The sequence below is a fragment of the Acinetobacter amyesii genome, from assembly GCF_002018365.1.
In the GTDB taxonomy this organism is placed as follows: Bacteria; Pseudomonadota; Gammaproteobacteria; order Pseudomonadales; family Moraxellaceae; genus Acinetobacter; species Acinetobacter amyesii.
In genome coordinates this window covers 1-115343 of sequence record NZ_MVKX01000001.1, presented here as the reverse complement: position 1 = coordinate 115343, position 115343 = coordinate 1, and the positions used below count along the sequence as shown (strand labels likewise).

Sequence of the window (115343 nt, the reverse complement as noted above, 5' to 3'; positions counted from 1 at the left end):
GGAAGTCTATATCGAAAATAAATGGTATTGTTTTGATGTCAGTAATCAGCTATTTACACCACAATCACATATTTATGTCGCGATTGGGCGGGACTACTGGGATGTAGCTCCTGTTCGAGGTGTTCGTGATAAAGGTGGAATTGAGTCTATGAGCTCAATTGTACAAGTGCTGAGTTGTTAATCATTTGAGGGATAAAAATGACCTATTGTTGTGCATTACGGTTAAAAGATGGCATGGTGTTTATCAGTGATACACGGACAAATGCAGGTGTTGACCATATTTCAGTTTTTCGTAAACTTTATACCTTTGGTATTGCGGGTGAGCGATTTATTACCATCCAAACCTCTGGAAATTTAGCCACAACACAAGCGGTCATCGGGCATTTACAAAATCAGCTAGAAGTGAAACAAGAGCCGAATTTATATAGCGTAAATACGATGTTCGAAGTGGCGGAATTGGTCGGGCATACCTTAAAAAAAGTTATTTCAGATGTCACATCCGATACTTTAGAACAAAGTAATTATTACTGTAGTTTATTGGTAGGCGGTCAAATTGGCAGTGCTGATATGCAGTTATATAATATCTATCCGCAAGGCAATTTTATTTGTGCGACACCGGATACCCCATATTTTCAAATTGGCGAAAGCAAATATGGCAAGCCGATACTCGACCGAACTTTGCGTTACGATATGCCACTCGATGAAGCAATGCGTTGTAGCTTAATTTCTTTTGATTCAACGATACGCTCAAATGTGTCTGTAGGTATGCCTTTAGATGCTTTGGTTTATAAAAAGGACAGTTTAGAAATACCAAATGGTAAGCGCATTTATGAAGAAGACCAATACTTCACCATGATCAGTAAAGGCTGGTCAGAAGCATTGCGTCAGGGCTTAATCGAATTGGCAAAACCAACAGCTGACTATTTTCAATAACGATTTGATCAATAAATAGATCAATTTAAAAAGCGAATAAAAAAAGCGAGTTAAAAAAAGCCCAGAATTGATCTGGGCTTTTTGATTTGGCTAATTAAGCTAATTTACGTACAGGGCGCGCGCTCATACGGCATAATAATTCATAGCCAATGGTTCCGTTCGCTTCTGCAACGTCATCAACTAAACGGTCTTTACCCCAAAGCTCAACTTCAGTACCTATTGGTGCATGTATACCGGTGATATCAATCGCAATCATATCCATGGCAACACGGCCAATCACACGCGTTTTCTGACCGTGGATAGATACATAGTTTTGTTTAGGGAAGGCACGTGGATAACCGTCACCATAACCAATCGACACAATCGCAAGATTCATTTCTTGTTCTGCAACGAAAGTCGATCCATAACCCACAGATTCACCAGCTTGAATGGTATTTAAAGCAATCACTTCAGCGGTAAAGGTCATCACAGGTTTAAGATCTAAGGCTTCTACAGAACGGTCTGCAAAAGGGGTCGCGCCATATAGCATGATGCCTGGGCGAACAAAATCAAAATTCAGTTCTGGCCATTTGAAAATCGCAGCCGAGTTACAGCACGAACCCATGATTGGCGCACAGGCTTCTTTTACGTGTAAGAATTGTTCACGTTGTTGGTCATTTAAAGGATGATTTTCTGCGTCGGCATTGGCAAAGTGCATAGCCAGTACGCAAGTAAAGCCTTCCGCCTTTAATGCATTGATGACATCAATAATTTCAGGCACTTTAAAACCTAAACGGTTCATACCGCTGTTGAGTTTGACCCAAACTTTTAGACCTTGAGCGATATAGGCATCTTTATGCGCACGTAACCAATCTAGTTGTTGCTGATGATGCACCACACATTCAATTTTTTTATCGATGATAATTTGCATTTCATCATCTGAGAAAATACCTTCAATCAACGTAATGGGTTGTTCATAACCCAACTCACGAATTTCTAAGGCTTCTTCTAGGCAAGCAACACCGAAGGCATCACTGTCTTTTAAGGCTGCTAAGCAGTCTTTAACTCCATGTCCATAAGCATTGGCTTTCACCATGCTTACAATTTTAGCGGTTGGGGCAAGTTGTTTGACACGGTTTAAATTATATTGAAGTGCTTGTTGATCAATATAAACTGTAGCTTGGCGCACCCTAAATACTCCTACAGGGTCGATGAATTAATGGATGATAAAGAGTCTTTACTCTTCATCATCATACTGAGCATAAAACTCAGGGGAGAGGTTACTAAATTTGGTGTATTGACCTTCGAAGGCAAGACGCACAGTACCAATTGGACCGTTACGCTGTTTACCAATAATAATTTCTGCAGTACCTGCTTCTTTAGACTCTTTGTTATAAACCTCGTCGCGGTAAATAAACATGATCAAATCGGCATCCTGCTCGATCGCACCCGATTCACGTAAGTCGGACATCACTGGGCGTTTATTGGGACGGTTTTCCAGTGATCGGTTCAACTGTGACAGTGCAATTACTGGGCAGTGCATTTCTTTAGCCAGTGCCTTTAAGCTTCGGGAAATTTCCGAGATCTCGCCAACACGGTTATCACCCATACCGGGTACTTTCATAAGCTGCAAGTAATCGACCATGATACAGCCGAGTTTACCGCCGTGCATTTTAGCAATTCGTCGCGCACGGGCACGTACTTCCGTTGGAGGTAGTGCAGATGAGTCATCGATATACAAATTCTTTTCTTGGAGATGCACAATGGTACTGGTCACTTTTGACCATTCATCAGCATCCATTTTACCTGCACGTAAATGCCCTTGGTGTACACGTCCGAACGATGATATCAAACGCATGGCAATCGAGTCAGCGGGCATCTCCATAGAGTAAACTAGAGCGGGCAGGTTATTATTAAACAGCACACTTTCAACCAAGTTCATGGCAAAAGTGGTTTTACCCATCGATGGACGGGCCGCCACAATAATCAAATCGCCTGCTTGCATACCTGATGTTTTATTATCAAGTTCAACAAATCCAGTAGTTAAACCCGTGATACTGCCTTCAGTTTGTGAAAGTTCATTCAACTTATCAAAAACACTAGCAACGACAGAGTTAATAGCTTTAGGACCTTGAGCTTTGGCGTTGTTGTTGTGTTGCTCGGCAATCGAGAAAATATTGGTTTCTGCCAGATCTAAAATTTCGCTGACTGTACGACCTTTGGTGTCATAAGCATTTTGTAAAATCTCCGAGCTGACTTTAATCATGCTGCGTAAAGTTGAAAACTCTTTAATTTTTGCAGCATACGTTTCAAGGTTATAGAAACTTGAAGGTGAATCTGACATGAGTTGCATCAGATATTCTTCGCCACCTGCTGCATCGAGCAAGTTTTGTTTAATTAGCCAGTCATTGACCAAGACTGCGTCATAAGGTGAGCTATCTTTTGACAGTTGATCGATGGCACGGAAAATATATTTATGACGGGTCGCATAAAAATCAGCTTCAGTCAGTACATCACCCACTTGCTCAAAAGATTCTGCAACGGTCATCAGTGCAGCAAGCACGGCTTGTTCAATCGCAAGGTTATGGGGTGGGGTACGAAACTCTTTCAACGAACTTTGTTCTGTGGTTTTTGCTGTTGGCGTAGAGTTTGGCTTGCTGGCATTCGCCTGTGACATAAAAATCCCTGATGCTGAAACCATTTAATGTTATGGAAATGGGTGCTGATTACAGTTTTTTCAACTCTTCATTGAACTGAAATGATAGGCGTTTTCTACAGAAATGCGAACAAGTATTTCCGATTAATTCGTCATACATTGAATTGAATGAAGAGTTAAAAATATAAAAAAAGTTGGAGCACTATTTTTTACAGATAAAAAAAGAGCATGCGTAAGCATGCTCTTTTCTTTGCAAGAAATTACTCAGCTACGATAGTAACTAGAACTTCTGCAACAACATCATGATGCAATTGGATTGCGATGTTGAATTCACCAGTGTTGCGAAGCGCACCATTTGGTAAACGAACTTCTGCGCGGTCTACAACAAGACCAGCATTAGTTAACGCGTCAGCGATGTCACGAGTACCGATAGAACCGAATAGTTTACCTTCGTCACCAGCTTTAGCAGTGATTACGATGTTAACTTCGTTCAATTGGTCAGCACGTGCTTGAGCAGCAGCTAATACTTCAGCTTCTTGTTTCTCAAGTTCAGCACGACGAGCTTCAAATGCAGCAGTGTTAGCTTCAGTAGCAGCAACTGCTTTACCTTGAGGGATAAGGAAGTTACGGCCGTAACCAGCTTTAACTGAAACTTTATCGCCTAATTTACCAAGGTTTTTAATGCGTTGTAATAAGATAATATCCACAGCTCAACCTCACTTATGATTGTCAGTGTAAGGGATCAAAGACAAGTAGCGAGCTTGTTTGATAGCAAGCGCTAATTGACGTTGGTAACGAGCTTTAGTACCTGTAATACGGCTAGGAACAATCTTGCCGTTTTCAGTGATGTACTGTTTTAAAGTGTCGATATCTTTGTAGTCGATGTACGTAACGTTCTCAGCTGTAAAGCGGCAGAACTTGCGACGACGGTAAAAACGTGCCATGTTATGTTCTCCTTATGCTTCAGCAGAGTCTTGAGCTTGTTGTGCTTCTTCACGTTGAGCTTTACGCGCACGTTTTTCTTCAGCACTCTTAGCCAATAGTGACTCTTCAGTGATAGCGTTTTCACGACGGATGATAAGGCTACGAATGATTGCATCGTTGTAACGGAACAATTCTTCTAGCTCATCAAGAGTAGTTTGACCACACTCAACATTCATAAGAATGTAGTGAGCTTTGTGGATCTTGTTGATTGGGTAAGCCAATTGACGACGACCCCAGTCTTCAAGACGGTGGATTTGACCTTCAGCTTCTTTGATGTGAGTTAGGTAACGTTCTACCATACCCACAACTTGATCGCTTTGGTCTGGATGTACCAATAGTACGATTTCGTAGTGACGCATTGTCAGCTCCTTACGGTTTAGGCAGCCCCAATCATTAATTGATTGAAGCAAGGAGTCACAACCAAAGTTGTGTCGCAATAATTGCGAAGCGTGAATTTTAGAGCGTTTAGGTTTGAAATACAAGGCATGGATTTAAAATGCTTGAATTATTTATGGTTTAAAGCCGATTAGTGGTACGCAATAAAAACACCACATAACCTTTAAAATAAGGATCTTGAATTAAATGTTGAGGTGCGTGCCAACGGCCATTTTGTACAAGGCCTATTTTATAAGGTAGTTTCAATTTTGAGACTTTATTCAAATAGCTCGTGTAGTTCTCGATCGTGACACTACCACGATAAGTTTGAATAGAGATCTCATCAATATTATGTCGCAATACACTGAGCGTTTGCTGATCTTGTATATTGGTCCAATCCATTAAACCAGTAATGCTTAAACGATATTTTTGAGGTAGTTGCTTTCGTATATTTTCAAGGAATAAGGCATATTGATGAATATTTTTAGTTTTGGCGTCAAAATCGATTTGTAAGCCTTGGATCTGATTGCCGTTATTTTCCCAATGTTTAAGCCGCTGCAAAATTTGCTGAATATTGTTATTTGACCATTGTAAATGATGGCTACGGATTACAATCCAAATTTTCTGCTGTGGTTTATGGAGGACTTGAATACCTTGTGGGATAAACTCGGATCGCTTTAGCGGTTTATTCCAATTCATTTCACCTTGTAAAATATAGAGCTCCGTGGCTTGCTGTAAGTAGGGGCTACTAGAAATATTGCCCCAAATCCAAAAACTTGAATAATGTGCTGCATCAACACGTTGCTGTAATTCGGTTTGAGCTTGTTGTGTATTTCCAGATTGGGCCGGTGTGCAAGCGGTACACAGACCTATACTCAAGATAAGCAAAAGTCGAAATGTTCTTGACCACTTGATCACCTGCAAAATCATCATCAATTACCAATAATATTTTAGAGATTTAGCCCAGTTGGTTTCAGGATAGTCGCGTTTGATTTGATCAAACCATTGTTTTCGAACCGACTTATTTACATCTTTGTCTTGGCATTCATTATTGCCACTTGGCGCATAACATTGAATGGCACGGTACAGCGCATAAGCTGTTAATTCAGATTTTGTCCCTGTTTTAATAATGTTTTTATATACATCACCACGGGCAAAATAAGTCCCCTTGAAACTTTGCAGTGAATCATCAGGCAGGTAGTTGAGATTTAGTATGGTATAGGCTTGTGAACTACGCGCATATTCACCTAAGCATAAATTAAGGCTCAGGTCTTTTGGATTGACTTGCAATTGTTGGGTTAAAGTTGCCAAGTCAGGACATTTAATCGAATTGCTCACGCTTGCACCTTTCCATAAGAAATTTGCAAATGGCGGCTGATTGCGATATTTCTCCGCAGTGTATTGTTCAGTATTAAATTGTGCTGCGTTGCTTGGTAATTCACGATACGCTTGGTTAAATAAATCAAAGTTTTGATAAGCCAATGACTTATTTAGTAGGGTATAAAGCGCTACATTTTTTTGATCTTGCGTGGCCACGTTATTTTTGACCACAGACATTAAACTTTGCTCATTCGCTGCATCGACTAAATATTGTTGCTGTAGATAAGCTTGCTTGATTTTGGCTGATGAACCAATAAATTGTGCAGTATTTTGCTGTTGAGCATAGTAGCGATAGAGCATAAGTTCAGCCAATCCACGTTGTTCGGCGGTTTTGCTGATGGAAAGTAGGTTTTCCCAATATTGTTGAGTGGTTTGATTTCGCCCACTAGCTTCCAGAATACGGCCTTTAAGTAGTAGCTGGCTCAACTGTAGGTAACTGTTGATGCTGCTCGGTGCTCGTTGTGGCAGATATTTGAGTGCTTCTTGTGCTTTGTTTTGCACATAAAATAAGTGATTTGCCTGCAAATACTGGAACAGTTCTGGCGAATCTTTAAAATAAATTTTCTGTGCGTTTAAATCAGCCCATGAAATGACCATATCATCGGTTGTTTCTTTTTTGCGCATATGCATAAGGTCATAAATGCTAAGAAAAAATGGATCTTTTAAATTTTTGATATTGAGTCTTTTACTTTGAAAAACATGACGATCTAATTCATAAGGCAGATTTGGCAATTCTAAATTATAGACGCTGGATGTTGGATGATTGATTTGCCAGACATATTCATTGATCAGTAAATCGTGTTTACCGCTGAGCCAAAAACCACGTCTTAATAAACCGCGTGCGCTTGCTGCATATTGACCTTGCGGATAGAGCTTAAAATATTGGGTAATGTTATTAAAAAAAGTGGTTAATAAGTTTTGATTGAGTTTGTCATGTACTAAATCACCATATTCACCAACACCACTTTGATAGGCTTCATTTAAGGTGCTACGAATCAGCATATATTGAGAAGTTTCTTTTAACCATGCTTGATCAACATTGGTTAGTACTGAATAAATCTTAGTCGCTGTGGAAAAGTTAGTATTGTAAAAAGAGATCGTTGCATTTAGATAGGATACATATTGACGTGCAGCGGCAGACCAATTGGGATTCACGCTCAGTAAAGCTAATGTGTTTTCACATTCATTAATTTTTTGACGCTCATGGATCAGCATGTCTTTTTCACTGCTTGAAAGCTTCGTGTCCGTTTTGACTTGTTGAATAAACGCGTGCGCACCATTTTGCAGGCTATTGCAATGCTCGTTATAGCTTAAATCTGGTGCTTTTAGCGGTTTGCGCGCATTTGGTAATTTATTGCGACTATTCACTAATAGATTGGAAACTTCAAAAGGGACTTTGCTATAGCTAGTTGTCCATAAAGTGGATTTTTCTTCTTGAATATTAAATTTGGCAATACCTAAATCGCTAAGCAACAGCAGCATATTGGTTTGATTGTCATTTGCCGGCGTGAGCGCAGGCAATTCATTGCATGCAGTATAGGCATTGGTCTGAATTTCTGTCGAAGGTTCACAATAGACATCCATACCTGCATGACTGTGTGTGCTAAAAAAAATGCCAAAAGGAATAGATGATGTGAAAAGAGCAGAGCGAAGAATTTTTTGTTGAGAAGACATAAGGCACGGTTATTTATAATTGTAGGTGCAATGATATCAAGTAGGGAAAGTTGATTGAAGATGCCTAGAAATAAAAAAAAGATAGAGTAAAACTCTATCTTCTTTAAAAAAATACAATTGGCTTCAGAGGGGCAGTGGAAGTAAAACTAAAAATTAAACTAATCACTGTGATCAATTTGACCGAAAACATGAAATATTGTTTTGCCCAAACTTGATCATCTTCAGCTTTGAATCCTTGAATGGTTAAATAAATCCAATACAGACTTAAGGCATTCAGGACAATCATATAAATCCAATTGGCATAACCATAAAAGTATAAACCGTTCATGGTGATGCAGAACAAAATCACGTAAACCAAAGATTCAACCTTGGTTCGATGAATTGAACGTGCTACAGGTAAAATTGGAATTCCTGCATTTTTGTAGTCATCAAATCGGTAAACTGCAATTCCCCAAGAATGAGGCATTTGCCAAAATGCATAACCAATAAAAATTAGTAATGCACCTAAATCAAACTGGTTTGCAACAGCCGTATACCCGATTACAGGTGGCGCTGCGCCAGAAAGACTGCCGATAATGGTTTGATGGATTGTTGTTCGTTTTGTCCATAAGCTGTAAAAACCAACGTATACGACAAAACCAATAACAGCAAAAAGAAAAGCGTAAGCATTTACCCAGAACCATAAAATGCTAAAACCAATTACACCTAAAACTAAAGCAAAAACTAAAGCAACAGGAATCGAGATTGATTTTTTAACCATCGCACGATTTTGTGTGCGTTGCATTTTTGAGTCGATGTCTTGATCAATAACGTTATTGACAACACATCCAGAAGCGACCACAAAGAGGGTGCCTAAGAGGGTAAGAAGCAACAGAAGGAAATCTACAGAACCTTGGGCAGCTACAAAGTAGCCACCCAAAGCGGTAACAAAGTTACCAAAGAGAATTCCTGGTTTAGTCAGGAATAAATACTTTTTCAGCATGACGACCAGTTTAGATCATCATGTTGAAGTGAAGGTAGTTCATAATCCACACAGAACCTACTAAAAGGATAGCAATTGTGAGGATTGTATAAACAAATGCAATCACGTTCCAGCGTTGCTCTGAAGAAGAGTTCATATGCAGGAAGTAAACTAACTGAATAAGAACCTGAGCAACCGCAGTAATCGCGATTACGGCAACCAATAGACCGCGGCTAAAACCACCTGCCATTACCATACCGAATGGAATTACGGTAAGTAGAACAGAAAGGATAAAACCGATTGTATATTGTTTAACGTTACCGTGAGCTGCACCAGCAGAGTTATGATCGTGACTCATTAGATAACTCCCATCAAGTAAACAACGCTGAATACGCAGATCCAAACGATGTCAAGGAAGTGCCAGAACAAGCTTAGGCAAGCAAGACGACGAGTGTTTGGAAGTGTCAAACCATATTTCTTGATTTGGAACATCAACACAAGCATCCATACCAAACCAGAAGTTACGTGAATACCGTGCGTACCAACTAGAGTAAAGAACGCAGATAAGAACGCACTTGTGCTTGGGCCATGACCAGCATGAACTAAATGATTGAACTCATAAAGTTCCATGCCAATGAAGGCTGCACCAAATACCCAAGTAACTGCTAACCAAGTTAAAACTTGACCAACATTTTTCTTGTATGCTGCAAGAACAGCAAAACCAAAAGTTACAGAAGAGATAAGAAGGGCGAAAGTTTCAGTTAAAACGAAACCTAAAGATTCACCAAACAGCTCTTGTGCACTTGGCGTACCCACTGGAACGTGGCTACTTAATACAGCGAACGCGATGAAGAGTGTCCCGAAAAGAACCAAGTCACTCATCAAGTAAGTCCAGAAACCAAAGACAGTGATGTCAGTATCATCGTGATGATGATGCTCGTCATGTCCGTGGTTGTCGTGATGAAGTACTTCAGCCATTGTCTTAGTCCTTCTTCAAGTGTTTTTCAAGAAGCGCATAGCGTTCATTTTCGATACGTTCAACTTCTGCAGCAGGAACATAGTAATCCACTTTCTTAGTGAAAGAAGAAACGATGAAGCTAATGATTGCAGCAATGAAAGTAACAACTACTAACCACCAAATATGCCAGATTAATGCGAAGCCCATAACTGTAATAAACATTGCAATTACGAAACCAGCCGCACGGTTTGTTGGCATGTGGATGTCTTCATAGGTAGTTGGTTTAGCGTATGCAACACCATTTTCTTTGTCAGTCCAGAAAGTATCAATACCATTGATCTTTGGAAGATAAGCAAAGTTATAGAATGGTGAAGGAGATGAAGTAGCCCACTCAAGAGTACGACCATCCCAGATATCGCCAGTAACGTCCATGTTGTCTTTGCGTTGAAGGAAACCAACAACAATTTGCATAACAAAACAGAAGATACCGATAGCAACCAATACAGAACCAAATAAAGCAATCGCTAAGTACGGATCCCATTCAGGGTTGTCATATGTATTCAAACGACGAGTCATACCCATGAAACCAAGGATATAAAGTGGCATGAATGCAAAATAGAAACCGAAGAACCAGAACCAGAACGCTGCTTTACCCCAAGTTTCATTCAGTTTCCAACCAAACATTTTTGGCCAGTAGAAAATGATACCCGCGAACATCGCGAACACTACACCACCAATAATTACGTTATGGAAGTGAGCGATAAGGAATAAAGAGTTGTGTACTAAGAAGTCCGCTGGTGGAACTGCCATTAATACGCCTGTTAAACCACCAATACCGAAAGTCACAAGGAAGCCAAGTGTCCAAAGCATTGGAGTTGTATAGGTGATGCGGCCCTTGTACATGGTGAATAACCAAGAGAAGATTTTCACACCAGTTGGGATCGCAATGATCATGGTCATGATACCGAAGAACGCGTTAACGTTGGCACCAGCACCCATTGTAAAGAAGTGGTGAACCCAAACAACCAGTGAAAGAACACCAATTGCTACAGTTGCGTACACCATAGATTTGTAGCCGAACAACGCTTTGCGTGAGAACACAGCAGTAACTTCTGAGTAAATACCAAAAGCAGGTAATACCAAGATGTAAACTTCTGGGTGACCCCAAGTCCAAATCAAGTTTACATACAACATTGGGCTACCACCCATGTCATTTGTAAAGAAGTGGAAGCCGAAGTAACGGTCAAGTGAAAGCATTGCAATAGTCGCAGTCAAAACTGGGAAAGTTGCAACGATAAGCACTACAGTAACTAATGCAGTCCAAGTGAAAATAGGCATGTCCATAAGTTTCATGCCAGGCGCACGCATTTTGATGATGGTAACGAAGAAGTTAACACCAGTAAGAAGCGTACCAAGACCAGAAACCTGAAGTGCCCAGATATAGTAGTCTACACCTACACCTGGAGAGTATTCGATGCCAGAAAGTGGAGGGTAAGCCATCCAACCTGTTGCAGCGAATTCACCAATTGCAAGAGAAGCCATCATTAAGCCCGCAGCGCCGGCAAATAACCAGAAGCTTAGAGAGTTTAATAATGGGAATGCTACGTCACGCGCACCAATTTGAAGTGGTACAGCAACGTTCATTAAACCAACAACTAGACCCATCGCTACGAAGAAGATCATGATTACGCCGTGGGCAGTAAAGATCTGGTCATAGTGTTCTGGGTGTAAGTAACCTTCACCGCCACCTTTTGCAAGGAACAGTTGAAGACGCATCATAATCGCATCGGCAAAACCACGCACAAGCATGACAATTGACACGAGGATATACATGATACCAATTTTTTTATGGTCTACAGATGTGAACCATTCGTTCCACAAGTAGCCCCATTTTTTAAAGTAGGTGATACCAGCAACAACTGCGATACCGCCAAGGATCATCATTGCAACAGTAACCAACACGATTGGATCGTGTGGAATTGCATCTGGTCCTAACTTACCTAATAAGCTCATGTCTTATTCCCCTGCAACAGTCGCATGTTCAACGCCTGCATGAGCTTCAGAAGCAGCAGCTTCGTGTCCAACAGTAGCTGTATGATCAGCACCGTGGTAGTTACTCATGTATTTATTGATCACTGATTCGAACAATTTAGGTTCTACTGAAGAGTAATAAGTCACTGGATGTGGCTTAGTAGGGTAAGGCTTCATTGCTTCAGCTTTTGCCTTTTCTTCAGGAGTAGTTGCTCTAGCAACTAAAGCTTCGATCTGATGTTTAGAGCGGTCGCCGTCTTTAAGAGTTTGGAATTCAGCTTGGTCTAAAACAGTTTTTTGAACTGCTTGTGGATTCACTGAAGTACCATTACCAGCTTTAACAGCAGAAACCCATTCAGCAAACTGAGTATCTGTCACAGAGTGAGCGCGGAAGCGCATTTGTGAGAAACCGTAACCTGAGTAGTTAGATGAGAAACCACGGAAGCCTTCAGCAGGACTAAGTTCGTCAGCTAAAAGGTTCAGGTGAGTTTGCATACCCGCCATTGCATAAATCTGACCACCTAACGCAGGGATGAAGAATGAGTTCATCGTAAAGTTAGATGTAATACGAAGCGATACCGGAGTTTTCTCTGGGAAACGCATTTCGTTTACAGTCGCGATGCCTTGTTCCGGGTAGATAAAGATCCATTTAAATTGTTCAGCAATAACTTGAACTGTTAATGGTGCTTTTTCTGATTTTAATGGTTTGTATGGATCGTACTCGTGTGAGCCCCACCATGTTAATGCCGCTAAAATACCAATAATAATGACAGGAATACCCCAAACTACAACTTCAATTGCAGTCGAGTGTGCCCAAGTAGGTTTATAGTCTGCATCTTTATTTGACGCGCGATATTTCCAACCAAACCATAACGCCATAAGTGCTGATGGAATAACGACCAACAACATTAGGTAGATCGCAGTAAGCATGAGGTTTGATTGACCTTCAGCAACTGGACCTTTTGAGTTTAGAAGTACCATATCACCACCACACCCAGTTAAGAGTGCAGCGATCGCAGATAAAGACAATACAGCTAAAATTGTTTGTCTCATTTTACAACCTCGGTGAAGAGTCCCATTCCCTAAATTTAAAATTTGGGATAGCGAATAAAGTGTCGCATGATTGTGATTTTTTCAGACATGAAAAAACAGTCACAATGATGCGACACCGCTACGTTGTAGGGCATTATGCCTGATATCGGCAAACTAAGCTATACATAAAGATGCTTTAAATGACTGTATTAAAACCCTATTTTGCTAGTCGGGATTGTATTTTTTTTATCTGAATTTTATTTTAATTTCAATATAATGCACAAAAAAGGGATGAAAAAATCATCCCTGAATAAAAGTGAAAATTATTGGTTTATTACCTTGGTTTTTGCCAATTTGTCATGCAAGGTTTGACGCTTCTTGCCGAAAATGAAAACGGAATCGATGATTACGCTTAATGGCATTGATAAAAAGTTCAGGAAAATAAATAAAACACTGCGTAAAGTGAAGCCACGCATGAGGTTTACAGGTTGACTGGTTTCGGCATCTACAATTTTAATCTTGGTGATTTTTTTACCAATGCTTTGACCTGATTTAGCAATCAAATACGCTTGAATGAAAAGCATGATAAATAGGTAGGCAAACATTGCAATCCAAGCTTGGTTGGGAAACATTTCAACCATTTGTGTTTGTAATGCCTGTAAAACATTGGGGTCAGCATTTGGGGTCATCACAGCTTGCATAAACTGTTCATTCAGATTTGCAAATTGTGTCTTTTCACTTGGACTAAAAAATGCCGTTAAGATAAAAGTTGCTGGTATCCAAAGCAGTAAATCGACGATTTTCGCCAAAACACGTTTAGGAATACTAGCTAGGCTAGTTAGCTCTTGTACCGCTTGAGGCTGTGCATAGGTATTTGATGGCGTAGTTACAGTTTGATTTGATTCGAATGCTGTTGGTGCAGTATATCCTGCAGGCATATAAACCAACTGACCTTGAGTGAGTTCACCCAAAGCTTTCCATTCGGTCATACCTTGGTGCCAAACCAAGTCCGTGAGTAACACTTGTTGGCTCGCGAGCATTTGGTTAAGTTGTTCTAAGGTGTAGGGACCAGCTTGTTGGTTATTTCGTGCCAAGTAAATCTGCATAAAACTAAAATCTCAAAAAACGTCTGTAAAAGTATAAATAAAAAAAAAGACCCACATGTGGGTCTTTTTTTAACACAGTTTATTAAGCTTGTTGAGCTTTTTCTTCAGAAAGGAAGAACCATGTGTCTAATACTGAGTCTGGGTTAAGCGAAACAGACTCAATGCCTTGTTCCATTAACCATTTAGCTAGGTCAGGGTGATCTGAAGGACCTTGACCACAAATACCTACGTATTTGCCAGCTTTACGACAAGCATGGATTGCCATTGAAAGAAGTGCTTTAACGGCTGGATCACGTTCATCAAATAGGTGAGAAACGATACCAGAGTCACGGTCTAGACCGAGTGTTAACTGAGTTAAGTCGTTAGAACCGATAGAGAAACCGTCGAAATGTTCAAGGAACTGTTCAGCCAACAATGCGTTAGTTGGAAGTTCACACATCATGATCACTTTAAGACCATTTTCACCACGTTTAAGACCGTTAAGCGCTAACAATTCAATAACACGTTTCGCTTCAGCAACAGTACGTACGAAAGGAATCATGATTTGAATGTTCGTTAAGCCCATTTCGTCACGTGCTTTTTTCAGTGCGCGGCATTCAAGTTCGAAGCAGTCACGGAAATTGTCAGACACATAACGGCTTGCACCACGGAAGCCAAGCATTGGGTTTTCTTCTTCAGGTTCGTATAACTTACCACCGATTAAGTTTGCATATTCGTTTGACTTAAAGTCAGACATACGAACAATCACTGGTTTGTCAGCAAACGCTGCAGCAAGTGTAGAAATACCTTCAACTAGTTTTTCAACATAGAATTCGATAGGAGATGCATAACCCGCAGTACGTGACATTACAGCAGCACGAGTTTCACGTGGAAGACTGTCAATGTTAAGCAATGCTTTAGGGTGTACGCCGATCATACGGTTGATGATGAACTCAAGTCGAGCAAGACCAACACCTTCGTTAGGAATTTGAGCAAAGTCAAATGCGCGGTCAGGGTTACCTACGTTCATCATGATTTTGAACGGAAGTTTAGGCATAGATTCGATAGAGTTGCGTTGGATTTCAAAGTCCAAAGAACCTTCGTAAATAAAGCCTGTGTCACCTTCAGCACAAGAAACAGTCACTTCTTGACCGTCAGTCAATACTTCAGTTGCATTACCACAACCCACGATTGCAGGAACACCAAGTTCACGTGCAATAATCGCAGCGTGACAAGTACGACCACCACGGTTAGTGACAATCGCAGCAGCACGTTTCATTACTGGTTCCCAGTCTGGGTCAGTCATGTCAGATACAAGTACGTCGCCGTCTTGAACTTTGTCCATTTCTTTGATTGAAGTCACGATACGCACGCGACCAGAACCAATACGTTGACCGATTGAACGACCTTCACAAATCACATTACCTTTTTGTTTAAGAAGGTAGCGTTCCATTGTGCCTACATTTTGACGGCTCTTCACAGTTTCAGGACGTGCCTGAACGATATAGATTTGGCCATCATCGCCATCTTTCGCCCATTCAATGTCCATTGCTGAACCGTAATGGTTTTCAATGATCAATGCTTGTTTAGCAAGTTCTTGAAGTTCGTGGTCATTTAAAGCGAATTGTTGACGATCTGCTTTTTCAACGTCTACAACAACAACTGATTTACCAGCAGCGCCTTCTTCACCATAAATCATTTTTTGGTGTTTAGAACCAAGGTTACGACGTAATACAGCGTGTTTGCCTGCATTTAGAAGTGGTTTAGATACATAGAATTCATCAGGGTTAACTGCACCTTGTACAACCATTTCACCCAAGCCATAAGATGCTGTGATGAAAACTGCGTCGCGGAAACCAGATTCTGTATCAAGTGTAAACATTACACCAGCAGCACCTGTTTCAGAGCGAACCATGCGTTGAACACCTGCAGATAACGCAACGACGTCATGTGCGAAGTTTTGGTGTACACGGTAAGAAATTGCGCGGTCGTTATAAAGTGAAGCAAATACTTCTTTAATCGCAACAAGGATGTTGTCGATACCACGGATGTTCAAGAATGTTTCTTGTTGGCCGGCAAATGAAGCGTCTGGTAAGTCTTCTGCAGTTGCAGATGAACGAACGGCAACCGCGATTTCAGGGTTGCCGTTTGAAAGAGCTGTGAAAGCTTCACGAATTTCTTTTTCAAGTTCAGCAGTCAGCGGAGTGTCTACAATCCATTGACGGATTTTCGCACCAGTTTCAGCAAGTGCATTTACATCGTCAACATTGAGTGCAGCAAGTTCAGCGTTAATTTTAGCGTTCAGGCCACTTTGCTCGAGGAATTCACGATATGCTTGAGCTGTAGTAGCAAAACCACCAGGAACAGATACACCAGCATTTGCGAGATGGCTGATCATTTCACCTAATGATGAGTTTTTACCACCCACGAGTTCTACGTCGTGTTTCCCTAATTTTTCTAGACCAATTACGCGCGCTTCCAAAGTTGTTACTCCACTTTTGCAGTATTAATCACTATCTTGGCATGAAATTATAACAAATTACTTAGCATTCTAAATTTACTAAGTGACAGTCATGTAAGATGGTTTACTATAAAGATTATATAGCACTAAGACAAATTTTGGAGGAGAATTTTAATGTCAGAAGGTAAACAGATTCAGCGTAGTGTTTTCTTTGTTTCGGATGGTACCGCGATTACCGCAGAAACGCTTGGTCACTCACTGTTAGCCCAGTTCCCTCATGTAGATTTTGACATTCATATTATTCCTTATATTACCTCTGAAGAAGCGGCTACAAATGTGGTTGCAGAGATCAATCTTAGAGCGCAGCAAGATGGTCAAAAGCCTTTGGTGTTTGACACCCTCGTTGACCCGTATGTGCGTGACATTATTAATACGGCAAATGCAGTAAATCTTGATGTTTTTGAAGGGCTTATCAGTAAGCTGTCTGACGAGTTAGGTACTGCGCCTACGACTTTAGTCGGTCAAACCCATGCAGTAACAGATTCTGAGTCTTATAAAGCACGTATTGATGCGGTGCATTTTGCTTTAGATAACGATGATGGGGCACGTACTCGTCATTATGATAAAGCAGACTTAATTTTAATCGGGGTATCACGTTCAGGTAAAACACCAACTTCCATCTACCTTTCTTTGCAATTTGGAATTCGTGTAGCGAACTATCCTTTGACAGAAGAAGACTTGGATGACAACCGTTTACCTGCAGTTTTACGTGAACATAAGCATAAGTTATTTGGCTTGATGATTGATGCAGAGCGCCTTGTAGCAATTCGTTCAGAACGTAAGGCCAATAGTCGTTATGCAAGTTTTAGTCAGTGCCAAATGGAACTACGTGCGATTGAAGGTATTTATATTTCTGAAGGAATCAAATACTTAAACGTGTCGGAAATGTCGATTGAAGAAATTTCAACACGTGTTTTACAAATGACAGGACTGAAACGTCGCATTGGTTAAGTGTAAATTGAGCCACTTCGGTGGCTCTTTTGATGATAATAAATTACTGTATAAATTATATAAAAATAGTATTAATTTCTGGCTTGTCATACTTTTAATGAATGATAAATATTTAAAATATTGATGAAAATTTTCCTCAATATTTAGACTTAAAATTTAAGCAATTTCTGCATTCAAATGTGTACTAATTTGATGAACTTTTTTGGATGAAAATTTATAAAATTTGGCCAAATTGACAGCTTCAATCTTTAAAAGTAATCCGTGATTTGCTGTATTTTTATCTATGAATTAAGCCTGAATAATCCACTTGATCTGAGTGGTGTAAATACTAAATTTAGCTGATATGGTTTAATATTTGATCAAGTTTTCAAAAAATACTGATTTAAATGCTAAAAAAATAGGCAGAAAATAGAATAAAAAATAATCAAACAGTAGCTTTTAGGTGTTAAATCTCAAGAAATGGCATCATTTATTTCATTGATGTGGGTGAAAAATGCTCAAATTGAGCCTATTCAGGCTTTAAAAGTTGATATGAAGTGATATTAAAATTGGATTTTTAGCTGTTATTTTCCTATTGAATATAGATTAGAACATAGGTAAATGTCGGCTGAACATGAGCATCGGTATAAATTTTCCAACTTATAGTTAGGCATTAAAAGAGTGGTGTAAGACAAAACTAAGCGACTGAAAACTTATTGTTTTGAAATACACTTTTTATAACTGTATTGATCATAACTATTCAAAATTGCATATATATAAATGCACTGTAGCTGATGGTGCAGGTCGGAGCATGCTTTAAGTATGAGCGCTAAAAAAGCATGTAGCACGATTAAAGCTCTTTTTATTTATGGATTTTTAAGAATCCTTAGCCTTATCGAATGAAAGTATTCAATAAAGTAGGGGATCTACCAAAAGCCACCAGAGATGGCTATTGGTGTTGTTAGTTTTGATCAATCCGATAAATTCTAGTAAATGTTATGTGAAAATCATTTCATTGTAATTACTTTTCTTTAGGCTGGTTAGTTTCGCTGCGCACAATGACATCACACTCAAACGTATGCTCATCTAAAGCCGTGATTGAATTACTCTGAATTTTTGCAATAGGCCAAGTGTTTAAGATGCAGTTGGGCTGCTGTAATGCAGCATAATAATGATCAGATTTCAGAAAGGTTTTGTTCTGAATTGCGGTATTTGGGCTGAGTAAATGTCTTAACCAATGGTTCGGCACTTGATCTTCTAAAAAGCGAATCGCCAAAATACTCTTAATACGGTTGCTAAATAAACGTCGATTTTTTGCAATCAGTGGGTGTTGGATTAATTTATTTAGTAGACGTTCAGTACGCGGTAAAACAAATTGTGGTTTGATTTGATAGACCATGATGTTATCTGCAACCTGACATAGATGATGCAGTTCAGACACCACATGCTGATCTATCCCAATAATGGCGATTTTTTTATTCTTAAAATCATAATCTTTGATTTGTTCTGAACCGATGATCTTTCCACGAAAGTGTTCAAAATCGTCTGCATGATTATTAAAAATATGGTGGGTTGCATCCTGCTTGTTGGCCATATTTATTCCTTGTCTTTTCTTTTTTTAGTTGAGTCTTAGATAGGAATATATTCTGTGATGGGCCAGTTGGGGTAAAGCGTTTTTTCAGTCTGATGAGTCATGCAATTTGTCTAGAATTGATTTGCTTGGCCCTTGTCATTTATAGATTTCTAGGAGTGAACTGATTTTTTTATGCGTTGAAGTTCATGTGTAGCTCAAGCAGGTCGAAAAAAATGAGCGACCTGCATGAACGGCTTTTGAGATCTATAAATTTTGTGAATTTTAAAGTGGTTCATCATCTTGTGAGCTATAGTCAAGCTGACTCGGGGTTGAATGTTTAAGTTCGGGTTGGTCGGTATGGGTACGTAAATAGTCCATATCACGAATATTTTTTTGTACAGCAACTGCACCAAACAGACTCATTAGGAAAGCCATCATGTAAAAACCTTTTTCACTTAATGCCAGTTCTGCATTCCATAGACCAATGGCAAGAAGTACGAGGCAAATAATGACGGATGCCCAGCACAGTCCAAAGTAGATTGCAGTGACATGCATTCCTTCTAAACGGTCACGAATGATTTTTTGTAGTGAAACCGATGAAAATAATCCATAAAGCAATAAAATGAGATAAAAGCCTTTTTCATTCAGCATCATATTTGCATTGAATAAACCTATGCAAAACACCACAGCGCCTAAAATGAGGGCACACCAACTTGCTGCGATAAATGCGGGTGTGGGTTTATTCATATATTGGCTCATCTGCTTATTTTTCTCTTTGTTTTGCTTATGTTTAATATTTATACAGTAATAAAAATGAGTAAAGCAATTATTTCGTTGAGGCAATGATGGTTTTTAAGTACAGGTTTGGGTGTTGTTAGCCGAAACCATATTATCTGTTGACTGCTATCCGTCTAAAGAGCCACAAAACATGTAGTCACAATTCTACCTTTAGACGGATTAAACGCTTGGATTAGATCATTAAGTTTAGAGTCTTAAGCGAGATCATTTTTGATTTGCATTAAACGCTCGAAGTTTTCAATGCGCTTATCGGTATCGTAAATGTCGCAGGTGAAAATAAATTCATCAACGTCATATTTGGTGAGTAGGTTTTCTAAACCTGCTTGAACGGTTGCATTTGAACCGACTTGTCCCATAGCGTAGAAATTATCAACAGACATCTTTTCTGCAGCAGACCATAGGCCTTGCATACTGTCGACTGGAGCTTTGAGTTTTAAACTTTGACCACGCATTAAACCTAAAACTCGCTGATAAGCACTTGTTGCTAGATATTCTGCTTCTTCATCTGTTTCAGCAACAACCGTTGGTACGCCCATAGAGACATAAGGTTGATCTAAATATTCGGATGCTTGGAAATTTTCACGATAGAGCTGAATTGCTTGTCCAAGCATGCGTGGCGCGAAATGTGAAGCAAAAGAATAGGGTAGACCTAAACGTGCAGCGAGTTGTGCACTGAACAGACTTGAACCTAAAAGCCATACAGGAACATGTGTATTTTGTCCCGGTGTAGCAATGATGCCCTGCTGTGGTTCTGGTGCTTTAAAGTATTGCAATATCTCAAGGACATCTTGTGGAAATTGATCTTCGGTTTCCTGACGGCCACGGCGAAGTGCGCGCATGGTGGTTTGGTCAGTACCTGGTGCTCGACCTAAGCCGAGTTCAATGCGGCCGGGATATAACGTTTCAAGTGTGCCAAATTGTTCAGCGACAACCAAAGGTGCATGGTTGGGCAACATAATCCCGCCTGAACCGAGCTTGATGGATTGTGTATTTGCTAAGAGATAACCGAGTAAAACCGCAGTTGCAGAACTTGCGATGCCATCCATATTGTGGTGTTCGGCTAACCATAGACGCTCATAGCCAAGTTGTTCTGCTTTCTGTGCTAACTGGAGTGCATGTTTGAGTGAAAATTCGATGGTTTTATCATCTCGAACAGGTGCGAGTTCAAGTATTGAAAATTTTGTATCGGCTAGAGTACGCATGTTTTCTCTCAGAGATCTTTATATCGAAATAATACGATATAAAAAGCCGAATGTATATCGAATAAATTCGATATGGTCGTGGGGCGGTGTAAAAAGTCAACTTTAGATATACCTAAAGTTTTTTATAAACAAAAAAAGCACCCGAAGGTGCTGATTTTTTTCATTGAAATATATCGATTAACGTTTACCGTTTTTGTACCAACCTAAGTGACGACCATTGTCTCCACGGTAGCCTCGGTCATTGTAGCTATAATTATTGGTACGATAGCCACGGTTGTTATAACGACGGTCATAGCGATCATCATAACGGTCATCATAGCGACGGTCTTCAGACACTTTTTTACCTAGTGCAGAACCACCGGCTGAACCAAGTGCAGCACCGATATAACCACCGTTTGTACCGCCCATGTTTTTACCTACGGTATAACCACCCGCGCCACCAAGTGCGCCACCAATGATGGCACCATTACGGTCACGTTTGTTTGCCGATGCTGCAGCACCTGCACCACCACCAATTGCCGAACCAATCATTGCGCCAGTTTGACCGCCAACTTGGTTACCGATTGCTGCACCAACAACACCACCTAAAGCAGATGTTAATGCAGTATTGGTGCTATTACCTGCATGTGTTGCAGTCATAGTAAGTGCAGAAGCGGCAATTGCTGCACTGAATAGAATTTTATTAATTTTCATTTTTAAACTCCTTACGAAGCATGATGTTTATCTGTTGATATCAATATATGAAAACACATAGCGAATATTTGGAGCGTGATGTGAAATAAAATACGTGTTCCGTTGCTGCAATGTAAATTTTGCACTTTATTTCTACATGATTGATGACTTGGTTGGAGAGAAGGCAAATCTACATATGTATGAGCTGCAATAAATAAAGTTGTATTTATCATTTGAAAAAAGGCGATACATAAAAAAAGCACCCGAAGGTGCTCTTTTCACTATCCAATACGGACTCACTAATTTTGAATTAGTGACGACGACGGTAACGTTTTTTGTATTTACGTTCTTGCTGTTTGTCGTATGCTTTGTCTTTAGAAATTTTATTACCTAAAGCCGCACCACCAGCAGCACCTAGTGCAGAACCAATGTAACCACCGTTTGTACCGCCCATGCTTTTACCAACGGTATAACCTGTACCGCCACCTAAAGCACCACCGATTGCAGACTCTGTACGGTTGCGTTTATTACTTGCTACTGCAGCACCACCAGCACCACCAAGAGCAGCACCAATTGTAGCGCCGGTATTACCGCCCATGTTTTTACCAATTGCAGTACCTGCAACACTACCTAATGCACTAGCTGCAGCAACGCGTGTTGTGCTATCTGCATTTGCAGACACAGTGAACATAGAAGCAGTTGCTAGAGTGGCTGTCATTAAAAGAGTATTCAGTTTCATAGTTCACTCCATGTCCTTCATAAACGCGAGGACTTTTTCATAATCATTTCGATGGCAGTAAATGTAACAAAACTATTCGCTATAAATATGGAGAGCTTTCACTTTATTTAGTGATTTGAGTGTCTAGTTTGTATAAGTTTTATTAATATTGTGAAAAAAACGGTCGAATGCAGAAAATCTGTACGACTTTGTGGAGAAAGGTAGGAGTGATGAAGTTCACACTTTAATATTTCGGGTCATCGATAGGCCAAAAAACAATATATATGTCATTTCAGACCCATTATCGGTACACTAGCGCCATTATTTTGAATTTTGGCATATCCGTGAAAGTTTAGCGGTAGAGCCTGTGTATTGAGATTTTTTGAAAAATGAAAGAATCGTTACGTTTACGATTAGATCAGCTCTCTGACCGTCACGAAGAATTAAATGCATTACTCGCAGATGTAGAAGTCATTTCAGACAATAAACGTTTCCGTCAGTTGTCTCGTGAGCATAGTGATTTATCTGAAATCACTGAAGTTTGGAAAAAATACCGTCAAGCAGAAGAAGATATTGAAACTGCTGAAGTGATGATGACGGATCCAGATTTCAAAGAAATGGCCGTTGAAGAAATTAAAGAAAATAAAGCTTTGATTGGTCAGCTTGAAGCAGACTTAAACATTCTGATGATTCCAAAAGATCCGAATGATGCGAACTCTGCCTATTTAGAAATCCGTGCCGGAACGGGTGGTGACGAAGCTGCGATTTTCTCTGGTGACTTGTATCGCATGTACAGTAAATACGCTGAATCACAAGGTTGGCGTATTGAAGTGCTGTCTGAAAATGACGGCGAACACGGCGGTTATAAAGAAGTAATTTGCCTCATCAATGGTGAAGGCGTATATGGCCGCTTAAAGTTTGAAAGTGGTGCGCATCGTGTACAGCGTGTTCCTGCAACTGAGTCACAAGGTCGTGTTCATACTTCGGCATGTACTGTTGCGATTTTGCCTGAAATTGACGTTGACACTAGTGTAGAAATTAATCCTTCAGAATTACGTATTGATACCTATCGTGCATCTGGTGCGGGTGGTCAGCACATTAATAAAACTGACTCTGCTGTACGTATTACCCATATTCCAACGGGTACAGTTGTAGAATGTCAGGATGAACGTTCACAACATAAAAACAAAGCCAAAGCGATGGCGCTGTTGGTTTCTCGTTTAGAAAATGCCAAACGTGCAGCAGCAGATGCAGCGACATCTGAAATGCGTCGTGACTTGGTGGGTTCTGGTGACCGTTCTGAGCGTATTCGTACCTATAACTATCCACAAGGTCGTATGACTGATCATCGTATTAACCTAACACTGTATAAGTTAGATGCTGTGATGGAAGGTGATTTGACTGAATTGCTAGATAGTTTGCATCGTGAATATCAAGCCGATCAGTTGGCGTTATTAGCACAGCAGAATGGTGGCTAATGAATATTGCACAGGCTTTGGCCTATCGTGGTGAACCTGAAAGTTATGAACGTCAGGAAAATGCGTGGTTGTTAGAGCACATCACCAAGATTGATTCTTTTGATTTAATCATGAAAAAGGATCAAGAATTGACGGCAGAACAAGAACAACTGTATGTCGACAGTCTTACTCGTATTGCTGCGGGTGAGCCTTTGGCTTATGTCACAGGTTCTCAGCCATTTTGGACGCTAGATTTAAAAGTGACTAAAGATACTTTGGTGCCACGTCCTGATACTGAAGTGCTCGTTGAAACTGTACTGCGTTTAGAACTTCCTGAAGATGCTCGTGTGGTCGATTTAGGAACAGGAACTGGTGCGGTAGCCTTGTCATTAGCCAGCGAACGTCCAGATTGGTCAATTGTAGCTTCGGATATTTACGAACCCACCTTGGAAGTTGCTGAATTTAATGCCAAAAAGCATGATCTTGAACATGTGCAGTTTGTCTTAGGTTCTTGGTTGAAACCTTTTGGACGTGCTTTCTTTGATGTAATTGTGTCAAATCCGCCGTATATCGATGCTGATGATGTACACATGAAGGATTTGGCGACAGAGCCTGAACGTGCTTTGGTTGCAGACAATCATGGGCTTGCAGATCTTGAACAAATCATTCTTCAAGCCAAAAAACATTTAACCGTGAATGGTTGGGTGGTGCTTGAACATGGTTATGATCAAGGTGAAGCAGTTAGACATTTGTTCTTACAAGCAGGATATCGAAATGTTCGGACTGTAAAAGATTATGGTGGCAATGACCGTGTCAGTTTAGGTCAGTGGCAACATTGATTTGGTGTTCGAGATAGTCAGAAATAAAGCGCATTGAATGCGCTTTATTTTTTGTTTTTCAATGCACATGTGAGCATTTGTATGCGTGCAATTGCAAGTGTAGAAAATAGGTTTACTTCACCACATCACGCCAACGCAGTAGATATTGTTCTAGATATTTCATCAGGCTATCGGTGATTTTCCCTAAGAGCGCCAATAGAATAATGGCGATAATCACGATATCCGGACGTGAAGTTTCACGACCATCACTGAGCAAATAGCCTATACCTTGCGTGGCTGCAATCAGTTCTGCTGCAATCATAAACATCCATGCCAAACTTAAACTATTGCGTAAGCCTGTAAGTATACCCGGTGATGCAGCAGGTAAAATAATTTCACGAATTTGCCTCAAATATTTCAAACGATAAACTTGCGCAACTTCAATGAGTTTTCGGTCTACGCCTTGAATCGCTGCAACAGTATTGGTATAGGTCGGGAAAAAAGCACCTATGGCAATGAGGGTGATTTTTGAGGATTCATCAATACCTAACCATAAGAGCAGTAAGGGAATCCATGCCAAACTGGGGATGGATTTAATCGCTGAAAATGTGGGTTCCAAAAAAGCTTCGGCTTGTTTGTTTAAACCGACCAAGAGTGCAAATATCAGAGCAAGTCCGCTACCAATAAAAAAGCCTAAAAATACCCGCCAAGTACTGGTCCAGATATGCTGCCAAAGTTCACCTTCAGATAACTCTATAAAGGACTGCCAAAGACTACTTGGAGCAGGGAGTAGATAGGGCTCGATAACACCATTTTTGACCAATATTTCGCATAGCAGCAATAAAACTACTGGAAGAGTTATACCTTTTACAATCAAGATTATCTTGGGTTTTATATGGTTTGATGAATCGGAAGCGGTCGAAACCGCTGTATCGATTTTGGGTTGAGTCACTGATGATGACATGTTATTTCACAACCTTTTTCGCATAACGTGCATCAAAAAGTTGGTCAATCACTTGATTGACATTGGTTCCTTTACGAACTAAATCTTCCTCAGTTAAAATTGTGCCAGATTTCTTTAAGGCTGCAATGTGTTTAGCTGTCGGGATATTTTGATCAAAGTTGGTACGACTCAACTGAAGCTTGGCAACAGCTAATGGAAGCTTGGACTCACGTGCCAATAATTCGGCTAATTTATCTGGATTGGCTTTGGCCCATTGACGTGCTTGTTCATAGGCTTTAATCACAGCTTCAACGGCTTCAGGACTTTGCTGGCTAAATTGTTGTTTGGTACTTAAAACACTATAGCTGTTAAAACCCACATTTCGATACAGCAAACGCGCGCCTGATTGTACCTGTGCCGATGCCATGAGTGGATCTAATCCCGCCCATGCATCGACTTGACCACGTTCTAAAGCTGTTTTTCCATCAGGATGTTGTAAATGTACCAATTGCACATCACGTTTATTGAGGCTGACTGTTTCCAACGACTGCAAAGTAAATAGGAATGGATCGGTTCCTTTGGTCGCCGCAATTTTTTTGCCTTTGAGGTCTTTCAGACTTTTAATCGGAGAGTTTATTGCCACAACCAATGCCGTCCATTCAGGCTGTGACTGGATATATACGGTTTTAATCGGACTGCCATTGGCACGACTCAAAACGGCTGCCAGTCCTGCCGTTGAGGCAAAATCCACACTGCCACTATTCAGATATTCGAGTGAGCGATTACTGCCTTGGCTAAAGACCCATTTAATTTGTGTTTTGGGTAATGCTTTTTCTAAGAGTTTTTGTTCCTTCACCACTAAACTGGTCGGTGCATAGTAGGCATAATCCAGTTTGAGTGTCGAAGGAATAGCAGCAAAGATAGAGCTACTGAGTAGGCTGAACGTCAGCGTAGAAAAAATCAGTTTTGAGCTTTTAAATAGGGAAGTCATATCGTTCACAAACAAGTGTTGAATTATGAGCACATAGATACGACGGAAATATTTCAGAAACAAAACAGAATAAATGCTAAGAATAATAGAAAACGAGATAAGTGTATAAATCAAATATAAGCATTTGATATAAAATACTTTATTGGATTTAATTATGCTGAAATAGTGTTATATAAATTAATGTGTAAGCTTGCATGAAAAATGCTTAGATATTTTAGTGTAATGAATATTCAAAAATTATAGTGAATATAGGCTTAAAATAATCTTTCCAATAAAAAAGCAGCTTTCGCTGCTTTTTTATAAGTGATTAATACTTACATAGGGTAGTCTTGTAAGCTATCGAAAACTTCAACTTGTTCTAAAGCTGCTGTTTCTACTGCAAGACAGTAAGCAATAATTTTTGCAGTTGCATTCACTAAATTTTCATCTTTTAGATTTGCACCTGCTTGAATTGCTTCAATGTCATCCGCTTGGATATCCAGTGCATGAGCAACTTCAACTGCATTTTCAGTGCTAAAAAATTGTGAGATCAAATTTTGCAAATCGATATCTGCGACAGTTTTAAGCTGTTCATGAAACAGTTCATCAATTGCGTCAATCTGAGTGAAAAGAGAATCTGAAAAGTTTTGAACAAGTTGTTGTTCAAGAACATCAATCATCTTAAGCATAGGAAAGCCTTTCAAGGAGATGCAGGAGAATTGGAAAATAAATAAGCAAAGCGCTTTAAATTGAGTGAAAAATAACCTAATTAGACTAAAGTAGCAATCGTTCAAGGATGAATGGTCAGTCTATTTATTGAATATTTTTAAGTTATTGATTTTTTAATAATTAGATGAATATCAAATTTTAGGCCTTGAATTCAGGCGCATTGTTTTGACGATACGCACCGGGACTGACGCCTGTCCATTTTTTAAAAGCCCGATGAAAAGCACTCGGATCATGAAAATTTAGTTCTTCACTGATATCTTGCAAACTTTTATCGGTATGGGTTAAAAAATCGATGGCAGTATCACGTCGGATATCATTTTTGAGTTGTTGATAACTCACACCTTCACTTTTAAGACGGCGATGCATCGTGGCTTCCGACATATTCATTTTGACCGCCAACTCATAAAACTCTAACCATTCGGCAGGAGAAACGTCTAACAGTTGTTTACGAATTTGGCTGCTGAGTGCATACGGGTTTTTAAAGCGCACCAAAAGGTTTTCAGGTGTTTGTTGTAAGAATTGATACCACGAACGTGTGTCTTGTTTGATTGGCAGACTTAAATAACTGGCATCTAGCTGAATATAGTTTTGACTGGCTTGGTAATGAATATTTTCACAGAAGCGAACTTTATAGTCGTGATCATCAAGCGGTGCATCACATTTAAATTGGATTTGGTTTAATAAAATCCGTTGACCACTTAGCCAGCACAGTAGTGTATGGATGAGCATCAAATATGTTGCATAGCTGAACATGCGTTTAGGCGCTTGTTGATCATAGATCACAATATAAGCAAAGTGATCTTCAATGGTTAAGTCACTATGCAAGTCATCTAAAACCAGATTTAAAAATTGTAGAATTTGCTTGAGTGCGTCTCCCAAAGTGCTGTTATGCATGACCATTTTCGACAGTAGTTTGAAACTACCACGTCGCATGGCATGCCGATCCATGCCAAAAAATTCATCATCCATCACATCTGCAAGATGAGTCCATAAAGCCGCATATTGTGAAACGGAAACTCTAGTCTTACTTGATAGCAGTAACTCTGAGGGTATACCTGCCTTTTGTAAAATAGCAGAAATATCAAAGTGCTTTTTTTGCGCATCGTGTAATGCTTCATGCACCAAGTCGATAGAAATCGTCCCTTTGCTGTATTCGAGTCCTTGCTTCGGCATATGTGCGGATAGGTCCTTGTTCAGAATTGTCCAAATACATCAGGAAAGATGCAACATTTGGAAATTGTACTGAATAAATTCTCTGTTTACTCTGCATCTTAAGTCGAATTTAAAACAAGATATCGTAAATAGGGAAATGCTATGGACATTAAAGGAAAAGTTTTCGTCGTGACAGGCGGTGCATCTGGTCTAGGCGCTGCGACAGCAACACATCTGATTGGCTTGGGTGCCAAAGTGATTATTGTGGATATGAATCATGAGCATGGCGAAGCGATGCAACGTCAACTCGGTGATCATGCAAAATTTGTTCAATTGGATGTTACCGATGAACAAGCGGTCGGCGCTTTCTTTGCACAAGTTGAAGCGGAATTTGGTCAACTCAATGGTTTAGTGAACTGTGCAGGTATCGCACCCTCTGCAAAAGTTTTAGGTCGTGACGGATTACATGATTTAGCTATGTTCCAAAAAGTATTAAATATTAATGTTTCAGGCACATTCAATATGCTGCGCTATGCGGCACAACTGATTGCTAAATATGAATTAAAAGCAGGTGAAGAAGAGCGTGGCGTGATTGTGAATACGGCATCGGTTGCGGCTTTTGATGGTCAAATTGGTCAGTCGGCTTATGCAGCATCAAAAGGGGCAGTGGTTGCAATGACATTACCTCTTGCACGTGAGCTTGCACGTGAATCAATCCGTGTGATGACCATTGCTCCGGGCATTATGGAAACGCCGATGCTCAAAGGCTTAGCACAAAATGTACAAGATGCTTTGGGGCAAATGGTGCCTTTCCCTCCACGTTTAGCAAAACCACAAGAGTTTGCAAAATTAGTGACGCATATTTTTGAAAATGCTTATCTCAATGGCGAAGTGATACGTCTTGATGGCGCGATCCGTATGCAGCCTAAATAGTTATTTATTAAAACTGCTTATTCAGGCTTCTACGACGGAGTCTGATCGAGAATAACTTCGTTGACAGTAGCTCATCGCGTTACTTTTGTTTTAGGCAAAAGTAACCAAAATCATTGTCATTTGCAAAACTTGTCATCAAGTATTTATTGATTTATAGGTCGCAGAAAAATTAGAGATTAATGGCATCCTGCCTCAGACGGTTGCAAATGACGTCGTCGTGTATCCAACTTTGCTTTATACAGTTAAAGAATTTTTAATTCCGCAGTTATCCAACATTTAAAGCTATACGCGCTATAAAAGATTTAGAAAAGGAGGTCTCATGATTTTAAATGATGAACAAAAAATGGTTCAGGACATGATGCGAAGCTATTCGCAAGAAAAACTGAAACCGACGGCAGCAGAGCGTGACAAAACGGCAGCATTTCCTGCACAAGAGCTAAAGGAACTTGGTGAGCTGGGTGCTTTAGGCATGACGGTTTCGGATGAATGGGGGGGTGCAGGTTTAGACTATGTGTCTTTGGTTGTTGCCTTAGAGGAAATTGCTGCAGGTGATGGTGCGATTTCGACGATTGTCAGCGTACAAAACTCACTGCCATGTGGCATTACGCAGCGTTATGGTACAGAAGCACAAAAAGAAAAATACTTAAAAAAATTAGCCACTGGCGAATGGTTAGGTTGTTTTTGCTTAACAGAACCACAAGTGGGTTCAGATGCGAGTGCATTGGAATGTAAAGCGGAGCGTGATGGTGATGAGTGGGTGTTAAATGGCACCAAGCAATTTATTACCACAGGAAAACATGCCCAAGTAGCTTTGGTTTTTGCGGTAACGGACAAGTCTGCAGGTAAAAAAGGTATTTCGTGCTTTTTAGTGCCGACGGGTGTGCCGGGTTATATCGTATCGCGATTAGAAGACAAAATGGGTCAGCATTGTTCTGATACAGCAACCATTGTTTTAGATGACTGTCGTATTCCTGCGGATAGTCTTTTAGGCCAAGAGGGGGAAGGCTATAAAATTGCCTTATCAAACCTAGAGTCAGGTCGAATTGGTATTGCTGCGCAGTCTGTGGGTATGGCACGAGCAGCATTAGATGCAGCCGTTGAATATGCCAATGAACGCAAGGCATTTGGGGTGGAGATTGTACAGCATCAGGCCGTGGCATTTCGCCTAGCAGATATGGCCACCCAAATTGAGGCGGCACGCCAATTAATCTTCCATGCAGCGACGTTAAAAGATGCCGGTTTTCCATGCTTAAAAGAAGCCTCAATGGCGAAACTTTTTGCATCGACGATGGCTGAACGGGTGTGTTCAGATGCCATTCAAATCCATGGGGGCTACGGTTATGTATCTGATTTCCCAGTAGAACGAATTTATCGTGATGTGCGTGTCAGTCAAATTTATGAAGGTGCATCGGACATTCAACGTTTGGTGATCGCACGTGAAGTAACCAAAGGATAAGTGGTTAAAAAATAGACTTTAGTCGATGTTCAAACCCTGCAATGGCGTTGATGGTTATGGAAATTGCAGGGGATATCCAAACATGGTTATCTAGGGATAGACAGTCTAAGAATAGGTAATTTACGAATAAATTGTCGAAGAGTGTAAGTTTCAAAACTAAAAAACCAACATTGCAATCGGTGTATGGAATAGCAGTAAAAGCGGATGTGGCAAAGGAATCGTCACGGATACGCAGCGGTACAACAACAAGATCAATAAACCTCAAAGTATTGCACTTTGAATCATAGTTTACAGGATAGGAATTGTCGTCATGAAGACACTAGAACAAGCATATCGTGATTTTAATTTTGAAAAGATGGTTACAGAACAATTGGTCGGTACGCCAAGTTCAATCAATGCTTATGATGAATGTTGTGGGCGCTATGTTGGGCAAAATCGAACTGCGCTGATCTGGGAAGGTAAAAATGGTGAATCTGAGCAATGGACTTTTGAGCAATTAGATTTAGCTTCTGCACAATTGGCTAATTATTATCAACGCATTGGATTGAAAGCAGGTGATTGCATTGCAGGTCTATTACCCCGCACAGCAGAGTTATTGATCACCGTATTGGCAACATGGCGTATAGGGGCAATTTATCAGCCGTTGTTTACGGCATTCGAGTCCAAAGCGATTGAACATCGGGTGCAAACTGCGGGAACAAAGCTGATTGTAACCAACACTGAGCAACGCTCAAAACTCAATTATATTGATTTACCGCATATTTTAACGGTACATGCTAATCAAGCAATTCAGACAGATCCTGACTTTTGGTCAGAGCTGCAACTGCATGACACCACATTTAACTCAGTTCCCCGTTCATTTGACGATGAATTTTTAATGATGTTTACCTCAGGAACGACCGGTTTAGCCAAGTCTGTACCTGTGCCACACAAAGCGTTGTTGGCATTTAAAGGGTATATGACACATGCGGTTGATTTGCGTGATGAAGATTCATTTTGGAATTTGGCAGATCCGGGTTGGGCTTATGGTTTGTACTATGGAATTGCAGGGCCTTTAAGTTTAGGGCATAGCATTATTATGGATGAACGGGCTTTTAGTGTTGATCATGCACTTCAAGTCATCAAAAAATATAAAGTCAGCAATTTGACCGGTTCACCAACGGCTTTTCGTATGTTCTTTGGTTTTAAAGAAAAATTTGATGCATCCATAAAAGCACATTTACGGGTTGTGAGTAGCGCAGGAGAGCCACTAACGCCTGAAGTAATTCAATGGTTTAATCACGACTTAAACGTCAATATTTATGACCAATATGGACAAACGGAACTCGGTATGGTGATTGCAAATCATCATGCTTTAGAACACTACAAAAAAGTGGGTTCAGCTGGTTTTGCTATACCGGGACATCGTTTCGCGGTGCTCAATAAAGACCACCAAGAAATTGAACGTGGTGGGATTGGAACATTGGCATTAGACTGCTCGCAATCTCCACTCATGTGGTTCACGGGCTATGGTGGCAATAACCGTAAAGCCTTTGTCGGGAACTACTATTTAACTGGTGATACTGTTCGTTTAAATGAAGAAGGTGGCATTGATTTTGTTGGCCGTGCTGACGATGTCATTACAACGTCAGGCTATCGTGTAGGGCCTTTTGATGTGGAGAGCACATTATTAGAGTGCGAAGAGGTTTTAGAGTCGGCAGTTGTTGGTAAGCCTGATCCTGAGCGTACAGAATTGGTCAAAGCTTTTGTGGTATTGAAACCACAATATGAAGCTAGTTCTGAACTCATGGATAAACTACAAGCCTATGTACGATCTCGTTTATCCAAACATGCTTATCCAAAAGAAATTGAATTTGTAGATGGATTGCCTAAAACATCGAGTGGAAAAATCCAACGTAATCTGTTGAAGCAACAAGAAGTGGCCAAAGCACAATGTATGCAAAAGGTCAGTTAAGTTTAGGCTGAGTTGAATTAAAGGAAAGGCTGCGTACATGCAGCCTTTTTTGATTTGCTTATCTGAAGTTGGATAATAATTATTTTTGAGTAGGCAATTTTAATGCTGAGACATCGGTAAATGTTTTGGAAAGCTCATGAGGCAAAGCAGTGCAGAAATAAGCGCACAAGCAAACATGATTGTGACTAAACCTAAGCTGCCAAAACCACTAAATTTACCTGTTAAAGTTGTAATGAACGCACCAAAGCCAAATTGTAAAGCGCCTAATAATGCAGATGCTGTGCCAGCATTTTTATGCTGAAACATAAGAGCCAACTGGCTGCCGGTAGGCATAATGAAACCTAAAAGTGCAACGGCGATAAATAGTGCGCAACAGAAGAAGATTAAATTTGAATAGCCTAAGCATAGCGCAAGGAGCAGTATAGCCATAATGAGCAAGAAACTGTTGTTCATGATTTTATAGGCATTCAGTGGGCCAAATTTTTCATGCACTTTGGGGTTGAAGATTGCTGCAGCAATTAAACCAAATGCATTGAATGCAAAGAGTAGGCTAAATTGGGTTGAACTCAGCTGATACTCACTGATAAATACACTGGCTGAACCAGCGATATAGGCAAAGAAGCCAGCTTGCGCAATACACAGTGTCAGTGAGTAAATGATGAACTTACGATCCCTGATAATTTGCCCATATAATTTGATGGTTTGTGAAAGCTTGAATTGTTGGCGCATTTCCACTTGACGTGTTTCAGGCAGCAGCACTGCAACGGCTGCCAATACAATCGCGGCATATACGGCTAAAAAAATAAAAATATTTCGCCATGAGCCTAAAGCCTGTAAGCCATCGCCAATTAGTGGTGCAGCCACCGGTGAAAGGCCTAATATTGCCAAAACCATCGACATCATTTTGCCTATTGCGGGGCCTTGAAACTGATCTTTGATAATGGCAAAAGCAATCACCATCCCAATTGAACCGCCTAAACCTTGAATAAAGCGAATCCATTGTAATTGTTCAACGCTTTGTGCAAACGCGCAGCCGATTGAGCCTAAAATATAAATCCCTAAACCTAAGTAAATAAGCGGCTTACGGCCAAATTTATCCGATAGTGGGCCATACATCAGCTGGCCGAGCATTAAACCCACAAAAAATGTCATCAAACTCAGTTGGATCGCACCTTCGCTACTCCCTAAAGATGTTGCCATAGCGGGAATGCTTGGTAGGTACATATCGATACCTATCGGGCCGATGGTTGCGAGTAATGCAATGAGTATGGGCATTGCACGTGTACTTGATGCTGTCATAATGTGGTCGGATCTTGTGGAAAGCGGCGCATTATGAAACCTATTGGTTTCCTAAGTCAAGGAGAGCAGCATTGGCAAAACTAGGCCGTCCTTTGGTCATGTCGGCAGAACAGCGGCGTGCAGAAATCTTTTCTATTGCAGAACAACTCTTTGGTGAAAAGGGTTTTGAAAATGTCACCATGTCTGAGATTGCGACCGCAGCGGGCATGTCTAAAAAAACGCTATATGTGTATTTTTCTGATAAACGTGAACTGCTTATTTCATTGGTTGAGTCGTCCTATTTATGGACTGAAGATGCTTTTGATGCCAATAGTTTAGATCGAGTGTTGGCCTTGCAAAATCAACTGAAGAAAATTGCTGAACATGTCCTGTCCGAGCGCCATATCAAGTTGTGCCGACTAGCGATCGCAGAGCGTGTTGGGGTTGATGGTATAAGCGATACGTTTTATGAAAAAGGCATCGCCAAAAGCCGAGATCATTTGATTCATGCTGTGAGTCATATTCCAAGTGCCCAATTTGCATTGAACTTAAATGCAGAGATTATGGCGGATATGTTATTTGGTGCGACCATTTCGAAGCCTTTCGTCGATTTACTATTTTTAAATCAGCAGATAGATATGCAGCAGGTAAATATGGTAATTGAACAAAGTATTCAGGCTTTATTTAAAATGTGAATGCCTAAACTTTCATAGCAAAATTGAATATTTATTTTCGTCCTTATCTTTGGATTGCTCGTTATAATGGCCACGGTTTTATGTTTTAAATGAGATAGCAGAACATGGATGCACAGCTCGATCTAGATTCAGACATGGAATTAAGTGATGATGAAATGCATCTATACAGCCGTCAAATTTTGTTGGATGGTTGGGACATCGATGCGCAAGAGAAGCTAAAACTTGCCAATGTACTCATCGTGGGGTGCGGTGGAATTGGGTGTGCCACAGCCGAATTATTGGCACGTGCAGGCGTCGGACAAATCACTTTGATCGATGCAGATCGAATTGAAATCAGTAATTTGCAACGACAAATCGCGTATACAGAACACGATGTAGGATTTTATAAAGCTGAAATTTTGGCTAAACGCTTACTAGCGATTAATCCGTATATCCGTGTGCAAAGCTATACCACAAAATTAGATGAAAGCAACGCAAAGGCATTGATTTCACGGCAAGATTTGGTTCTCGACGGTTGTGATAATTTCAGTACACGGTATTTGGTTAACGCAAGCTGTGTGGAAAATAATGTGGCGCTGATTAGTGCTTCTGCAATTGGATTTCAAGGGCAGTTATTTATGGTTGAAGCTGATGCTGCCTGTTATGAATGTTTATTTCCAAAAGAACAGCATGCCAGTGAAAGTTTGCGCTGTGCAGACTCGGGTGTACTTGCAACAACACCAAATGTTATGGCAAGTTTGGAAGCACATCATGCCTTGCTCTATTTGGGTTTAGGGACGACAGCACTGAAACAAAAGCTTTTGTTGTGGGATGGTCGGTCAATGAAACAAAAAATTCTCGCTTTTGAAAAAGATCCCGATTGTCCAATCTGTCAGGCAAGATAAAGCAGCAAGCCCTTATTTTTTTGCTACACTCACGTTAATTATTTTTTTCTAAGACATTATGAAAAACAATATCTGGTTAGATGGAATTCGCTCGGTTGCCCGAATGGGTGAGACCGCAGTCGTCGCGGCAAAAGCCGGCTTTAAATATGCAACTGAAAAACCAAGTAACGCAAAATTAATGCGTGAAACTTTTGAATCGCTAGGTTCAACTTATATTAAATTAGGCCAATTTATTGCCAGTACACCTTCTTTATTTCCACGTGAATATGTCGAAGAGTTTCAAGGCTGTTTAGATCAGACACCTTCATTGCCGTTTAGTTATGTGCAGCAGGTATTGGCTTCAGAATTTGCTAGTCGTAATTTAGATGAAATATTTGCTTCAATTGATGAAAAGCCTTTGGCTTCCGCATCGATTGCACAGGTGCATGCCGCTAAATTGGTCAGTGGTGAAAATGTTGTTATTAAGGTGCAAAAACCGGGTGTCGAGACGATTCTCTATACAGATTTAAACGTCTTACATTGGGCTACTAAACTGGTCGAAAAAGCTGTACCCAAAGTCAAATTTGCTTCACTTGCAGATATCGTTGAAGAAATTAAAGTTCGCATGGTACGTGAGGTGGACTTTATTGAAGAAGCTCAAAATCTTGACGACTTTGTGAATTATCTGAACGTAACTCAAAATAAAGCCGCAACAGCACCAAAGGTTTATCACCAATATTCAACACGTCGCGTCTTAACCATGGAGCGTTTATACGGCGTACCATTGACTGATTTTGACGTGGTCAAGAAGGTCGCTAAAGATCCATCGCAAGTTTTGGTGACAGCGATGAATACATGGTTTGGCAGCTTGATGTTATGTAACAGTTTCCATGCAGACTTACATGCAGGCAACCTGATGCTGCTTGAAGATGGTCGAGTAGGCTTCATCGATTTTGGTATCGTGGGTCAGTTGAAACCTGAAGTGTGGACAGCATGTATTGCGTTTATGGATGCTCTACAAAAAACTGACTACAACTTGATGGCTGAAAACATGCTGAAAATGGGCATGACAGCTGTCAAAATTGATACACATGTCTTAGCTGCCGATTTAGAGCGCTTATTTAGCGGTGTGCTTTTGGCCGATCCGCAAGAGTTATTAACCTCAAATCCTGCCGATTTGAATGACATCATGATGGATATGGTACAAGTCGGAGAGCGTCATGGTATTCGCTTCCCACGTGACTTCGCTTTATTATTCAAACAAATGTTGTACTTCGATCGCTTTATGCGCATCCTTGCGCCATATACCGATATTTATGCAGACCAGCGTATTCAAATGGTGCAGACTATGGACCCTAATTTATTGTTGAAGCAATAATTTAGCTGCAAGAAATAAATAAAATCCTCTTGCTTAAACAGGAGGATTTTATTGATGTTTAAGATTTTATTTTGAGTGTAAGAATGGACGCAATTATCATTGAAGGTTTGAAAGTTGAGACTGTCATCGGCTGTTTCAATTGGGAGCGTCAGATTATTCAGCCTTTGATGCTCGACCTCAATATTCAAACCAGTTTAGCGCAGGCGGCTCAGTCAGATGAGCTTGAAGATACCTTGAATTATGCTGAAATTTGCGAAATATCAGCCAAAGTCATTCAAACTGCTCAACCTAAATTGATCGAACATGCAGCAAAACTGGTGATTGATGCACTTTTTGCTACCTATGACAGCATTGAATCTATTATGATTACCATCCGGAAGCCTGCCATTATCGCGCAAGCCAATTCTGTAGGAATTCGTCTTGAACGCCACCGAAACGATTTTCGCCCTAGCTCTGGCGAGTAATTTCAATCCCAAACCGCATTTTCAACTGGCTTTACGTCAAATTCAGGCTTTGGGTCATGCTGAATTTTCCAAAATTTATGTGATTCCTTGTCGTGATGGCATTGGGGCGGATTATTGGAATGCAGCTTGTTTGGTGAAAAGCAGTTTATCTGTAGATGAAATCAGCACCTTACTGAAAAAAATGGAAGCAGGCTCAGGTCGTGTTCGTCCGTCTCATAATATCGCTTTGGATCTGGATCTGATCGCGTGGGGCGAAAGCTTAGCGCATATGCAATTTAATCCGAAAAAACTGCCTTTAGCACTCGATGTTAAAATACCAATGTTCGACATTTGGAAAAATGAGATGTTTGAACATCCAGCACATCAATTTCCTATGGTGAGTTGCCAAAAAGTTTTAGTGGATTGAGCGAATGAAACGAAATGTTTTCAATGCACATGAGTGATATTTCAAACTGACCTAAATACGCTAGATAAACAATAACAAAAATATTCAAATCCTGTCATGGTATGCGCTAGCGTATAGGCTGTCGCAGGATTACATTATCTTTTTAGCTTCAAAATAATGATATGAACTGGACGGATCTGATTCAGCACTATGGCTATATTGCGATTTTTATTGGCACATTGTTTGAAGGAGAAACAGTGCTGATGATTGGCGCCTATGCCGTACATCAACACATACTTCATTTTTCAATGTTGATTGCAGTGGCGATGTTGGGCAGTTTTATTGGCGATCAGTTTTATTATCAAATGGGCGCTCGCTATGGGCAAAAACTTATCCAGTCGAATGCAGAATTTGCACAAAAATTCGATCGTGCGAGCCAGTTTATTGAACGTTATCCTATTTTGACCATTTTATTTATGCGCTTTGCTTGGGGTTTTAGAACTATTTTACCTATTGCAGTCGGTGTGCGTGCTTATCCTGTTTGGAAATATGTGCTGATTAATTTGGTTGCCTGTTTTATTTGGGCGATGTTGGTCGCAACGATTGGCTTCCAAATCAGTCATTATTTACATCTATTTTGGGCGAAAATGCTGCCTTATCATCAAGATATTTACATCGTTATTGCCGTTATTTTATGTATCGTATTTTTACGTGTGCTCTATACGGTGTTGAAGTGGTGGCGTAAGCATCATCAACATTGATAAAGTGAACGTGGCTGATCTGATAAAATCGTCAAAACATAATCAAAAGATTTAAAAGGATATTCAGTGAGAGCAATATGGGTTTAGGTTATGGTGCGGGTGCGATTGCCTTTATCATTATGTGTTTTTCGGTGTTGCTGGTCATATTCGTGATTCCTGCTTGGTTGTATTGGAATGCATGGCAGAAAAAACAACAGAAATTAAGCAAGTATCATCCTAAACTAGATAAAACTGTAAAATGGGGGCTATCGACTTTACTCATTTTTCCAATTTTTGTTCTCTTGAGTTATGCAGAGATTGCTTTTTCAAATCATCAATCAGATCGTGCTTATCAAGAGTATATGGCACAAATTATTATTCAGCTTAAACAACCTTTAGTTTATGGTGAGGTGATATTGCCTCAGGGGACATGGATCAACCGATCATTTGAAACCAACTATACTCTGGAACAGATGACTGATATTCGTCAAGGTCTGACTTCGGCTCGTTTTCCAGAGCTTATTCAAATAGCTGGATTTGCTGTTATTGCATTTGAGCTGGATCGTCATTTATTACTGGAATTGGCACATGATCATACTGTTGTGATTAATAACCAAAAGGAAATTTGTCCGGCAGGATGGCTGCTTGAATTAGGTGGATCAGGTTATCCGTCCACTGAGCAACTTTATAGTTTGAATTTTGATTGGTTTACACCAAGTCGATGGCAGCCTATAAACTGTTTTGATGGCGAAGGAATTATTGTATTAGAGTCAAAACATTTCTCATAAAAAAGCCTGCATCATTGCAGGCTTTTTGTTCACTATTTATAAAACTTAGCGACAATCATTAGAAAATCATTAAATGTAATAACTGGTTTTGGTCATCAGCTTTGAAATACCAGTCATGGCAATACGAACTGGAACAGGAAGGTCTACACCACCTGCATTGAGTGCTGTATCACGGTGATGCAGTTCATCTTCATTCATTTGCACTAAGATTTTACGTGAACGTTCGTCTTGTTCAGGAAGTTGGCGGATGTGATCTTCTAAATGCAGGCTCACTTGACGCTCAGTTTCAGCGACAAAACCTAAGCTGTATTTATCACCGGCAATACCTGCCAATGCACCCATCCCAAAAGAAAGGCCGTACCAAACAGGGTTGAGCAGACTGGTATGGCTGTCTAATTCTTTTAAGCGGTCTTCACACCAAGCCAAATGATCTTGTTCTTCAATCGCAGCTTGTTCCATTTCACGGCGTACATTTGGCAGTTTCGCGGTGAGAGCTTGTCCATGATAAAGCGCTTGAGCACACACTTCACCACTATGGTTGACCCGCATTAGACCTGCCACATGACGTGCTTCGCTGACTGCAAGTTGAGTCTTTTCAGCAACAGACGGATTTTCACGATGTGCAGCCGTTGCTCCGGGAACTAAACTACGTAAGGCCTGATCAAATGAGTGAATAAGTTTGTCGACACCTGTAAATTGACGCATGGATTAATCCTCCAGAGAGACTTGCGTAGTTTGAAGCAAAGGTTTGATGCGTAATAGCAGCCAAATACAAAAGATTGCACTGAGCACTGCAGTTATACAAAAAAGTATCTTAATATCAATCTTTAAAACACTCAGAATGATAATTGAAAATATAGCAGAAGATACCATAAATACCGCATTTAAAATGTTGTTTGCGGCAACGACTCGCGCACGATGTGAGCGTGGAGAGTAAGCTTGCATCATTGCATAGAGCGGAACGATGTAAAAACCACCACTAATACCCAATAAAGTCACGGCAATCATGACATGGTAATAGCCCCAACCTTGATGAAAAACTTCTGAAAGGGTAATAAGTGGGCCAGTTTGAGTCGGGACAAGCGTTAAACTAAATGCTAAATACAGTGCAAATACCGTTAAACCAACAGCACCGATGGGAACCATCTTAATATTGACTTGAGTTCCGCCTAATTTACGACAAAGCAATGAACCCACGCCCACACCGACAGAGAAAAAGGTCAATAGCAAGCTAACGACATTTTCAGAGGCATGTAGGTTTTGCTGGGTCATTTGTGGAATTTGGGTGAGGTAGGTTGCACCATAAAACCAATACCACGAGTTCCCCAATAAAATGGTAAAAATCAGCGGCAAACTTTTGGCATATTTCATCGTTTGGTAACTGGTACGGAAAAAGTTCCAATCGATTTTTAAATCAGGTGTAGTGACATTTTGCTTAAGAATAAAACGACTGGTGATATAACCTAAAATGGCGATGGTCATTACCGTCAGGCTGATCCACATTAAATTGCCTTGTGATGAAGCAATCACTGCACCGCCCAAAATCATCCCGAATAAAATCGCCATGGATGTTGCCGATTGGAAGAGCGCATTGCCTGACATCAGTTCATTGGGCTTTAAAATTTCAGGCAAAATCGCATATTTGATTGGACCAAAAAATGTCGAATGGGTCCCCATCAAAAATAATGCCAGCAATAATAACCATAAATGACCGGTCAGAAAGCCAATACTGCCGATGATCATGATGATAATTTCTAAAATTTTGATGCCACGGACAAGTTGTGAACGTTCAAACTTATCTGCGATCTGTCCCGCTGTCGCTGAAAAAATAAAGTAGGGTAAAATAAACAATAATGCAGCCAGATTGTTTAGCGTGCTGATGGGTAATGCCTGTTGTTGGATTAATCCATAGGTGATGACCAACAATAAAGCCTGTTTATAGACATTGTCATTGAGCGCCCCAAAAAATTGGGTCAAAAACATAGGCAGGAAACGGCGTGTACCTAGCAGATGTTCGTTGTTATTCATAAGCGTCTTGCTACATTAAGTTTTATTAAGAAATGTGAGTGATTGGTAAAATCTCTAAAAAAATCATGTAATATGTTTTTGAGTTTGGAGATGGCGAAAAACCAATAGATATAAGATCTTTAGCTCTACATCTGGTTGACTAAGTCCATTACATAATGAAATTCGTTAGAGTTTGCTATGCCTGCAAAAATCAAGTTTAAAAAAACAATGCTTCATCACAGTATGGCTCACTGCATACGACAGCATCATAGCAATAAAAGTCTATATATGAGCATCTTTTTGACCTTGTGTGCTCAGCATAGTTTCGCCCAAACTCCCGCGGAAACTGTTCCAACATCTACAGATACAAAAGCAGAGATTGTTACTGAAATCAAGGATGAGGCTGTAAAGCAAGGGCTGTCGACGCCTGAAGCAATTGAAAAAATTGAAAATATAAATGAGCCGGAAGAATCTGTTGATAGCATGAAAATGCTGCAAGAACAGCAGCAAGCAGGAACACAACTACAAGAATTTAAACCCATCGAGTTTGAAGATTTAGAAAACTTACCCGTGACACCTGTTGATCAAAACATGGCGAATGAAATCTTCCAAGTTGCTGAAGAAGCCAAACGTCAGGCGCAGGAGTACCGTGCGACACAGCAAACAGAAGTTGCTGTTGCGGACATTACTCAAAAAGAGTTAACGGAAATTAACCAAGCGCCAGTCAATATTGATCAGCTGATGGGTGAAATTCGCTCTGACAATGAAATTACTGCGACACAAAATGAAAATGCCAGTACTCTGCAAGAGCTGAATAATCCAACCGTGGAAGATGACGCAGAGCCGGGTATTTTTAAGCGCTTATTATATAAAGTGCGTCCGCCACGTCAGATGAATACGGCAAAAGTGCCACGAATTAGTGCGGATGTTGAAATTACCTCAGCACATAATACCAGTCAGACTTCGAGTAAGGCCTATGGTGCGGCACTGGAAGATCTCAAAGCCAATATTAAAGGCAAGCTTTCAAGTTTTACTCAAGAATCCTTTAGCGATTTTCCATCGGCTTTACCTCAATTACGTAGCTTGTCCAATCAAGCCGCACAAGCTGTGGGTTTCTATCAGTCAGAATTCAAGTTTGAAAAAGTGTCTGATAGTAAAGTTCGTGTATTGGTTACGCCAAATACGCCTGTACAAATTGAAAAGCAAAATATTGAATTTTCTGGGGCTGGAGCGCATCAAGCTCAGTTTCAGGTGATTGGTGTATTACCAGATCAGGAAGAAGGTGACATTCTCAATCATGGTAAATACGAAAGCACGAAAAGCCGAATCAATGATGCGGCGACCAATAACGGTTACTTCGACTCGTATTGGCGTTTACATGATGTGAAAGTGGCGCAACCGCAAAATACTGCCGATATTAATTTGCGCTTTGAAACGGGCGAGCGTTATAAGCTGGGCGAAGTCGAATTTCGAATGAGTGACCCGAATGCAGAATTTCCATTGGATCGCGATATTTTAGAAAGCTTGGTGACGTGGAAAGACGGTGCTGACTATACTTTCTGGCGTGTGAATGGTTTGGCTAACAACCTAACTAACTCGCGCTATTTTAACTACACCTTGGTTGATGCGATTCGACCAGACCCAATTGAAAAGCCGCTTGAACTACCACCAGATATTCAGACCTTGGTCGATCAAAATCAGTTGTCTGAAAGTTCACAAGTAGTGAAAGATAAAACTGAAGTGATGTCGAATAAGGAAGTCACGCAAAAAGTGGTTGATGAAGACCAATTTGCGGGGGTGAATGATGCAGAGCAATCCTCTAAATTACGCAGTTTGCAAGATACGCAAGACGCCAAACAAGAAGAACAAGATCGCTTAAAAGCACAAGCACGCGAAGATAAGAAAGTCCCTGTGATCGTGACGCTGAATGCAGACAAGCTGAATAGTGCAGAAATTGGTGCAGGTTTTGGTACTGATACAGGCACCCGTGTTCGTGGGCAGTATCGCCGTGCCATCGTGAATAAACGTGGTCATTCTTTTGACGCCAACATGGAAGTATCCAAAATCCGTCAATCGATTGATGGACGCTATAACATTCCATATAACCACCCATTAAATGACTATGTCAGCTTGGTCGGTGGTTATGAGCGTGAAGAACGTGATGATGTTGGTCAGGGCGTCAATCTTTCGATTGAATCTGCTGTAGCTGGGGTTGACCGGATTATTAAAAACCCACGTGGTAGTTGGCAGCATACTTTTGGTTTACGTTACCGTTTGGACCGTATTACCGATGACGGCCTAAGTCCTAGTGATGACATTCCAGATGCGTTCTTGGTGAATACCAATAATGAACAGCAGTCCTTGATGTTTGGCTATGAAATTTCTCGAACTGACTCTGATAAACGTGTGAATCCGAGTAAAGGGATCAAGCAAACCTATAAAGTCGAAGTCGGAAGTGAAAGCTTACTTTCAGATGCTGATATGGCGATCTTGAATGCGGGCTGGCGCTTTATTTATTCGTTGGGTGAAAATGATAATCACCAAGTCGTTGGGCGCAGTGATTTAGGTTATATTCTGACAGAGAACTTTGATAAAGTTCCTTATAACTTACGCTACTTTACCGGTGGTGACCAAACCATTCGCGGCTTTGACTATAAGAGTTTAGCTGCCGAAGAAAATGGCTATAAAATTGGTGGTCAAGTCTTGGCAACGGGTTCATTAGAATATAACTACCAATTTAAAGAAGGTTGGCGCGCTGCGGTCTTTAGTGACTTTGGTAATGCGTACGATAAAGATTTTAATACACCGACTGCATATAGCGCAGGTGTGGGGATACGTTGGGCTTCTCCAATTGGCCCAATTCGTTTAGATGTTGCTACCGGACTTTCTGACGACAGCAAACCAATTCGTTTACATTTCTTTATTGGTTCACAATTATAATTTTTAGGTGATGTGTTTTTTATGACTGAACAAGAACAGCAAGAACCAGAAAACGAAACGCCGGTAGAGCAACTGCCGAAGAAGCGTCGTATTCTTCGAAGTGTCATGTTGACCTTCGTGTTCGTGCTTATCTTTTTGGTGGCTGCATTAGCAGTTATGTTCTCTACAGACAAGGGCAGTAAGTTTTTACTTGACCGTGTTCTGGAACGTCAGCAAATCATTCACTATGAATATGAAGGTGGTAACCTGTGGCGGGGCATTATTCTACGAAATGTCCTCGTTACGCTAAAACCTGTCGATGTAAAGATTGACCGTGCCGATATTACACTTGGCTGGCGCGCCATTATTAATAAAGAAATTCACTTAAATAAGGCAGATGTTAAAAATCTGCAAATTATTACCAAGACACCACCTAGCGATAAACCTTTTGCATTTAGTGAAATCCGTCTGCCGTTCGTACTTCGTGTCGATCATGCAGATCTAGATCATATGCTGATTAAAACCCATAGTTCAGGTGTGGATTTTTATGATATTGAATTAAATGAAGCGCTTTGGTCAGGGACGGAATTAAAATTTGAAGATACCCGTATGGATATGGGGTATTTGTCTGTGCGCCAAGCGTCTGGGAATATGAAATTTGAAGGTAAATATCCGCTAAATGCTGTGGGGATTGTCAATTTACCTTCACTACGTGAAAGCTTGAATATTCATGATATTCAAGTGGTGGCTAAAGGGTCGTTGGATACAATTCAAGCCGGTGTGGCAACACATACCCCAGATCTTTTAACTGGTTGGGCTGTGGTCCATCCGATGCGTCCACATGTCCCGATGTTTGGTGCGCTCAAATTTAAAAACTATCATTTACCGTTACTGACTGAGCAAAAGCTTTTTGCTAAAAATGGTCTGGCAAAATTCAAAGGGGATATTCAGCGTCTCAATTTAGATTTAGACACGGACCTGAGCGGGGCCAATATTCCTGAGGGTAAATATACCGCGCTCATGAGTACGGACTTGGTCAACCAACTTGATATTACTAATCTAAATGGTCAAGTGATGGGCGGCGCTGTCAATTTGGGTGGTGTGGTGAGTTGGAAAGATCAAGTCACTTGGGATGTAAGCGGTCGTTTAGATAAAATTAATCCAAAACATAAGCTGATCCCGCAAGTGGTTCAAGATTTTTTACCTGTAAATTTAAACAGTAAGATTGCGTCCAAAGGGACCCTTGAAAAAGGCATGCACCTGACGGCGTTGGTGGATTTTGATCAATATGAAACTTGGAATTTAAAACTCGATCAAGCGCCTGCCAAAAATAATAAAGCGCAGCCGATGCTGATGGATGTGTCTTGGAAAAATATAGACCGCGCAGTGCCATATATTGGATGGTTGAGTAGTGATTCGGGCAATGTGCAATTGGCGCTTACAGAAGGTCAGCAAAACATTAATGTGGCGACCAAAGTGTCACGACATGAAAAAGGTACTCTGCCTGCTGGACAATATCAAGCCAAACTCAATCTGAAAAATAACAATCTTAATGTCCCTGCCTTTAGTTATGTGGCTGACAAAGGTCAGCTCAAAGGTAACGCGGTTGTAGAATTGCCTGATCAAAAACGCATGCTGAAATGGCAAGCCAATGTACAAGCACAGCAGTTCAATCCGCAAACCATCGTGGCTGCTGCGCCTGTCGATCAAATTACAGGGTCATTAAAAGCCAATGGTTATGCAAAACCAAATCAACAGATTATTCAGCTGAATAATATTGATTTGTTAGGCCGACTAGCACAGCAAAATGAAACAGTTCATTTAACAGGTCAATCTACTGCTGCGCTGACTTTCCATGATGAGAAACAAGGTGGAGGCTTTAAAGCTTTTGCTGTGAATTATGATGGTGGCCTCAATGCAAGCCAAGTTGCCGCAAGTAAAGGCAGTTTGATTTTCAAAGTATCGGGTACACCTGAATTAATTAAAATAGCCGAGCTGCGTCATGATGGCGTGGCAGGTAAAATTTCAGCCAATGGACAGGTTTTACTACAAAAAGCCATTGGTTGGGATATTAATGCATCCTTGGTGCATTTTAAGCCGCATTACTTTGCCTCAAATGTACGGGGTGAATTATCTGGAAATTTAAAAACCAGTGGTGTGTGGTCAGATGCGCTAAAACGTATTCAAATTGAACGTCTGAATTTGGCAGGTATGATCAATAACAAACCTGTCCGTGGTCAAGGTAACTTGGCGATGGTGATTAATTCAAATCAATCAGGTTTTATGCCAAAACAATTTGAAGCGAATAATTTGCTGTTGGCTTATGCCAATAACCAAATTCAAGCCACAGGTAATGCACAAAATTTACAATTGAAAATTAATGCACCGGCGTTATATGAAATTTATGCAGGCCTACGTGGACGTGCTTATGGCTACTTAAATGTTCAAGCACAGCCACGACTGCAAGCATCTGCCAATATCGCAATAGATGATTTTGCTTTTAATAATTTATTCAGTGTGAAAAAAATACGGGTGCAAGGCGAGTTGCCAACTTCTGCGACTTCACCAAGTTTATTAACGGCAACGATGGATAATTTACGCAGTAACAACCGTGAGATTGTGAAAGGTCAAATTTCACTGGCCGGTACACGTAATGCGCATTTATTAAAAGTCAGTGCTGAAAATAAATTATCAAAATTTTATGTGCAGTTAGCCGGTGGTTTCAACGCACAAAATAATTGGCTCGGTCAGATTCAAAAAGGCGATTTTGACTCCTTGCGTACACGTCTCGTACAGCGTCAAAATGCGTCAATTATTTACAACACTGCACAGTCTGACTTATTTGTCGGTGCGCATTGTTGGATGAGTCAGCAAAGCGAATTATGTTTTGATCAGCCGATTCGTGTGAATAAAAACCGTGGCAATGTATCTTTTGTGACAAAGAACCTAGACTTAAACGACTTCGCAGCATTTATGCCTGAAGGCCTGGCGATTACGGGTAAAGTGAATGGTTATGCGAAAGCGTCTTGGGCGAAAGGTGCAAAACCTAAAATTGATGCACGTTTAGTGACTCGTGATGGTTTACTGGGTTTAGCAGCTGAAGACCCACAGTATTTAGCATCCACTTTAAAATATGATGAAGTAGGTTTGATTGCGAAAAGTGTCGCTGAAGGGCTACAAATTCGACTTGATACCAAAGCTCCTGATATTGGTACAGGTTATGCCAATATTATTATTGATCCGTATAAAGCCAATAAACCGATCCGCGGTGAAGTGGCCTTTAACCAAGTTCAATTGAAAATCTTAAAACCATTTATACAAGATGTCCGTTCAATGGGCGGTACGTTGTCTTATGCGGCAAAAATTAGCGGAACATTGTCACAGCCTTTAATGGATGGTGAGATTCGAGTGAAAAATGGCTCGATTAGCATGATTTCATTACCTGTGAACTTGACCAATATTCAATTGTATTCTGCTGTACGTCAAAACCACGCGACGATTGATGGTGCATTTAACAGTGGTCGTGGTGTGGGCAAATTAACCGGAAATATTGACTGGAAAAATGATCCACGGATCCAGTTGAATTTAACGGGTAATGAAATGTTGGTCCGTCAAGCGCCATTGATCACGGCTGTTGTAACGCCTGATTTATCATTAGATGTGCTGCCTTTCAGTAAGAAATTAACCTTAAAAGGTAAAATTGATGTGCCGCGTGCATTGATTTCGATGCCAGAATCTTCTGCAACCGTGGTTGGGGTATCTTCAGATGTGCGTGTGGTACATGAAGGTGATAACCAACTTGAAATCTTAAAATCGGCACGTCCTTGGGATATTCGCGCAGATGTACAGGTGAACATTGGTAATCAAGTGATTTTCCAAGGTTTTGATAGCCGAATTCCGTTGATTGGTCGTTTGAATTTGACACAACGTGGATTAGAAACAGCAATGCGTGCCAATGGTGCAATCGGTGTTTCTCAGCGTGTGAAAATCGAAGCTTATGGTCAAAGTCTGGACTTGAACCGTGCGATTGCTCGTTTTAATGGGCCATTGGCAAACCCAACTTTAGATATTGATGCCAATAAAGCCGTGCAAGGCAGTACCGTTGGTGTTCGTGTGACGGGTACGGCATCTAGCCCTGCAATTCAGGTGTATAATGATGCAGGTCTGTCTGAACAAGAAGCCTTAAATGCCTTAATTACAGGTCGTATTAATGAAGGAAGTTCAGGTTTAAGTCAGGCGGAAGGTTTCCGTTCAGATGTAAACAACACGATTGCTGCAGCCGGTATTAGTATGGGCTTGGGTGGTACACGTGCATTGACCAACCAAATTGGTCGTACATTTGGCCTGAGTGGTTTGGCATTGGATGCTCAAGGAACAGGGGATGATACTCAGGTTTCTGTGACGGGTTATATTACACCTGACTTATTCATTCGTTATGGTGTCGGGGTATTTACACCAGTGAATAAACTGACCTTACGTTATCAAATGAATCAACGTTTATACTTGGAAGCGAGTCAGTCTTTAGAGCGTGCAATCGACTTGTTCTATAATTGGCGCTTCTAAGAGAAGTCAAAATTTGAGTATAAAAAACGCAGCTTAGGCTGCGTTTTTTATGCAAATAATGAACTGAGAAATCAATCTTTAAACGTATCATTCAGTGCCTGTTGTACTGCTTCAACACGAGTCTTGCAGGCTTTATAGGCTTGCATCGATTCTTCAACGATTTTCATAAGATTATCAATATCGGGTTCTTGCTGAGATTCGAGTAATTCAGCATTACGTTTTAAAACTTCATAGCCTTCTTTAAAACTTAGAGTATCAGTCGTCATGATTTTTTACCTGTATATGTTGAATGTCAGCCGTGATGACACCGTCCTGCATTTCAATTTCAATCGGTGAATGCGCTGAAGGCTGAAGATTTTTCGTTGCACGAATGGCGTGACCTTGCTGCCGGACGATCGCATAACCTTTGGAGAGCACATGTGCAGGGTTTTGCAACAAAGTCTCACGCATGAGTATTTCAATATTCTGCGCAGCTGTTTTAAGTTGTAACTGAGCAAAATAAGCAGTGTTATCTTGGTATTGCTGTAAGAGCCGAGTTGAGTCATTGATTTGACTTTGAGCCAAGGTCTTTATGACCTGTAGCAACTGATCATTTTGACTTTGATACAGAGCAATTTGATGTTGTGAGCGCAGTTGAATGCTTTGTAATGCCTCTAAAACTTCCTGAGTTCGCTCAACAATATGATTACGAATCCCCCCAATCACTTTACTCGGGGTGTCGAAAGAACGATGTGCAATTTCATCTAAGATTGTACGGTCTTTTTCATGGCCGATACCGACCCAAATCGGTACGCTACGCTTAGATAGAAGGGCAGCCAAATCATAATCATTCAGATAAGCAAGATCATTAACGGCACCACCACCACGAATAATCACGATCAAATCTGGCGCAGTTTGAAAGTCATTGGCCCATTGTCTTAAACCCAGTGCTAAAGCATCTCGGATACTTTGTGCTGCGGTATTTCCTTGAAAGGTTGCAGCATGATAGACAAATTCACACACGCCAGCATGTTGTAGCGCATCGGCATCTTTTTTAAAGTCACCTAAGCCTGCCGCATTTTCAGGCGCAATAACCAAGACATGCTGAATATCAAATGGCGCAGGCAAGTTTCGATTTTTATGAATCAGACCTTCGCTGGTGAGTTTTTCTAAAATTTGTTGATAACGTCGAGCCAGATCACCCAAAGTAAAACTCGAATCAATTTCTTCGATATTGACTGAAAAGCCGTACTGCGGGTCAAATTTGGCACGCACTTTAACCAAGACATTTAAGTCACGACTGAGCTCAATGCCGCTTTCACGTTCAAATTTTCCGACAACTTTATTTGCAGTAAATTTCCAAATTGTGGCCTTACAACTGGCAATGACTTTATCGCTTTCTTGTTCTTTTTCAGCCAATTCTAGATAGTAATGTCCACCTTTGATGTTTAAATTTCGAATCTCGGCTTTGACCCACACGGCATCATCAAAAGCCAATTGAATGACTTCTTTGACCGCAGATAGGTATTCGCTCAGCGTTAATTGAACATCAGACATAATTTAAAATAGGAGAAGATACAAATGAATATTCATTTAAATACTAAATAAATATTCAGTAATTGCAAATGATCATTTCGGTTAAAACAATAGAAGGAATCAGAAGCGCTACAACAAGCGTTTCAAGCAAACGTTTCATTTCACACGGAGCAGTTCGTTCCAATTACTCAGATAAGCAGGGGAACACAGATTTTTTTTCATCCGCCATGTTGCAGCATCGTCCTGTGCTAAGCCGATCGAGACAAAATGATGTCCAAATTTTTTTTGAATACCATCGATGGTCTCGGACAGTTTCAAACGGCTTTGTCTTTGCGTCATATCGCAAAACAAATCTGGGGTGAAATTTTGCTGTGGAATGATTTCTAATAACACCACACCGGCTTTTTTATATTTAAATCCAGCTTTAAAGATTTTTTCGACGGCACGCGTTGCTGCTTGGGTGATGCTAATTAAGTCATCGGTATGCTCATTCAGTGTAATGGCCAGATACGGTGCGTATTTTTCAGCAGAATTAAAGCGACTCGTTTGAATAAAAACTCCCACCATACGACATAGAGAATGATCTGCTCTTAAACGTGTGACGGCTCGCGCGATATACACACGAATAGAGGCCTTAATATCTTCCAGTTCGTAGACCGGCTGACCATAGGAACGACTACTGATAATTTGCTGTTTGCTCGGCGCTTCTTCTTCAATGGACAGACAAGATAGACCTTGCAGTTCCAAGACGGTTTTTTCCATCACCACACTAAATTTTTTTCGAATATCTTTAGGCTGTGCGTTGATCAGATCTAGAACATGATGAATGCCAAGATGATTCAGCGCTTTTGTATGATTCCGACCGACGCCCCAAACTTCATTGATTGGTGTCTGCGCAAGGAGTTGTTCTGAGGAACACGGGTCCATCTCAATTAAATTACACACACCGTTCAAATACGCATTTTTTTTGGCAAGATGATTAGCCATTTTGGCTTCCGTTTTAGAGCGACCAATCCCGACACAGCAGGTTAAACCTAGCCATTTTAGGATCGTATCTCGTATTTCTTTGGCATATAGGCTCAAGTCGAACAGTTCTTGATAGGCGGTAAGATCTAAAAAACACTCATCGATCGAGTAAACTTCACGGTCTTCGGGGCCGACATACATGCCTAAAATATTCATAAATCGATTTGACATTTCGGTGTAGAGTGCATAGTTACTCGACAACACCTGAACATGATGTTGTTGGATTAAATCCTGAATTTGATAGACCGGCACAGCCATTTTAATCCCGAGGTCTTTGGCTTCCTGACTTCGTGATACAACACAGCCATCGTTATTGGACAGCACGACGACAGGGACATTATTCAGCTTTGGGTTAAAGACACGCTCACAACTGACGTAGCAGTTGTTGAGGTCAACTAACGCAAATATTTTATTTTCAGCTTTCATGGCGAATTCTTGTGTTTAGGTGTGTGATGAGCGCTTATAAAATTGCTTTAAATTAAAGGTCACAACACCCTGAACAACGATAGATTCGCTATCTGAAGGGATAATATGCGCATAGGCTGGATTTTCTGCTTTCAGCCAAATTTTGGGTAAGACTTTATTGGGATCACCAAAAATGTCGGCAATTTCTTCTTTTGACATTTTCGCGGTGATCATCAAACGTTTTAAGGTGATTTCACGATTATCAATCAGTGCAACCACGATATCGCCATGTTTGGCTTCTAAGCTACGATCTACCAAAAAAGTATCATTAATTTCAAAGCCAGCATTGAGTAATGACTCGCTATCGACATGTGCAATAAATGTAGCGAGCGGGTTAATCACCAAAAAATCGTTCAGGTCTAAAGCTTTTTCAAAAACATCTTTATTGGCGAAAGCTGGGCCAGCAGGAATACGTTCCAAGGCAACGGGAAGTTCAATACGGGTATTTTTTTGAACAGGCTGAACATTGAGCGAAGAATCCAAAAATGGATCTTTAGGTGGTTCTTGAGATTGCTGTTCAAGCAGGGCATTGATGGTGGGACTGGGTTTGCCATCTTCACCCATGAGCTGTTGCAAAGACGACCAAGCTTCGTCCGAAAAATAAATCGGCAGTTTTTTTGACATATTTTGCTCCTACGCAACGTGGCGTGTTTGAAGAAAATTACTTTTTTTAGCATACGCGTTGGGCAGGTCATTTTTCAAATTTATAAAACCTTTAAAATCAAAACTGCGACAAGTTGAGTCGTTTTAAATATTTCAAAAATCATCATCGGCTCAAAGAAAATGGTGTGCTGTATTTTGAACCAAGGGCACATTGCTGCCCAATCACAGAAAGCAGAAGGATTGCTAAAAATTGCAATAAACAACTCGTTTATTTGCCATAAACTTGATAAGTTAAATTTTTATATTCAGAAATACACATGATGAAAAATATATGGATTTTAGCTGCACTGACAGCATTTATGGCGGGTTGTAGTACAACACAGCAAACTGAAACGACACCAGAAAAAATTGGTATGGCAAATCCAGCCAGCCAATATTGTGTAGAGCAAAAAGGTAAACTTGAAATTCGTGATGAAGCAAATGGTCAGGTAGGGTATTGCCATTTGCCAAACGGACAAGTGGTTGAAGAGTGGGCATTATTCCGTAGTAGCCAAACTCAATGTGTCGCGGATAAAGCCAAGACGCTGATTGGCCAAGCAAAATTGACTGAAGATCAGATCAAGGCGATTAGCCAAGCTCAAATTGTCCGTCTAGTCAAACCTGGGCAGCCAGTGACAATGGATTATCGTGTAGAGCGTGTCACCGTCACTGTAAATCCAATCAATCAAAAGATTATTCAAGCAACTTGCGGTTAATTCAAACGCATAAAAAGGCCCGAAAGGGCTTTTTTTGTTTGTTCGGCTGCGACTAATTTAAATGACAAATCCATTACGATCTTTTATATTGCCCCTCGTAAGGAGAAGTTCATGAAAAAGTTATTTGCTTTATCCGTTATGGTGGCTTTGGTCGGCTGTGCTGAGAAAAAACCATTAACCCCTGAAGAGCAGTGGCAGGGTTACTGCCGCAGTGTAGGTAATGCTGCACGTACGATTATGTTAGATCGTCAAAATGCAATTGAAAAAGACAAAGCAGTTGAGCATGCCAGCAAGATTGAGGATGAAACCACCAAAGGATTTATCCTGAACATCATTGATGAAGTTTATGCCTTGCCGCAAGCTGAGATTAATGCTGATGTTGAAAAAGCACGTGAAAAAATTCGTGCTGAGTTTACTGAAAAATGTATCGCAACACCGCATACCGAAATGCCAGATTACAAACCGTTCTAAGGAACGGTTTTTTTATGCGAGAAAAAGCGTAAAGCGAAATCTAAAGGCTGTATTCATCAGCGAGTAGTTACAACGGGGCAACTATCCGTCGTTTAGCCATATGATTGAGTTCATACTTATTTCGCGGATGCATATTTCTCTTCGGGTTATTTGGAGCATGAGATGCTTAAAGATTTAAAAATAGCCTAAGCAAAGCTAAATACAAATTGTGACAACTTGCTAAATCATAAATATAGAAAAGCAAATCTTTTTAATGAATAATGAAATGGAGAATAAAAAAACAGTAGAGGAGCAGAATATGGACGTTATAGGTTATATGCATCACTCAGATCTACTCCTAGAAGATGAACAAGGCGTAGCAATTATCGGTGGTGGGAACTACGTGCTCAGCATTGGAGATAAAGTCACATTACGCCAAAAAGTAGATGAATTTTCTCAGCGTTATTTGGTCGATATCAGCTTTGCAAGTAATCAACATCAAACCACATGTCAGGACGAATGGTGCCTCAGATTTACAGGCGATCGAGCAGAACTTCAGCAATATATCACTGCAACCACTGTCCACTAAGGTGGAATATCCAATACAGATAAAAACAGGCAACATTTAGTTGCCTTTTTTTTGATGGTTAATTTTAGTCAAAAGTTAATATGCGCAAGAAAAGCGTGTTCTAAGTATTGATTTTGCTTAATGTATAAACGATATGAGGATCATTTATTTATAAAATAACGGTCATCACGAAGAAACACTTGTAGTGCATTAACTTTTAACTGGAATTTTAGTAAAATTTAGCAGTCCATATTATTTGCGTAGCTTTATTTAAAGCAGGAATGCGTAAATAATTTTTTAAAAAAGAGGAATAACACCGTGCTAGAAGCTTACCGCCAACACGTTGAAGAACGTGCCGCACTCGGAGTCCCACCGAAGCCACTTGACGATGCTCAAACAGCTGCATTAGTTGAATTATTAAAAAACCCACCAGCTGGCGAAGAAGCATTTTTAGTTGATTTACTAGAAAACCGTGTTCCAGCGGGTGTTGACCAAGCTGCATACGTTAAAGCTGCTTTCTTAGCTGCTTTGGCAAAAGGCGAAGCGACTTCTCCACTAGTAACTAAAGAACGTGCGGTTTACCTACTAGGTACTATGCTTGGTGGTTATAACGTTGCTCCTTTAGTTGCACTTCTTGATGATGCAGAGCTTGCTGAATTAGCTGCTGACGCACTTAAGAAAACTCTTCTTGTATTTGATGCGTTCCACGACGTTGCTGATAAAGCAAAAGCGGGCAATGCGAATGCACAAGCAGTTATGCAATCTTGGGCTGACGCTGAATGGTTCACTAGCCGTAAAGACGTTCCTGAAGAAATCAAACTTACAGTTTTCAAAGTAACTGGCGAAACTAACACAGACGACTTGTCACCTGCACAAGACGCGTGGAGCCGTCCAGACATTCCGTTACACGCTAACGCAATGCTTAAAAACGTACGTGACGGTATCAACCCAGAAGTTCCTGGTGAAGTTGGTCCACTTAACCAAATCAAAGACCTTATCGCGAAAGGCAACCAAGTTGCTTACGTAGGTGACGTTGTTGGTACTGGTTCTTCTCGTAAGTCAGCAACTAACTCTGTACTTTGGTTCTTCGGTGACGAAATTGCTCACATCCCGAACAAAAAAGACGGTGGTTACTGCTTAGGTTCTAAAATCGCTCCGATTTTCTTCAACACAATGGAAGATGCTGGTGCATTGCCAGTAGAAATCGATGTTCAAAACATGAACATGGGTGACGAAATCACGCTTAAAATCGACCACGCTGCTGCTAAAGTAACTGCGTTCAAAGACGGCGCTCAAATCGCTGAATCTGAACTTAAAACTCCAGTTCTTCTAGACGAAGTACGTGCTGGTGGCCGTATCAACCTTATCGTTGGTCGTGGTTTAACAACTAAAGCGCGTGAAGCTCTTGGTCTTGCACCTTCAACTTTATTCCGTACTCCAGTTCAACCTGCAGCTACTGGTAAAGGCTTCACTCAAGCTCAAAAAATGGTTGGTCGCGCTTGTGGTCTTCCTGAAGGTCAAGGTGTACTTCCAGGTACTTACTGTGAACCTAAGATGACTACTGTTGGTTCTCAAGATACAACAGGTCCAATGACTCGTGACGAACTTAAAGATCTTGCTTGCCTAGGCTTCTCTGCTGACCTAGTTATGCAATCTTTCTGTCATACAGCTGCGTATCCAAAACCAGTTGACGTTCAAATGCAACACTCGCTTCCTGATTTCATCATGAACCGTGGTGGTGTATCACTACGTCCAGGTGACGGTATTATTCACTCTTGGTTAAACCGTATGCTTCTTCCAGATACAGTTGGTACTGGCGGTGACTCACATACTCGTTTCCCAATCGGTATTTCTTTCCCAGCGGGTTCTGGTCTTGTAGCATTTGCTGCTGCAACTGGCGTTATGCCACTAGACATGCCTGAGTCTGTTCTTGTTAAGTTTAAAGGTAAAATGCAACCTGGTATCACTCTACGTGACCTAGTACATGCGATTCCTTACGTTGCGATCCAACAAGGCGACTTAACTGTAGAGAAAAAAGGTAAGAAAAACATCTTCTCTGGCCGTATCCTTGAGATCGACCTTACAGAAATGGAAACTGACCTTACTGTTGAGCAAGCATTCGAACTTTCTGACGCATCTGCTGAACGTTCTGCTGCTGGTTGTTCTATCACGCTTTCTGAAGAGAAAGTTGCTGAATACCTTAAATCAAACATTACTATGTTGAAATGGATGATTTCTGAAGGTTATGGCGATGCTCGTACTATGGCGCGCCGTGTAGAAAACATGGAAAAATGGTTGGCTAACCCATCACTTCTTAAAGCTGATGCTGACGCTGAATACACTAAAGTGTACGAAATCGACCTTTCTACAATCACTGAACCAGTTCTTTGCTGCCCGAATGATCCAGATGACGCTAAATTGCTTTCTGACGTTCAAGGCGTGAAAATTGACGAAGTATTCGTTGGTTCATGTATGACTAACATCGGTCACTTCCGTGCAGCTGGTAAACTTCTAGACAAAGTTCCTGGTGGTTCTTTATCTACTCGTCTATGGTTGGCTCCTCCAACTCGTATGGACGAACGTCAATTGATGGAAGAAGGTTTCTATAACATCTATGGTAAAGCTGGCGCTCGTACAGAAATGCCAGGTTGTTCATTATGTATGGGTAACCAAGCACGTGTAGCTCCGAACACTACTTGTGTATCGACTTCTACTCGTAACTTCCCGAACCGTCTAGGTCAAGGTGCGAACGTTTACTTAGCTTCTGCTGAGCTTGCTTCTGTTGCTGCTGTACTTGGTAAATTACCAACTCCAGCTGAGTACCAAGAATACGCAGCTCAAATTGATAGCATGTCTGCTGACATCTACCAATACTTAAGCTTCGACAAAATGAGCGACTATACTGACGCTTCTAAAGATGTTGATACTAAGAAAATTGCTGCTGCTCAATTAAGCTAATTTATTGAAAAATAAATTAAATTGAGTTAAAAATAAGGGCTGAGTAATCAGCCCTTATTTTTTGAGTAAAAAATGAAAAAATATTTAATGGTAAGAAGTCCTGAAAAATTAATTAATGAAAATAAAATTGGGTACGGTTGGAAACAGATAAATTTTTCAGCTCATAACGATACAAAAACAGTAATTCAAGAAATTATTGAGAAAAATGGTTCTATAGGTAGAATGACAAATCAAGTGAAGAATTATTTTGAAATTAAGAAAGGAGATATTGTTGTTGTTCCTGTAGGCAAAAAAATTGCAATTGCTCAGGTGAAAGGGACAAAGTACTACGATGATTTATTCAAAGGTGGTCATGGAGCAAATCAAATAGATGTAGAATTTTTCAAAAAAGATGGAAAAGTGATCTATATTCCACGTTCAAAATTAAAAGAAGATTTGGAAAGTAGATTAAAACTTAGAACGACGATTGGTGATCTTGCAAGATTTTCCCAAGAAATTGATCATATTATTCAAAATTTAAATGATTTCGGTAGTTTTGACTTAAAAAATAGTTTTCAAGAAAAAATTGATCAATATGAAAAAGAGTTTAAAGCTGAATTGCTTAATGCGTTGTGGAAAGGGAATACACGCTTAAAAGCAGGTGGTAGAGGATTGGAAGAGTTAGTTAAAGAGCTATTGGAAATTGAAGGCTATTCGAGTGTAGATATTTTAGATAAGAAAAATGGAGCAGGCATAGCAGATATTGATATTCAGGCAACATCGGATAATAATCCATTTTTAAAAGACATCCTTGTTCAAGTGAAACATCATAGGGGGGAAACAAGTAAACATGCAATCAATCAATTGATTGCCTATGACGTAGAATTAAATTCTAATGCATATAAATGGGTTATAACGACAGGCCATATTTCGCATGAATCTCAATCATATGCTGATGAAAACCAGATAAATATTATGGAGGGGGAGCAGTTGGTTGATTGGATATATACAAATTTATCAAAGTTAAAAACATCTACGAAAGAATCTTTAGGGATTGTTGATGTACCTAAATTAAGTTGGATTTGAGTTTTCGTAGTAAGAGATAAGAATGAAAGAATTATTTGAAGCAATTAATACACGTGTTAAAGAACCATATTGGGGATTCTTTCTATTATCTTTTTTAGCATTTAATTGGAAAGGATTATTCTTGCTATGTTTCGCAAGTGGTACAGCTCAAGAAAAAATAAAAATATTTGATGAGTATACAAATGTATGGACAATTTTGGTATTTCCAATTGCTATAGCTTTTTTTATATTAATAATAACACCTTGGTTAAAATTATTATTTAGTTGGATTTCTACTTCCGCTTATGAACAATTAAATTCTCATGATTTAAGACGAGAGGATAAGTATTTATCTGAAAAGATTGAGTTAGAAAGAAAACGTGTGTTAGTTTTAGCAAATAAAGAGGAAGAGTTAATTGACCAAGCTAAGCGAGATATTGATATTAATAAAATTGAAGATGAAGATGTAAAAGAAAGTTTGAAACGTGAAATTGAAAATTTAAGAAAAGAAAGGAATGAAATAGTAAATAAGGTAAATCTTGAATCGAATAAAAAAAAATGATATTGAGCTAAATAAATTTGAAAAAGATATATTGGATTATCTATCATTAAACAATGAAAATTTTATAACACGCGATCATCATTTTCAGGATGGCTTATTTATTGAAATTGATAAGAAGTATGTATTTAAAAATAAAGATGCAAGGCAATATCTAAAATATGAGGAAGCTATTAAATCCCTTGCTACGAGAAATATTATTTATGATCTAGGTGGCGAAAGTAAAATATTTGAGTTAACTGAATTTGGTCGTAGCTTGATCGGTAATTGAAAAATGTTCAAATAATAATATATGGTTATGCTTTAATTGCTAAAATTAACAGTGATTTAAGTGATGTAGTAAAATGCCCAAACAATCCCGCTTCCTCTGCATTGGCGGTTTCCTTAACGGAACCCAAGTCAAAGACCAAGGCGAAAGCTTTGTCTGCGTCGAAAATGGCAAACAGGTGACTTACTACAAAAAAGAAATCTTTAACCAAGATGCTTGGGATCAAGATTACTATGTCTGTGAAACCACCAGTGATAAAGAGGCGCATAACTGGGTATTCGATATCAAGTAATGTCTCAAAATTCCTGCTTTTCAGTCATAAACGACCAATGCTCAGCACATCACATGCGCTGAGCATTTTTTTATTTCACATATTAGGCTTCAAGAAAAAAAGCGGTAGAAGAGGGTTAAATAACTAAATTACATTTTTCTAGCTGAAATAACTCAAAAAATTATGTAAAAAGATAAATAAAATTGAGCACTTAAGATTAAATTATGAATTATGAGCTAGATGCTTTTTTGACAATTGTCGTGGCGGTATTGGTTTTATTTATCGGTTATTTCTTCGTACATAAAATTTCCATCCTGAAAAAATACAACATTCCTGAACCTGTAGCAGGCGGATTGGTCGCTGCGGTTATCACATTTATATTATTTAAAAACTTTAATATCACCGTAAATTTTGATGCCAAAATTCAGCAAATATTCATGCTGATGTTCTTTACCTCTGTAGGCTTGAGCGCAAGTCTTGGAAAACTCAAAGAAGGCGGAAAGGCGCTGGTGCTCTTTTTAGGCTGTGTGATTGTATTTGTCATGCTGCAAAACATCGTCGGTATCAGCTTGGCCAAAGTTTTGGGACTAGATCCACTCATCGGCTTAATTACAGGTTCCGTTACACTTACGGGCGGTCACGGTACAGCAGGTGCATGGGGCACAGTCTTTGAACAAGATCATGGCATACAAGGTGCAGTCGTACTCGGTATGGCAAGTGCAACCTTCGGCTTGGTCATTGGCGGCATGATGGGCGGGCCAGTAGCGAAATTCCTTATCCGCCGTTTTCAGTTGGCAGAAGAACTTGTGCCGACAACAGGGCGTAATGAAGCACCGCCTGCATCTGAAACGGCACCTTTCGAATATCCTGAAAAAACTCGTTTAATTACCGCAGATGATGCCGTCAAAACGATGGGGATGTTTGCCATCTGTATCAGCTTTGCCTATTTCATGACGGACTTTGCTCGCGGACAGTGGTTTGAGTTGCCTACATTCGTTTGGGCATTGGCTTGCGGTGTATTTTTAAGAAATACCCTTGAGCTTGGCTTTAAGATAGAAATGTTTGATCGCTGTATCGATGTCTTTGGTAATGCATCATTGGCGCTGTTTTTATCGATGGCGTTGATGTCATTGCAGCTCTGGTTATTGGCAGATCTTGCAGGCCCGCTGGTGATTATTTTACTGGTACAAACCCTCGTTTTAGCCCTGTATCTATACTTCGTGACCTTTAGAATCATGGGGAAAAGCTATGATGCAGCGGTACTTTGTGCAGGGCAATGCGGCGTGAACCTCGGTGCGACGCCTACAGCGATTGCCAATATTCAAGCGGTCACCAATACCTATGGCCCTTCACATAAAGCCTTTTTGATCATACCTTTGACAGGGGCGTTTTTTGTAGACATCGTCAATGCTGTGGTCATTCAGGCAACAATAGGCTTCTTCGGTTAAAGCTGTATCCAACGTTTAAAAAATGCTAAAGCATCTATAGAAGGTGCTTTAGCATTTCATTTTTTTACCATCTTATTGATCAAGAATAATAAACAATGAAAGCTTTAAAATATCAGTCGCCTTACATCAAATTGTGCATGCTATTTGTGTTAACGGTACTTCCATGTTCCATAACTTATTCAGCCGAAATTGATGTCCAAAAGACCATCATTCAAGCGCAAAATAACCAAAAGCAGGCGCTGTATGATTTGGCTGTACTGAAACATATGGGGCTAGATGGTGTGGAGATTAATCTGCCTGAAGCCATAGAGTTGTATAAACGTGCTTCTGCCTTAGGACACCGCTCTGCAAATCAAAATTTGGGATTGATATATTACAAAGGTGTCGGTGTAAAAGTAGATTATGTAGAAGCTGCAAAATGGTTTGAGATTGGTGCTGAAAGAAATTTAGAAGATTCAAAGCGTATGCTTTTGATCATGAATAAATATGAACTCATTCCAAAAAATGAGAAAAAATTGGAAAGTCTATTAATTGAATTTGCTAATAAAGGTAAGCAGGAAGATATCGAACAATTGGCTGACTATTATTACTATACGAAGAATGATCTACTGCTTGCAGAAAAGCCTACCGTACTTTTAGCAGAAAAAGGATTGGCAAAATATCAGCACCGCTTAGGCATGATTTATTATAAAGGTACAGATGCAAAGCCTGATTATAAAAAGGCATATCAGTGGTTATTAAAGGCTGCGGAAGCAGATCATGTCGGTGGAAAAATAAGTTTAGCCAGTCTTTATTTGGGTGGACTAGGTGTACAGCAAGATTTTGAAAAAGCAGTGCATTGGTTTAATGAGGCTTATGTACAAGACCCAGTATATACCTGTGAATTATTGAATTTTGCACATCGTGAATTAAATAATTCGACGTCAAGCTGTACATCACGTAAATCAAAAATCGCCCCATAGCATGGGGCGAAATCATTCTTAAATTACCGCTTTTCTAATTTAAATGCCGTTGCAGTGAAAAAAGCCACGTTGCTGCCGAGCTCATCTGATATTTCAACTTGATAATGCGCTAGCTTTTTTGAGCCTCCAATTAACTTTGCAGTGGCAATGAGCCGTTTGCCTTTGACCTGCCCCATATAGCGGATTTCAGTTTGCATGCCGATAAATAAATCTTCGCCTGCATTGCACGCACGCGCAAAACTTGCATCCGCAATGGCAAAAATAACTGCCCCATGCACTGTGCCCAGTACATTTAAATGCTGCGGCTGAATGCTTAACTCCGCAATCGATTTTTCAAAACTTTTAAATGTAATGTCGATCCCTAAAAACTGGGCAAAAGGATCTAAATATTGTTCAGACATAAGCTTTCCCTCAAATGAGTCATCATTTTGATTGAGAAATTACGCTTTAAAATCTACTATTACAGACAAAATAACATTCTAATCAGACAAAATTTCAAGCAGATCAAAATATGCAGCGGGTAGCGATTTTATTGACAGAGCATTGCTGGGCAATGCATGTGTGTTTGGTTCAAGACTTTTTTCATATCGTTAACTCGCTATTAAAGCAGGAGTCTGAACCGCCTTATTATCAAACGGAATGTATTGCATTACATCGGGGGCAAGTGAGCTCAGCCACAGGTTTAAAATTTGAAGCAACCCAGAGTGTTGCTGAATGCACTAGTTTTGATGTATTGGTCATTCCGGGTATAGAAGGGCAATATTTGACTGAAGATAGCTCTGATATTCAACATATTTGTACATGGTTGAATGATCAGATTATTCACAAAACAACCGTTATTGCCTTGAGCACTGCGGCGTATTTCTTTGCGCAAAATCCGCAGTGTAATGATCAGCTACTCACGACGCATTGGGCGTTTTTAAATCGGCTGCAGCGGCAGTTCCCACAGGCTAAACTCACAGCGCAGCATGATTATTTGAGTGATGATCGGATCATGACCGCCAGCAGTTTGAAAGGGTGCTTTTATGCGCTATTGCATTGGGTCGCTCAGCATCATAGTGAAAATTTTGCCCAATATTGCGCATCGTATTTATTGGTGCATTTAGAGCAGTATATTCCGCCTTTATTGCCTCAGCACTATCATCACCATGACCTTGCAGTTAAACAGGTGCAGCAGAAATTGGAACGTGATTATGCACAAACCATTACCTTGGCTGAATTGGCAGGCAGTTTTGGCATAAATGAGCGGACGCTAACACGACGCTTTCATCAAGCGACACAGCTCAGCATTAATGAATATTTACAGCAGGTTCGACTCAAAAAAGCCAAAGTACTGTTGCTGCAAACACGGCTGAACATACAGCAGATTTCAATCCAAATCGGCTATGAAAATGCGAATTTTTTTATACGGTTGTTTAAAAAAACATATGGAATGACGCCAGCAGCATGGCGAAAGGCACAGTGAAAACAGGGTTCTATTTGCATATCGTGACACAGCTTCAACGATATGCAAAAAATTGAAAACCCTAAAATGCGGACATTAAAAAGCCCCATGGTTAGGGGCTAGTCGTATCACTCTCGTGATACTCATATAAGGCTCATCTCATACTATGGGTATTAAAACATAAAATTGAAAAATTTGCTGAGTAAATTAGCAGTTAAAACTTGGTTGTTTTAGGAAAAAGCGATCTTGATGCATTGTCAAGAAATCTGCTCATTTCACTAAAATCATATAGTGAGTATTTGACAGATAAAAAATTGAAAAAAGATGGCTTTATAGACTAGACCGCATAAATAGGGCAATTGAGTACTGAAATCAATTGCCCTTAAATTTTAAAGTCATCTTATAGATTAGATCTATATTGACACATTACTCAATCATCATGAGGTCAGCACTGCTGGCAGATTTTAATTGTCGTAGCGCAAAAATAGAGCGGGTATGGCGTATGCCTTTCATAGAATATAAGTTTTTACGCAGAAAACGCTCATAGTGTTCAGCATTTTTAACCGCCACTTTCACCAAATAATCATAATCGCCAGTGACTAAATGTGCCTCAACCACTTCAGGCATATTGGCCAAGGTCTCACTGAATTGATCTAAAATTTCATCATCATGACGTTCTAGCGTAATTTCAATAAAGAATAATTCATTGATCCCAATCGATTTTGGATTGATGTTGGCTGTATAGCCATCGATAATTTTTAAATTTTCTAAACGCTTTAAGCGTGTCCAACACGGCGAAGAGGAGAGACCAACACGTTCAGAAAGCTGGGCTATGGTGAGTCGTCCATCTTCTCTTAATGCGGATAATATTAAACGATCAATTCTGTCGAGGTTGTGTCGTGCTTCACTCATGCCAAAATAGAATATAATTGAGAAAAAATAGTTATATCATTTTTTGCTATGGTCGGCTGAAGAAAATAAGCACACTTGGACTTTCAGTGCAGATTTTAAAGATAGAAAAATAAAATATGTAAGCTGTCAGGCAGTTTGAATGAATCTAAAAGTAGAAATTATTGTGCAGATCATAAAAAGACCACTCAGCCGGATTACTGACTGAGTGGCAAAAACTTAAGCGTGTAACTGTTGTTCAATGATCGGCCATAGGTTTTGATGTGACGATTTAAACATCAACATGTGTCCGATGGCTTTATGACCTGTTTCTTTCGGTTTTAACTCAATCATTTGAGTCGAAGCATTCGGGTATAAGCGCAGCAAGTCTTTGACATTGGCTTCCGTGGCGATTTCGTCATCGGAGCTCCATACGGCAGTGATCGGGCAGCTCACTTGTTGATGAAAATCATGCTGAACAGTTTTGCCTAAGGCATTAATGACATAACCGGGTTTGCTACAAAATTCAGCCCATTCACGAGCAACATCTTTTGGCAAATTTTCACCCATGCCAATTGCATTGGTCGGGCCATAGCCAATGGTATGGCGTGCAATCGGGAAGATCACATTAAACATCACAGGAGCTAAAAGCTTGGTGCGACCTTTAAGATTTTTGACATGACCTGTAGAGCCAGAAACAGCAACCACTTTGGCAACTTTGTCATAATTTGGCACGATACCTAATAATTGTCCGCCTGCGCTATGACCGAGTAATATGATTTTAGGTGCCTGCGTTTTACTGATCAAAGCGTCGATTGCCGCAGGGATATCAAGCTGCCCCCATTGCACAATACTTGCTGTCGATTCTTTTAGAGGGCTGTTTAGCGACTCACCAATACCACGAAAATCGAAAACTAAAACGTCATAGCCTTGTTGGCTCAACCATGTTGCATAACTATTATAAAATTGCTTGGTAATGCCTGTGGCTGGACAAATCAACACAGGTAAAGCCTGTTTGAGCTCTGTCTGGTGTGGATAAAAGCGCGCACTCAGTGAATAGCCGTCTTGGCAATGAATCGTGAGTTTTTCAGATGATGACATGATTCAAACTTCATGGGTGTATTCCGATGACTCTAATTTACACAAGTTCCAAAAAGAAACCTGAAAAGAGTATGACTCTAAAGTCATGTCATAACAGGTTTGAAGCAAGTACTATTGCAGTAGAAATACAGATAAAAATAATGCGTGTAATTGAACAATGGATGTAAATTAAAAATGGACATGCTTCAACTTTCCAGTGCAGTAAAAATTGCGATAGTCTTTAGTGGGATTTATTTATGGGTAGGTATGCTCACGGGTGTGTGGAAATATGCACAAATAAGACAGTCTGAACTGGCACGTGCGCATTATTATGTCGATATAGCACATCGGAGCAGTTTGTTATACGCCCCAGCGACGCTTATTTTAGCGGTATTGGCCTATTTTTCAGCACTTCCACATACGCTCAATTTACTCTTTGTAATCATCAATTTGTTCTTTTTTAGCTTTTCGATTTTAAGCTATGTACTGCATGGCTTTTTAGCTGATACCACCAATCAATTTAAAGTCCCGCACGTCTTAGGTAAGTGGCATTTACCTAAATGGATGATGAGTATGGTAATGCTTGGATTGGTGATTGGCGAGTTAATTGCAACACTCGGATTGCTCTTTGGAGTCATCGTTAAATTTTGGTTTTAAGCAAAGTAGTATGAATCTGATATAGTATGAATCAGAAATAGGATCAATTAGATTGGAAGCAAAACATGAGATAAAAGCTTTTAAAGTGCAGACGATGGCTATGTAGAAGAATTTATAAAACAAAATTTGAAGTTAAATAGAATCGAAAATTCATGAGAAAAGGCTGATGATTTTCTGGTTATTTTAGGGATTATTTTTATTGTTATTTAAAATGGATTGAATGAACGAGAAGGTGGGGATTGGCATCTTTTCTTTTTTCAAGATGGATGATGCCTCATCCATCTTCTAACTTAAAATTCTGTTGATTTTTGCTTTCGATATTTGTGGTCAATGACTGCCCATAAATAAAAGGCCACCGAGACAATAAGCGCATAAGCAAAGTATTCAGGTCTTAAATTTCCTTGTATTAAGCCTTGAATAAGTAGTGTCAGCATGAGAGCAATAGTGGTGCTTGTATAGGTCACCATGTTCTTATTTGCCTTCAGAGCGTTAATGAAGAATTGCTTTTTGAAATGTACTGATAACATCTCCACCCCTCCTTGTTGTTGTTTCGCCAAAACCCATGATTTTGGTCAGGTTTGAACTACTGTTGTACTTCGAAACTAGAAGTATTTCAATAGCAAATGTCATTATTTTGTCATAAAACTATGTTAGATCATCGTATAAGAATAATCATTTTATTCATATACTAAATATTATGAATCTAAAGGTGTTGACTGGTGAATAAAATGGTCAATGCATAATATCTATGTATGAATAAGCAATATATATACCAACACGGGTATATCGGCTTTATGACACGAAACCGCCTAGCTTACAGTCAGAATCGGGCTTAATCATGGAGTTTGTGTACGGTGTATTTTGCAGAAAGTATTTGTATTTTAACTATTATTATATTTTGTAGCCAAAGGACTGGCTTGGTTTCTCATTGTGAAAATAAAGCTTTATTTAAAAGTTCAATGACTTAGGGTTATTGCGCTGTAGTAGGACAAATAAAAGTCAGTTTGGGTAAAACTCGACAATTATTGGTCACAGGTAAAATCGTCATTCGGGTAAAACTCCGATTTTAGACAGGTCAAAAAAGGTTATTTTTTAACTTTGTCAATTACAGCAGCAATAATCAGCACAATCACAGAAGGGATCAGCCATGCTAAATTTTGTTGAGCAAGCGGTAGATTGGCAATAAAGCTTGGAAGTGCATCTTCGAAACCAGCTACTTTTAAACCATCAAAAATACCGAAAATAAACGCACATGCGGTAACAGGAGCTATAACTCGAGATGGTGAAATAAACCATTTAGAGCAGAAGCTAAGTAGGATAACTGCAATCGCCGGTGGATAAATCGCACTTAGAACAGGCACTGAAACTGCAATGAGTTTGGTTAAACCCAAGTTTGAAATCAGTAGTGAGAAACCAACTAAAATGAACACAAAAACTTTGTATGGAATTTTAGTCAATTCTGAGAAATATTCAGCACATGCGCAGGTCAAGCCAATCGCGGTCACCATACATGCAACAAAGATCATTGCAGATAGGAAATAAGCGCCCATATCACCAAAAGCATGTTGTACATATGCATGCAGGATCACTGCACCATTTGTTGCATTTGGAGCAATATCATGGCTGCCCATACCGAGTTTGAACAAACTGATATAAACCAGTGTAAGTCCAATACCTGAAATAATACTGGCAATGACAGCATACTTGGTGACGAGCTTACTATCCGTTACACCGCGTGAAGTAATGGCTTTTACGATCACGATACCAAAAACTAAAGCACCTAAAGTGTCCATGGTTAAATAACCATTGACCACACCTTCTGAAACTGGTGCAGCCACGTAATTACCAATGGCAGGTGGAATCACACCGGCAGGGATAAAGAACGCAGAGATACCCAGTACAATGAGACCTAAGATCTTGAGTGGTGAAAGGAAATAACCCACAGTATCCAAAATTTTGTTTGGATAAAGTGAAACAATGGTCACTAATGCAAAATAAATCACGCTATAAATCAGCAGACTGTTTGCGCCGTTACCAAAATAAGAAGAGAAACCAATTTCATATGAAACGGTAGCTGTACGAGGTGTTGCAAATAAAGGTCCAACAGCTAAGTAACACGCGACAGTAAGGATAATGCTGGCTACTTTACCCAAAGGTGAACTTAAAACTTGAATAGAACCTTCAACACGCGACAAAGCAATAATCGTGATGACAGGTAGACCAACTGCAGTGATTAAGAAACCAAATGCAGCTAACCAAACATGTTCACCCGCTTGCTGTGCGACAATTGGTGGGAAAATAATGTTACCTGCACCAATAAACAGTGCAAAGGTCATAAAACCTAAGGCAACAATATCCCGTGTACGAAGACTTGTCATAAAGGGGAGATGAACTGTGAAAAAAGGCAATTTTAGTGCAATTAAGCTCGTTTTTGGAGCAAAATTTATAAATCGTATAGATAGTTTTTATAATACGAATCATGAATATATTGACAGATAAAATAATGTTTTATTTATATTTATGATAAATAAAAGAAATTTATTGTATATAAAATTTTTATAGGAATAAGTTTAGCTATTAATATTTATCAGATATAAATCAATTGTTCTAATTTTCAGCACTAAATAGGATGCTATAAGCCGAATAAATGCAGAAATATTGGCTGAATAAAACAAAAAAAATCTAAAAGGTCTATAATTCGGTGTATTCAAATTTGAGGATATTCAGATGAAAGCTTCCAAAATCACGATTAAAACCGAGCAAGATATTGAAAAATTACGCATTTCAGGTCGTTTAGCTGCTCAGGTTTTAGAGATGATCGGGGAGTATGTCAAGCCGGGCGTGACCACTGAATATCTGGACGATATCTGTAATGATTTTATCGTCAACACACTTAAAGTGATTCCTGCCAACGTTGGCTACTATGGATATACCAAAACCACCTGTATTTCACCGAATGAAGTGGTTTGTCATGGTATTCCTTCGAAAGAAACCGTATTGAAAGATGGCGATATTATCAATATTGATGTTGCTATTATTAAAGATGGTTATTTTGGCGATACCAGTCGTATGTACTATGTAGGTGAGGTTTCGCCTGCGGCTAAAAAGTTAGTCGAAACTACCTACGAAGCGATGGTTGCAGGGATTCATGCAGTTAAACCGGGAGCAACATTGGGTGATGTAGGCTATGCCATTCAACAAGTTGCACATCGTGAAGGCTACAGCATTGTACGTGAATACTGTGGTCACGGGATTGGTAAGGTTTATCATGAGCAACCAAGCGTTTTACACTATGGTCAACCGGGTCAAGGTGTCATTCTAAAAAAAGGCATGGTCTTTACCATTGAGCCGATGATTAACAGTGGTAAAGCGCGAACTAAAGAGTTAAAAGACGGCTGGACAGTAATTACTGCAGACCGTTCTTTATCGGCACAGTGGGAACATATGGTGGTTGTGACCGATACTGGTTTTGAGTTGCTATCTCCATGGCCAGAAGGTACAGGCGCCTATCCTGCGATCTAAGCTCAGTAGTGAAGTTAATGCCATAACTGCTGTGTCTAAATGATTGAAGTTAAATGAAATTATACAGATGTATATTTTTTGACTTTAGTCTATGAGTTTGTGGTGGTTATGAGCGTTATCGTTTTTAAGACTAACTGGATTTCTCTAGGCCTTAATTTATAAGGCTTTGCTTATAGCCCAAAAAATCAGTTAGAGCTATTAACGATTTAATAAAGATGTATTTTATTTATACAATAGCCATACAGATTCTGCTGTAGTTTCTGATTTTACTTAGTTTTTAAGTTTTCGCTTACCCATCACATGGGTAAGCTTTTTTTTACCTAAAATTTAGCGTGTTCATGTTGGCTGAGTTTTTCAACTAAGTAATCAATGAATACTCGTACAGCAGGTAATAAGCCACGACGAGATGGATATACAGCATGGAAAATACCATGTGCAGCTTTCCATTCAGGTAATACACGAACCAATGCACCTGATTTCACATGATCGGACACAATGCTATCAGGCAATAACACTACGCCACAATCTTGGCAGGCCAGTGCAGCTAACATCGACAGGTCAGAGCCCATTACTGTTGGGTTAACTTTGATTTTTTTCTGATGATGCTGTGCATCGGTCACAATAATATGTTGATCGAGATGCTCATCCGCCATACTTAAGATTTGATGCTGTGATAAATCTTCCGGTTGTTTGAGTTCACCAAATTTATTCAGATACGCCTGACTGGCAAATAAGTGCTGCTCAATCGTTTCAAATTTACGAATGACTAAATTCGGATCATCGTCTAGATTTGAACGTACACGTAGCGCAAGATCGAAGCCTTCATTAATGATATCTACGCGGCGATTGGTCACCATCATTTGCACTTTAATTTCTGGGTACTGCTTTAAAAATTCAGGCAAAATTTTGGTCATTTCATTTTGCGCGATGGAAACAGGTAGGCTGACTTTAATTAAGCCGCGCGGCTGTGTGCTGAGATGATCAACCAAATCGTGTGCAGCTTGAGCGGCATTCATCATGACTTGTGCATGGCGATAGATATTCATACCAATATCTGTAACAGCAAAATGTCGTGAGCTACGTTGAATCAGGCGGACACCTAAACGTTCTTCTAAGTTATAGACCCGACGACTTAGTTTTGATTTTGGAATATCAGTTGCACGTTCTGCTGCACTAAAACCACCATGTTCGACCACTTGGGCAAAACAATAAAAATCATCTAGATCACTCAGCACTGTTCTTATTCCATATTTGCAACGATTTTGCTAATTAACTTGAATTGTTTCATGAAGTCAATCACGTTTTGTAGTTTTTCATGTGAGAAGTTTGAGCAAAATTGCCAAGACTAAAGTCGGGTTAACCTTGTAATCGTTTCACATTAGCATGACCAAACAATAAATGTGGTGTATACATCTTTTAAATAACCGAATTTGAAGGATGTGATTTGAGTGTCGTCCTGATATATTCAAATAAAAGACCATTATGAAAGAAATTCGACATTAAAGGACAATGTCATGGAATTAAGACATTTACGTTACTTTGTCGCCGTTGTAGAAGAACAGAGTTTTACGAAGGCTGCTGAAAAGCTATTTATTGCTCAACCTCCTTTAAGTCGTCAAATTCAAAATTTAGAAGAAGAGTTGGGGGCACAGCTTTTTGAGCGTGGTAGCCGTCCTTTAAGAACCACCACCATCGGCCGTTTCTTTTATCAGCAAGCCGTGAAATTACTCTCTAATGCAGAAGAGATTAAGCTCATTACGCAGCGGGCCAGTGCCACTGAACGTACCATTAATATTGGGTATGGCGGTTCGCTACTCTGTGGTTTATTACCTCGAATTGTGTATTTGTTCCGTCAGCAATATCCACACTTAAATGTAAATTTAATTGAACTGAGTGCAGTTGATCAGATTCAGGCATTAAAAGAAGGTCGGGTAGATGCATGTTTTAGCCGAGTCCGAGTGTCGGATCAGGCGGTTAAACGTGTGCTATTACGTGAAGAACCGTTAATTGTTGCGGTGCATTCAAGCCATCCTTTATCTTCACAGCAGCAGATTGCATTAAATAATCTCAAAGATGAGCAGATTTTTATCTATCCTGCAACGGATGGTCAAAGTTATGCAACGCTGATCAAGTCGTTATTTTTAGAATATGGTATGGAGCCGAAACGCTTTAACACTCAAGCAGATTTGCAGCAATCACTAGGCATGGTTGCCGCAGGCGAAGGCATTTGTATTGTTCCTGAATCTGTACAAATTATGCAGTTTAGGCATGTGAATTATGTGAAATTATCGGATAGTGCAGCCATTAGCCAAATTTATTTGATCGTGCGGAATGATGATGAAGGGGAATTGGCACGTCCTTTATTTGACTGTGTTTACCAAGTGTATGACTTAGAAGCAATTGAATACGATCGTCGAGTTTTCTAACACGTGTTTTAACATTAAAAACAATTTGATTTTGAAATTAATTTTTAAGTTACCTATTAAGTAAAACCATCCTGTATATAAAAAAATAGGCTCAATCTTGAAAGTATTGAGCCTATTTTTTTATTCAGTCTAATTAGAGCGCTTGTTTTAAGAACTTGGTGATTTCACGGCTAAATTTGACCGGTTCACTGAGCAATGGCGTGTGTCCCGATTTTTTAAAAATAATCTGCTTTGCATTGGCTAGGCTGTCAGCAATAATTTTTTGACCTTGAGCAGGATAGAGGATCGATTTTGCACCGGTGAAAAAAGTTGTTGGTGCGGTGAGTGCGGCAATGGCTTCACGATAATCTTCAGTATGGTTCAAATAATTTTGAATATACCAATATAAATAGGCCACACTTTGTGAGGGTAATATCAGCTTCTGTAAAGTTGGTTGTTGGTATGCAAAACGGAAAGCTGATAATGCATAAGGATTGCTATTTTGTAAGTCTATGAACCTTAACCAAGCGTCGACCAGACCTTGACGGTCATGATTATTCATCTGCTGTGCAAATGGCACGGAGAGGTTAGTTGCAAGTACCTTCGAGATGTCTTCTAAAATACTTAAAAACTCAGTGTGGCGTTTGCCATATAAACCATATTGCCAATCAGCATCCACTTGAATTTTAGGCGTTTGATCGATGTGCAAATAACGTTTAATTTTTTCAGCAAACTGACCGTATTTTAAACCGTGCATGGTGGTCGTTGCCCCCATGGAGTAGGCAATCACCGTGAGTTTATCGTAACCAAGTTGGGAAACTAAGCTGTCAATATCTCGCCAATGGCTTGAAATGGTGTCCATATTTGGAATTTGACAATGTTTAGAGCCGCCAAATCCACGCCAGTCTGGAATGATAAATTTAAAATGCTTTCGGTGTTGATATAGAAAAGGGTGCCATTGCCAACTTTGCATGCCCAGTCCAGATAAAACCAGAATGGGTTCTCCTTGGCCATATTCACGAACATACAGTTGTTGTTGATCGGGCATTGTATAGTGCGGCATGCGGCTTCCTATTTATTTTTTTGTTTTAGCGATTAAATTTATGCAACTGTGGAATGATGGTTTCAAGCCATTTGATCCAACCGATTTCCAAATCAATCCCAAGCTGTAAAATCATTTTATGAATGTACAAAGTACGGTCTTCATCATGCGCATGTGCAAAGTCTTTTGCAAAAATAGACTGGTACACTTTTAGTTTTTCTTTGTGAATGTCTAGATGGCGCTCTAATTCGGGTAATACGCCATTTGTACCCAGCTGAGCTTCTGCACGTAAACGGACCATCAACTCTTCACGTAATTGAGCCGGAGGGCTTTGTTCAACCATCCAATTGGCTAATTCAACCCGTCCAAGCTGTTCAACTTGATAGGTTTTTTTACGGGTTGTACTGTGCTCATCTTCAATGGTGCTGATCCAGCCTTTTTGCTGCATGCCACTGAGTTCACGGTAGATTTGCTGATGTGTCGCATTCCAAAAAAAGCCCATAGAGCGGTCAAAACGGCGTGCAAGGTCGATTCCTGTACTCGGTTTTTCAAGTAAGCTCGTGAGTAAAACATGGGCTAAAGACATATATGGCTCAGTCAAAATAGTTTTGTACTTTTTATTATGCAACATGTTGCATAAAAATCAAATCTCGCATATAAATTAGTGCAACAAGTTGCAAAAATCTTGTATGCGTAGATGGAAAGAGAAAGCTCGTATACAAGCGAAGATAAAAATAGCCAGCTTTTCAGCACGCTAAGGAGAAAAAATGTCAAATTATCCAAATTTATTGGCACCACTAGATTTAGGTTTTACAACGCTAAAGAACCGTGTATTGATGGGTTCTATGCATATCGGTCTGGAAGAAGCACCGGGTGGCTATGAACGTATGGCAGCTTTTTATGCAGAGCGCGCGAAAGGCGGTGTAGGTCTGATTGTAACTGGTGGTATTTCTCCCAATGATGATGGCGTGACATTTGCTGGTGGTTCAAAATTAGACTCTTTAGAAGAAGCTGAAAAACATAAAGTGATTACGCAGGCGGTACATGATGCTGGCGGTAAAATTGCGATGCAGATTTTGCATACAGGTCGTTATTCGTATCAAGCCAATAATGTTGCACCTTCATCTATTCAAGCACCGATTAACCCTGTAAAACCGCAAGCTTTAAGCACAGCAGACGTCGAACGCACGATTAATGATTTTGCCAAATGTGCGCAGTTAGCACAGACAGCGGGTTATGACGGTGTAGAGGTCATGGGGTCGGAAGGTTATTTAATTAATGAGTTTATTGCTGCGCGTACCAACCACCGTGATGATGAATGGGGCGGCAGTTATGAAAACCGTATTCGTTTCCCAATCGAGATCGTGCGTCGTACGCGTGAATTAGTCGGTGAAAATTTTATTATTATTTATCGTCTTTCTATGTTGGATTTGGTTGAAGGCGGGTCGACCTTCGAAGAAGTTGTACAACTTGCTAAAGCCATTGAAAAAGCCGGTGCAACTATTATCAATACCGGTATTGGTTGGCATGAAGCGCGTATTCCAACTATTGCAACCAAAGTGCCACGTGCTGCATTTACATGGGTGACCAAGAAATTAAAAGGCATAGTGAATGTTCCATTAATCACCTCAAACCGTATTAATACTCCTGAAATGGCTGAGCACGTACTCGCTTCGGGTGATGCAGATATGGTGTCCATGGCACGTCCAATGCTGGCTGACCCACGTTTTGTGGAAAAAGCAGAACAAGGGCGTAGTGATGAAATTAATACCTGTATTGGTTGTAATCAAGCCTGCTTAGATCATATTTTCTCGATGAAAATTGCAACATGTTTGGTTAACCCTCAAGCCTGCTATGAAACTGAGCTGATATTTAAAGAATCTGCGCAAGTGAAAAATATCGCTGTGATTGGTGCAGGACCTGCGGGTTTAAGCTTTGCAACTTATGCGGCAGAGCGTGGCCATAACGTAACGGTTTTTGAAGCTTCGAGCCAAATTGGTGGGCAGTTTAATATTGCGAAAACGATTCCTGGTAAAGAAGAGTTTTATGAAACGCTGCGTTATTTCAAACGCAAAATAGAACTATTGCCTCAGATTAAATTGGTACTGAACCATACGGCAACCTATGAAGAATTAGCTCAGTCTGATTTTGATGACATCGTGGTGGCGACGGGTGTAACACCGCGTCAGTTAGATATAGATGGTATTGATCATCCAAAAGTATTGAGTTATTTACAGGTTTTACGTGAACGTCAACCTGTTGGCAAACGTGTAGCGATCATTGGTGCAGGCGGTATTGGTTTTGATACAGCTGAATATTTAACGCATGAAGGTGAGAGCGGTAGCCTCAATCCTGAGAAATTTTATGATGAATGGGGAATTGATACCACTTATGCACAAGTCGGTGGCTTGAAACATCCAGACGTCGAAGAATCGCCGCGTGAAGTGTATTTATTGCAGCGTAAGGCTAAATCGGTCGGTGCTGGCTTAGGTAAAACCACGGGTTGGATTCACCGTACAGGTTTGAAACACCGCGATGTGAAAATGATTGCGGGTGCAAGCTACGATAAAATTGATGATCAAGGTTTGCATATTACCGTTGATGGTCAACCACGTATTTTAGATGTTGATCATGTGGTGATTTGTGCAGGTCAAGAATCTTATACCGCGATGTATGAACAGCTACAAGCAGATGGAAAAAATGTGCATTTGATTGGTGGTGCGAAAGAAGCAGGTGAGTTAGATGCTAAACGTGCCATTCGTCAAGGTGCAGATTTGGCTGCGGTGATTTAATCAGCCTCATACTAAACCACGACAACTACATTCAATTTATATGCAGTTGTCGTGCTTCCTCTCCCTTTGGGAGAGGAGTCAGAGGGAAATGATTCATCAACAAAAAAAGGACATAAATATGACTATTGAAATAACAAAAAAATCTGTTGCACGTTGGCACGAAATGCTCGACACACGGGATATGAATATTTTAAATGAACTCTTGGCAGAGGATGTGGTGTTTCGTTCACCTGTCGCGTTTAACCCATATCCGGGTAAGCCTGTAGTAACTTTTATTTTGACCAATGTGATTCAAATTTTTGAAAATTTTACCTATCACCGTGAGTTTTACTCAGAAGATGGTTTAAATGTGGTGCTTGAGTTTTCTGCCAACGTTGGCGAAAAAAAGTTAAAAGGGATCGACATGATTCAGTTTAATGAACAAGGACAGATGATTGATTTTGAAGTCATGCTCCGTCCAAAAAGTGGGTTGGAAGCATTGGCGGCGAAAATGGGTGAGCGCATTATGCAATATCAGCCTTAAATCTGCTGATTTTAAATGCCCATCACAGAATGATAAAAAGCATGATGGATATTGTCATGCTTTTTGCTTTTGAGGCTTAAGCAAACAAATATTGCTAGCGTGATATGGTTTTGTAGATACGTTTTTTTAATGGGCATTGTTAGTCAAAGTGAAAACATTGAAATGATTTGCTGTAGTGCGAAGCGAGGTGTAGGTAGGGTCAATGAATAGTGTGATGCATAAAGGGCGTCAGGCTCTTTTAAATTTTGTAGATCATGCAATCGGTGCAGAATTACCACAGCTTTATTATCATCCTGAAGGGCAAATGAAACATGTGCTGCCGAAGTTAAAGCAACTACATGAAAAATATCGCCCTACGCCTTGGCTGTCGAATACCCATGCACATTTACTGTATTTTGATGTCATTAAAAAGCGCCAAGTAAAGCTCAAATACGACGCCATAGAGCAGCTAACCATGGCTGATGGAGGGATCACAGCTATTGCATGGTTGGGTTTAGATTTACCTGCAGATGTGCCAACTGTGGTGCTCATGCATACAATTACGGGAACGCCTGAAAGTATGCGAGAAGTGGTTCGGGATCTTCATCTATATACAGGTTGGCGTATTGCACTCTGTCTAAGGCGCGGTCATGCCAATTTACCTATGCCAGTTGCCAAAATAAATTTATTTGGCTCAACAGATGACCTACGTGAACAGATTGCCTGTATTCAGCAGAAATTTCCCGCATCGAGATTGTATGGCGTCGGTTCATCTGCAGGAACGGGGTTATTGGTTCGCTATTTAGGCGAAGAGGGTGAGGCAACACCACTCAAAGCGGCTTTTGCTTTATGTCCGGGCTATGACACTGAGCTTGGCTTTAAAAATGTTCATCCTTTTTACAGTAAAATGATGACCAAGAAGCTCTTTCAGAAGTTTGTAGAACCCTATTCTGCAACATGGTCATCAACACCATCTTTAATTGAAGTGCTGAAAAGTAAAGATCTGGCGCAGTTTGAGCGTGCTTATTTCCAAATGGCGGGTTTTGCCGATTATGAAAGTTATGCCAAATCTACCAACCCAATTTATGTATTTGAAAATCTTAAAATTCCATTGATGATTTTAAATGCCGAAGATGATCCAGTTTGCCACATTCAAAACTTTGAACCCTACAAAGAATTAATTCGTTCTTTGCCGAATGTTGTGGTGGTGACCACCAAAAAGGGCAGTCACTGTGGTTATTATGAAGGTCTTGTTGATACCCATTCATGGGCAACCAAATTGATGGCAGATTTTTTAAAGTTATATGCGAACTAAAAAATAGCCTACTTTGGGTAGGCCATTTTAAGTGTGTGTTACTCGGCTTGTGCGCAACATGCAGTTGTTTGAGGTTTAAGCTTCATCTGTATCAATACTAAAATCAACGCTATAGCGCTCAGTGTAGCGCCTGCATAAGACACTGCAGCATAGCTTAGGTTAAGATTTAGCACTGCGGCACCTGCGACTGCACCCAAAGCATTTCCAAGATTAAATGCACCAATGTTCACTGAAGAAGCGAGGCCTGGTGCATCGTGAGCGACTGTCATAACACGCATTTGTAAAGGTGGTACGACAGCAAAGGCTGCTGCTCCCCAGATGATTAATGCAATCGCTGCGCCAATGGTGGTGGTTGCTAAAATTGGAAATAACAGCATCATCAGCATGAGTAAGACTAAAAAGCCAATCAAGGTTTTATCTAAGGATTGATCTGCAAACTTACCACCGAAATGGTTACCGATTGAAAATCCGATCCCGATTAAAACCAACATGAAAGTGATAAGTTCAGGACTTGCATGGGTAAAGACTTTTAAGCTTGGTGCGATATAGGTATAGAGCGCGAACATCGCTCCAGCACTCATGACCGTGGTGAGCAGTGCTAAAACAACAGGCATGCGTGTTAATACTTTTAACTCTGCTCGTACATCAGGTTTTTCGGTCTGTTGCTGATGGGGTAGTGCTTTCCATAATGCCAACATAGTGATGATGCCCAGTAAGGTAATAGCGGCAAAAGACATACGCCAACCGATATTTTGCCCCACCCACGTTGCGAGTGGCACACCGCCAATATTAGCAATGGTCAAGCCCATAAACATCATAGCAACAGCACTGGCTTGTTTATCTTTCGGCACAACACTCGCAGCAACCACAGAACCTAAGCCAAAAAATGCACCATGATTTAAACTAGTCACCAAACGTGCCGCCATTAAACCGAGATAATTGGGTGCAATCGTTGCCAAAATATTACCGATGGTAAAGATTGCCATCAGTAAAATAAGGGCAGTGCGTTTTGGAAAACGTGCTAACCATAAGGTCATTAATGGGGCACCAATCATGACGCCAACGGCATAGGCACTAATCAGTAAACCCGCTTGGGGAATAGACACTGATAGATCTGCTGCAATTTCAGGCAAAAAACCCATTGGTGAAAATTCTGTTGTGCCAATTGCAAAAGCACCTACAGCTAATGAAATTAATGGAAAATTGAATTTCATATTAAATATCCCAAACTGGAGCAAGTTCAGGTGGGTTCACTTCACGCGCATTTCTGTCCAGTGTGCCAATGGCCTGCATCTGTTCTGGTGTTAAATGAATCTCTTGAGCTTTTAAATTACTGATTAAATGTTCACGTTGGGTTGAAGATGGAATAACTGCATAACCTTTTTGCACTGCCCATGCGAGTGCAATTTGAGCTGAAGTGACTTGGTGTTCGGCTGCAATGTTTAACAGCGTTGGATCTTGCAAAACTTTGCCATAAGCCAAGGTCATATAGGATGTGACATCTATATTGTTCGTTTGTAGGTAATTGGCCAAGTTTTGATTTTGCAAATATGGACTAAGTTCAATTTGATTGGTTGCAATATTTTCCAGCCCAATGTGATCAATGGCTTGTTGAGTGAGCTCTATATTAAAATTAGATACACCAATATGCTCAGTCAATCCTTGTTTTTTTGCCTCAAGTAAATGTCCCATTAATTCAGGAATATCGACTCCAAGTGCAGGTGCGGGCCAATGAATAAGTGTGAGGTTAACTGCATCAGTCCTCAATTTAATTAAACTGTCTTTTAGACTGGGTATCAGTTTGTCGGCAGCATAATTTTCAGTCCAAATTTTCGTGGTTAAGAAAATATCAGCTCGATTGACCTGACTTTCGTGGATTGCTTGGCCTACTTCTGCTTCATTACCGTAAATTTGTGCGGTGTCTACAGCACGATATCCAACTTCTAAGGCAGTTTTAACTGAATGAATAACAGTGTCACCTGTTAAACGGAAGGTACCGACACCAAATTGAGGAACAATCATCAGGAATTCTCTTTTTTGAATTGATGCTATTGTGCTGCTAATTTTAATGAAGAAAAATGCATGAGTTTGGAATATATTATTGATTAAAAATCACGAATTCGAATATGCAATGAAATCGACCATTGAGGAGCTGCAGGCTTTTACTGTTATTGTAGATAGCGGCTCTATTATCAAAGCAGCAGAAAGACTGGATCAAACAGCATCTGGTGTAAGCCGCGCATTACAGCGTCTGGAATCTAAATTAAATGTAACCCTGTTAGAACGAACAACCCGCAAAATTAAGCTGACGCAAGAGGGGCAATTATTTTTAGCTAAAACACGGCGGATATTGAATGATTTAAGCGAAGCGGAAGATTCTTTGCTGAAATTAGATGCAGACACTTCGGGTTTGGTGCGAGTCGATTCTGCGATTTCGTTTATTCTGCATATGATCGTTCCCTTGATTCCAGAATTTAATGCGCGTTATCCGCATATACAGATTGAATTGGTGAATCATGATCAAGTGATTGACTTATTAGAGCATAAAGCGGATGTCGCAATTCGCTTTGGGAAATTAAACGACTCCAGTTTGCATGCAAAACTTATTTACAAGAGTCGACTGTGTTTGGTGGCGAGTCCTGAATACCTTCAGCAGCATGGACGTCCGCAAAATGCTGAAGAGCTAACCGCACATGCTTTACTTGGATTTAGTCAAATTACCCATATGAATACTTGGCCGATCCAAGTCGCAGGGAAATCTTTGACGATCCGACCAAATATTAAGGCATCAAATGGTGAAACCATTCGTGAGCTTGCGATTCATGGTATGGGCATCGCTTGTCTTTCGATTTTTATGTTAGAAAAAGATATTGCAGAAGGACGATTGGTACAACTTTTAGACGATCAAATTGAGCCACATGAACAGCTTATTCATGCTGTCTATTATCAACAAGAGCATTTACCGAAACGTGTTCGTATATTTATTGAATATTTAGCTGAAAAATTACAAGAATAGTTGTGAGAAAAAAACAGTGCATTGTTGGGTACAGATTTTTATTTACATAGAAACAATAAAAAACCCGACAATTGCCGGGTTTTTTTGATCATTTGTTTGATAAAACTTCGATCTTAGTTCTCTAAAGCTGGTGTTGCAGCAGCAATGGCAGCGGCAACGGCGTCATCTTCAGACTGTGCAGAACCTGAGTTTTGTTTAGGTTGAGCAGCTTGTGCAGGTTTTTCTGCCGCTTTAGGAGCTTCTGCTTTTGGAGCAGGAGCTTCTGCAGGAGTAGTAGGTTCACGACGAATTTCAGTTGTTGTATTTGGTGTTTCTTCACGAATCACTTCAACTTGCTGCTGAGTCGGTTCTTCAACAACTGGTTGTTCTTCAACTGGTTCTAATTGTGTAGGTACAGATGCTGTTGGTTCAGATGCTGCAACTTCAACCTGTTCCTGTTCTTCTTCTTTTGGTGCTTCTTTTTTTACACATGCTGTAAGAAGTAGGCCTGTTGCGATTGCACCGCAGATTAAAAGTTTCTTATTCATAATTACACAAAACAAAAAAGTGTGGATTGGATAAATGCATTATAACAGCAAATAAGAATATAGAAATGATAAGAACTTACTCTAAATTTTTATGATAATTGCTGTTACAATAGCCAATTGTTAATTGTTCTATGAATTGATGCGGAATGACTTTGCTTTCTTGGTACAGAGTAAAGTAAAATCGCACAACATTGTAGGCCAATTTAGGCTCCATTGTACGAGAAACTTAATGACCCATTTTATTTTCGTTACTGGTGGTGTTGTATCATCACTAGGTAAAGGTATTTCAGCTGCATCAGTGGCTGCGCTTTTAGAAGCCCGTGGTTTAAAAGTAACCATGGTAAAAATGGATCCATACATTAATGTCGATCCAGGGACTATGAGTCCATTCCAACACGGTGAAGTTTTTGTCACAGAGGATGGTGCTGAAACTGACTTAGACTTGGGTTATTACGAACGTTTCTTGCGTCGTGCGAAAATGACCAAACTGAACAACTTTACTTCAGGACGAGTGTACCAAGATGTCTTGAATAAAGAACGTCGTGGTGACTACCTCGGTGGTACAGTTCAAGTTATTCCACATATTACTGACAATATTAAAGAACGTGTTCTTCGCGCAGGTGAAGGCTATGACGTTGCGATCGTTGAGATCGGTGGTACAGTAGGTGACATTGAATCTCTCCCATTCATGGAATCTGTACGTCAACTTATGGTCGAACTAGGTCATAAGCGCACAATGTTAATGCACTTAACTTTACTCCCATACATTAAGTCAGCTGCTGAATTAAAAACTAAACCAACTCAACACTCTGTAAAAGAGCTTTTGTCGATTGGTATTCAACCAGACATTCTGATCTGCCGTACAGAGCATGATGTTGATGCTGATACTACACGTAAAATCGCGTTATTTACGAACGTTGAAGCACGTGCAGTTGTGGTATGTAAAGATGCGCGTTCAATTTACCAAATACCACGTACTTTCTATGAACAAAACGTTGATGATTTAATCTGTGAACGTTTTGGTTATAACGATCTTCCAGAAGCTGATCTTACAGACTGGGATAACGTTGTAGATGCATTACTGAACCCTGAATACACAGTTCGTGTAGCGATGGTTGGTAAATACGTTGAACTTCCAGATGCATACAAATCTGTAAACGAAGCACTTTTACATGCGGGTATTCAAAACCGTGTGAAAGTTCAAATCGACTACGTAAATGCAGAAGAACTTGAAAGCCAAGATGTAAACGACGTATTGAAAGACGCGGATGCAATCTTAGTTCCGGGTGGTTTCGGTGAACGTGGTACAGAAGGCAAAATGAAAGCGATTCGTTTTGCACGTGAAAACGGTGTGCCATTCCTTGGTATCTGTTTAGGTATGCAGTTGGCTGTGATCGAATATGCGCGCAACGTTGCGGGTATTAGCGATGCAACTTCAACTGAATTTAACCGTTCTACAAAATCACCATTGATTGGTTTAATCACTGAATGGTTAGATGAGCGCGGCGAAGTTCAACAACGTAATGCAGATTCTGACTTAGGCGGCACAATGCGTCTGGGTGCTCAAAAATCTGAATTGGTTGCAGGAACAAAAACTGCACAAGTTTACGGTTCTGAAGAGATCGTTGAACGTCATCGTCACCGTTATGAAATGAACAACCGTTATATCCCAGTGCTTGAAGAAAAAGGCATGAAGATTTCAGGTTATTCTCCAGTACAGCGTCTTGTTGAAACTGTTGAAATTCCTGAACATCCTTGGTTTATTGCTGTACAATTCCATCCGGAATTTACAAGTTCACCACGTGATGGACACCCATTATTCGCAGGCTTTATTGATGCTGCTAAAAAGCAGTACCAAAAAGCGAAATAATGTGTTTTTGACTAAACCAGGAAGAGTTTAAATGTCACAATTAAAACCACAGGAAATTGTACGTTTAGGCGATATACAAATGGCAAATCATTTGCCATTTGTACTATTCGGCGGCATGAACGTACTTGAGTCAAAAGACCTTGCTTTTGAAATTGCTGAAACATATGTGGATATCTGCAAACGCTTGGATATTCCGTATGTGTTTAAAGCAAGTTTTGATAAAGCCAATCGTTCAAGCTTGAACTCTTTCCGTGGCCCAGGCCTGGAAAAAGGAATCGAGTGGTTAGCTGACATTAAAAAACACTTTAATGTGCCGATTATTACTGACGTACATGAACCATACCAAGCAGCGCCTGTTGCTGAAGTTGCGGATATTATCCAACTTCCTGCATTTTTAAGCCGACAGACTGACCTTGTTGAAGCGATGGCGAAAACTGATGCCATCATCAACATTAAAAAAGCACAGTTCCTTGCGCCACACGAAATGCGTCATATTTTGCATAAGTGTTTGGAAGCAGGAAATGACAAACTGATTCTTTGTGAACGTGGTTCAGCATTTGGTTACAACAACTTAGTTGTGGACATGTTGGGCTTTGACATCATGAAAGAAATGAATGTGCCTGTGTTCTTTGATGTTACGCATGCGCTTCAAACGCCGGGTGGTCGTGCGGATTCTGCAGGTGGTCGTCGTGCACAAATCACGACATTGGCACGTGCAGGTATGGCGACTGGTTTAGCAGGTTTGTTCTTAGAAGCTCATCCAGATCCAGAAAATGCCAAATGTGACGGTCCATGTGCGTTACGCATGTCACAGTTGGAACCTTTCTTGGCACAGTTAAAAGAACTCGATACCTTGGTTAAAGGTTTCGCAAAGTTAGACACACACTAATTCGATACACATTGATGCGTCACTTTTGACGCATCATTTTTATTAATCAACTGAGGAATTGTTCATGAGCCAAATCGTTGACATTCGTGCACGTGAAATTTTGGACTCTCGTGGTAACCCTACCATCGAAGCAGACGTAATCTTAGCCTCTGGCGTTGTAGGCCGTGCATGTGCACCATCTGGTGCTTCAACTGGTTCTCGTGAAGCTTTAGAACTTCGTGACGGCGACAAAGCTCGTTACTTAGGCAAAGGCGTTAAAACTGCGGTTAACAACGTTAACACAGTAATTCGTGATGCATTGTTGGGTAAATCGGTATTCGAACAAAAAGACATTGATAACACAATGATCGCGCTTGACGGTACTGAAAACAAAGAAAAATTAGGTGCTAACGCAACTTTAGCGGTTTCTTTAGCTGCTGCACGCGCTGCTGCTGATGAAAAGAAAATTCCACTTTTCCAATACATCGCAGACCTTCGTAATAACAGCATTTTGACTATGCCTGTTCCAATGATGAACATCCTAAATGGTGGTTCACATGCAGACAATAACGTAGACATTCAAGAATTTATGATTGAGCCAGTTGGCTTCACTTCATTCTCTGAAGCTTTACGCGCTGGTGCTGAAATTTTCCATTCTTTAAAATCAGTTTTAAAGAAACAAGGTTTAAATACTGCAGTTGGTGACGAAGGTGGTTTTGCACCGAACCTTCGTTCTAACGAAGAAGCAATTACAGTGATTCTTGAAGCAATTGAAAAAACTGGCTACAAAGCTGGTTCTGACATTATGCTTGCGCTTGACTGTGCATCTTCAGAATTCTACAAAGATGGTCAATACATCCTTGCAGGTGAAGGCAATAAAGCATTCACAAGCAACCAATTTGCTGACTACCTTGCAGGTTTTGCAAAACAATACCCAATCATCTCAATTGAAGATGGTTTGGACGAGTCTGATTGGGAAGGTTGGTCTTACCTCACTTCAATCCTTGGCGACAAAATCCAATTGGTTGGTGATGACCTATTCGTGACGAATCCTAAGATTCTTCAACGTGGTATCAACGAAAAAGTGGGTAACTCAATTCTGATCAAGTACAACCAAATCGGTACGTTGACTGAAACTCTAGATGCAATCTACCTTGCGAAAGCAAATGGTTACACTACAGTAATTTCACACCGTTCTGGTGAAACTGAAGATTCTACAATTGCGGATCTTGCAGTGGGTACAGCAGCGGGTCAAATCAAAACTGGTTCACTTTGCCGTTCTGACCGTGTAGCGAAATATAACCAATTACTTCGTATTGAAGAATTGACTAATGCTGCATATCGCGGTAAAGCTGAGTTCAAAGGTTTGAACTAAGCAGATCATGCTATCTATGTTAAATGTATTTGACTCCAAAGCGAGTAAAGCATTGTTGGGCCTTGCGATCTTTTTGATCGCAGGGTTTCAATATTTATACTGGTTCGGTGAAGGTGGTTATCATCAACATCAACAACTGAGTCAGAAAATACAACAACAAGTCGAACTTAATGACGAATTAAAAGAACGAAATCGCGTGCTTGCCGCTGAAGTATACGATTTAAAAAATGGCGTTGAAGCTATTGAAGAGCATGCTCGTCTAGATTTAGGTTTAATTAAACCGCATGAAACTTTCGTGCAGATGAGTACGATCAGTACTCAGTACAAACCAATTTATATTGATCCAAACGCTAAAGTAGACCTACGTACCAATGAGTCAGAACCAGCCGAACTTCCACCAGAACCTTAAATTGTGGGCTATTATTCCTGCTGCTGGATCAGGAAGTCGATTTTCTAAAACTGAACTAAAACAATATCAAAACATTGCGGGTCTAACTGTGCTTGAACACACGGTTGCACGTCTCAACCAATTGCCATTGACGGGCTATGTGTTGGCTATAGGTGAGCAAGATAATGTTGCTCGGACATTGGCACTAGCTAATCAAGATAAGGCACATTTTTGTTTAGGCGGTGCAGAGCGTGTGCATTCTGTACTCAATGCATTGCAATATCTATCTGCGATTGCCAATGATGATGATTGGGTGTTTGTTCATGATGCAGCACGACCATGTGTCTCACAGTTGAGTCTAGAAGATTTAGTTCAATCGGCAGTCGATTCGGAGCAAAGTGCGATTCTCGCCATTCCTGTACGCGATACTTTAAAGCGAGTTGAAACGGCACCACAAATATCAACAACGGTAGATCGTTCAACTTTATGGCAAGCGCAGACACCACAAATTGCCAAATTGGGTGTACTTAAAAATGCCATTGAACAAGCGCTTGCCGCTGGTGCGACCATCACAGATGAAGCTAGTGCCTTAGAATTTGTCGGTGAGCAAGTTAATGTCGTGCAAGGTCGTTCGGACAATATTAAAATTACCTATCCTGATGACTTGGAATTGGCACGTTTAATTTTAGCGTCTCAAGTGAATAGATGATTATTTCAAGGAATATTTAAGGGACAGTGATTTTTACTGTCGCTTTAATCTATAATTCCCGCATCCTTTTTAGATCTGTTTCGCAATGATCCCTTCTCAACAGTATCGTTTTTTACGTCAGTCATTACGTGATGGCCGCAGTATAAAACACGATTCTTCTCGATGGGCTAAACTTCATTTAGACCCGTGGTTACTTTGCTTCTTGGTACTCAATGCAATATTGGGGCTGATGGTTGTCTATAGTGCGACCGCAGAAGACTCGGGAATGGTGCTGCGTCAAGCCACAAGTTTTGGTGTGGGCTTTATTGTGATGCTGATCTGCGCGCAAATTCCACCCAAAGTTTACCAATCTATGAGTCCGTACTTATATGCCATTGGTATATTTTTACTGCTATTGGTTTTGGTCATTGGTGAAAAAAGGATGGGGGCGAAACGCTGGATTAGCTTACCGGGTATCGGCAGTATGCAGCCGAGTGAGTTTATGAAATTTGCCATGCCACTGATGATGGCGTGGTATTTTGCGCGAAAACCTTTTCCACCGAAATTTTTACAAATTGTCGGGGCATTAATTTTATTATTGATTCCATTTGCATTGGTCGCATTACAGCCCGACTTGAATATCGGTTTGATTATTCCGGGTATTTTTGTTTTATTTTTAAGTGGTATGTCTTGGCGTTTAATTGCAGGTGCTTTAACAGCCTTTGCGATTGCAGCACCTGTACTCTGGATGTTTTTTTTGCAGGAATATCAGAAAAAACGTGTGCTAACGTTATTCGATCCTGAGTCTGACGCGCTTGGTGCAGGTTGGAACATTATTCAGTCTAAAATTGCCATTGGTTCAGGTGGTTTAATGGGCAAGGGTTATACCGAAGGGACACAGTCGCACTTGGGTTATCTACCAGAGCATCATACTGACTTTATTATGTCGACCTATGCAGAAGAATTTGGCTTTATTGGTGTATTTCTTTTATTTAGTTTGTTTACAGCAATTATTGTTCGCTGTTTGATTATTGGACTAAATTCCTTCCATAATTTTGGGCGTTTGTATGCAGGCGCGACCGGTTTAACCTTCTTTTTCTTTGTATTTTTAAACTCCGGCATGGTCAGCGGTATTTTGCCGGTCACAGGTGACCCGCTGCCGCTGATGAGTTATGGCGGTACGGCCGTCATTGCAATGCTTGCCGGTATGGGGATTGTGATGTCGATTCATACGCATCGTTAAGTAGAATAGACAACATTAAGCCGGATTTATATCCGGTTTATTTTTGCTTGAGTTTTAAAATAATCGAGATAAAACTTCTAAAAATTGATTATTGCAATATTCATTAAATGTGATAACTCATTTAAAAAACACCATTCGGTGGAATGGTGCTTCTTCTATAGTTAGGGCTTTGATTTGAAAAGAAATTAAACGTTTTTTGTATAACGTGTATTATTTAAACTTTAGGAAATCCTAATTCAACGTTTGCTCTTTTATAATTTTTCGTGCATCTAAAATATGTACCAATACAAGAGTAAATAGGAGACTTAAAGCATATTTAAAATATTGAATAAATAAAATAAATCCTGGATTAGCTGAATATAAAGCTTTTTTTAAAGCATATCCTTTAGTTCCTGTTTCAGGCTGTATTGGATCACTCGGAAACCAAGTTGAGCTAATGCAAATGATAAAAAAAATAAAGAAACAAAGCATAGTTGCACTGTACATTGCGAGACCATCACGAGTTCTTATCTGTTTAATAACAGCGTTTTGTACCTGTAATTGGATATCTGGTTTTAGGCCAAAAAACTTTCGGCTGAAAAATATAAGAAAAATTGTAATCCAAGTACATAAAGCAAAAAAATCATTTAAAAACCTTTGTTTTGATGAAACTTGAAGTTGTTGTGTGTTGGAAAAAATCCCGCTGAACTCGAAATCAAAGCAAATTGCCATTAAGGCTACAACAAAGGGGAAAATCAAAAAATAATAAAATGGAGCAATATTATCTAAGTAATTCGTAATAGAGTTTGTTTTGTGTATAGCCATTAAAGAAATTCTTAATTCTCATATATATCTGATTATAAATGAGATATATAAAAGCATAAAACAGATATACGATTTTATTTAACATAATGGTGCTCATACAAACTCTGAAGTGTGCAACTAGGATCGAATTTTTTTATTTATCTGTGGGATTTGAAACTGTTTTGTAGTTTCAATCAAAAATAAAGCCCTCAAGTGAGGGCTTTATTTAGATATTAATTAGTGTAGGAACCATGTGTAGTAGCCCCACAGCATAAGTGGCCAAGCGAGGAAGGGGCTAAAAAGCCATTTCCAGAACCAATGGTGTGGCGTAAAACCCACACCATGCACAAAACCACCTGAAATACCTATCATGATGAACATCAGCGCTCGATGGCTATATCCACCATTGTCATCCAGCATGGCAGCAGGATGTACAAGTAACACGGCTGCCAAAGGAAAAGCTAACAGGCAGGAAATGACCATTGCAAATTTATTTGGCTTCTTTTCTACAAGTGATTTTTCTACAGCAGCATCAGTCATTTGTTATTCCTCATCTAGATCTTGATGATGTTCGATGTAAAGCGCACTAAGTACACCCGCAAAACATGCCATCAAAATACCGAGAATCCAAGCAAAATACCACATCGTCTTTTCTCCTTAGACACAGCCTTAGTATAGGCTGTGTGAATTCTCTTCAATATGTTTGTTAGTGACTACACCCCACATCTTGTAGTAACACCAAGTTGTGTAGCACAGGATAATTGGGACAAAAATACACGCGGCAACTGTCATCACAGTCAGGGTATTTTTACTTGATACCGCATCCCACATAGTCAAACTTACAGTTGGGTTGATGCTCGATGGCATAAGGAAAGGGAACAATGCAAAACCAGCAGTTAAGATTGCACCAATGACTGCCAAGCTTGAACCAAGGAAGCTGAAACCGGCTTTACCTTTACCTGCGGCAAGGATGATGATCAATGCACCCAAAATAGCCATGATTGGCGCAATCATAGTAATCGGATAAGTACTGTAGTTGTTCATCCAACCTGGGTTGGCATTGGTGATCACTTCTTTAGCCAAAGGGTTAGCAACGCCATTTGTGTCAAACGGTTGAGCTAATGTGTAGCCTTGGATATTACCGAAGTATAACCATGCGCCTGCCAGTAAGAAGCAAACCAAGAATACGATACCCATAAGCTGAGTCGCTTTTGCTGAGCGTGCACGTAGGTCGCCGTCTGTACGAAGCATGAGCCATGCACCACCGTGTGCGCAAAGCATAGATAAACTCACAATACCGCAAACTAAAGCAAATGGGTTAAGCAGTGCAAAGAAGCTACCTGTATAAGTCGAGCGAACAGTTTCGTCCATAGTGAATGGAACACCAAGGAACATATTACCAAACGCAACACCAAATACGAGGGCAGGAACTGCACCACCAATTGCTAGACCCCAATCCCAAGAATTACGCCACTTGGTATTTTCAAGTTTAGAACGGTAGTCAAAACCGACTGGACGTAAGAAGAGGGCGAAGAGTACCAGTAACAGTGCCCAGTACATGCCTGAGAATGCAGTTGCATATACCATTGGCCACGCTGCAAACAGTGCACCGCCGGCAGTAATAAACCAAACTTGGTTACCGTCCCAGTGTGGGGCAATCGTATTGATTGCCGCACGACGTTCTTCGTCTTTTTTACCTACGAATGGCATGATCGCCATTGAGCCCATATCGAAGCCATCGGTGAGGGCGAAGCCGATCAGTAGGACACCGACTAATACCCACCAAATGATTTTGAGTAATTCATATTCGATCATGCTTGAGCCTCCTCATTTGCCTTTTTTGCAGCTTCAAGTTTCTCGAAGTGGTATTTACCAGTATGTAGAGAACTTGGGCCAAGGCGTGAGAATTTAATCATTAAGTACATTTCAATGATCAGCAGTACAGTGTAGAACGCTGCCAATGCAAGGATAGAACCCCATACATCACCTGTACTTAAGCTAGAAGCTGAAAGATGTGTAGGTAGAACTTCACCGATAGTCCAAGGTTGACGACCAACTTCAGCAACATACCAACCTGTTTGTGCAGCAATCCAAGGTAATGGTAGAGCAAACAAAGCAAACTTTAATAACCAAGGTTTGTTTTCTGCATTACGTTTACCGACAGCAAAGGTAGCCAGTACGAACAGAAGGAGCATTAAGAAACCAGAAGCAACCATTGCACGGAATGCCCAGAACAAGCTTGGAACATGTGGAATAGTGTCTTTTGCAGCAGCTTTGATTTGTTCATCAGAAGCATCGACCACTTTGTCTGTGTATTTTTTCAGAAGCAAACCATAGCCCAAGTCTTTTTGAGACTCAGCAAATGCTGCTTTAAGTTCAGGAGAAGTGTCGCCTGCACGAAGTTGTTCTAACTGTGAGTAAGCCACCATACCGTTACGAATACGCGCTTCGTGTTGTACGATCAGGTCTTTAATACCTGTTACTTCTTTGTCAGTTGAACGTGTTGCGATAATCCCCATGACATAAGGAATTTTGATCGCGTAGTCAGTAGACATGGTTTCTTTATTTGGAATACCAAACAAAGTAAATGGCGCTGGAGCTGGGTGAGTGTCCCATTCAGCTTCAATTGCAGCAAGTTTAGTTTTTTGTACGTCACCAATTTCATAACCAGATTCATCACCTAGTAAGATCACTGAAAGTGTAGACGCCAAACCAAAGATAGCAGCGATAGCGAATGAACGACGAGCAAATGGCAAGTCACGCTTTTTCAATAAGTAGTAACTTGAAATTGCCAGTACGAAAATAGCACCAGTCACATAACCTGCAGATACGGTATGTACGAATTTAACCTGAGCCACAGGGTTGAAAATCAATGCACCGAAGTCCACCATTTCCATACGCATGGTTTCATAGTTAAACGCGGAACCGACAGGGTTTTGCATCCAACCATTGGCCACTAAAATCCATAGTGCAGACATGTTCGAGCCAAGTGCAACTAACCAAGTGACAGCCAAATGCTGAACTTTAGATAGGCGATCCCAGCCGAAGAAGAATAAACCAATAAATGTTGATTCAAGGAAGAATGCCATCAGACCTTCAATGGCTAATGGTGCACCGAAAATATCACCAACATAGTGTGAGTAATACGCCCAGTTAGTACCGAACTGAAACTCCATGGTCAAACCAGTCGTAACACCTAATGCGAAGTTAATACCGAAGAGTTTTCCCCAGAATTTAGTCATGTCTTTATAAATTTCTTTGCCAGAAATCACATAGGTGGTTTCCATGATGGCAAGAATAAAAGCCAGACCTAAAGTCAGTGGAACAAAAATAAAGTGATACATCGCGGTCATTGCAAATTGGAACCGCGAAAGATCGACCACGCTTTCAGAAATCATCAACGTGTCTCCTTGATTTGGGAAGGACTGCCAGCAATATGCTCGGCAACTTGATTGTCAAAGTTTTTAGGGATAGTAGGGGCGTCGAACCAGATGTTCTTAATGATCATTAAAATAATCACTTTAATTATTAGTATTGCGGTTATTTCTCTGACCACACGACGATTTAAATCTTTGAATTTTAAGCTCATGGAGATAAGCCTATTCTTTAAACTTGTACTATATTATTAACAAATATATACAAAAAGCAAATAGGTTGAACAGTTAAAATAAAAATATATTATTAAGTATTTTAAATACAATAGCTTATGATATTTAATAGTTAAAAAATAAACTAATTTTTTTATTTTAAATACCTGACTAAAACACTTGTGTTTTAATATTTTAAATCCGACTAAAACGCTTATATTTATATTTTAAATTCTGACTAATTTACTATATTTACTAAAAGTTACATTGTTAATAATGAGAATCTTTATTGAATGAATAAAATTTGTATTTTTTATATTTAAGTTTATCTAAACAAATGTGTTATTGATGTGGTGCTATTAAACGATCGTTATATGGATGATATTGAATAGGCGTATCTAAGTTTTTAAATGTTTTTATAAACCACTGATAAATGATGCACTTAGCTTATTTCGGTTCTGAGACATTGCCTTTGAATAAAAAAAAGACATACCGGAGTATGTCTTTTGGGGGGAGATATTGCAGCTTAGAAGTCGTAACGCAGACCAAGAGAAAGTGCAGTCGCATTTTCATCACCGATCCCTGAGATACCGTTACCGAAGCTACGACCTTCTTTCCAAGGGTTGAGTTTAGAGTTTTTGTCGTTAAGCACAGTTGCTAGGTTGCCGTATACGCGTAAAGTGCTATCCAACTTATGTTCTACACCCACACCGATCAAGCTTGCATTGGCATCATCAGCATCTACGTCACGGTAGAAGTATTCACCGCGTACTGAGGTTTTAGGGGTTACTTTATATTCGCCAGCAACACCAAAAACTTGAGCATCTGGGTTCGCGGTATCGTTGTCGTGTTTCGCAATTTGGTATAACGCACCCAAGTTAAATTCTTCAGTTAACTTATATGCACCAGCAATACGGAATGCATCACGACTTGCACCACCAGCTGCGTTTGCTGCATTTTCATCATACTTTTCGTAGGCTGCTGCAAAATCAATAGGACCTTCTTTATAAGTTAGAGCAAGATCATAGGCTTTGTTATCATCTTTGCCTTCACCATCTGCTTCACGGTCAATTTGTGTACCTGAATGCATCGACATTGCAGCTAATACATTGAAACCACCGCCAAATTTTGGCGATTTATATTCAATGGTGTTTTCATTACGTTCATCAAATTTTAAGTTGCCGACACGTGTTACGTTACGAACGTCACCAACCATGTCACCGAAGAAGTTCACAGGGCTACGTGCGACTTTAAATGGGCTGTCAAAACGACCTACACGTGCTTGACCATAAGTTGAACTTTTTAAACCCACGAATGTGTCACGTGTTGAAAAATCTACACCTTTGCTGTCTTGGCTACCACTTGCAAAGTTTACTTCTTGCTCAATTTGAGCGAATACGTTGAGGTCATCATTAATTTTTTGATCTACTTTGAAGCCTAAGCGTGAAGCGTTAGAAGAAAGACCAACTTCGTTGTAATCTTTACCATCATCTAGATAGTCAAGAGAGACATGTGCACGGCCATAAATTTTTACATCTGCAGCAGATGCCATCATTGGTGTAAGAATTGTTGCCCCGATTGCTAATGCACATAGAGTTTTTTTCATTTGAAGCTCCAGAAGACTTTTCCAGTCATATCAATATGTTTTATCAGTAGCTTGGCTAGAAGTAATTTCGCTATCTAATGGCGCTAAGTATTCATTACAAATAAGACAGTTCTATTAAGGAAATATTTCAAAACGGTGAAAGGTGATTTTGGTTTAAATTGCTTTTATACTTATAAAAATGAATATTTATTAAATACTTAGAGTTGTATTGAACAGTAAATTTTGCAGCTAAAAGTTCTTGGGATAATATTCGAGACATAAAAAATGGAGCCGAAGCTCCATTGATCATCACTTTAAACTCAATTGAACTTAAAGTGCTGCTTTGATTTTTTCGCCAATGGCTTTAATTTTTTCCATATCGCCCATTTGTGCGGCATGTTTACCTAATTCATGCACTGAAGTCGGAATCAGGTGGAAATGCACATGCGGAACAGTTTGACCCGCAGCAGCGCCAGACAACTGCATCAATACGATACCTTTCACGTCTAAGGCTTTTTCCATTGCTTTCGCAACTTTTTGAGCAACCTGAATGGTATAAGCAGCCGCTTCTGGATCTAAATCAAGCAGCGTAATAGCAGGGGTTTTAGGAATTACGAGCGTATGACCTTCGGCCTGTGGCATGACATCCATAAAAGCGAGTACTTGATCATCTTCATAGACTTTAAACGCAGGAAGTTCTCCACGTAAAATCCGAGCAAAAATATTTTGATCATCATAAGTCATTGCTAAATTCCTTGAGCGAATTGAATCGTAATTATTTACAGTTCAATTCTTTCTGACGATCTTTGATCGCGTCAAGTCGTTGTTGCTCTTTTTCTGAAAATTTAGGCTTAGTTGTGTAGCAATTGTCATTGCCAAACTTCGCTTTAGCGTCAGGATCTTTAAAGCAGAAACCTTTCGATGCATAAATCACGTCATGGTCATTTTTCAACTTTTGGCATTCTTGCTCAGATGCTAAAACAGCAGTAGAAGCCCCGATTAAAGTTACAGCACCTAGCAAAGTTGCGAGGGTAAATTTGTTCATGCGAGTTTCCTCTGTCATTTGTAACAATGTGTGTTATGACACTAGAGTACAATATGATGGTTATTTATCGTTATTCAATGGCGAGTTATTACTCAATTGTAATTTTACTCCATTTTTCATACATAATCATAGCGCTTGAAAAATCACTGTTTTCTTCAGCTTGATCGCTTGCTGCTTGGATTAAATTTTGCGTCAAAGAGAGCACCGGTGCTGAAAGTTTTGCTTGTCGTACCAGATCAACAGCAATTCCCGTATCTTTTGCAAGTAATGGAAGTGCAAAGGTTAATGGGAAGCTACGATTCAGTACGCGCTGCGGTAAAACCGTTTCGGTCACATTGCTTTTACCGCTCGACGCATTAATACAATCGAGTGCCTCATGTAAGTCCACGCCATGCGCTTTTAAGGTGGTGAATCCTTCAGCAACTGCACAAAGATTTACAGCCATTAACATGTTGTTTACAGCTTTAACGGCAAAACCCGCACCCGGTTCACCCACATGTTTAATCAGTTTGCCAAATGTTTGGATCGCAGGTAATGCACGTTCAAAGGCTACTGCGTCACCACCTATCATGACGGTTAATGTTCCAGTTTCAGCGCCAATGGTTTGTCCACTTACAGGGGCATCTAAGAATGCAACATTTTGTTGCTTTAAGGCAGCAGCGAGTTTTTTTGCAGATTCTGGTACACCGCTGGTACAGTCGACCCAAATCGAGCCTGATTTCAGCGTTACACTCGCAATTAAATTTTCAACATCTTGGCTGATGGGTAGGCAGGAAAAAATAATGTCCGCTTGTACTGCTTGCTCTAAAGCAACCGCTTGCGTACCAAATTCAGCAGCATGTTGTTCTGCCTTGGTAAAGTTTCGATTCCAGACATAAACCGTGTCGAACTGTTTTGGTAGGTGCGCTGCCATACGGTAACCCATTGCGCCCAATCCGATAAATGCAACTGACTGAATCATCTTTACCCTCTAAATTTTTATTTCAATAAACTGGATCTTTGTGTAAGCCACTGGGTCAAAGTTGGCCAAAATTGATTGGCACTTTTTTGACTCGACATCAGGCCGAGGTGACCACCGGGAATGAGAGTAAACGTGACATCTTGGCTACTTGTCAATTCGCCTAAAGGACTTGCTGCATCTGCCGTAACGATTTGATCGGTAGAACCCGCGCCAATCAACAATGAACAGTGGATATTTTTTAATTGAATAACTTTATCTTTCAATTGAATAATGCCGTTTTTAAGCGGATTTTGTAGCCAAACATTGAACACCATGTCTTGGTTAATGCCACCCGGATAGTCAATCATGTGATTGAGAAAATCGCCCATGGTTGCATGTTCATATAGGTCATGCAGATTATCTAAGTTAGATAGAAATTGTTTTTGGCTTTTGAACCAACCCAGTGGATCGACGATTTTAAATCCAATCGCATTGAGCACACCGGGTGTATGGATAAAATGTTTAGGAATTTTCCCGGTGTAGACCGTATCTTGTAAATTCTTACTACGTGAAAGCAAGCGATTGGTTTTTTGAAATAACTTTCCGATACGACCTGAGGCATAGCTATCAATCGGCGCGCCCATCACCATGAGATTTTTAACGTGTTCAGGTTGATGTAATGCGGTATACAGCGTGACAAAGACTCCAGCCATACTCCAACCGTGTAGCGAGATGTATCGACTATCTGCATGCTCACAAATTTGATCAATACAATGTGGAATCACATCATCAATAAACGATAGAAAATTTAAGAATCGATCTTGATAGTTTAATTTTCCCCATTCCAACAAATAGACATCAAATCCACTGTGTTGAAAATGTTTCACCAATGAGCGATATGGATACAAATCATAAATCGCCATATTGATGGCCAGTGGTGCAACAAACACTAAGGGTTCTTTGTATTTACGATCAGGCGAAGCGTAATACCGAACTTTTGCATGTTTATATTCAGTAATTACTTCATAGGGTGTTGATTGAGAAAGGACCAGCGATTTTGCATTAAACACACGTGTAGACAAGTGTTTAATTTTCTTTTGCTGCGCTAGAAATTTCTGTTTGAAAGGATGCATAACTGTCAATTGCCTAAGTCCTTGTAGGATTGGTCGAAGTCTAAGCGATAATTTCGTATTTTACCTTGACCTTAAATAGCTTAGACGCTCAAAATATTGGCAATTCTTCACAAAGGCAGTTCTTCGCGACTGAGTAATACAGATGAGCCAACAAGACGACATCGAATACCAATTAGAGACTTTAGCGATTCGTACAGGTCATACTCGTACTTTTGAGGGTGAACATAGCGAGCCAATTTTCCTGACTTCATCATTTGTTTGTGAAAGTGCAGCAGATGCCGCAGCAAAATTTTCAGGTCAAATTGAAGGCAATACCTATTCACGTTATACCAATCCAACTGTACAAGCGTTCGAAAAACGTTTAGCTGTCTTGGATGGCGCTGAAGCCGCAGTTGCGACTAGTTCAGGTATGGCGGGTGTACACGCGATCACTTTGGCATATTTGAAAGCTGGCGATCATGTGGTGTGTTCACGTGCTGTCTTTGGTTCGATCATTTCTCTATTTGAAAAATATGTCATCAAATTTGGCGTTGACGTTACTTTTGTTGATTTGGAAGATTTAAATGCTTGGAAACAAGCGATTCGTCCAACGACACGCCTTTTGTTTATTGAAACACCGTCAAACCCATTAGCTCAAGTGGGTGATTTACAAGCCATTGCCGATATTGCACATGCGCATGGGGCATTGTTTGCAGTCGATAATACTTTCTGTACACCGGTGTTACAGCAACCGATTAAATTTGGTGCAGACCTCGTGATCTATTCATCAACAAAATATATTGATGGTCAAGGTCGTGCGCTCGGTGGTGCTGTTGTAGGTACTGCAAAATTGATGGAAGAGATCACAGGTGTTATTCGTACACTGGGTAACTCGATGAGCCCATTCAATGCATGGATCTTCCTGAAAGGTCTAGAAACTTTAAGCTTACGTATGAAAGCACACTGTGCAAGTGCTCAAACTTTAGCTGAATGGTTAGATGCGCACCCGAAAGTTGAGAAAGTGTACTACGCTGGACTTCCAAATCATGAAGGTCATGAGTTGGCGAAAAAGCAACAAAAAGGCTTTGGTGGTGTTGTATCGTTTGTTGCGAAAGGCGAACGTGAAGGCGCTTGGACAGTGATTGATAATACTAAGTTCCTTTCTATTACAAGTAATTTGGGTGATGTAAAATCAACAATTACCCATCCTGCAACGACTTCTCATGGCAGAATGTCAGCAGAAGCGAAAAAAGCAGCAGGGATTAGCGAAGGTTTAATTCGTGTATCTGTTGGTTTAGAAGATATTAATGATATTATTCGCGATCTTTCACGCGGTTTAGATCTTATCTAAAGTGAATTCATCAGTTTTGTTCGGAGATTTTTATGAACATTAATATGCTCATGCAGCAAGCTCAACGCATGCAAAAAGAAGTTGAGAGCAACATTAAAAAAGCCAAGGAAGAGCTTGCACAAGTTGAAGTTCACGCTGAAGCAGGTGGCGGTCTGGTTAAAGTTACTATGACCGCACGTCATGTAGTGAAACGTATCGAAATCAATCCTGAACTACTTCAAGATGATGCAGATATGATTGAAGACTTAATTGCAGCGGCAATGAATGATGCTTCACGTCAAGCTGAAGTAATTTCAGAAGAAAAACTGAAATCTGCAAACTCTGGTATGGGTCTTCCACCAGGCCTTTCGGGTTTATTCTAAGGAATACGTTGAATGTTTAGTGATCGTTTTGATCAACTTGTACAGGCATTGCGTATTTTGCCAAGCGTTGGGCCAAAGTCGGCTCAACGTATGGCACTGCACTTAATCATGAAAAATAGGGAAGGCGCTGTTGGTTTGGCACATGCCTTGACTGAAGCAACCAACTATATTCATGAATGTTCCATTTGCCATTCATTGACTGAAGATGAAGTATGCAACATTTGCGTCTCTTCAGAGCGTGATGATCAACTGCTTTGTGTGGTTGAATCTCCTGCAGATGTCATGGCAATCGAGCAAAGTGGCAGTTTTAGAGGGAAATATCATGTATTGGGTGGACATTTGTCGCCACTCGATGGTATTGGCCCCGACGAAATTGGTATTCCATATTTAATTCAACGATTAAGTGATGGTAAAGTGCAAGAAGTGATCTTGGCGACCAATGCAACGGTTGAAGGTCAAGCGACAGCACATTATTTGGTTGAAGCGACCAAGCATTTACCAATACAAATGACCCGTATTGCACAGGGTGTACCACAGGGTGGTGAGCTTGAATATGTGGATAGTCATACCTTAAGTCAGGCCGTGCATAACCGAATGCGAATGAAGTAACTATAGAGCGAAACTCGTTTCGCTTTGTATAATTTTCACCTAATTATTTATACTTAATAACGATTAAAGTTTTTGTTTATAATGAATAAAAAAGCCAAATAAAGGAAATAAGTCACTAAAATAACGTTTTTTCTTATAGATAAATAATATATATCAGTTAATATAAGCTCATAGAGCATCTAAAATTAGACTCAGCAACTTATGTATCAATTTATTCAAAATCAGCCAGATTTAAATTCCGTTTTAAATCTTATGGACCAAAGCTCGATTTACGGACTCGACACCGAGTTTATAAAAGTAGATACCCTGTGGCCCAAACTTGGACTTTTCCAAATTAATGTACAAAATCAGGTGTATTTACTTGATGGTACAACCCTCGATTTAAGCCAATTTTGGCAAAAATTATTTGCGGCTCAGCAAAACATTTTTCATGCTTGTAGTGAAGATATCGACCTGATTTATCACTATGCACAGCATAAGTCTTTGGAAAATGTATTTGATACACAAGTTGGGATGTCATTTTTAGGGCATGGCTTACAAGTCAGCTATCAAAACGCCTTAAAAACTATGCTCGATGTCGATATTGATAAAGATCAGACTCGTTCAGATTGGTTGGCTCGCCCACTCAGTGCCGAGCAAATGAATTATGCAGCGAATGATGTACATTATTTAATGAATTTAAGCCAAACGATTCAAAACGAGTTGGCTGCGAAAAGTTTATTAAATTGTGTGCTTGAGGACTGCAAAAATTTAACTTATGAAATTGGCACTGAAACGCCGATCCATTTGTTGTATCACGATGTTGGTAATTATCGACATTCACGTCGACAGCTCATGCAAATTCAGCAATTGGCCGTTTGGCGTGAGCAAATGGTGAAAGCCTTAAATCAGCCACGTAGTTTTATTCTTAAAAACTCAACCATCATTGATATGGTAGAAAAAAATCCAAAAAATAATTTTCAATTGAGTGCGGTGAAAGACATTCGTCCGAACATTGTGCGTGAGCATGGCAAAATTATTTTAGATTTGTTGAAGTTTTTACCTGAACAAGCTGAATGGCCGCTGCGTATGGCACGTCCAATTCGTCATTCTTCTCAGGATATTGGTTCACGCGTCGATACCGTTATTCAACGTGCAGTGCAAGAAACCTCTGTGCCTAAAGAAGTTTTAATGCGCAAAAAATGGTTAAATGCCTTGTATCAGCATGTGGTTTTTCATAATGATGAACAAGATTTACCGAGCTATCTATTGGGTTGGCGCTATGATTTGCTGACGAAGCCTTTAATTGAAGTGCTGCATGCCGATGAAAGCTATCTTTCTGGTCAAATGAAAGTGTTGGAATAAGTTCTGATTGATTAAAGAACTATCACTTATACAAATTCACGACTGATGCGTTAATAAACACTAATGTATCAGTCTTTTTTTTGATGTATCCTTTGCCTTGCGTTTAATGAGTATTGATTCAATTATGTACTGTTCTATCTACAAATCGAGCAAAAAAGATGAAATGTATCTTTATATTGCTCGTCCTGAAGTTAATGAAAACGAAACTGAAGCGACAGATCCGCTTGCAGTAATGCCTGATGCTTTACGTACAGCATTTGGTCGTGCCACATTTGTCATGGATCTAGAACTCAGTGAATCACGCAAACTTGCACGTGTGAACGTATTGCATGTATTAGATTCAATTGAAACAAAAGGGTTCTTTATTCAAATGCCTCCAGAAGGTTTAATTGACCCAAATGCAGTTGAGCCAGAAGGCTTGCGCGGCGCTTAAGTTAATTCAGGAGTTGTGAAAATGAATGGTGTAGTATCGGTATTGGACTCAATTCCTGAAAGCAGTATTGCAATTACGGTTTACCTAGGTGGGGCTGTAATTGCTTTGTTGTGTTGGTATGGGCTGATGAAGCGCTTACCCAAAACGATCGGTGCCATTAGTTGGCTTATCGTATTTGCTATTTTATTAACACCAACCGTTTCTGAAGGTTCAAATGCAGCAATCGCACCTGCGATTTTTGGTTTGATTTTTGGTGTATTAACAAAAGATCAGCCATTGGTTTGGTTGAATCTATCGCTGATTCTCTTTGTGGTGGGTATTGGTTTAGTCCTTGGATATTTTTGGACAAAATACAATGCAGCGAAACCACAGCACGTTGTAAACAAGAAAATTTCACCGCTTTAAATAAAAAAATAAGGTTATGTCATGTCTGTTGAAACTCAACAATTTACTGGTACAGATCAATATATTGCGACCGATAGCTTAAAACTTGCAGTAAAAGCTGCACGTTCATTGCAAAAGCCACTTTTGGTTAAAGGTGAGCCGGGGACAGGTAAAACACTTTTAGCCGAACAAGTGGCTGAAAGCTTAGGGCTTAAGCTCATTACGTGGCATATCAAATCAACGACCAAGGCTCAGCAAGGTTTGTACGAGTACGACGCCGTATCTCGTCTGCGTGATAGTCAGTTGGGTGATGACCGTGTTTATGACATCAAAAACTATATTAAGCCGGGTAAACTTTGGGAAGCGTTCACCAGTGAAGAACGTTGTGTACTTTTAATCGATGAAATTGATAAAGCAGATATCGAATTCCCTAATGATTTGCTACATGAACTCGATAAAATGTCATTCTTTGTGTATGAGACGGGTGAGACGATTACGGCAACACAACGTCCAATCGTGATTATTACTTCAAATAATGAAAAAGAACTTCCAGATGCCTTTTTGCGTCGTTGTTTCTTCCATTATATTGAATTCCCTGATGAAGCAACCATGCGTGAAATCATCGATGTGCATTTTGAAAATATTTCAAATACCTTGGTTTCAGAAGCACTGCAAATCTTCTTTAAACTACGTCAAGTTCCGGGTTTAAAGAAGCCACCTTCAACCTCTGAGTTGATTGATTGGTTGAGTTTGCTGATGGCGGATGATATGCCAGAAGATATTTTACGCAATACGGATAAATCGAAATCAATTCCTCCTCTTTATGGCGCCTTGATTAAGAATGAACAAGATGTGCAATTACTTGAGCGTCTAGCATTTATGTCACGTCGTTAATTGATATCAATTCTTTAAAAGATTTAAAAGCCGGTTATCCGGCTTTTATTTTGAGCATTAAAAAATATAAAGGTGAATTATGCAGACAAGCGCATACGTATCACGTGTTGTACATTTAGCTGTACCTAGGAGATTTAAGCCAACTGTGCTTTTGTTGGCTGCGAGCTTGTATTTATCTAGTTTTAGCTATGCGATGGATGATGCTCAGTTTGAACAGCAGCATCAACAGCTACTCCAAGATGCGTATTGGGCGCAAGTTGCAGAACATCAACTTAAAGAAAAGCTCATTGTTCAATCAGATCATCTTGCAGCTCAAACGGCCATTCAGCAAAAGGCCTGTGCTGCAACTGTACTCGAGCTGAAATACTATGATTTTGTGATCTTGAATCTAAGGGACTTTAACCGCTATAAAAACAATCAAGGTTTTCATAAAATCGTAACCATTGAAAAGTTGCAGCAAGATCGCCTCAAAGTTCAGCACAAATATGAAACTTTTAAACAATCGCTTAACAATAGAAATGCGACTTGCGAATAAATCATGCTGTATGTGTTCCTTTGGGTAGGTAGGGCAACGTATATGAACACACAGTAAAAGCTTTTGGCTTTACTTGTAGGGATCAATTTTTCATAATGGTGGATGTAAAGGCAAGACTCAGTTGCAGATGAAATAACAAGATCACATGCATTCACACTGGATTTGACCTCCTGATATTTAATTTTTATTGGATTTTATTCGCCTATGTTTGTGCGATTGTTTTATACCCTTCGAAAATACGGTGTTCCAGTTTCAACTCGTGAATTGATTGACTTGAACCAAGCAGTGGCAGCAGGGCTAGTCTTTGCAGATCAAAATGAATTTTATCAGCTTGCAAAAACCGTCATGGTCAAAGATGAACGTTACTTTGATAAGTTCGACCGTGCAATGAAGGACTATTTTGACGGTATTGCCACCTTTGATTTGGATGAGCTATTAAATCAGGTGCATAAACTGCCAAAGGATTGGTTTGATCTTGAACTCATCGAAAAGCATCTAACACCAGAACAACGAGAAGAATTAAAAAAAGCCGGATCATTAGAAGAACTGATGAAAATGCTCGAAGAGCGTTTGCGCGAACAACATAAAAAGCATCAGGGTGGTAATCGGATGATCGGTACGGGTGGTACTTCGCCCTTTGGTGCCTATGGAGACCATCCGGAAGGTGTGCGTATCGGTGGGCCTGGTCGTAAACGATCTGCGGTGAAAGTTTGGGAACAACGACAATACCGAAACCTAGATGATGAGCAGATTCTCGGCAGTCGTCAGATGCAGATGGCTTTGCGTCGATTACGTAAATTTGCCCGTCAAGGTGCAGCAGAAGAGCTAGATATCGACGGAACCATTCGTGAAACGGCCAAACAAGGTATTTTGGATGTGCAGTTGGTTCCAGAACGACGTAACCGCATTAAAGTATTGATGCTGTTTGATGTTGGGGGCTCGATGGATTCACATATTGCCCAATGTGAGAAGCTCTTTACTGCTGCAAAAACGGAATTTAAAACCTTAGAGTATTTCTATTTCCATAACTGTTTATATGATTATGTATGGAAAGACAATATTCGCCGTTCCAGCACGCGTATGAATACATGGGATCTATTCAACACCTATGGTCGAGATTACCGCGTCATCGTTGTTGGTGATGCGAGTATGGCGCCGTATGAGTTGAACTCGGCAGGTGGTTCTGTGGAGTATATGAATGATGAAGCGGGTCAGGTGTGGTTACAGCGCTTACGCAATCATTTTGATAAAACAGCATGGTTAAACCCAGAAGAAGAAAGTTATTGGCATTACACCCAAACCATTGCTGCGATTAAACAAATCTTTGAAGATCATATGTTCCCGATGACCCTCAAAGGTGTGGAAGATATGACGAAATATTTAGCGCGCTAAAGCGTTAAAAACGATACTTTTTCTTATCAATGATGTTTATATTACTTACTCCAATTTTGCATTGTTTCTTATTTTCAAAATTGGATAGTATTTAAAAGTCTTTGTTTTGCATACAACATGAAGGAAATATGATGGATCATCAAATTAATGGTATCGCATTACCTAATGAAGAAGGTTTCTTCGGTGAATACGGTGGGCAGTTCATTCCACCAGATTTAAAACAGGCAATGGATGACATTAATGTTGCTTATGAGCAAATTCGTCATACGGAAGAATTTCAAAATGAATTGAAAGAGTTGTTTGCTCACTATGTTGGACGTCCAAGCCCATTGTTTTATGCGAAGCGCTTGTCTGACAAATTAGGTGGGGCACAAATCTATCTCAAGCGTGAAGACCTTAATCATACCGGTGCGCATAAAATTAACCACTGCCTTGGCGAAGCTTTGTTAGCAAAATACATGGGTAAAACCAAAGTGATTGCTGAAACTGGCGCGGGTCAGCATGGTGTAGCATTGGCAACGGCTTGTGCCTTGGTAGGTATTCCATGTGAAATTCACATGGGGCAAGTGGACATTGAAAAAGAACATCCCAACGTGGTGAAAATGAAGATTTTAGGTGCCAACCTGATCTCTGTTACACGTGGTACAGCTACACTCAAAGATGCAGTAGATAGCGCTTTTGAAGAATATTTAAAAGATCCAACCAATTTTATTTATGCGATTGGTTCAGTGGTTGGCCCACATCCATTCCCGAAAATGGTCCGTGACTTCCAGTCAATTATTGGTGATGAAATTAAAGTTCAAGCCAATGATCGATTTGGTGCAAATCCTGACTATGTAGTTGCATGTGTGGGTGGTGGTTCAAATGCCGTTGGTGCATTTACAGCATTCCTTAATGACTCCGATGTCAAACTCGTAGGCGTAGAGCCTGCAGGCCATGGTTTAGATACCAATATGCACTCTGCTACGTTGACATTGGGTAAACCAAGTCAAATTCATGGTATGGCATGTTATGTCCTTGAAGATGAACAGGGTGAGCCATTACCAGTGCATTCAATTGCATCAGGTTTGGATTATCCAGGAGTGGGGCCACAACATAGTTTGTTAAAAGACCTAGGCCGTGTTGAATATACAACAGCGACAGACCAAGAATGTTTAGATGCCTTCATGACGCTTTCACGTGTGGAAGGTATTGTTCCTGCACTAGAAAGTTCACATGCGGTTGCTTGGGCAATTCGTGAAGCGCCAAATCTTGCCAAAGATGTGAAGATTGTCGTTAACGTTTCAGGCCGTGGCGATAAAGACTCAGACTATGTGGCTGAAAAATTAGGTTTAAATTAATTACTGCCATTAAAAAAGACTAAGTTGCTCATCATCTGTTGATGGTGCAAAAATCTTTTGCAGTTGTATAGCCCGATCTATATTCGAAGTATCCCAGTTTTTAACTGGGATATTTTTTTTGACATAATTTTTATAAAAAGTGTGGTTAACGCTTGATGTAATTGGAATTAACTCAGGATGTAGTGCATAAATAATTGCCTTTGCATCTAAAATTTCAGCGATAGTAGAAGCAATCTCCAAATTAATCGTACGTCGGTGGTATTGCAGCAGTTCATCGTCTTTCATCGAAAACATTAAGCGTTCTAATTCTAAAATGATGGCATCTAGTTGGTCTAATTTATCTAAAGCGAGTTTCAACATAAGAAAGGAAATTGAGAAAAGTAATTAAGTTGTAATGTGTATGTCATTACAAAATGTGAGTTATATAAAATTATTGATATTTAGAATTCCCCCCTTAAAGCTTGTTAAGGGGGATTTTTAAGTTTAGCCAGAAATATATTGCTGTAGCTGTTCAATGAGTTTGCGTTGATCATCCATTGCTGCTTTTACAAGGTCACCGATGGAGATTAAGCCTGTTAATTTCTGTTCCTCAACGACAGGTAAATGACGTAAATGGCGATCTGTCATGAGTTTTAAACATTCTTCGACAGTCGCTGCACTTGTTACAGTGATGACACTACCCGTCATAATTTCACTGACGGAGGTATCGAAAGAGGTTCTTTCCATGAGTGCAATTTTACGTGTGTAATCACGCTCAGACAAAATCCCAACGACTGTGCCTTCATGGGTCACGACGAGGGCACCAATGCCTTTTTGTGCCATCAGGGAAATGGCTTCGAGTACAGTCGCATCTGGGGTGATGGTGTAGATTTCTTGATAAGCTTTGTCTTTAAGTACTTGGGCAACTGTAGTCATATTTTCATTCCTTTATAGTAGTTTTTGTTTAATTTAAATTAGCGCGAAATTTGAAAAAAGCAAATACTTTTCAGTGCATGCTGTGGTCAAGCATGCACTGAGGGTTTTATGCCATTTGAATCTTATCTTGGTTAAAAAAGAATAAACGCATTTGCGAGGTTGTGAGCTTGAGACGGATATGGCTAGAGCTATGCAACGCAGGGATGACTTTAAGGCGTGTTAATGTCGGTAATAGCGATGCCTCAAAATCTTCTGGTGTAATGCGTCGTGGAGTGTAGTTGGGCCAATGCTTTTTGGCATATTTATGCGCTTGAATGCCATTTAGCCAAAACGGGAAGATAATATGATCTTGATCGCTGGTCATTGCCCAACCTTGTTGGTGGTAGAGACCCCAAAGGACTCCACAGTACATCATGGTTTTTAAAATACTAATTTTGAAAAATAAATCTTTTGGAATAGGTTTATATTGCTTTAATTTAGACATCATATGCAGCGTGTTGTTGATGTTGCTCCTATTGTAGGAAATTCTTATGTAAAAGCTGTGTAAGCTTTGAACTGGATTGTAAGAATTTATGTAGTTAAAAGTTGAAGGGTGTAAAAAACGCCACCTTAGTGACGTTTTGTTATGCTTGCAAGGTGGCCATGTTCTGCCAATATTGCGCTTTGAGTGAGTCACGTTCTACGCGGAAGCCTTGATAATAAAGTTCAGCCAAAAATAACGCTGCTTTACCATGTCCAGCACGAGCTGCATCTTCCAATTCGTGAACTGCATCGCTGAAGTTCATTTGAGATTGAATTGTGTTTACCGCATTTGCGTATACATGTTCGAGTTCATGTTGAGAGAATTGTTGAATCATATTTAACTCCTTATTCTAATTATGATCATTAAGGGCCCATTCTTTAGCCCTATTAACTAATATAACTAAGTATTATTAAACTAATATTACAATTATCTTAAATTGTCAACTATTCACGTAAATATTTCTAATTTGCTATAGTTTACATGATTAAACAATGAACAATTGTTTTCATGAGTAAAATACTAACATAAGAAGTTGTAGATAATAAGGAGAAGTAAAATGACAAAAGTTTTAGACGGTTTAACTTTAGATTATCCTCCGACATTAGCGCAAATTGTGGAATTGGCACATCTACATCGTCGCAATCTTGATGACGCAATTTTTCATCAGGAGATTCATTTAGGGGATTTTGGTTTAGCACAGCGCAAACGTGTATATGATTTCACACGGGATTTAGATAAGGGACAGCGCTTAGAATTTTACAATGCATATAATGGCGAATTACTCAAAATCGCCGATGATGATGATTTACATCCTGCGCATGCAGAGGGTGGAATGAGTATTTTTGCAGTATTTATCGTTTTGGCGATTATTGCATTGATTCTTTATTTTGCGGTGATACGTACCATTATTCATTAAATTGTTTAGCTAACTCACAGACTGAAACAGTGGACTGATGCAGTTTTAAGCGCTGTGACTTGAACTTCTTGAACGTCAGCCATACACTACTTTGAACCTGAGGTAGTGTATGACTATTGATTTAGAAAAAATTATTCAATTCAAATCTAAAATACAGCTAGAGCAAATTTATAATATCTTTGTTTCAGTCATGATCGTGGTGATTTTGGTATTGGCTATAATTGCCTTATATCGTCCTATTTCTGTACAGCAATACCAAAACGTGTCACGACTTGCGTTGCAGCAAAGTTATCCTGAAACACAGGAAATGGCGATGCTACTGAGACAGCAAGATCGCATTCGTGTGGGTGCTTATCTTAAATTGATGCATGCTTATCAGATGGAGTCTGTGCGGGCACATCAACTTCCGGCCTTGGCAGAGGAACAGCCTTAGTCGCAGGGATAATCTTGGTTGGAGTTGCTTGTACATTATCCTCCAATATCTGCTGCACTTCATTTTTATCTAAGTTTTTACTGACCACAATCACCGTCATATTTTCAGGGTGCATGTAGGTACGAACCGCATTTTGTACATCAGCTACAGTTATTTTTTCCAATAACTTCGGGTATTGGGTCAAATAATCTGGGTCTTGTTGATAAAAGCCCAATAGACCAAGCTGTACATTGATCGTTGCATTACTGCTGTAATTATTCGGAAAAGCACGCAGCATACCGGCTTTGGTTTCTTCCATTTGTTTTTGATCAATAGGCATTTTGACAAAATCATTAAAAGCCTTATGTGCCACTCGAATACTATCTATAAGCTGATCTTGACGTGTTCCATAGCTAAAACTAAAGATACCGGGCGCTTGGCTAAAGCTAAATGCACTATAGGCACCATAAGTATAGCCACGTTTGACCCGAAGCTCTTGCATGAGGACCGAATTAAAACCACCACCGCCAAACATTCGATTAGCTACTTCTAAGGCTAATCGATCTTTGTTATCGCGTGTGGTGCCTAAATGTCCAAATATGACGTTGGCTTGGGTGGAATTATAGGGAAGATGGATGATATCAAAGCCTTGCTTTTCTTCTGGTTGTGCAAGCGCCTTAGCTTTTTCACCTTGGTTTAAGTTTCCAGAAATACGTTCTGCAAGGTTTTGTGCTTCTTTTTTGCTGAGTTTGCCTGTAATGGCAATATTTAAATTTTGAGCAACTAAAAATTGATTACGAAACTTCTTTAAAATGTCAGGGGTGATTTTTTTGATACTGCCATTGGTTCCCGTAATCGGTTCTGCATAAGGATGTGTGCCGTATACAGCCCGATAGAAACGAATATTCATTAAGCGACTTGGGCTTTCTTGGAGTTGTTTCTGACCAGCTTGGTTATTACTGAGAGCTAAGTTTAGACTAGAGGTTTTAAAAGTCGCATTTTTAATCACGTCCATCATCATACTTAAAGCAGGTTCTAATTTTTTAGGGTCTGACAATACGCGTAGCCGAACGACAAACATATCTCGATGTGCTTGTACGCTAAATTGAGCACCTGTTTGGTCAAAAACTGAAGCAATTTGCGTTGCATTGTATTTTTCTGTGCCTTCATCGATTAAACGTGCAGCCATGTTGGCAACACCATACAAGCCTTTTTCGACTTCTTCATCACGAGCAGAACCTGCATTAAAGGTCAGTTGAATATCCACCATGGGTAGATCTTGTGACTCAACAAACAGGCTATTCACACCATTTCGGTTTTTCAGCACTTGAACAAGTGGAGCACGGTAGTCTTTATCAATCTGTAAATTCTTTAAACTTTGCAGCATGGGGATAGATTGTAATTGGCTCGGATTATCGTTGAGGTCAGGAACATTTTCCGTATATGTTTCTGCATGGAGGATTGAGCCAAACGCAGTGAGTAAGCTTAGGGATAAAATTTTCGTAATAGTCATCACTAATCCTTACAAGACGCTATCTGTGTTTTGGGTTGAGCTGGTCTGTTGCTCTGGAATAACAACTTCCGTTTGAGCGGATTTTACTGTTTGATCTGCTTTATTTGAGGTTGTTGGAACCTCCGTCTGTTCTGGAAGTAGATACATGGTGCTTAAATTTTCTCGGACAAAATACGCATTGGCGACACGTTGAATATCCTGTGCGCTGACGTTTTCATATAATTTTGGTAATTCGTCCATTAGCCTGAAACTGAGCCCATTGACTTCTAAGTTACCAATAGTCTTGGCTTGGCTGCTGATGTCATCTTGGTTATAGACTAAATTGGAGACAAAACGTGTGGTGATACGTTCAACTTCAGGTGTTTTAACTAATTCTGTTTTTAAAGTGTCGATTTCATCTTGTATCGCCTTTTGAGCTTGTTCCATTTTGACGCCATCAGCAGGGAGTGCTGAAATGGTAAACAAGCTGTCTCCACGATTGTATGGATCATAAGAAACACTTACAGCGGTGAGTAATTTTCTATCGCGTACCAGTTTGTCTTGTAGGCGCGATGAAATACCACTATCTAAAATGTTGCGAATAATATTGAGAGCATATGCATCTTGTGGGTTTTTTGCAGTAGCCAGTGAGCGTACATTCCACGCCATATACAAATTAGGCACTTGTACGGGTAAATTTAGTTCCATATGACGATAGCCCACATGTTCGAATTCCATCACATCGTTACGATCAGGTGTTTTGCGTGATGGAATATCACCAAAGTATTTTTGAATTTGACGAATGGCTGCTTCGGCATCGACATCACCGACAATCACCAAAATGGCGTTATTCGGGGTATACCAATCTTTATACCATTGTTTTAAATCTGCCAATTTGATGTTTTGCAGATTTTTCATATGCCCAATGACGGGTTGGCGATAATGACTGGTTGGATAAGAGATCCATTTGAAACGTTCATAAGCCAAAGAACGTGGGTTGTCATCTGTGCGCTGTCGGCGTTCTTCCATAACCACTTTAATTTCAGGGTCGAAATCTTGTTGTTGTAATCGTAAATTACTCATACGATCCGCTTCGAGCTCCAACGCCATAGGAAAATAGGCTTTAGGATACAACTGATAATAATTGGTGTAATTGGTAAAGGTTGCAGCGTTGATGCTGCCGCCATAGATACGGCTGAGACGTGTAAATTCATCATTAGGAACTTTAGTGGTTCCTTTAAACATCATATGTTCGAGTGCGTGGGAGATCCCTAATAGATTGCCCGACTCATCACTACTGCCAACGCGATACCAAATATGAGTCATTACCATTGGTGCACGGTGGTCTTCACGGATAATGACCTTTAAACCATTTTTAAGCGTGGTTTCAAAGGTGCTACGCGTTAATTGGGTACGTGTGTCTGCATGTAGATTGGGTGCAGACCAAAGGCAACTGCTGATGACACAGATAGGAAGCGCAGAGCGAAATAAAGTTTTAAAAAGAAAAGGAGAAAATCTGTTTTTATGGGACACAAAGGAATCCATTAAAATGCATTTTATAGCTATCTAGTTTTCCTAAAGTTAATTTTGATTGCAAGTTCAACATGTTGTTTTTTAGTGAGCTTCGCTCTGACGGGCGTGTATCGACTCAATTTAAGATAACTTATGATAGAATCGGTTTTTTTAACGCAGTGCTTTTCAAGGATTCGGCATGCAACAGCAATCTCATGGGCAGAATAAATTTTTGATTGATGCTGATATCGGTGATGACGATGTCACGCTACCGAGTTTACCTGCGGTAAATGTGCCGATTATCGAGACACCGAAAGTACAGCAAGAAGTTGCTGCACCATTACAAGAAACAGAGTCAGAAACTGAAGACTCGAAGGCGAAAGGCGGCTTCTTTAGTCGAATGAAAGAAGGTCTAGCAAAGTCACGTAAGAACTTGGCAGACGGCATGGTGAATATCCTGATCGGTGGGAAGGAAATTGACGATGAACTTTTAGAAGAAGTTGAAGAGCAACTTTTGGTTGCTGATATTGGTGTCGATGCAACCAAAACGATTATTGCGAACTTAACTGAACGTACTGAACGTGGCGATTTAATTTACTCACACTCTTTGTATAAAGCGCTTCAAGAAGAACTTGTCGCATTACTTGCACCACGTGTTAAACCGCTACATATCGACAGCAATAAAAATCCATATGTGATTTTGGTTGTTGGTGTAAATGGTGTGGGTAAAACCACCACGATTGGTAAATTAGCGAAACGCTTACAAGGTGAAGGTAAAAAAGTAATGTTGGCTGCTGGTGATACATTCCGTGCAGCAGCGACAGAACAATTACAAATTTGGGGCGAACGCAATAATATTGCCGTTGTAGCTCAAGGTCATGGTGCAGATTCTGCATCAGTTATTTTTGATGCATTTGAAAGTGCTCGTGCAAAAGGCGTAGATGTACTGATTGCAGACACCGCAGGTCGTTTACATAACAAAGGACACCTCATGCAAGAGTTGTCTAAAGTAAAACGTGTAATGCAAAAAATTGACGCTACAGCTCCGCATGAAGTGATGTTAGTGGTAGATGCAGGCACAGGTCAAAATGCCATTAACCAAGTTGAAATGTTTGACGAGGCAGTAGGGCTTACAGGTCTAACCATTACTAAACTGGATGGTACTGCGAAAGGTGGTGTGTTATTCAATATTGCAAGCCGTACCCATGTACCAATTCGTTTTATTGGGGTAGGTGAGAAAATTGATGACTTGCGTCCATTCTCAGCAAAATCATTTGTCGCAGCATTATTTGAAACTGATAAATAAAATGCGTTAAATGTCACATAAACTCCGCAAAATGCGGAGTTTTTTGTTTTTGAGCTTACTGATTGATTTAAAAAGCAACATGTGAATAAATCATAGTCAAAATTTAGCCTGATATACCCTTAGAATAAATAAGGAATTGTTGTTTATATATAAAAATTGCTTTGGGGTGTTTAGGGTGGCGTTACTCGATAAAATTGGTCATGTATTGACTGCGGATATCACTAAAGAATTTAAATTAAAAAAGAAAAATATTGACCAAGAAGTAGAAGCGTCCTTTGTCGACCAACTAAAGAAACGTCGTAGTATCTACGAACTTGGAAAGAAGGTACATTACAGTCAGGCTTATTTGGCGGAACTGATTCAAGAATCCGTAAGAAGTTGTCCATCTGCATATAATTCGCAAAGCACACGTATTGTGGTTTTATTTGGCGAATCTCATCAAAAATTTTGGGACATTGTAAAAGACGTACAACGCAAGAATGTTGCGAGTTATATTTTTGAGGGCGTGGCGCTCAAAATAGATCAGTGTGCGGCTGGCCTGGGAACTGTGCTTTTCTATGAAGATCAAGCTGTGATTCAACAATTACAAAAGAAAGTGCCATTAAGTGCAGAAGATTTTCCAGTGTGGTCGGAGCAAACGTCTGGCATGGCGCAATTCGCAGTATGGACTTCGATCGCAGATGCAGGTTTAGGCGCATGTTTACAACACTATAATCCACACATTGATTATGCTGTTGCCGAACACTTTGGTATTTCAAAACAATGGCTGCTTCGAGCGCAGTTGGTCTTTGGTTCAATTGAAGGTCAAACGCCTGAACGTTTAGAATCAGAAGATCAAGATCAGTTTAGAATTTATGAGTAATTTCTATGTTCTGTAAGTTGCTTTGATTTCTGCTGTCCTAAAGACAGTGAAACCAAAATTTGGAAAGTAAGTGAGTTGTAGGTATTTAGATGCTTGCAACTGATTGTTCTAGAAATAAGACACAATGTTGTAAATATAGTCATGCAACTGTTAAAAACATCACCTATTATAAATCTCAACTTAGTCAGCTAATTGAAAATAAAAAGAGGTCTTGTAATGTCATTCTTGAATCAAATCGAACAACGTCGCACAATTTATTCTATTGGTAATAACGTAAGTTTGTCGCAAGATGAAATTGAGCAAACCATTAAAGATGCTGTACGTTTAAGTCCATCATCATTTAACTCTCAAACATCTCGTGTCGTTATTCTGTTTGGTGATGCACATCAAAAATTCTGGAATATCGTACGTGAAACTTTACGTAAAATTGTACCTGCAGATGCATTTGAAGGAACCAATGGCAAGATTAATAGTTTTGCAGCAGGTTTTGGTACAGCATTATTTTATGAAGATCAGGCTGTAGTAAAAGCTCTCCAAGAACAATTTGCACTTTATGCAGATAATTTCCCAGTATGGTCTGAACACTCAACGGCGATTGCGCAATTTGCCACTTGGACGGCTTTGGCTGAAAAAAATATCGGGGCGTCATTGCAACATTACAATCCAATTGTTGATGCTGAAACAGCTGCGGCATTTGATGTGCCAGATCAATGGAAACTACGTGCACAACTTGTTTTCGGTTCGATTGAAGCGCCTGCAGGTGAAAAAACCTTTATTGCAGATGAAGAACGATTCAAAACATTTAAGTAATAATGATGGTGTGATAAATGAAAAAGGATGCATTAAGCATCCTTTTTTTATATGCAAAATTTTTGAATGAATATCTAAATAATGTCTTGAAACTAAATATACAGTGATTGTGAGATGTCATAAGATTGTCACATATGCATTGCATAGTGCATTCGAAACTAAATAATTGATAAAGAGTGATAATGATGACTTTAAGATTAACTGTTGCTGCTGCAGCGCTGATGTTAAGTAGTGCAGGATTTGCAGCTGTAACTTTGACTGTTCCGGAAGAAATCAAAATAGTTGCAGTTAATGATCAAGAAGTTACTGGTGGTTTATTTCGATCTACCGAGAAATATAAGCTAGACGCAGGTGAAAACCTATTAACGGTACGTTATAGCGAATTTTTTCAACATGCTGATAATTCCCACGATATATTAAAGTCAGGTGTTGCTGCTATTCGTACTCCAGCACTGATTGATGGGCAAGAGTATCGTTTGGGTCTAGTCAATGCACCAAAAGATTTTGATGCTGCGCAAAAATATAAAGACCAACCGATATTTGGTTTGTATGACAAATCTAATCAATTACTTGTGCAGCAAGCTGGGGCAAAGAAAGAACAAAAAACGATTTTCTCCAATGGTGTTTTGGGTAATGCCGTAGATTTTACGAAGAAAGAAGTTGTGCCAGAAAATCAACCGGCACCTATTTATGCACAATCCGTAGCAGTAAAGCCAACGAACGTAGTATCTCCTGTAGCTGCTCCAAAAAATGTGACTATTAATGAAAATGGGGCAGATCAACAATTAATTCAGCTTTGGCAGAAGGCTAGTAAAGCTGAACGACAAAAATTCATGAGTTGGTTGGCTGAGCAAGCAAACTAAAGTCACTTTCGTAACTTCATTAGTTTTCTTAAAATTCGTATTATTCGAAAAGTCCGTTGAATTACGGGCTTTTTAGATTGAAGAATATAAAAATCACCAACAATTATAAAATTCGTCTTTCATAAAGCAAAATATGTGGATATATTGATCTTTAAATAAGCAATAAATTGCATTTAGTTTAAAAAATATACACTCAAGCGCAATATGATAGAAATTTCTATGATAGGGGCTTGTGTTTGTTTTGAAACTCTATACAATACGCTGCATACCAACGCAGACAGCGATAAACGTAAGGTTTTGAGTTGTTTGATGTTGTTTTCTTATTTGCTGACGAAGCATTGAGAAGATCATTAAGAGATTATGAAGAACAACTTGTGTGGATTTTTACTGATTGATCGATCGAAATTATTTTCATTGATTAATGGTAGAAATTACTCGAAGTTTATTTGAGCAAATTTTTGTCAGTAATTGATGAGCCAAGATTGGTACACTATATGTACTATTGATTTTAAACTGAAGAGTTTGATCATGGCTCAGATTGAACGCTGGCGGCAGGCTTAACACATGC

Annotated in this window: 114 protein-coding genes and 1 pseudogene (1 of these 115 running past the window's edge); 57 read left to right on the top strand and 58 right to left on the bottom strand. The window is 39.9% G+C overall.

Features of this window, described 5'->3' with window-relative positions:
* Positions 1-181 carry the final stretch of a transglutaminase family protein gene (locus tag B1202_RS00580; RefSeq protein ID WP_078188589.1) on the top strand. It extends 599 nt beyond the left edge of the window, so only the last 181 of its 780 coding nucleotides appear in the window; the start codon falls outside the window, past its left edge; the stop codon is at positions 179-181.
* A gap of 17 nt (positions 182-198) precedes the next feature.
* A complete protein-coding gene (locus tag B1202_RS00575; protein ID WP_078188588.1) occupies positions 199-933 on the top strand; it encodes a proteasome-type protease in 735 nt (244 codons plus the stop codon).
* 94 nt (positions 934-1027) lie between these two features.
* Here B1202_RS00575 and alr read toward each other — a convergent pair whose 3' ends face one another.
* From alr to ppsA, 14 genes are all read right to left on the bottom strand, one after another.
* On the bottom strand, positions 1028-2101 hold the full coding sequence (gene alr, locus B1202_RS00570) for an alanine racemase (protein ID WP_078188587.1): 1074 nt from the start codon (positions 2099-2101) through the stop codon (positions 1028-1030).
* A gap of 48 nt (positions 2102-2149) precedes the next feature.
* Positions 2150-3589: a replicative DNA helicase gene (dnaB, locus tag B1202_RS00565; RefSeq protein ID WP_078188586.1), complete on the bottom strand. Its 1440-nt coding sequence runs from the start codon at positions 3587-3589 to the stop codon at positions 2150-2152.
* 239 nt (positions 3590-3828) lie between these two features.
* Positions 3829-4275, bottom strand: coding sequence for a 50S ribosomal protein L9 (gene rplI, locus B1202_RS00560; protein WP_078188585.1), 447 nt, complete (start codon positions 4273-4275; stop codon positions 3829-3831).
* A gap of 9 nt (positions 4276-4284) precedes the next feature.
* Positions 4285-4512, bottom strand: a complete 228-nt coding sequence (rpsR, locus tag B1202_RS00555) for a 30S ribosomal protein S18 (RefSeq protein ID WP_004278792.1) — start codon at positions 4510-4512, stop codon at positions 4285-4287.
* Between the two features lie 12 nt (positions 4513-4524).
* The gene (gene rpsF / locus B1202_RS00550) at positions 4525-4911 is read right to left on the bottom strand and encodes a 30S ribosomal protein S6 (protein WP_004696436.1); all 387 of its coding nucleotides are present in this window, start codon (positions 4909-4911) and stop codon (positions 4525-4527) included.
* 157 nt (positions 4912-5068) lie between these two features.
* Positions 5069-5857, bottom strand: coding sequence for a DUF3142 domain-containing protein (locus B1202_RS00545; protein ID WP_078189193.1), 789 nt, complete (start codon positions 5855-5857; stop codon positions 5069-5071).
* Positions 5858-5863: 6 nt separating this feature from the next.
* Complete coding sequence (locus B1202_RS00540) at positions 5864-7981, bottom strand: hypothetical protein (RefSeq protein WP_078188584.1); 2118 nt, start codon at positions 7979-7981, stop codon at positions 5864-5866.
* A 103-nt stretch (positions 7982-8084) separates the two neighbouring features.
* A complete protein-coding gene (gene cyoE, locus B1202_RS00535; RefSeq protein WP_078188583.1) occupies positions 8085-8963 on the bottom strand; it encodes a heme o synthase in 879 nt (292 codons plus the stop codon).
* Between the two features lie 10 nt (positions 8964-8973).
* Positions 8974-9300, bottom strand: a complete 327-nt coding sequence (locus B1202_RS00530) for a cytochrome o ubiquinol oxidase subunit IV (protein WP_078188582.1) — start codon at positions 9298-9300, stop codon at positions 8974-8976.
* Positions 9300-9920: a cytochrome o ubiquinol oxidase subunit III gene (cyoC, locus tag B1202_RS00525; protein WP_078188581.1), complete on the bottom strand. Its 621-nt coding sequence runs from the start codon at positions 9918-9920 to the stop codon at positions 9300-9302. Before cyoC ends, B1202_RS00530 begins: the two co-directional genes overlap by 1 nt.
* Positions 9921-9924: 4 nt before the next feature.
* The gene (gene cyoB, locus B1202_RS00520) at positions 9925-11913 is read right to left on the bottom strand and encodes a cytochrome o ubiquinol oxidase subunit I (RefSeq protein WP_078188580.1); all 1989 of its coding nucleotides are present in this window, start codon (positions 11911-11913) and stop codon (positions 9925-9927) included.
* A 3-nt stretch (positions 11914-11916) separates the two neighbouring features.
* Positions 11917-12984 carry a ubiquinol oxidase subunit II gene (gene cyoA, locus B1202_RS00515; protein ID WP_078188579.1) on the bottom strand — a complete coding sequence of 356 codons (1068 nt, stop codon included), beginning with the start codon at positions 12982-12984 and terminating at the stop codon, positions 11917-11919.
* Positions 12985-13286: 302 nt separating this feature from the next.
* Positions 13287-14069, bottom strand: a complete 783-nt coding sequence (locus tag B1202_RS00510) for an RDD family protein (RefSeq protein WP_078188578.1) — start codon at positions 14067-14069, stop codon at positions 13287-13289.
* An 82-nt stretch (positions 14070-14151) separates the two neighbouring features.
* A complete protein-coding gene (gene ppsA, locus B1202_RS00505) occupies positions 14152-16530 on the bottom strand; it encodes a phosphoenolpyruvate synthase (RefSeq protein ID WP_078188577.1) in 2379 nt (792 codons plus the stop codon).
* Between the two features lie 153 nt (positions 16531-16683).
* Between ppsA and B1202_RS00500 the strand changes: the two genes are divergently transcribed.
* A complete protein-coding gene (locus tag B1202_RS00500; RefSeq protein ID WP_078188576.1) occupies positions 16684-17520 on the top strand; it encodes a pyruvate, water dikinase regulatory protein in 837 nt (278 codons plus the stop codon).
* A gap of 1000 nt (positions 17521-18520) precedes the next feature.
* On the opposite strand, the gene B1202_RS00495 is transcribed toward B1202_RS00500, so the two are convergent.
* From B1202_RS00495 to B1202_RS00475, 5 genes are all read right to left on the bottom strand, one after another.
* Positions 18521-19093 carry a flavoprotein gene (locus B1202_RS00495; protein WP_078188575.1) on the bottom strand — a complete coding sequence of 191 codons (573 nt, stop codon included), beginning with the start codon at positions 19091-19093 and terminating at the stop codon, positions 18521-18523.
* 261 nt (positions 19094-19354) lie between these two features.
* Entirely contained in the window at positions 19355-19831 is a 477-nt protein-coding gene (gene yiaA, locus B1202_RS00490; protein ID WP_078188574.1) for an inner membrane protein YiaA, read from the bottom strand.
* Between the two features lie 233 nt (positions 19832-20064).
* Positions 20065-21072 (bottom strand): LLM class flavin-dependent oxidoreductase, encoded by a 1008-nt coding sequence (locus B1202_RS00485; protein ID WP_078188573.1) that lies wholly within the window; start codon positions 21070-21072, stop codon positions 20065-20067.
* Positions 21073-21249: 177 nt separating this feature from the next.
* The gene (locus B1202_RS00480) at positions 21250-21765 is read right to left on the bottom strand and encodes a hypothetical protein (RefSeq protein ID WP_078188572.1); all 516 of its coding nucleotides are present in this window, start codon (positions 21763-21765) and stop codon (positions 21250-21252) included.
* 289 nt (positions 21766-22054) lie between these two features.
* Positions 22055-22483, bottom strand: coding sequence for a glycine zipper domain-containing protein (locus B1202_RS00475; RefSeq protein WP_078188571.1), 429 nt, complete (start codon positions 22481-22483; stop codon positions 22055-22057).
* A 368-nt stretch (positions 22484-22851) separates the two neighbouring features.
* On the opposite strand from B1202_RS00475, the gene prfA reads away from it, so the two are divergent.
* Together prfA and prmC are read left to right on the top strand one after the other, a co-directional pair.
* On the top strand, positions 22852-23940 hold the full coding sequence (gene prfA / locus B1202_RS00470) for a peptide chain release factor 1 (protein ID WP_078188570.1): 1089 nt from the start codon (positions 22852-22854) through the stop codon (positions 23938-23940).
* Positions 23940-24758, top strand: coding sequence for a peptide chain release factor N(5)-glutamine methyltransferase (prmC, locus tag B1202_RS00465; RefSeq protein ID WP_078188569.1), 819 nt, complete (start codon positions 23940-23942; stop codon positions 24756-24758). The genes prfA and prmC overlap by 1 nt, the downstream gene beginning before the upstream one ends.
* A gap of 112 nt (positions 24759-24870) precedes the next feature.
* On the opposite strand, the gene B1202_RS00460 is transcribed toward prmC, so the two are convergent.
* From B1202_RS00460 to B1202_RS00445, 4 genes are all read right to left on the bottom strand, one after another.
* Positions 24871-25701: an ABC transporter permease gene (locus B1202_RS00460; RefSeq protein WP_078188568.1), complete on the bottom strand. Its 831-nt coding sequence runs from the start codon at positions 25699-25701 to the stop codon at positions 24871-24873.
* Position 25702: 1 nt separating this feature from the next.
* The gene (locus B1202_RS00455; protein ID WP_078188567.1) at positions 25703-26671 is read right to left on the bottom strand and encodes an aliphatic sulfonate ABC transporter substrate-binding protein; all 969 of its coding nucleotides are present in this window, start codon (positions 26669-26671) and stop codon (positions 25703-25705) included.
* A gap of 314 nt (positions 26672-26985) precedes the next feature.
* The gene (locus B1202_RS00450; RefSeq protein ID WP_078188566.1) at positions 26986-27339 is read right to left on the bottom strand and encodes a hypothetical protein; all 354 of its coding nucleotides are present in this window, start codon (positions 27337-27339) and stop codon (positions 26986-26988) included.
* A 178-nt stretch (positions 27340-27517) separates the two neighbouring features.
* Complete coding sequence (locus tag B1202_RS00445; RefSeq protein WP_078188565.1) at positions 27518-28552, bottom strand: AraC family transcriptional regulator; 1035 nt, start codon at positions 28550-28552, stop codon at positions 27518-27520.
* A 141-nt stretch (positions 28553-28693) separates the two neighbouring features.
* On the opposite strand from B1202_RS00445, the gene B1202_RS00440 reads away from it, so the two are divergent.
* The 3 genes from B1202_RS00440 (at position 28694) to B1202_RS00430 (ending at position 32874) form a co-directional block, all read left to right on the top strand.
* Positions 28694-29464 carry a 3-hydroxyacyl-CoA dehydrogenase gene (locus tag B1202_RS00440; protein WP_078188564.1) on the top strand — a complete coding sequence of 257 codons (771 nt, stop codon included), beginning with the start codon at positions 28694-28696 and terminating at the stop codon, positions 29462-29464.
* Positions 29465-29783: 319 nt separating this feature from the next.
* The gene (locus B1202_RS00435) at positions 29784-30920 is read left to right on the top strand and encodes an acyl-CoA dehydrogenase family protein (protein ID WP_078188563.1); all 1137 of its coding nucleotides are present in this window, start codon (positions 29784-29786) and stop codon (positions 30918-30920) included.
* A gap of 310 nt (positions 30921-31230) precedes the next feature.
* Positions 31231-32874, top strand: coding sequence for an AMP-binding protein (locus B1202_RS00430; protein ID WP_078188562.1), 1644 nt, complete (start codon positions 31231-31233; stop codon positions 32872-32874).
* Between the two features lie 99 nt (positions 32875-32973).
* Here B1202_RS00430 and B1202_RS00425 read toward each other — a convergent pair whose 3' ends face one another.
* Complete coding sequence (locus tag B1202_RS00425) at positions 32974-34173, bottom strand: multidrug effflux MFS transporter (protein WP_228145114.1); 1200 nt, start codon at positions 34171-34173, stop codon at positions 32974-32976.
* A 71-nt stretch (positions 34174-34244) separates the two neighbouring features.
* On the opposite strand from B1202_RS00425, the gene B1202_RS00420 reads away from it, so the two are divergent.
* From B1202_RS00420 to B1202_RS00390, 7 genes are all read left to right on the top strand, one after another.
* Positions 34245-34847, top strand: a complete 603-nt coding sequence (locus B1202_RS00420; protein WP_078188561.1) for a TetR/AcrR family transcriptional regulator — start codon at positions 34245-34247, stop codon at positions 34845-34847.
* Between the two features lie 104 nt (positions 34848-34951).
* The gene (locus B1202_RS00415; protein ID WP_078188560.1) at positions 34952-35731 is read left to right on the top strand and encodes a HesA/MoeB/ThiF family protein; all 780 of its coding nucleotides are present in this window, start codon (positions 34952-34954) and stop codon (positions 35729-35731) included.
* A gap of 58 nt (positions 35732-35789) precedes the next feature.
* A complete protein-coding gene (locus tag B1202_RS00410) occupies positions 35790-37088 on the top strand; it encodes an ABC1 kinase family protein (RefSeq protein WP_078188559.1) in 1299 nt (432 codons plus the stop codon).
* A gap of 83 nt (positions 37089-37171) precedes the next feature.
* Complete coding sequence (gene folB / locus B1202_RS00405) at positions 37172-37552, top strand: dihydroneopterin aldolase (protein WP_078188558.1); 381 nt, start codon at positions 37172-37174, stop codon at positions 37550-37552.
* The gene (locus tag B1202_RS00400) at positions 37509-37958 is read left to right on the top strand and encodes a 2-amino-4-hydroxy-6-hydroxymethyldihydropteridine diphosphokinase (protein ID WP_078188557.1); all 450 of its coding nucleotides are present in this window, start codon (positions 37509-37511) and stop codon (positions 37956-37958) included. Before folB ends, B1202_RS00400 begins: the two co-directional genes overlap by 44 nt.
* A 161-nt stretch (positions 37959-38119) precedes the next feature.
* On the top strand, positions 38120-38698 hold the full coding sequence (locus tag B1202_RS00395) for a DedA family protein (RefSeq protein ID WP_228145113.1): 579 nt from the start codon (positions 38120-38122) through the stop codon (positions 38696-38698).
* Positions 38699-38775: 77 nt separating this feature from the next.
* Positions 38776-39465 (top strand): hypothetical protein, encoded by a 690-nt coding sequence (locus B1202_RS00390; RefSeq protein ID WP_078188556.1) that lies wholly within the window; start codon positions 38776-38778, stop codon positions 39463-39465.
* A 69-nt stretch (positions 39466-39534) separates the two neighbouring features.
* Here the strand turns inward: B1202_RS00390 and coq7 are convergent, their stop codons facing one another.
* Positions 39535-40170, bottom strand: a complete 636-nt coding sequence (gene coq7 / locus B1202_RS00385) for a 2-polyprenyl-3-methyl-6-methoxy-1,4-benzoquinone monooxygenase (protein WP_078188555.1) — start codon at positions 40168-40170, stop codon at positions 39535-39537.
* A 3-nt stretch (positions 40171-40173) separates the two neighbouring features.
* Positions 40174-41493 (bottom strand): MFS transporter, encoded by a 1320-nt coding sequence (locus B1202_RS00380; RefSeq protein WP_078188554.1) that lies wholly within the window; start codon positions 41491-41493, stop codon positions 40174-40176.
* Between the two features lie 177 nt (positions 41494-41670).
* Between B1202_RS00380 and B1202_RS00375 the strand changes: the two genes are divergently transcribed.
* A complete protein-coding gene (locus B1202_RS00375; protein WP_078188553.1) occupies positions 41671-44412 on the top strand; it encodes an autotransporter assembly complex protein TamA in 2742 nt (913 codons plus the stop codon).
* Between the two features lie 21 nt (positions 44413-44433).
* Positions 44434-48954, top strand: a complete 4521-nt coding sequence (locus B1202_RS00370; RefSeq protein WP_078188552.1) for a translocation/assembly module TamB domain-containing protein — start codon at positions 44434-44436, stop codon at positions 48952-48954.
* Between the two features lie 71 nt (positions 48955-49025).
* Here the strand turns inward: B1202_RS00370 and xseB are convergent, their stop codons facing one another.
* The 4 genes from xseB to B1202_RS00350 all read right to left on the bottom strand — a co-directional run bounded on the left by xseB (position 49026) and on the right by B1202_RS00350 (position 52584).
* On the bottom strand, positions 49026-49220 hold the full coding sequence (xseB, locus tag B1202_RS00365) for an exodeoxyribonuclease VII small subunit (protein WP_078188551.1): 195 nt from the start codon (positions 49218-49220) through the stop codon (positions 49026-49028).
* Positions 49210-50490: an exodeoxyribonuclease VII large subunit gene (gene xseA, locus B1202_RS00360; RefSeq protein ID WP_078188550.1), complete on the bottom strand. Its 1281-nt coding sequence runs from the start codon at positions 50488-50490 to the stop codon at positions 49210-49212. Before xseA ends, xseB begins: the two co-directional genes overlap by 11 nt.
* Positions 50491-50625: 135 nt before the next feature.
* Positions 50626-51921 (bottom strand): Y-family DNA polymerase, encoded by a 1296-nt coding sequence (locus B1202_RS00355; RefSeq protein ID WP_078188549.1) that lies wholly within the window; start codon positions 51919-51921, stop codon positions 50626-50628.
* A gap of 15 nt (positions 51922-51936) precedes the next feature.
* Positions 51937-52584 carry a LexA family protein gene (locus B1202_RS00350; RefSeq protein ID WP_078188548.1) on the bottom strand — a complete coding sequence of 216 codons (648 nt, stop codon included), beginning with the start codon at positions 52582-52584 and terminating at the stop codon, positions 51937-51939.
* A 299-nt stretch (positions 52585-52883) separates the two neighbouring features.
* On the opposite strand from B1202_RS00350, the gene B1202_RS00345 reads away from it, so the two are divergent.
* The 10 genes from B1202_RS00345 to B1202_RS00300 all read left to right on the top strand — a co-directional run bounded on the left by B1202_RS00345 (position 52884) and on the right by B1202_RS00300 (position 61846).
* Positions 52884-53318 carry an I78 family peptidase inhibitor gene (locus B1202_RS00345; RefSeq protein WP_078189190.1) on the top strand — a complete coding sequence of 145 codons (435 nt, stop codon included), beginning with the start codon at positions 52884-52886 and terminating at the stop codon, positions 53316-53318.
* Between the two features lie 111 nt (positions 53319-53429).
* Positions 53430-53789, top strand: coding sequence for a hypothetical protein (locus tag B1202_RS00340; protein WP_078188547.1), 360 nt, complete (start codon positions 53430-53432; stop codon positions 53787-53789).
* Between the two features lie 298 nt (positions 53790-54087).
* A complete protein-coding gene (locus B1202_RS00335; RefSeq protein WP_078189189.1) occupies positions 54088-54357 on the top strand; it encodes a hypothetical protein in 270 nt (89 codons plus the stop codon).
* Between the two features lie 297 nt (positions 54358-54654).
* Positions 54655-57294, top strand: a complete 2640-nt coding sequence (locus B1202_RS00330; RefSeq protein WP_078188546.1) for a bifunctional aconitate hydratase 2/2-methylisocitrate dehydratase — start codon at positions 54655-54657, stop codon at positions 57292-57294.
* A gap of 72 nt (positions 57295-57366) precedes the next feature.
* On the top strand, positions 57367-58359 hold the full coding sequence (locus B1202_RS00325; RefSeq protein ID WP_078188545.1) for a restriction endonuclease: 993 nt from the start codon (positions 57367-57369) through the stop codon (positions 58357-58359).
* Between the two features lie 22 nt (positions 58360-58381).
* Entirely contained in the window at positions 58382-58900 is a 519-nt protein-coding gene (locus B1202_RS00320) for a hypothetical protein (RefSeq protein WP_078188544.1), read from the top strand.
* Positions 58878-59168, top strand: a complete 291-nt coding sequence (locus B1202_RS00315; RefSeq protein WP_078188543.1) for a hypothetical protein — start codon at positions 58878-58880, stop codon at positions 59166-59168. The genes B1202_RS00320 and B1202_RS00315 overlap by 23 nt, the downstream gene beginning before the upstream one ends.
* Before the next feature lie 73 nt (positions 59169-59241).
* Positions 59242-59457, top strand: a complete 216-nt coding sequence (locus B1202_RS00310) for a hypothetical protein (protein WP_078188542.1) — start codon at positions 59242-59244, stop codon at positions 59455-59457.
* 203 nt (positions 59458-59660) lie between these two features.
* Complete coding sequence (gltS, locus tag B1202_RS00305) at positions 59661-60884, top strand: sodium/glutamate symporter (protein ID WP_078188541.1); 1224 nt, start codon at positions 59661-59663, stop codon at positions 60882-60884.
* A 95-nt stretch (positions 60885-60979) separates the two neighbouring features.
* Entirely contained in the window at positions 60980-61846 is an 867-nt protein-coding gene (locus tag B1202_RS00300; RefSeq protein ID WP_078188540.1) for a tetratricopeptide repeat protein, read from the top strand.
* 23 nt (positions 61847-61869) lie between these two features.
* On the opposite strand, the gene B1202_RS00295 is transcribed toward B1202_RS00300, so the two are convergent.
* On the bottom strand, positions 61870-62247 hold the full coding sequence (locus tag B1202_RS00295; protein WP_078188539.1) for a PaaI family thioesterase: 378 nt from the start codon (positions 62245-62247) through the stop codon (positions 61870-61872).
* Positions 62248-62357: 110 nt separating this feature from the next.
* Between B1202_RS00295 and B1202_RS00290 the strand changes: the two genes are divergently transcribed.
* Positions 62358-63311, top strand: a complete 954-nt coding sequence (locus B1202_RS00290; protein WP_078188538.1) for a GlxA family transcriptional regulator — start codon at positions 62358-62360, stop codon at positions 63309-63311.
* Positions 63312-63716: 405 nt separating this feature from the next.
* Here B1202_RS00290 and B1202_RS00285 read toward each other — a convergent pair whose 3' ends face one another.
* Positions 63717-64202, bottom strand: coding sequence for an Lrp/AsnC family transcriptional regulator (locus tag B1202_RS00285; protein ID WP_078188537.1), 486 nt, complete (start codon positions 64200-64202; stop codon positions 63717-63719).
* A 216-nt stretch (positions 64203-64418) separates the two neighbouring features.
* On the bottom strand, positions 64419-65279 hold the full coding sequence (locus B1202_RS00280) for an alpha/beta fold hydrolase (protein WP_078188536.1): 861 nt from the start codon (positions 65277-65279) through the stop codon (positions 64419-64421).
* Between the two features lie 180 nt (positions 65280-65459).
* Between B1202_RS00280 and B1202_RS00275 the strand changes: the two genes are divergently transcribed.
* Complete coding sequence (locus tag B1202_RS00275; RefSeq protein WP_416202499.1) at positions 65460-65915, top strand: hypothetical protein; 456 nt, start codon at positions 65460-65462, stop codon at positions 65913-65915.
* A gap of 290 nt (positions 65916-66205) precedes the next feature.
* Here B1202_RS00275 and B1202_RS00270 read toward each other — a convergent pair whose 3' ends face one another.
* Together B1202_RS00270 and brnQ are read right to left on the bottom strand one after the other, a co-directional pair.
* Positions 66206-66442 carry a hypothetical protein gene (locus tag B1202_RS00270; protein WP_078188534.1) on the bottom strand — a complete coding sequence of 79 codons (237 nt, stop codon included), beginning with the start codon at positions 66440-66442 and terminating at the stop codon, positions 66206-66208.
* Between the two features lie 558 nt (positions 66443-67000).
* Positions 67001-68293: a branched-chain amino acid transport system II carrier protein gene (gene brnQ / locus B1202_RS00265; RefSeq protein WP_078188533.1), complete on the bottom strand. Its 1293-nt coding sequence runs from the start codon at positions 68291-68293 to the stop codon at positions 67001-67003.
* 349 nt (positions 68294-68642) lie between these two features.
* On the opposite strand from brnQ, the gene map reads away from it, so the two are divergent.
* Positions 68643-69437, top strand: a complete 795-nt coding sequence (gene map, locus B1202_RS00260; RefSeq protein ID WP_078188532.1) for a type I methionyl aminopeptidase — start codon at positions 68643-68645, stop codon at positions 69435-69437.
* A 320-nt stretch (positions 69438-69757) separates the two neighbouring features.
* On the opposite strand, the gene B1202_RS00255 is transcribed toward map, so the two are convergent.
* Complete coding sequence (locus B1202_RS00255; RefSeq protein ID WP_078188531.1) at positions 69758-70672, bottom strand: LysR substrate-binding domain-containing protein; 915 nt, start codon at positions 70670-70672, stop codon at positions 69758-69760.
* 279 nt (positions 70673-70951) lie between these two features.
* Between B1202_RS00255 and B1202_RS00250 the strand changes: the two genes are divergently transcribed.
* Positions 70952-71863: a LysR family transcriptional regulator gene (locus tag B1202_RS00250; protein WP_078188530.1), complete on the top strand. Its 912-nt coding sequence runs from the start codon at positions 70952-70954 to the stop codon at positions 71861-71863.
* A gap of 133 nt (positions 71864-71996) precedes the next feature.
* Here B1202_RS00250 and B1202_RS00245 read toward each other — a convergent pair whose 3' ends face one another.
* Together B1202_RS00245 and B1202_RS00240 are read right to left on the bottom strand one after the other, a co-directional pair.
* Positions 71997-72905: an alpha/beta fold hydrolase gene (locus B1202_RS00245; protein WP_078188529.1), complete on the bottom strand. Its 909-nt coding sequence runs from the start codon at positions 72903-72905 to the stop codon at positions 71997-71999.
* 25 nt (positions 72906-72930) lie between these two features.
* Positions 72931-73470, bottom strand: coding sequence for a PadR family transcriptional regulator (locus tag B1202_RS00240; RefSeq protein WP_078189188.1), 540 nt, complete (start codon positions 73468-73470; stop codon positions 72931-72933).
* A 181-nt stretch (positions 73471-73651) separates the two neighbouring features.
* On the opposite strand from B1202_RS00240, the gene B1202_RS00235 reads away from it, so the two are divergent.
* The 3 genes from B1202_RS00235 to B1202_RS00225 all read left to right on the top strand — a co-directional run bounded on the left by B1202_RS00235 (position 73652) and on the right by B1202_RS00225 (position 77493).
* Positions 73652-75676, top strand: a complete 2025-nt coding sequence (locus B1202_RS00235; RefSeq protein WP_078188528.1) for an NADPH-dependent 2,4-dienoyl-CoA reductase — start codon at positions 73652-73654, stop codon at positions 75674-75676.
* 118 nt (positions 75677-75794) lie between these two features.
* Positions 75795-76199, top strand: a complete 405-nt coding sequence (locus B1202_RS00230; RefSeq protein WP_078189187.1) for a nuclear transport factor 2 family protein — start codon at positions 75795-75797, stop codon at positions 76197-76199.
* Positions 76200-76401: 202 nt separating this feature from the next.
* Entirely contained in the window at positions 76402-77493 is a 1092-nt protein-coding gene (locus tag B1202_RS00225) for a YheT family hydrolase (RefSeq protein ID WP_078188527.1), read from the top strand.
* A 38-nt stretch (positions 77494-77531) separates the two neighbouring features.
* On the opposite strand, the gene B1202_RS00220 is transcribed toward B1202_RS00225, so the two are convergent.
* Complete coding sequence (locus tag B1202_RS00220; RefSeq protein WP_078188526.1) at positions 77532-78707, bottom strand: MFS transporter; 1176 nt, start codon at positions 78705-78707, stop codon at positions 77532-77534.
* A 1-nt stretch (position 78708) separates the two neighbouring features.
* Positions 78709-79515 (bottom strand): 2,5-didehydrogluconate reductase DkgB, encoded by an 807-nt coding sequence (gene dkgB / locus B1202_RS00215; RefSeq protein ID WP_213033251.1) that lies wholly within the window; start codon positions 79513-79515, stop codon positions 78709-78711.
* A 109-nt stretch (positions 79516-79624) separates the two neighbouring features.
* On the opposite strand from dkgB, the gene B1202_RS00210 reads away from it, so the two are divergent.
* Positions 79625-80509, top strand: a complete 885-nt coding sequence (locus B1202_RS00210; protein WP_078189186.1) for a LysR family transcriptional regulator — start codon at positions 79625-79627, stop codon at positions 80507-80509.
* A gap of 113 nt (positions 80510-80622) precedes the next feature.
* On the opposite strand, the gene B1202_RS00205 is transcribed toward B1202_RS00210, so the two are convergent.
* Positions 80623-81036, bottom strand: a complete 414-nt coding sequence (locus tag B1202_RS00205) for an internalin (protein WP_078188524.1) — start codon at positions 81034-81036, stop codon at positions 80623-80625.
* 229 nt (positions 81037-81265) lie between these two features.
* On the opposite strand from B1202_RS00205, the gene B1202_RS00200 reads away from it, so the two are divergent.
* The 6 genes from B1202_RS00200 to rodA all read left to right on the top strand — a co-directional run bounded on the left by B1202_RS00200 (position 81266) and on the right by rodA (position 87468).
* Positions 81266-82906 carry a CTP synthase gene (locus B1202_RS00200; RefSeq protein ID WP_078188523.1) on the top strand — a complete coding sequence of 547 codons (1641 nt, stop codon included), beginning with the start codon at positions 81266-81268 and terminating at the stop codon, positions 82904-82906.
* 31 nt (positions 82907-82937) lie between these two features.
* Entirely contained in the window at positions 82938-83795 is an 858-nt protein-coding gene (gene kdsA, locus B1202_RS00195; protein WP_078188522.1) for a 3-deoxy-8-phosphooctulonate synthase, read from the top strand.
* A 64-nt stretch (positions 83796-83859) separates the two neighbouring features.
* Positions 83860-85149, top strand: a complete 1290-nt coding sequence (eno, locus tag B1202_RS00190; RefSeq protein WP_078188521.1) for a phosphopyruvate hydratase — start codon at positions 83860-83862, stop codon at positions 85147-85149.
* 16 nt (positions 85150-85165) lie between these two features.
* On the top strand, positions 85166-85558 hold the full coding sequence (locus B1202_RS00185) for a septum formation initiator family protein (RefSeq protein ID WP_078188520.1): 393 nt from the start codon (positions 85166-85168) through the stop codon (positions 85556-85558).
* The gene (gene ispD / locus B1202_RS00180) at positions 85521-86246 is read left to right on the top strand and encodes a 2-C-methyl-D-erythritol 4-phosphate cytidylyltransferase (protein ID WP_078188519.1); all 726 of its coding nucleotides are present in this window, start codon (positions 85521-85523) and stop codon (positions 86244-86246) included. The genes B1202_RS00185 and ispD overlap by 38 nt, the downstream gene beginning before the upstream one ends.
* Before the next feature lie 85 nt (positions 86247-86331).
* A complete protein-coding gene (gene rodA, locus B1202_RS00175) occupies positions 86332-87468 on the top strand; it encodes a rod shape-determining protein RodA (RefSeq protein WP_078188518.1) in 1137 nt (378 codons plus the stop codon).
* A gap of 231 nt (positions 87469-87699) precedes the next feature.
* On the opposite strand, the gene B1202_RS00170 is transcribed toward rodA, so the two are convergent.
* The 11 genes from B1202_RS00170 to B1202_RS00120 all read right to left on the bottom strand — a co-directional run bounded on the left by B1202_RS00170 (position 87700) and on the right by B1202_RS00120 (position 96541).
* Entirely contained in the window at positions 87700-88272 is a 573-nt protein-coding gene (locus B1202_RS00170; RefSeq protein ID WP_078188517.1) for a hypothetical protein, read from the bottom strand.
* A 216-nt stretch (positions 88273-88488) separates the two neighbouring features.
* A complete protein-coding gene (locus tag B1202_RS00165; protein WP_078188516.1) occupies positions 88489-88791 on the bottom strand; it encodes a cyd operon YbgE family protein in 303 nt (100 codons plus the stop codon).
* Between the two features lie 3 nt (positions 88792-88794).
* Positions 88795-88896 (bottom strand): cytochrome bd-I oxidase subunit CydX, encoded by a 102-nt coding sequence (cydX, locus tag B1202_RS00160; protein ID WP_002120988.1) that lies wholly within the window; start codon positions 88894-88896, stop codon positions 88795-88797.
* Between the two features lie 24 nt (positions 88897-88920).
* Entirely contained in the window at positions 88921-90066 is a 1146-nt protein-coding gene (cydB, locus tag B1202_RS00155; protein WP_078188515.1) for a cytochrome d ubiquinol oxidase subunit II, read from the bottom strand.
* Positions 90063-91649: a cytochrome ubiquinol oxidase subunit I gene (locus B1202_RS00150; protein WP_078188514.1), complete on the bottom strand. Its 1587-nt coding sequence runs from the start codon at positions 91647-91649 to the stop codon at positions 90063-90065. Before B1202_RS00150 ends, cydB begins: the two co-directional genes overlap by 4 nt.
* Positions 91649-91840 (bottom strand): cytochrome oxidase putative small subunit CydP, encoded by a 192-nt coding sequence (gene cydP, locus B1202_RS00145; RefSeq protein WP_078188513.1) that lies wholly within the window; start codon positions 91838-91840, stop codon positions 91649-91651. The genes B1202_RS00150 and cydP overlap by 1 nt, the downstream gene beginning before the upstream one ends.
* 524 nt (positions 91841-92364) lie before the next feature.
* Complete coding sequence (locus B1202_RS00140; protein ID WP_078188512.1) at positions 92365-93444, bottom strand: porin; 1080 nt, start codon at positions 93442-93444, stop codon at positions 92365-92367.
* 309 nt (positions 93445-93753) lie between these two features.
* A complete protein-coding gene (locus B1202_RS00135) occupies positions 93754-94167 on the bottom strand; it encodes an HIT family protein (protein WP_078188511.1) in 414 nt (137 codons plus the stop codon).
* 31 nt (positions 94168-94198) lie between these two features.
* On the bottom strand, positions 94199-94468 hold the full coding sequence (locus B1202_RS00130) for a YARHG domain-containing protein (protein ID WP_078188510.1): 270 nt from the start codon (positions 94466-94468) through the stop codon (positions 94199-94201).
* Between the two features lie 88 nt (positions 94469-94556).
* The gene (locus B1202_RS00125) at positions 94557-95429 is read right to left on the bottom strand and encodes an NAD(P)-dependent oxidoreductase (protein ID WP_078188509.1); all 873 of its coding nucleotides are present in this window, start codon (positions 95427-95429) and stop codon (positions 94557-94559) included.
* A gap of 17 nt (positions 95430-95446) precedes the next feature.
* A complete protein-coding gene (locus B1202_RS00120) occupies positions 95447-96541 on the bottom strand; it encodes an alpha/beta fold hydrolase (RefSeq protein ID WP_078188508.1) in 1095 nt (364 codons plus the stop codon).
* A 142-nt stretch (positions 96542-96683) separates the two neighbouring features.
* Between B1202_RS00120 and B1202_RS00115 the strand changes: the two genes are divergently transcribed.
* From B1202_RS00115 to trpB, 10 genes are all read left to right on the top strand, one after another.
* Positions 96684-97871: an O-succinylhomoserine sulfhydrylase gene (locus B1202_RS00115; RefSeq protein WP_078188507.1), complete on the top strand. Its 1188-nt coding sequence runs from the start codon at positions 96684-96686 to the stop codon at positions 97869-97871.
* A 32-nt stretch (positions 97872-97903) separates the two neighbouring features.
* Positions 97904-98233 (top strand): YbaB/EbfC family nucleoid-associated protein, encoded by a 330-nt coding sequence (locus tag B1202_RS00110; RefSeq protein ID WP_078188506.1) that lies wholly within the window; start codon positions 97904-97906, stop codon positions 98231-98233.
* 12 nt (positions 98234-98245) lie between these two features.
* The gene (gene recR, locus B1202_RS00105) at positions 98246-98842 is read left to right on the top strand and encodes a recombination mediator RecR (RefSeq protein ID WP_078188505.1); all 597 of its coding nucleotides are present in this window, start codon (positions 98246-98248) and stop codon (positions 98840-98842) included.
* A 201-nt stretch (positions 98843-99043) separates the two neighbouring features.
* Positions 99044-100186: a ribonuclease D gene (locus B1202_RS00100; RefSeq protein ID WP_078188504.1), complete on the top strand. Its 1143-nt coding sequence runs from the start codon at positions 99044-99046 to the stop codon at positions 100184-100186.
* A 124-nt stretch (positions 100187-100310) separates the two neighbouring features.
* Positions 100311-100619: a YcgL domain-containing protein gene (locus tag B1202_RS00095; RefSeq protein ID WP_078188503.1), complete on the top strand. Its 309-nt coding sequence runs from the start codon at positions 100311-100313 to the stop codon at positions 100617-100619.
* 21 nt (positions 100620-100640) lie between these two features.
* Positions 100641-101024 (top strand): hypothetical protein, encoded by a 384-nt coding sequence (locus B1202_RS00090; protein WP_078188502.1) that lies wholly within the window; start codon positions 100641-100643, stop codon positions 101022-101024.
* Positions 101025-101045: 21 nt separating this feature from the next.
* Positions 101046-101897 (top strand): AAA family ATPase, encoded by an 852-nt coding sequence (locus B1202_RS00085; protein ID WP_078188501.1) that lies wholly within the window; start codon positions 101046-101048, stop codon positions 101895-101897.
* Between the two features lie 79 nt (positions 101898-101976).
* Positions 101977-102432: a hypothetical protein gene (locus B1202_RS00080; RefSeq protein WP_143221545.1), complete on the top strand. Its 456-nt coding sequence runs from the start codon at positions 101977-101979 to the stop codon at positions 102430-102432.
* Positions 102433-102636: 204 nt separating this feature from the next.
* Entirely contained in the window at positions 102637-103824 is a 1188-nt protein-coding gene (locus tag B1202_RS00075; RefSeq protein WP_078188499.1) for a vWA domain-containing protein, read from the top strand.
* A 131-nt stretch (positions 103825-103955) separates the two neighbouring features.
* The gene (trpB, locus tag B1202_RS00070) at positions 103956-105164 is read left to right on the top strand and encodes a tryptophan synthase subunit beta (protein WP_078188498.1); all 1209 of its coding nucleotides are present in this window, start codon (positions 103956-103958) and stop codon (positions 105162-105164) included.
* A gap of 9 nt (positions 105165-105173) precedes the next feature.
* Here trpB and B1202_RS00065 read toward each other — a convergent pair whose 3' ends face one another.
* The 4 genes from B1202_RS00065 to B1202_RS00050 form a co-directional block, all read right to left on the bottom strand.
* The gene (locus B1202_RS00065; RefSeq protein WP_078188497.1) at positions 105174-105524 is read right to left on the bottom strand and encodes a hypothetical protein; all 351 of its coding nucleotides are present in this window, start codon (positions 105522-105524) and stop codon (positions 105174-105176) included.
* A gap of 123 nt (positions 105525-105647) precedes the next feature.
* Positions 105648-106079 (bottom strand): CBS domain-containing protein, encoded by a 432-nt coding sequence (locus B1202_RS00060; RefSeq protein WP_078188496.1) that lies wholly within the window; start codon positions 106077-106079, stop codon positions 105648-105650.
* 106 nt (positions 106080-106185) lie between these two features.
* Positions 106186-106563 carry a DUF2750 domain-containing protein gene (locus B1202_RS00055; protein ID WP_078188495.1) on the bottom strand — a complete coding sequence of 126 codons (378 nt, stop codon included), beginning with the start codon at positions 106561-106563 and terminating at the stop codon, positions 106186-106188.
* A 139-nt stretch (positions 106564-106702) separates the two neighbouring features.
* Complete coding sequence (locus B1202_RS00050) at positions 106703-106936, bottom strand: hypothetical protein (protein ID WP_078188494.1); 234 nt, start codon at positions 106934-106936, stop codon at positions 106703-106705.
* A 222-nt stretch (positions 106937-107158) separates the two neighbouring features.
* Here B1202_RS00050 and B1202_RS00045 point away from each other — a divergent pair, with 222 nt between their 5' ends.
* Together B1202_RS00045 and B1202_RS00040 are read left to right on the top strand one after the other, a co-directional pair.
* A complete protein-coding gene (locus B1202_RS00045; RefSeq protein ID WP_078188493.1) occupies positions 107159-107518 on the top strand; it encodes a hypothetical protein in 360 nt (119 codons plus the stop codon).
* Between the two features lie 109 nt (positions 107519-107627).
* Positions 107628-107951, top strand: a complete 324-nt coding sequence (locus B1202_RS00040; RefSeq protein ID WP_078188492.1) for a hypothetical protein — start codon at positions 107628-107630, stop codon at positions 107949-107951.
* Here B1202_RS00040 and B1202_RS00035 read toward each other — a convergent pair.
* Together B1202_RS00035 and B1202_RS00030 are read right to left on the bottom strand one after the other, a co-directional pair.
* The gene (locus tag B1202_RS00035; RefSeq protein ID WP_078188491.1) at positions 107875-109443 is read right to left on the bottom strand and encodes an insulinase family protein; all 1569 of its coding nucleotides are present in this window, start codon (positions 109441-109443) and stop codon (positions 107875-107877) included. The genes B1202_RS00040 and B1202_RS00035 overlap by 77 nt on opposite strands.
* Before the next feature lie 126 nt (positions 109444-109569).
* Positions 109570-110883, bottom strand: a pseudogene (locus tag B1202_RS00030) (M16 family metallopeptidase); the annotation flags it as partial.
* Positions 110884-111133: 250 nt separating this feature from the next.
* On the opposite strand from B1202_RS00030, the gene ftsY reads away from it, so the two are divergent.
* From ftsY to B1202_RS00010, 4 genes are all read left to right on the top strand, one after another.
* A complete protein-coding gene (gene ftsY / locus B1202_RS00025; RefSeq protein WP_078188489.1) occupies positions 111134-112240 on the top strand; it encodes a signal recognition particle-docking protein FtsY in 1107 nt (368 codons plus the stop codon).
* A gap of 175 nt (positions 112241-112415) precedes the next feature.
* Positions 112416-113102, top strand: coding sequence for a nitroreductase family protein (locus tag B1202_RS00020; RefSeq protein ID WP_078188488.1), 687 nt, complete (start codon positions 112416-112418; stop codon positions 113100-113102).
* Between the two features lie 216 nt (positions 113103-113318).
* Entirely contained in the window at positions 113319-113912 is a 594-nt protein-coding gene (locus tag B1202_RS00015) for a nitroreductase family protein (RefSeq protein WP_078188487.1), read from the top strand.
* A 185-nt stretch (positions 113913-114097) separates the two neighbouring features.
* A complete protein-coding gene (locus tag B1202_RS00010) occupies positions 114098-114775 on the top strand; it encodes a DUF2057 domain-containing protein (RefSeq protein WP_078189185.1) in 678 nt (225 codons plus the stop codon).
* Positions 114776-115343: the final 568 nt, after the last annotated feature.

Bases quoted from the DNA above. Each gene is read 5' to 3' on its own strand.
- B1202_RS00210 (WP_078189186.1), top strand. From the start codon at position 79,625: ATGAAATCGACCATTGAGGAGCTGCAGGCTTTTACTGTTATTGTAGAT.
- B1202_RS00170 (WP_078188517.1), bottom strand. From the start codon at position 88,272: ATGGCTATACACAAAACAAACTCTATTACGAATTACTTAGATAATATT.
- B1202_RS00450 (WP_078188566.1), bottom strand. From the start codon at position 27,339: ATGCTTAAGATGATTGATGTTCTTGAACAACAACTTGTTCAAAACTTT.
- eno (WP_078188521.1), top strand. From the start codon at position 83,860: ATGAGCCAAATCGTTGACATTCGTGCACGTGAAATTTTGGACTCTCGT.
- B1202_RS00350 (WP_078188548.1), bottom strand. From the start codon at position 52,584: ATGTCAAAAAAACTGCCGATTTATTTTTCGGACGAAGCTTGGTCGTCT.
- B1202_RS00205 (WP_078188524.1), bottom strand. From the start codon at position 81,036: ATGAATAAGAAACTTTTAATCTGCGGTGCAATCGCAACAGGCCTACTT.
- B1202_RS00540 (WP_078188584.1), bottom strand. From the start codon at position 7,981: ATGTCTTCTCAACAAAAAATTCTTCGCTCTGCTCTTTTCACATCATCT.
- B1202_RS00510 (WP_078188578.1), bottom strand. From the start codon at position 14,069: ATGCAGATTTACTTGGCACGAAATAACCAACAAGCTGGTCCCTACACC.
- B1202_RS00355 (WP_078188549.1), bottom strand. From the start codon at position 51,921: ATGAAAGCTGAAAATAAAATATTTGCGTTAGTTGACCTCAACAACTGC.
- cydP (WP_078188513.1), bottom strand. From the start codon at position 91,840: ATGAGCTTAAAATTCAAAGATTTAAATCGTCGTGTGGTCAGAGAAATA.
- B1202_RS00475 (WP_078188571.1), bottom strand. From the start codon at position 22,483: ATGAAACTGAATACTCTTTTAATGACAGCCACTCTAGCAACTGCTTCT.
- B1202_RS00085 (WP_078188501.1), top strand. From the start codon at position 101,046: ATGTCTGTTGAAACTCAACAATTTACTGGTACAGATCAATATATTGCG.
- B1202_RS00150 (WP_078188514.1), bottom strand. From the start codon at position 91,649: ATGATTTCTGAAAGCGTGGTCGATCTTTCGCGGTTCCAATTTGCAATG.
- B1202_RS00125 (WP_078188509.1), bottom strand. From the start codon at position 95,429: ATGATTCAGTCAGTTGCATTTATCGGATTGGGCGCAATGGGTTACCGT.
- ispD (WP_078188519.1), top strand. From the start codon at position 85,521: ATGAGTCAGAACCAGCCGAACTTCCACCAGAACCTTAAATTGTGGGCT.
- folB (WP_078188558.1), top strand. From the start codon at position 37,172: ATGGACGCAATTATCATTGAAGGTTTGAAAGTTGAGACTGTCATCGGC.
- B1202_RS00375 (WP_078188553.1), top strand. From the start codon at position 41,671: ATGCCTGCAAAAATCAAGTTTAAAAAAACAATGCTTCATCACAGTATG.
- B1202_RS00485 (WP_078188573.1), bottom strand. From the start codon at position 21,072: ATGCGTACTCTAGCCGATACAAAATTTTCAATACTTGAACTCGCACCT.
- rodA (WP_078188518.1), top strand. From the start codon at position 86,332: ATGATCCCTTCTCAACAGTATCGTTTTTTACGTCAGTCATTACGTGAT.
- xseB (WP_078188551.1), bottom strand. From the start codon at position 49,220: ATGACGACTGATACTCTAAGTTTTAAAGAAGGCTATGAAGTTTTAAAA.
- B1202_RS00040 (WP_078188492.1), top strand. From the start codon at position 107,628: ATGACTATTGATTTAGAAAAAATTATTCAATTCAAATCTAAAATACAG.
- B1202_RS00440 (WP_078188564.1), top strand. From the start codon at position 28,694: ATGGACATTAAAGGAAAAGTTTTCGTCGTGACAGGCGGTGCATCTGGT.
- B1202_RS00435 (WP_078188563.1), top strand. From the start codon at position 29,784: ATGATTTTAAATGATGAACAAAAAATGGTTCAGGACATGATGCGAAGC.
- B1202_RS00430 (WP_078188562.1), top strand. From the start codon at position 31,231: ATGAAGACACTAGAACAAGCATATCGTGATTTTAATTTTGAAAAGATG.
- B1202_RS00395 (WP_228145113.1), top strand. From the start codon at position 38,120: ATGAACTGGACGGATCTGATTCAGCACTATGGCTATATTGCGATTTTT.
- B1202_RS00235 (WP_078188528.1), top strand. From the start codon at position 73,652: ATGTCAAATTATCCAAATTTATTGGCACCACTAGATTTAGGTTTTACA.
- B1202_RS00445 (WP_078188565.1), bottom strand. From the start codon at position 28,552: ATGCCGAAGCAAGGACTCGAATACAGCAAAGGGACGATTTCTATCGAC.
- B1202_RS00285 (WP_078188537.1), bottom strand. From the start codon at position 64,202: ATGAGTGAAGCACGACACAACCTCGACAGAATTGATCGTTTAATATTA.
- cyoA (WP_078188579.1), bottom strand. From the start codon at position 12,984: ATGAGACAAACAATTTTAGCTGTATTGTCTTTATCTGCGATCGCTGCA.
- rpsR (WP_004278792.1), bottom strand. From the start codon at position 4,512: ATGGCACGTTTTTACCGTCGTCGCAAGTTCTGCCGCTTTACAGCTGAG.
- B1202_RS00185 (WP_078188520.1), top strand. From the start codon at position 85,166: ATGTTAAATGTATTTGACTCCAAAGCGAGTAAAGCATTGTTGGGCCTT.
- B1202_RS00390 (WP_078188556.1), top strand. From the start codon at position 38,776: ATGGGTTTAGGTTATGGTGCGGGTGCGATTGCCTTTATCATTATGTGT.
- ftsY (WP_078188489.1), top strand. From the start codon at position 111,134: ATGCAACAGCAATCTCATGGGCAGAATAAATTTTTGATTGATGCTGAT.
- prfA (WP_078188570.1), top strand. From the start codon at position 22,852: ATGAAAGAATCGTTACGTTTACGATTAGATCAGCTCTCTGACCGTCAC.
- B1202_RS00310 (WP_078188542.1), top strand. From the start codon at position 59,242: ATGCCCAAACAATCCCGCTTCCTCTGCATTGGCGGTTTCCTTAACGGA.
- B1202_RS00290 (WP_078188538.1), top strand. From the start codon at position 62,358: ATGCAGCGGGTAGCGATTTTATTGACAGAGCATTGCTGGGCAATGCAT.
- B1202_RS00115 (WP_078188507.1), top strand. From the start codon at position 96,684: ATGAGCCAACAAGACGACATCGAATACCAATTAGAGACTTTAGCGATT.
- B1202_RS00130 (WP_078188510.1), bottom strand. From the start codon at position 94,468: ATGAACAAATTTACCCTCGCAACTTTGCTAGGTGCTGTAACTTTAATC.
- coq7 (WP_078188555.1), bottom strand. From the start codon at position 40,170: ATGCGTCAATTTACAGGTGTCGACAAACTTATTCACTCATTTGATCAG.
- B1202_RS00480 (WP_078188572.1), bottom strand. From the start codon at position 21,765: ATGAAAATTAATAAAATTCTATTCAGTGCAGCAATTGCCGCTTCTGCA.
- cyoE (WP_078188583.1), bottom strand. From the start codon at position 8,963: ATGCTGAAAAAGTATTTATTCCTGACTAAACCAGGAATTCTCTTTGGT.
- B1202_RS00230 (WP_078189187.1), top strand. From the start codon at position 75,795: ATGACTATTGAAATAACAAAAAAATCTGTTGCACGTTGGCACGAAATG.
- B1202_RS00345 (WP_078189190.1), top strand. From the start codon at position 52,884: ATGAAAAATATATGGATTTTAGCTGCACTGACAGCATTTATGGCGGGT.
- prmC (WP_078188569.1), top strand. From the start codon at position 23,940: ATGAATATTGCACAGGCTTTGGCCTATCGTGGTGAACCTGAAAGTTAT.
- B1202_RS00545 (WP_078189193.1), bottom strand. From the start codon at position 5,857: ATGATTTTGCAGGTGATCAAGTGGTCAAGAACATTTCGACTTTTGCTT.
- yiaA (WP_078188574.1), bottom strand. From the start codon at position 19,831: ATGAGCCAATATATGAATAAACCCACACCCGCATTTATCGCAGCAAGT.
- B1202_RS00110 (WP_078188506.1), top strand. From the start codon at position 97,904: ATGAACATTAATATGCTCATGCAGCAAGCTCAACGCATGCAAAAAGAA.
- B1202_RS00335 (WP_078189189.1), top strand. From the start codon at position 54,088: ATGGACGTTATAGGTTATATGCATCACTCAGATCTACTCCTAGAAGAT.
- B1202_RS00095 (WP_078188503.1), top strand. From the start codon at position 100,311: ATGTACTGTTCTATCTACAAATCGAGCAAAAAAGATGAAATGTATCTT.
- B1202_RS00410 (WP_078188559.1), top strand. From the start codon at position 35,790: ATGAAAAACAATATCTGGTTAGATGGAATTCGCTCGGTTGCCCGAATG.
- B1202_RS00075 (WP_078188499.1), top strand. From the start codon at position 102,637: ATGTTTGTGCGATTGTTTTATACCCTTCGAAAATACGGTGTTCCAGTT.
- B1202_RS00240 (WP_078189188.1), bottom strand. From the start codon at position 73,470: ATGTCTTTAGCCCATGTTTTACTCACGAGCTTACTTGAAAAACCGAGT.
- B1202_RS00120 (WP_078188508.1), bottom strand. From the start codon at position 96,541: ATGCATCCTTTCAAACAGAAATTTCTAGCGCAGCAAAAGAAAATTAAA.
- B1202_RS00495 (WP_078188575.1), bottom strand. From the start codon at position 19,093: ATGGCCAACAAGCAGGATGCAACCCACCATATTTTTAATAATCATGCA.
- B1202_RS00295 (WP_078188539.1), bottom strand. From the start codon at position 62,247: ATGTCTGAACAATATTTAGATCCTTTTGCCCAGTTTTTAGGGATCGAC.
- cydB (WP_078188515.1), bottom strand. From the start codon at position 90,066: ATGATCGAATATGAATTACTCAAAATCATTTGGTGGGTATTAGTCGGT.
- B1202_RS00275 (WP_416202499.1), top strand. From the start codon at position 65,460: ATGCTTCAACTTTCCAGTGCAGTAAAAATTGCGATAGTCTTTAGTGGG.
- brnQ (WP_078188533.1), bottom strand. From the start codon at position 68,293: ATGACAAGTCTTCGTACACGGGATATTGTTGCCTTAGGTTTTATGACC.
- B1202_RS00245 (WP_078188529.1), bottom strand. From the start codon at position 72,905: ATGCCGCACTATACAATGCCCGATCAACAACAACTGTATGTTCGTGAA.
- B1202_RS00250 (WP_078188530.1), top strand. From the start codon at position 70,952: ATGGAATTAAGACATTTACGTTACTTTGTCGCCGTTGTAGAAGAACAG.
- B1202_RS00135 (WP_078188511.1), bottom strand. From the start codon at position 94,167: ATGACTTATGATGATCAAAATATTTTTGCTCGGATTTTACGTGGAGAA.
- B1202_RS00530 (WP_078188582.1), bottom strand. From the start codon at position 9,300: ATGAGTCACGATCATAACTCTGCTGGTGCAGCTCACGGTAACGTTAAA.
- B1202_RS00320 (WP_078188544.1), top strand. From the start codon at position 58,382: ATGAAAGAATTATTTGAAGCAATTAATACACGTGTTAAAGAACCATAT.
- B1202_RS00425 (WP_228145114.1), bottom strand. From the start codon at position 34,173: ATGACAGCATCAAGTACACGTGCAATGCCCATACTCATTGCATTACTC.
- kdsA (WP_078188522.1), top strand. From the start codon at position 82,938: ATGTCACAATTAAAACCACAGGAAATTGTACGTTTAGGCGATATACAA.
- cyoC (WP_078188581.1), bottom strand. From the start codon at position 9,920: ATGGCTGAAGTACTTCATCACGACAACCACGGACATGACGAGCATCAT.
- B1202_RS00340 (WP_078188547.1), top strand. From the start codon at position 53,430: ATGAAAAAGTTATTTGCTTTATCCGTTATGGTGGCTTTGGTCGGCTGT.
- B1202_RS00165 (WP_078188516.1), bottom strand. From the start codon at position 88,791: ATGACTGATGCTGCTGTAGAAAAATCACTTGTAGAAAAGAAGCCAAAT.
- B1202_RS00500 (WP_078188576.1), top strand. From the start codon at position 16,684: ATGTCAGAAGGTAAACAGATTCAGCGTAGTGTTTTCTTTGTTTCGGAT.
- B1202_RS00380 (WP_078188554.1), bottom strand. From the start codon at position 41,493: ATGAATAACAACGAACATCTGCTAGGTACACGCCGTTTCCTGCCTATG.
- B1202_RS00010 (WP_078189185.1), top strand. From the start codon at position 114,098: ATGACTTTAAGATTAACTGTTGCTGCTGCAGCGCTGATGTTAAGTAGT.
- B1202_RS00100 (WP_078188504.1), top strand. From the start codon at position 99,044: ATGTATCAATTTATTCAAAATCAGCCAGATTTAAATTCCGTTTTAAAT.
- B1202_RS00065 (WP_078188497.1), bottom strand. From the start codon at position 105,524: ATGTTGAAACTCGCTTTAGATAAATTAGACCAACTAGATGCCATCATT.
- rpsF (WP_004696436.1), bottom strand. From the start codon at position 4,911: ATGCGTCACTACGAAATCGTACTATTGGTACATCCAGACCAAAGCGAT.
- recR (WP_078188505.1), top strand. From the start codon at position 98,246: ATGTTTAGTGATCGTTTTGATCAACTTGTACAGGCATTGCGTATTTTG.
- B1202_RS00200 (WP_078188523.1), top strand. From the start codon at position 81,266: ATGACCCATTTTATTTTCGTTACTGGTGGTGTTGTATCATCACTAGGT.
- B1202_RS00370 (WP_078188552.1), top strand. From the start codon at position 44,434: ATGACTGAACAAGAACAGCAAGAACCAGAAAACGAAACGCCGGTAGAG.
- gltS (WP_078188541.1), top strand. From the start codon at position 59,661: ATGAATTATGAGCTAGATGCTTTTTTGACAATTGTCGTGGCGGTATTG.
- B1202_RS00325 (WP_078188545.1), top strand. From the start codon at position 57,367: ATGAAAAAATATTTAATGGTAAGAAGTCCTGAAAAATTAATTAATGAA.
- B1202_RS00140 (WP_078188512.1), bottom strand. From the start codon at position 93,444: ATGAAAAAAACTCTATGTGCATTAGCAATCGGGGCAACAATTCTTACA.
- B1202_RS00280 (WP_078188536.1), bottom strand. From the start codon at position 65,279: ATGTCATCATCTGAAAAACTCACGATTCATTGCCAAGACGGCTATTCA.
- B1202_RS00080 (WP_143221545.1), top strand. From the start codon at position 101,977: ATGCAGACAAGCGCATACGTATCACGTGTTGTACATTTAGCTGTACCT.
- B1202_RS00220 (WP_078188526.1), bottom strand. From the start codon at position 78,707: ATGAAATTCAATTTTCCATTAATTTCATTAGCTGTAGGTGCTTTTGCA.
- B1202_RS00270 (WP_078188534.1), bottom strand. From the start codon at position 66,442: ATGTTATCAGTACATTTCAAAAAGCAATTCTTCATTAACGCTCTGAAG.
- map (WP_078188532.1), top strand. From the start codon at position 68,643: ATGAAAGCTTCCAAAATCACGATTAAAACCGAGCAAGATATTGAAAAA.
- B1202_RS00035 (WP_078188491.1), bottom strand. From the start codon at position 109,443: ATGACTATTACGAAAATTTTATCCCTAAGCTTACTCACTGCGTTTGGC.
- cydX (WP_002120988.1), bottom strand. From the start codon at position 88,896: ATGTGGTATTTTGCTTGGATTCTCGGTATTTTGATGGCATGTTTTGCG.
- B1202_RS00300 (WP_078188540.1), top strand. From the start codon at position 60,980: ATGAAAGCTTTAAAATATCAGTCGCCTTACATCAAATTGTGCATGCTA.
- B1202_RS00225 (WP_078188527.1), top strand. From the start codon at position 76,402: ATGAATAGTGTGATGCATAAAGGGCGTCAGGCTCTTTTAAATTTTGTA.
- B1202_RS00575 (WP_078188588.1), top strand. From the start codon at position 199: ATGACCTATTGTTGTGCATTACGGTTAAAAGATGGCATGGTGTTTATC.
- B1202_RS00045 (WP_078188493.1), top strand. From the start codon at position 107,159: ATGACAAAAGTTTTAGACGGTTTAACTTTAGATTATCCTCCGACATTA.
- B1202_RS00415 (WP_078188560.1), top strand. From the start codon at position 34,952: ATGGATGCACAGCTCGATCTAGATTCAGACATGGAATTAAGTGATGAT.
- xseA (WP_078188550.1), bottom strand. From the start codon at position 50,490: ATGTCTGATGTTCAATTAACGCTGAGCGAATACCTATCTGCGGTCAAA.
- cyoB (WP_078188580.1), bottom strand. From the start codon at position 11,913: ATGAGCTTATTAGGTAAGTTAGGACCAGATGCAATTCCACACGATCCA.
- dnaB (WP_078188586.1), bottom strand. From the start codon at position 3,589: ATGTCACAGGCGAATGCCAGCAAGCCAAACTCTACGCCAACAGCAAAA.
- B1202_RS00455 (WP_078188567.1), bottom strand. From the start codon at position 26,671: ATGACTTCCCTATTTAAAAGCTCAAAACTGATTTTTTCTACGCTGACG.
- B1202_RS00050 (WP_078188494.1), bottom strand. From the start codon at position 106,936: ATGATTCAACAATTCTCTCAACATGAACTCGAACATGTATACGCAAAT.
- trpB (WP_078188498.1), top strand. From the start codon at position 103,956: ATGGATCATCAAATTAATGGTATCGCATTACCTAATGAAGAAGGTTTC.
- B1202_RS00055 (WP_078188495.1), bottom strand. From the start codon at position 106,563: ATGTCTAAATTAAAGCAATATAAACCTATTCCAAAAGATTTATTTTTC.
- B1202_RS00060 (WP_078188496.1), bottom strand. From the start codon at position 106,079: ATGACTACAGTTGCCCAAGTACTTAAAGACAAAGCTTATCAAGAAATC.
- B1202_RS00460 (WP_078188568.1), bottom strand. From the start codon at position 25,701: ATGTCATCATCAGTGACTCAACCCAAAATCGATACAGCGGTTTCGACC.
- B1202_RS00015 (WP_078188487.1), top strand. From the start codon at position 113,319: ATGTCATTCTTGAATCAAATCGAACAACGTCGCACAATTTATTCTATT.
- dkgB (WP_213033251.1), bottom strand. From the start codon at position 79,515: ATGATTGTTCCTCAATTTGGTGTCGGTACCTTCCGTTTAACAGGTGAC.
- B1202_RS00090 (WP_078188502.1), top strand. From the start codon at position 100,641: ATGAATGGTGTAGTATCGGTATTGGACTCAATTCCTGAAAGCAGTATT.